Origin of the sequence: Alkalinema sp. FACHB-956 (assembly GCF_014697025.1) — a bacterium.
Classification (GTDB): domain Bacteria; phylum Cyanobacteriota; class Cyanobacteriia; order Leptolyngbyales; family Leptolyngbyaceae; genus Alkalinema.
In genome coordinates this window covers 56250-171592 of the sequence record NZ_JACJRC010000011.1, presented here as the reverse complement: position 1 = coordinate 171592, position 115343 = coordinate 56250, and the positions used below count along the sequence as shown (strand labels likewise).

The window sequence follows — 115343 nt, the reverse complement described above, 5'->3', positions numbered from 1 at the left end:
TACCAGTTCCAACGGGCTGGAGCTAGAGCGACGATCGCGTCCCTGTGGCCTGTGGATGATGGTGGCACTCAAGTGTTGATGACTGCGTTCTATGAAGCTTTGAAACGAGGTATGAGTAAAGCCGAAGCGCTTCAGCAAGCTCAACAAGTGCTTATCGCCCAAAAGCTGACGCCCCAAGCGATGCGCCAACGGGCCGGGGCACGCCCACTGATTGACCCATCACGCATTGCGGACTCTTCCCACCCCTACTATTGGGCACCCTTCATTCTCCTCGGCAATGGCTTGTAGAAAAAGTCATTTCTAGACCAAATTGATTAATCACGGCTACAGATCCGATCCCCCCTACCCCCCCTTAAAAAGGGGGGAATTCAGCCAAATTTATTCAAAGTCCTCCTTAATAAGGGGGATTTAGGGGGATCGTTATGCGTTGCAATTACAAGTTGATTTGGTATTAGACCCATTCTAATGATGGTTTTCGCTGAGATTTTGCACAGTCCTGTAAATATAGATTAATGAGCGTTTGATAGGGAATTCCTGTCTCGCTGGCTAGGGTCTTAAAGTAATTGATCACATCTTCTTCCAGACGAATGGTGATCTGCTTTTTTAGGCTTTGGGTATAGGGGTTTGGCACCGATTGAGAAAAATCATACTCATCTCTCATGGCAAAAACTCCTCGTATTGATGTCTTTCCTGTTTTGTTGCTGGACGTGCAGAAATAATCCGAATCATTCGATCGCTACCTTTGTACAAATGCACAACGGTCAATAAACGAGAAATTTCGCTCACGCCCAAGAGTATGAATCTTTCTTCTCCGATCGAATGGTCTGGGTCTGGGATCAAGCGAGCATATTCGTCGTAGAAAACGCTTTCAGCTTCTTCAAATGAAACACCATGCTTGCGTTCGTTTGCTTCGGCTTTGAGCGGGTTCCACTCGAATTCTAGCTCATCCATAGGGTGCCTGTCGTTACAACGTATTTACATTATATTTAGCAACACTGCTAAATTTAGGGTTGCTGGCTTAATAGATGTTAAGGAACGATTGGGATTAGGGTTCCTGAGTTAGTCTACAGCAAGCAAAGATTGGAAAGAAGTTGAATGTCTAGCTGACCAGACTACAAAATTTAACACCCCTATACGGTTGACGGACAGAACGATCGCCGCTACATTGCTATAGTTAAGCAGCACGAGAACCTTTCATCCTTGCTGCTGATACGCCCAAAAAACTAGCGCGATCGCCTTGAGCTTAAGGCCCTCAAAACGATCGCTAAGCCCCCAAGCTGCAGAGACCAGCATGGTTGCCTGGATTGCATTTTAGCACCCCAAGCCGCCCTGTTTCGCCATGTCAGAAAACGGGGCGGCTAGCTTTTTGGGTTTTCCTCGTCCATTGACTTCACGTTTGGAGGAAAACCTATGACCCGCTATACCAAGAAGATCAAGCTACAACTGAGCGGTGAAGCCGATGCTGTCGAAGCCGCGATCGGGATTCTGCACGTTATCAACTTCATCAGCGCCCACGAATGGAGCCAAACCGTCCGTAAACGGGGCGAACCCACCGTCGTGCGGGTTGCGGCTAGGGAGATTATGCTAGAAGGCTAATCTTCGATCCCCCTAAATCCCCCTTATTAAGGGGGACTTTGAAAGAATTTGGTCAAATTCCCCCTTTTTTAAGGGGGGGATCAGCTCTACACGATCGACGAGGTATCCGATCGACCCAAAGGAAAACAGTACAATGGAAACTGTACGAACCGCAGTTCAGCAACCTCTGGTGAACGCTATGAGTGTCATCACAAAGCCTATGACCCTAGAGGAGTACCTCAACTATGACGACGGTAGCGAGACGCGCTACGAATTGGTTAACGGGGAATTAGTCACTATGCCACCTGAAAGTCGCCTGAATATCCAAATCGCTATCTTTTTGCTGGCTCAATTGATTAAACTCGGGATTCCCGCCAACCAAATCGCCATGAAAACGCAAATTGCTGTGAGCGGCGCACGCGCAACTGCACGGGAACCCGATTTGATCATCCTCTCAGAGGAATCAGCGATCGCCTTAGAAGGAGCCACGCAATCCCTCATCACCCACGATATGCCTTCCCCGCTGTTGGTTGTGGAAGTGGTGAGTCCGAAGCAAGAAAATCGGGATTATCGCTATAAACGTACAGAATATGCGGGACGACGCATTCCTGAATACTGGATTATCGATCCGATCGCGCAAAAAGTAACGATTTTGGAGTGGGTGGAAGGGTTGTATGAGGAAAAGGTTTATGAAGGAGAACAAGCGATCGAGACTACGCTATTTCCAACGCTAAACCTGACGGCAAAACAACTACTGACCGCTGGTGAAACAACACCGCATACTTAATCAAAATAACGCCGTATATCTAATCAATTTGTGATTGCGATGTATACGATCCCCCTAAATCCCCCTTAAAAAGGGGGACTTTGAATGAATTTAAACGAATTTGGCTGAATTCCCCCCTTTTTAAGGGGGGCTAGGGGGGATCGTATACATCGCAGCGAGCGAGCGATTTGATGTCACTTTGTAATTGCGATGTATACGATCCCTAAATCCCCCTTAAAAAGGGGGACTTTGAATACATTTGAACGAATTTGGCTAAATTCCCCCCTTTTTTCTAGCGTTAGCGGCGCGTTAGCGGCGCGTTAGCGCGGGGGCTGGGGGGGATCGTATACATCGCTGCGATCGAACGATTTGATGTCACCGTCCAATCGCTATGGTGTTTTTGGGAGGGGTTGCCAGTTGCCGGAGAGGATGAAGGAAGCCCAGTAGTAGGGATGTTGATATTGCGGGGTGTTGAGGAGTTCCCGCTGGGTGTCTAGGAGGGCTTGGTTGCGGCCTGTGCCAGCGAGTAGACGATCGTAGTATTTCACCATTAAATCTTTGGTGCCTTCGTCGCTGACTTTCCAGAGGCTAATCATTTGGGTTTGCGCACCTGCGAGGGTGAAGGCGCGGCGCAGACCGTAGACGCCTTCGCCATTGGTAACATCGCCTAGGGCGGTTTCGCAGGCGGAGAGGATGACGAGTTCGGTGCCGCGCAGGTTGAGTTGGGAGGCTTCTAGGGCGGTGAGGATGCCGTCGCTGTTGGGGTTGCCCCCGTTGAGGCGATTGGCTCCGGCGAGGGCGAGGCCCGATCGTAGGAGGGGGTTGTCGTTGGGGTTGTAGGGACGGGCGACGGGTATGGCGACGGGGACATCGGGTCTGGCCCCTGCACGGGGCTCGGAGAAGCTGCGGCTGGCGAAGAGGCTACGACTGTTGTCGAGCTTGGGTTGGGGCAGGTCGGCGAGGAAGAAACCGTGGGTGGCGATGTGGAGGATGCGGGGGGCTGGTGTTTGTTTAAGGGCGGTTTCGGTGGCTTGGGAGGCGGTCAGGAGGGTGACGCCGGGGAGTTTGGGCGCGATCGCTTTGGCTTCTTCAGCGGTGCCGGGGAGGGGGTCGAAGCTGAGGCTGCGCAGGTCGGCGGCGGCCCTCACCCCTGGCCCCTCTCCCGTGGGGCGAGGGGAAGGAGAAGAGGAGGCTGAGGCGATCGTGTAGTCGGGGTTGGCGAGGAGGAGGGGGGCTGAGGGTTTGCTGTCGGGTTTGGTGTTGGGGGAGGGCAGGCGGAGGAGGTCGCGCCCGGAGGTGAGGTAGGAGATATTCAGGGTTTCGACGAGGTAGCGGTTATTTTCATCGACGAGGGCGGCGAAGGGGATGAGGTTGAGGTGGCTGTCGGGGGAGATGAGTAGGGTTTTGTGGGTGGGGTTGAGTTTGGCGCGGATGGGTTGCATTAGGGCGGCATCGAGTTGGCGGGCGATCTCGGTGGGGTTGGTGGTGGGGCGTTGCAGGGCGTCGCGAAATTCGGCGGTGAGTTGGTCGATCGGGGCGGCTTCACCCAGGTCGATCGCGGTAAGGGTGCCGTCGCGGGTCAGTAGGTAGGCGGCATAGCGGGGTTTGCCCACTTGTTCGGACTCTTTGGCTTTGGGGTTGAAGGGTTTATAGCGGGTGATTTCGAGCAGGGTGGTGTTGGGGGGGATTTGTTGTTGGATGGCGTCGAGGGTGATGGGTTGGGTTTGTTGGCGGTAGGTGGCGCTGCGACGGGCGAGGTCGGCTTGCAGGTCGGAGACTTGCTGGGTCAGGGTTTGGAGTTGTTGGCGGTAGGTGGTGGGGTCGGTGCGGAGGAGGGGGCTGTAGGGCAGGGCGGCGAGTTGGCTGGTACGATCGGCGAGTTGGTTGAGGAGGGTTTGGTTTTCGGGGGTGAGGTTTTGGCGCAGGCTGGCGAGGCTGAGGCTGGTAGCATCGAGGATGCGGCCTTTGCGACGGAAGAGGGTGGTGAGGGCGAGTTGGGCGGCTTGGGGGTTGGTGGGTTGGGCTTGCAGGTGCAGAGAAATTGCCCCATCCGTTGTGCCGCTTAATTGAGCAATGTAGTCCTGTTTTTGGTCTTCGGCCCCGAAGGCGAGGTGGGTGGAGAGGTTGGTTTCTTCGATGGTCAGTCCTTGGTTTAGGAGGGCGATTGCGTTATCGTAACGGCCTTGACTCTGGTACAGTGTGGCCAGATTATTGAGGCTGGAGGCGACATCAGGATGGCGATCGCCCAGGAGCGATTTGCGCAGTTCCAAGGCTTGAATAAACAAGGGTTCTGCTTTGTCGTATCGCCCTTGACTCTGGTACAGTGCGGCCAGATTATTGAGGCTGGTGGCGACAGAGGGATGGCGTTCACCCAAGAGCGATTTGCGCAGTTCCAAGGCTTGAATAAACAAGGGTTCGGCTTTGTCGTATCGCCCTTGACTCTGGTACAGTGCGGCCAGATTATTGAGGCTGGTGGCGACAGAGGGATGGCGTTCACCCAAGAGCGATTTGAACAGTTCCAAGGCTTGAACATACAAGGGTTCGGCTTTGTCGTAACGCCCTTGACTCTTGTACAGTGCGGCCAGATTATTGAGGCTGTTGGCGACATCGGGATGGCGGTCACCCAAGAGTGATTTGCTCAGTTCCAAGGCTTGAATATACAAGGGTTCGGCTTTGTCGTAACGTCCTTGACTGTCGTACAGTGCGGCCAGATTATTGAGGCTGGTGGCGACAGCGGGATGGCGTTCACCCAAGAGCGATTTGAACAGTTCCAAGGCTTGAATATACAAGGGTTCGGCTTTGTCGTAACGCCCTTGACGATCGTACAGTCCGGCCAGATTGTTGAGGCTGGAGGCGACATCGGGATGGTGTTCACCCAAGAGCGATTTACGCAGTTCAAAGGCTTGCAGATACAAGGGTTCGGCTTTGTCGTATCGTCCTTGATTCCTGTACAGTGCGGCCAGATTATTGAGGCTGGTGGCGACAGCGGGATGGCGATCGCCCAAGAGCGATTTGAGCAGTTCCAAGGCTTGAAGATACAAGGGTTCGGCTTTGTCGTAACGCCCTTGACTCTGGTACAGTCCGGCCAGATTATTGAGGCTGGTGGCAACAGCGGGATGGCGATCACCCAGAATCCGCTGTCGAATTTGTAATGCTTTTTCTGCCAATGGAACGCCTGTCTGATATTTTCCCTCGCTGCGAAGCTGAAGCACTTGCTGATTTAATTGTTCTGCTTCGGCTAATTCAAAGTCAGTCTGTGTGGACGAGCGGCTAATCAGTTGGTAATTGCCCAAAGGACTACCTGGTTTAACCACAATGACAACAATGTACAATCCATCACGCGGAATCTCTAAAAAGACTGGCAGCTTAAAATTACGATATCCCCAATCAGAAGCAACTTCCTGTTTCTCCGAATTCATCACAACTACACTAGGAGCAAAATCTGGACTCGTTACTTCGATCGTTATTTTCTGCCCAGCTTTCGCTTCAAATGTGTGAATATTAAATCTTTTTCCGTTATCTGTTTTGTCGCTTTTTTCATCAATCTTGCTATCGATCGACAAGTAGTTATTGCCCGATCGACCTTTCTCCACGTTTGTATTCTGCTGCGCGATCGCTCCTTCCATCATCCCAATCTGCGCAACCATCAATAACCCCACCAACCCCACATTCACCCAGCCAACTTTCCCCATGACCTGACTCCATTAACTTTCCTAATTCAATAACACTAACCCAAGCGCGATCGTGCGATCGGGCCTCCCGATTCCGAACCACAACCTCCAACCAATAACCCTGGGATTGATTCTATAACCCCTCTCTTTCTACCCCCTCAGACCCTATGAAACTTCCGATCGCGCTACAAAATTTAATGCCCCTGTACGGTTGACGGGAGTAACGATCGCCGCTACATTGCTATAGTTAAGCAGCAATCGGACATACAACTCCTGCTGCCAATACGCCAAAAAAACTAGCGCGATCGCAATGAGATTCCCGCCTCAGAACGATCGCTAAGCCCCCAAGCTGAACACACCAGCATGGTTGCCTGGATTGCATTTTAGCACCCCAAGCCGCCCTGTTTCGCCATGTCAGAAAACGGGGCGGCTAGCTTTTTGGTTTTCCTCGTCCATTAACTTCACATTTTTGAGGAAACCGAATGACACGCTATACCAAGAAAATCAAGCTACAACTGAGCGGTGAAGCCGATGCTGTCGAAGCCGCGATCGGCATTTTGCACGTTATCAACTTCATCAGCGCCCACGAATGGAGTCAAACCGTCCGCAAACGGGGCGAACCCACCGTCGTGCGGGTTGCGGCTAGGGAGATTATGCTAGAAGGCAATTAGAAGCCACTTAGGGCGATCGGGTAGGGCGATCGGGAGATTACTCGATCGCTCTAAGTTCCCCTATCTCCTTCGGAGAGGCTACGCTAAGAACAAGGGAGACTCTCAAGAAATTTAAATGAATTCCCCTTTGCCCTTAACAAGGGAGACAAAGGGGAATCGGATCTGTAGAATTGATCAATCAATTAGGCGTTAGACCTGTTATGCCGCAGGCTTAGACCAGACACCTTCTTCATTTTCGACAAACTTCTGACGGATGGTTTCCCAAGCCATTTGTTCTGCCAAGGGAGACTCTTTACCCGCATCGATCGCCGCATTGTACTGCTCAATAAACATGGTTTGAGCGTCCGGAGATAGGTGGGAGCGTACGTCCGGCGTCAAGTCGTCAGGACTGCCACAGCGGCCAGGACAGGGACGGGGTAACACTTGATCGATCGTATGGACTTCCTTGCCGCCTGCACTTTCCATCAGCAGTTGGTATTCTCCTGTGCGAGATTCCGGCACCTCCGCCATCACCAGAAATTCCCCCGCAGACACGAGGGTTTGATAAACAGCAGCCTTATCTTCCGGCATTCCCAGCGTGACCAACAGCGAGGCCAGACCTGCTCCTGCACTCCCGGCCAAGGCACCGGATGCTGCTCCAATCAGTGCTGCACCGATCGGCCCTGCGGCCACCACGGGGCCAACAAAGGGAATAAACAGAACGCCAACGCCCGTCAGCAAACTGAGGACAGATCCAAAGAGTGAACCAAAAATTGCGCCTTGCTTCAAACCCCCTAAAATCACATCGCGCTTCGTAATAAATCCAGCCACTCGGGTCGTGGATTCAAAATTCCGCCCCATGACGGAAATGTCCTCTGCGGGAATGCCCCGATCGATCAATCGTTGGACAACTTCTTGAACCTTGGTTTGGTTTTCAAACACCGCAGAGATCATCCGATCGCGGGTTGAGGGGGGCAGGGTTGCAGAGTTTTGATTCGTTGCAGTCATTGTCATGGTTAAGGTTCCTTCTCAATCTATAGGTCAGTCAAATTAGACGCCCGCCGGAATCGCAACAGCATTGGCACTCGGAATTTGACCGTTGGGCTTCACGGCTTCCCCTTCAATGAACGATCGCAACATCCAAGCCATGGCTTCGTGGGCTTCCATTTTGCCCGTGAGGAAATCAGTGGTTCCTTCATCATGGAAGTCATCGGAACATTGATCAACCGCAGATCGGAGATTGCGAATGATCTGTTCGTGGTCGGCGACCAGTCGAGCCACCATATCCGTTGCACTCAGAATATCTCCCGCATCTTCGGTAAGCGTGGTATATTGCAGAAATCCTGCCGCAGTTCCTACTGGGTATCCCCCCAGCATCCGCACTCGTTCAGCATATTCGTCAATGCTTTCTGAAAGCATTTGATACTGTTCTTCCCAGAGCTGGTGCAACGTTAAAAATTGGGGGCCAACCACATCCCAGTGATATTTTTTAGTCTTGATGAGAAGCAAATAGCCATCAGAAAGGGCAACATTGAGTAGGTTAATGACACCTTCACGCTCACTATCGGTTAGACCAATGTTAATTGCGCGAAGCGTTGATTTAGTAGCCATTGGAATTACCTCTATTCCTATTAAGCTTTAGCGTCAGCGGGTAAAGCCCATAAATCCTTGGGTTAGAGCTGGATTTTCCCGCAATTCAGTGCAAATTAAATCTGCACAAGTTAAGTCTGCACAAGTTAAGTCTGTAAAATTTATCTCAATCTACAAAAGACTCACTAGGTTCTACTGTAAATTGGATAAATCGAGTCGGTGAGTTGATTTGACAAAAGCTGCTATGCACTGGGATCAGTCACTCTTGTCAAATCTTCACCTTTCACCGAAGTAACAGACTGAAGTCATGTACTAACTACGTAACGTACTAACTTCTACGGCTATTTCGTAACTTTATCGATCGCTTTTTCTAGCTTGCGAGCAATGGCAGGTCCGGGCTTAGAGGTATCGCTACGATACATTTTATCTGCGTCAGCAGAACCCTGAACTTCGTTGAGTCCACCCTTATTGCGAGCTTCAATTTCCTCTAAATTCATAGGGGCCGATTTAGAAGCCACATCTTCAGCCGCAGCCATGGATTCAGGCATTTGTGCAGTACCTTCCGTGGGATTGCTAGCCGGAGCTGCCAACGTAGGACTCATCGTCAAGCCTAAAAACAGCATCGCGGAACAAACGAACATGGAAAACATGGCAAACAAAGAACGAAAAGACATGGTATTTCCTCCTAAGAAATTCTGAGTTATAGCGGTTCAGTCAGTGTATTACCCACAGTTAAAACAAGCATTAAACAATGGCGCAAGGATAACTAGTGAGCCTTCAGCAATCAATTGATGATTCAAAATACGATTGCAAAATCGTTCTATTTACTAAACAGGCCTTTTACCGCATCGATCGCGTTATTGGTGGCGTCGGTAACAGCATCCTGGGCCTTGCCAATATCCTGTTCAGCTTTCCCCTTAGCTTGCTTAGTCAGTGCGTCGGTTTTGTCACCTGTGCGCTGAGCCGCATCTTCTACCCGACCGATGTCATACTTCGCACGGCCTTCCACCTGCTTAGCCACACCTTTGGCCTTGGCGGCGACGCTATCCTTAACACTTTCTGCTTTACCAGCCGCTTGCTCGATCGTTCCTTCCGCTTGACGACCGATGCCGATGGCCGCGATCGAACCTGGTTGCGTTACTGACACGGGAGCTGCGAAGGCTGGAGCCGTTGCCCCAAAACTTAGGATACTCATGCAAGCCAAAGTTGCTAGAGAAAGTTGAACAGAACGAAAAGCTTTTTTTAGAACTGAAAATAGTTTCATAGGGTCTCCCTGGTATGGTTTCTGACGAGACATTCAGCCGCATTATTCAGCCGCGCTATTCAGCCGTGTTATTCAGCCGTGTCTTTCAACAGGTGTCTGCGTCGATGTCTGTAATGTATCTTGTCGATCGTGTATTCTGAATCAACCTATAGTCCGAAGGTCTTTGCAGCTTGGACTTCAGCTTGTCACTCTATTGAAGGAAAGTTCCTTTTTCTCTGCTCTCTCTAAAGTGTTACACCTCTGATATAACAAGGCTTTGAGCTTATAGCACCAACAGATCAAGACTTGCAAGATTTAGAGATTGAGCCTATGATTCAGAAAATTCTTGGAAGACATTTAAAAACGAATTGATTTGAATTCTTTTGATCGCCTTTTCTGAATTATTTTGATCGCCTTTAAGGTTTATCTCGATGATCATAAGCATAATGTTAACGATTTCGAAAATAATAGCTAGTGATCAAAATTCATTTAATTTTTCCGTCTTTCATGACTTTAAACGTTGAATTGAGCTAGTATCTTTCTAAATTTTATTTAACTGCATTTTTCTAATCACTGAATGCAAATTACTGAATTCCCATTATTTGACTGAGCTTGATCTCAGCTTGATCTCAGTTTGATCTCAATCCGTTAATCAAATCGTCCCTCTCGCTGGAAATAAACTGACCTATGATTTTGACTCAACCATCGTTAACCGAAACCTCGACTCTTTCCATCGATCGCGCAGTACAACTGAAACAAGAAATCATTGACTTCATTTATGATGCTGAGGGCGAAGGCGCGATCGCCCTTGAACAGTACAGCGCTCGGCAATTGAAGCAGCCGAATCCAGGCAATTGGCCCAATCGAGAACTTTTGCTCACTCGATTTATGGTAGAAGATCAAACTTTAGGCAAACCCCCGATCGAAACTTTCATTCAGCACCATCCAGCCCTCTCTCCGGCTGAACAACAGCTCATCCGCAGTTGGACACAGGCGATCGTCAGCTTGTTTGAAATTACCGAAGTTCTAGGAGAGGGGTACTATCAGCTTCAAAACTGGCTAACCCAGCGTTCGTATCGTGTTCATTTAGGACACGTTGCATCGGAAATTCAAGCTCGTTTACAGCCGCAGGAAATTTGCTTAGTGCAGATTGCGCCGTTTCAAGGCGATCGCTGGATGGCCTTAACCCAGCCTGTGTTGCTTGGTCGGTTGGGGAAACCTAAACTAGCCGTTGCGATCGGGAATTTTCGGCAATGTTATCGCCGCTATCTCTACAGCGATGCCCCGGATTTATTAGAGGAATCCTGGCGATCGGTTGAGAAACAATACCATGCCAGTCAAGCGTTCTTCGGGTCATCCATTGTGACCCTACCGGGACGGCAACTTAATCAACGCCTCAAAGCTTTTCAGGATACCCTCTCTGACCAACAACTTCAGAATGCTCAAGTCAACGCAGAAGAAATTTTAGAGAATGCTATTGCAGATGCAGAAGATACTTTAACGGAAACAGAAAATAGACAGTTGAACAGCGCCAAAGCTAGCAAAATGGTGATTCCCCCCATGGAGTTACCCCCCACCCTCCAGCAGGCTGAGGCCGTCACCATGCTGACCCATCCCCGGTGGGGACAATGCTTCCTAACATCCTATGCGTCCTTAGAACAGTATTTGCAGTCGGGAAAGGGGTATTCGATCGAACAAGCAGTGCAAGCTTTCCGAAAACTGCTGAATGATCCGGCTGTTCCAGTGTTTGTCTTTCAGCATCTCGCTGCGTTGTATCCTGTAGCGGTGGAAACGCTTGTTCAACAGACCTTGGAACAACCCGATTTCACCCTTGCCCGACTTAACGACCAACTCTACGCAATGGGCAAACCTTTGGAGCCGGAGTTACCCGACACTGCCAGTGTTCCACTACACCTCCATGAATTATTTCAAGAAGCGTTCATCGCCGTCAGTAAAGCACAGGCCAAGAAGACAAAAGCCTCTCCAGCCAAAGGGTTTAAACGTTAGTACGACTCTAGCCCCCTTCCCAACGGTCAATTCTGATCAATTCAATCCATTGGGAAATCTCTCGATTGGGTCGTCGATGAAGGTCTGAATCCTGTGATTAATTAAATTTTGAAAAATTTCTCTGGAAATGGCTGGGTGATCAGCACAATAGAGTTAGATTACTGCTCGCTCTATACCGTTCTGATTATGCAAATCGATTTCCACCATGGCGTAACTTACGTCCTAGCACGCTTAGCTGGCTTCGACGATCGATCGGCCAACATCATTGCCCATAGTGCTCAGTACGTAGATGATGCAACCAACTCCGGAGTCCTTCGATTTGATAGCGGAGCCTTGTTCAGCCGGATTAGCTCGGCCCACAAAATGCTGGATTACCGGAATTTTCAGGAGTTAGCCAACCATTTCGTTTGGATTCCCTTCCACTTTTTACCCGGTAACGGTGGACTACCCGCAGGACAAGATCCCTCGGATCACTTTATTGACAAACTGATTTGTCGTCCCAACAGCGCCGTTGCCCAGGATATGGTGCGGGAATGCATTCGAGAACGGGATCATGCCTATGGGTTGCACCGTTTAGGCATCACCCTGCATGTCTATGCTGATACCTGGGCTCACCAAGGGTTTGCAGGGGTGAACCATCGCGTAAATGAAGCAAAAGACATTACAGGCTCTGATGGAAAGCCCGATCGCCGCTTGCTCGATCGTCTAGCCAATTACTTCATTAGTGAAGCCTTGCCCTTGGGGCATGGGGCAGTACTCAGTAACCCTGATAAACCCTTTTTACAATGGGGGTACACCAATGGACGCGGCGAACGAATTACTCGAAATAACCCCCGGGATTACCTAGAAGCCGCTGATGCCATGTGTCGAGTCATGCAACGCTATTGCTTAGGCAACCCCGATGCAGAGGTTTCAGGATTACCTCAAGCCGATCGCCAGTTAATTCAAGAGATGATTCAGAACATCCGAGATGATAATGGGATGACCCGTCATCAAAAATGGGTAGCTGCGATCCAAGCAGGGAAATTTAGTTTTGGAGCAGCCAATGTGCAATACGTAGCAAAAGGTCAGGGTTCCTGGAAGTTTCAAGCTGTGGGAACTGTGCGTGAGTCCGATAGTGAAAATGATGTTTTTTCCTATTCACCCACATTTCTCACCAGCAATTGGAAACTATTCCATGATGCGTTACAAGCTCATCGCTTATTTGTCATCCATGATTTACTGCCGCACTATGGAATTTGTGCAGCATAGAGAATGAATACTGGGATGACTGACTGTACATTTCCCTTCCTTATTTAGGGTTGTTATTTCTAATGAATATAGATTGGTTGCTACCGTTGCAATTTTCTCCTTGGCACATTATCCCATTAGTCTTTCATCGAGATTTCATCATGATTTAACGCTGTTAACCATCATTTGTAGTTTGCCTTTCAGCCAGTAGGTGCGCATTTCTCCCTTTCCTTTGATGGGGATAACTCCGCGCTCCTCAAATTCGTAGAGATGTTTAAGTTGTTGGTATGTAGCATCGCTAACATGAATACTTCCCGGCTGGCCATGGGATTCCATCCGGCTGGCCACATTTACCGTATCGCCCCAGAGATCATAGATAAACTTCTTCAAGCCAATCACGCCCGCCACAACGGGGCCGCTGTTAATTCCCACACGGATACTCAGGGATTCCCCTCGGTTCCGATTGATGGTTGCTAATGCAGTCTGCATGGCGATCGCCATTTCTGCAATTGCCACGGCATGATCACTCCGGGGCTCCGGCAATCCGCCCACAACCATATAGGCATCCCCGATCGTTTTAATCTTTTCCAGTCCGTACTGTTCCGCTAGTCGATCGAACTGGGAAAAAATTTCATTCAACTGTGCGACCAAATCCTGGGGGGACAATCGACTGGACAACTCCGTAAAGCCCACAATATCGGCAAATAACACCGTAGCTTCTGCAAATCCATCGGCGATGGCTTGGGGTTCGCGTTTTAAGCGATCGGCGATCGGCTCCGGCAGAATATTGAGCAATAACTTTTCCGATTTTTCCTGTTCTTGAGTCACTTGTCGGAGCGCTTGCCGGAGGGCGGTCATTGTCTCTTCCAGCTTGCGCACCGCAGGCCGAAAAATCAAAATCCCTTCCAACACCAGCACAACCAGTGTCACTCCCAACAAGCCAAATTCCAAAATTTTGAGGTGGGTGACACCATCCTTCGCCTTGTGACTATACCAACGAATAATCTCGCTATTGATCCGGGTGAATTCCTGTTCTGCTTGCAGCAAACGGGGGCCTGCAACCAACTCCTCCGGATTTGCCAGAGTCCCAGAGGGCGACAAGCGATTCGGGGCTAGCCGACGATCTCGGGGGGCCGATGGAACCGTGTTGGGGCGAGCTTGAAAGGTGGACAAGATCATTTGCGCGGCTTCCACCATGGCTTGGGAGCTGGGATCCAGCTTCTTGAGCATGGCATCCACCTCTGCAAAGTCCGCTGGCGACACCATAGACTGCAAATCCTGCCGGAGTGCATCTTTACTCGTTTGCCATTGGGTCAGAACTTGCTGGAGTTCCGTGAGGCGTTCTTGGCGTCGATCGGGATCCCGCAGCAGAGGAATGGCAATGGCATTCTTCAGCAGTTGTTGACACAGGGTCTGCCGATTTTGCGCAGTTTGAATAATTTTGAGATCCGTTGATTGTCGATCTAACTGTTTCTGAACTAGGACTTGTCCAACGATCGCCAGAGTCGCAATGGCCGTTAGCGACAACACATACAAACGGGTGAGGGGACGACTCGGTGTGGGAACCGAGGCTGGGAGCGCAGAAGTCTTCATGGGAATGACGGTGGGGAGCAACAACCGTAGGGCAAAGGGCCAAGGTTATAGGAGCCAAGCCATGGGCCAAGGCGGTCAAAGCTTTGCTGCTTCTAAGGCGGCAAGCCAGGGGTGAATAGCCCCGCTTAATATTCCCCAGTCGCTTCCTCCAATTCAGGACATCCCTAGCATGAAATATTTTCTCCGGTCATAGTGATTCATCTAAAGTTAAGTGTTGCTATAGCCAGTGCTTCCGTACCAATCGCAATCTGCGTCAATCTGCTCCAACCCTAGTTGAACAGTCAGTTAAACGGTCAGTTAAACGGTCGGTTAAATAGTTGATAAAAACATCATTTAAATCATCATCTAAACTATCGCTAAATTTATCTGAAAAACCATTAGCTAAAAAATTAACTAAACAACGGGTAAGGTAATAATAAACTCAGTTCCTACATTCGGTTTAGTCACGCAATGTAACTGGCCATGATGCTTGTCTACAATGATTTGGTGACTGATCGCCAACCCTAAGCCAGTCCCTTTACCGACTGCTTTCGTTGTAAAGGATGCCTCAAAAATTTGGTTCTGCAATTCCGCCGGAATTCCCATCCCATTGTCTTGAATCCGCACAACCGCATTTTTCTTAGACTCATCTAAGGTAATCGTAATGGTGATGACGTTGGGGCAGGCTTCAATTTCTTTATAGGAACGATTTTGATTCAGATCATCAAAGGCATCGATCGCATTGGCAATAATATTCATAAAGACCTGGTTGAGCTGACCAGGATGGCAACTAATCGGCGGAACTGGCTCAAACTGCTTAACAATCACTATTTCAGGCCGTTTCTCATTGGCCTTGAGGCGATGTCTCAGCAGCATGATGGTGCTATCGATTCCCTCATGCAAAGAAAATTCTATCTTAGACGCGATATCTGCTCGGGCAAAGGTTCTCAGCGATAGACTAATCTCTTGAAGCCGATCGACCCCCTGCTCCATCGATCGCATAATCTTGGGTAAATCTTCCGCCAGATAATCAATATCAATCATCTCCGCTAGATCGAGAATTTCCGTGCCAGGATCGGGAAACTTCTCCTGATAGAGATGGATCAAATCAAATAAATCTTGAATGTAGTCCTGCATGGGCGTAATGTTGCCCCGAATAAACCCGATCGGGTTGTTAATCTCATGGCCAATCCCAGCCACCAGTTGTCCCAGCATGGACATTTTTTCACTTTGTACCAATTGCACTTGAGCCTGTTGCAACTGGGCGAGGGACTGGGAGAGTTCGGCAGTCCGTTCCTGTACCCGTTGTTCCAACGTATGGGTCAGTTGGGAAATTTGCAGATGGAGCTTGAGGCGAGCAATGACTTCTTCCTGCTGGAAGGGTTTCGTGATGTAGTCCACTGCCCCCAATTCGAGTCCCCGGACTTTATCCATCGTTTCGGACAGTGCCGTCATAAAAATGATCGGAATATCCTGTGTTAGGGGATTGATTTTGAGTCTGCGGCAGGTTTCAAAGCCATCAATCCCAGGCATCATCACGTCCAACAGAATCAGATCGGGATGGGCATATTCCGCTTGTTCGATCGCCGACTCCCCATCGGTGGCCATTAACGCCTTCCAGCTATTCCCTTGAATTGCCTCTGACAGCACTTTTAAGTTGGTTGGATTATCATCCACCAATAGGATACAAATCGTTTGAGTCACGGTCGCCGTAATCACTGAGGAACTCCTATTTCTAAATGCACTTTAAGTAACTGCCGAATTCTGCCTGTTTGGAAATTAGCAGCGAACTTGCCTAGTTCAGAGGCAAAGGGAATAAACCGTCGATCCTGCTCAGAGATTTCTCTTAGAATGCCCTCAATTCCTGCAATATCTCCCATCATGGCAAGATGATAAAGCTGCTCCAGCACCTCCTTCGCAGGGATCAGGGCTTCTCCTTCATTGGAACTTGGGTTTCCATCTATGGCCTTGCCCGTACTTGATGCTGCCTCATCGGCTGTATAGACCCAGTTCAAATCCATTAAAGTTTGCAGGGTATTGAGGAGGTCTTCCATTTGCACGGGTTTGGGTAAGAAGGTTTTGGCTCCAACTTCCAAACTCCTTTGCCGATCGGTATCAAATACACTGGCGCTAGAGACCACGATCGGAATGGCACTCGTTATAGCATTCTTTTGTAAATGGACGATGAGTTCAAATCCATCCATCATGGGCATCGTAAGATCGGCCACAATGACATCTGGCCCATGTTCAGTTGCCATCTGAAGCCCTTGTTTTCCGTCTAAGGCCGTCAATGTCCGGAATCCAATGCTCTGGAGGAAGGCCGTTAGCATGGAACAATGGGTTTCATCATCATCAATCACTAGCACACAGGGGGCATCCCCTTGGATGCCAGTCACATTGTGATAACCCACAGGTTGCTGGGCCACATCCCAGTCTCGGGCGATCGGGAGTTCCAGATCCAACCAAAACTGACTGCCTTCTCCTAACTGACTCTGTACCTGAATTTGGCTGTCCATTAAGGCCGCAATCCGTTGACTAATCGCCAAGCCCAACCCCGTGCCATCGGGGCGCTTACCGCCTTCACCCACTTGCTCAAAGGGTAAAAAGATTTTTTCCAACTGCTCGGGAGTCATTCCAATTCCCGTGTCTTGCACTTGGAAGCGCAGAGTCACCGTTGATGCATTATCAAACCCCTCGGTGAGCGGATAGGCTTTAAAGGTAACGCCTCCTTGATCGGTAAATTTAATCGCATTACCTAACAAGTTGATGAGTAATTGCCGCAATCGTTTTTCATCGACTTGAATCCCCGTGGGCAATCGATCGCTCATCTCGACATAAAAGCCAATTCCTTTTTGATCGGCGCGAATGCTGCAAATTTCCGTGACCGTATGGAGGAAACTGGTGAGATGTACGCTGGAAGGAAACAGTTCTAACTTACGCGCTTCAATTTTGGAGAGATCTAAAATGTCATTAATCAACATCAACAGGTGAGAACCACATTGATGAATAATTTGTACCCCGTCTAAATCCTTGGTACTGAGATGGGCGGATCGTTCTAGAACTTGCGCATACCCCAAAATGCCATTTAATGGGGTTCGCAACTCATGGCTCATATTGGCCAAAAATTCACTTTTGGCTTGGTTTGCAGAGTCCGCTGCGAGCTTGGCGGCATGGAGTTCGCGGGTGCGCTCTTCAACCTTGACCTCCAGATTTTTGGAGTAATCAACCAGTTGGCTGTTCGCGATCTCCAGTTGTTGATTGGTATCTTCTAGCTTTTGCTGTTTATAGGCATTCGTTGTTGCAATGACACTGGTAATCAGCGCTGCTAACGTCGGCGAAATAGGAACCAGCCATCCTCCTAGAAAAGCACCATAGGCTCCCACTAAAACCACGCCAGTTGCGCCCAAGGTTGCCCAGAAAATTCGGCCCCCTACGATTCTACGGCGAGTTTGAGTGCTAGCCAGCGTCCAACAGCCTGCTGAGCCGAGTAGCGACCACAGGAAAATCCAGCCCGCTAGTTGCTCTCCAGAAAATCCTGTCAGGGTGGTGCCACCGTGCTTGGCTCCTCGCACTAATTGATAGGCAATATTGGCATGAATGACCACACCGGGGGTTGGCTTTTGGGCGTACAACCAGGAATTACTAAAGGGGGTTCCAAAAAAGTCATTGGTGCTGGTTGCTGTCGAACCAATAAAGACCATGCGATCGCGCATTAAATCCGCTGGAATACGCCCTGCTATTACATCTCGCATCGTCACGGTGCGGAAGGCCGTCTCTGAGCCATGCCAATTCAGCAGAATCTGATACCCCCCTAAATCCCCTTCGGTGTATCCCGCTTCCTGGTTTTTCAATGGGACGTAGGTGGCTTTGCCCAGCTTAAATTTTTGCTGCTTGGGATCTACACTTTCTAAGGCAATGTTGTCTGCTTCTAAATACTTTAAGGCTACATAGGTTCCCAAACTTGCCTTGATCGCGCCTTTATCCTTGGCATCTTCCACCGTCAGCAAGGCTCGACGCACTTGCCGATCGCCATCTAGGACTAAATCCGCTAGCCCCACTTGATTGAGCTTCTTTAACTCTGGGGATGGGGGAACTCGATCGCCGGTTACTTTCTCCACCCCGATCAAGCTTGGCGTTGTTTGAAACACTTTGACCAATTTGTCATGGCCACTGCCTTCCGGCAAATCTCGGTAAAGATCGAGCCCAATGGCCCGAGGTTTCTGATCCCGAATTTTTGTAATGAGGTCAGCCAAGGCCCAGTCTGGAATCGGCCACTTTTTGACGGAGCGAATATCCTCTTCGTCAATGGTGACCACCACCACGGAATCTGCTAAGGTATCCTGCGATCGTAATCGAAAGAACTCATCTCGCGTCTTCCATTCGGATAAGTTGAACAGTCCCACTAACTGACCAGAGATTACAGCTAGGGTCACTGTTGGAGTAATAATACAAACACTACGAGTGTCTTTAACTAACTGTCTAAACCTATGCCACATAGATACGGCAAGTTTCATAAAAATCAAAACTGGAATGAACTATAGAGCTACAGTAGATTTAGCAAAATGTGCTGTGATAAATTGCTCAATTGGTTTCGCGAATCGCTCTCAGACATAGCCCTCAGACATAGCCCTCAGACAAATCTGAAAACCCTACGCGACAACCAACGGGAGGCAACTACATCACAACACATTTTTTAGGGATGCTTTCTGCGTTCAGCTCGTAGATTGTTACCCTAAATTTGGGAGGGGATACACCCATTAGAATCAAACCCCAACGGGGTAGCCTCCACTTGCAAAATCCACTATCCCAAAATTCACTATGTGGATGGCATTATGGATGGCATCAATAGGCCAATGCCAGCATGGGGGCTTTCTCAATGTCTTTGAGACCTACAGAGGACAGCAGATCAGTCCATTGTTTGTTGAAGGTTTCGCTATTGGGTTGTGCCGATCGTACGGCTGACAAGGTCGCAACGCAGTCATACCAGACTCCCGCCTTACCCAACGCTTCAGCCCGTTTTAATCCATCCGTCTGCTGCAACAACGTAGCCAGTTCAGCGCTTGGTTGAATCCGTTGCACCCAACCATCCACGTAGGGAGTACTGGGGCTAAGTTGACCATCCACATTCAGGGCTAGGAACCACTGGTAATTCTTGGATACTTCCAAAGCGGGTGCATCAGCAGGCAGCGTAACCGCCATGATTCCAGCTTGGCCTGAGACGGGTAAGGTCATCTGATATTGAGTGTTGCCGGCTTCGTCCTTAAGGCTAAAAACCGCCTCTTGGGCAGACGAGGCTGGCACATACACGAGAATGGTGGGTCGCTCAGAAATCGTTGTTCCGAAGTAGCTTTGGGGCAGGAGGGCTTTGATAGCGGCAGGGCCATCAGCACTCACCATCGAAGGATTGAGATAGTACGTTCCTACGCGAGAGGCTCCCCCGGCGGCTGAAGTGGGTGCACCGTTGCCACTGAAGAACTCACCCCGGGAGGCCCCCCCTGTGGTCACCTTGGGGGTACCATTACCGCTGAAAAATTGGCCGCGAGAAGCCCCACCCGTGGCAACTTTGGGTGCACCATTGCCGCTGAAGAACTGACCGCGCGAGGCTCCCCCCGTGGCCATTCTGGGAGCGCCCTTACCACTGAAGAACTGGCCACGAGACGCTCCTCCAGTGGCAACTTTGGGTGCACCATTGCCGCTAAAGAATTGCCCACGGGAAGCTCCCCCAGTAGACTGTCGAGGTGCACTATTGTTGCTCGGTGGCACAAATTTAAATGCTCCGCGCGAGGCTCCCCCAGTAGACTGTCGAGGTGCGGTGTTGTTGGCCGGTGGTGTGAAGGTCAGCGCGTGAGCACTGGAAGGGAGGAGGCAGCTAGTGATCACAGCAAAAATACTGAGCGTACCGGCGAAAGTAGGATGTTTCATGGTCTTTACACCTAACTTGGTGAAAATTTGAGGTAGATTCTAGAATCGTCAAATTGGGGCCTAACTGCATCCTAGGCAAGTTCCCTGCGTTTCGTCTGCCGAGACTTCACGGAATTTTGCAGCGGCAACGCAAATTTCTTAGTTTTTGGGATCTCTAAGTTGCTTTTGGGGATCTTTATTGCCAATTTCCAACGAGAACAAAGGCTGACCAGAAGAAGGGATCTCGAAAGTCTGTTTTCTGAATCAGTTCGATTTGGGCTTGTCGCAAAGCTTCTGCTTTTGAGATCCCCGGTTGGCGGAGTTGCTGATAAAAGCTAGTCATCAGTTGAGAGGCGGCGTTGTCTTTGACCGGCCAGAGGGACGCGATCGTCGATCGCGCACCCGATTTGACGGCTAAGCCTGCGAGCCCAAGTACGGCACGATCGTCTCCCGTCGCTGTATCACAAGCACTGAGTACCAACAGTTCGATCGGTTTCGTCGTATCCCCTTGGCGTTTTTTCAGCAATTCTGAGAGTTCTTTCACGTTAACCTGACCATCCCAGGTCAACAGGAACGTATCTTCCATCCGCGAGCTGAATTGTCCATGGGTGGCTAGGTGCACGACATTGGCTTGGCTATTGTTAACCTCTTGGGCTAGGGCGGAGCCTGTGAACTCTTGGTTAAATAGCGTTGCAGCGGGTACGGTTTTGGAAATTTTCTTCACTTCTGCTTCCACACCGGGTAGAGCCGCATAGCCCGATCGCGCTTCGCTAATACCCCCTACAATGGCATCAATTTGGTTAGAGTTCAGTGATTGGGACGCCATCAATTGCAGCCCCGGTGACAGGGTAACGGCATACTTTTCAACCAGGTATTGTTTGCCATCGTAGAGGGCGGCCATGGGAATGTTCCGTAATCGACCATCTAAGACAAACACCAACGTCTTGGTATTTTTCAGGGCTTGGGCTTCTTCCGCTGGACGAATTAGCCAATCATAGAGTTGCTTAGAAAGGCGATTTCGATCCTTGATGTTAGAGACTGGACTCAGGGCAGCCAGCATTTCCGTTAGCGTTTGTTCAACGTCTGCTTGAGGCTTGGGAGTGGAATAGTAACGGAGGGGCTGTCCTGCGGTGGAATGAATGATGGCCAAGCGATCGGGCAGGATGATCGGATAGACCACTGTAGCCGTGGGATCGATTTGATCGATTTGCTGGGTTTTGTCTAAACAAGCTTCTCGGAAGAAGTTGTCGAGCTCTGCCACCTGAAGGGATTCAATCAAATCGCGAGCTTGGACTAAATTGGCTTGACTGGGTTGTCCATCCAATAAGAGGGCGACCAATTCTCGGTAAACGGGTTCCACACTTTCTCGGAAGGAAAACTGCATGTCCGGATTCACCGCCACCAAATCGCCGCGCATGGCCTGCAAGGCTTTAACCGCTTCGGTGTAGTGGGCGATCGCCTCCAATCGATCGCCTTGAATCCGATGCAATTTACCCAATTGCCAGGTGGATTGGGCAATAATATCGTCTGCTTGAATTTGACGGGCGAGTTGCAGGGAGCGTTGGCTCAGGGTTTTGGCTTCGTTCCACTGTTTTGTCCGTTGATACCATTGGCTCCACTGGTTCAGGGCATGGGCTTCGGCTTGCGAGTCTTGAAGCTGCTGGGCCGATCGCACGGTTTTTTCCAGAAGTTGGCTAATGGCCGGGATAGAAACCGCCTGAGCTGGATTCTCAAAGCGGTTCAGCATAGCCGCAAAGTTAATGGCGGTGTAGAGGGAGGTGCGGCTGGCGGGCAGTTGCTGGATTTGTTCCAAAATTTGGGGAGCCAGGGGAGCAGCTTCATCGGTCAAGCCGTAGTCTGCAAACAGCTTAAACCGTTGGAGGCGGGACTGGAGTCGATCGAGGGGGGCGGTCGCCACTTTGTCAGCTTCTTCAAAGTAGAGGAGGGCTTCATCTGGATTGCCGAGATCAGCGGTTGCCCGCCCCAAGTTTTGCAGTAAATCGCTGACCTCTGTTGTGAGATTCAGTTTTCGGGCAATCTCTAATGCCTGTTCCAATACCTTTTGGCTGTCTGCATTGGCCCCAATCATGTGCAGCGCCGATCCCAACGATCGTAGCCCACTCACCTTAATGTCTGAGTCGGGCATGGCCTTGAGCATCTGATTCAGGGCTTCCAATTGCTGTCTAGACCGGCGATAAAAGCCCAACGTTTGCAGGGCTTGGGCTTGGTTAATCTGACTCCCAATACTTCCCACCCGATCGCCCGCCTGTTCATAGTACTTCTGGGATTGTTGCCAAGTGTCTAAGGCTGCCTGGGCTTTGCCTGTGGACAGGAGCAACTTGGCTTGGGTATTCAGACTTTGGGCCCAAAGAATGGCATCGGCGGCGGGAGTGGCTGCTTTGAGGAGGTTTAAGCTTTCTTGGATGGCAATGTCTGCTTCTTTCCATTGGCTGAGTTCTTGATAGCCCAGGGAGACATAGCTTAAGGCTAGGGCTTGGTTGAGGCGATCGCCAGCGGTTTGATATTGTTGTGCAGCGGCTTTCCAGGCCAGAATAGCTTCAGAAAATTGGCCCGCACGGTAGCGATCGCGGCCCTGAGCTAATCCAGACATTTCCGTCGAACCTACCGTGAGCGCATTGCTGGGCAAGGAAGTGGAAGCGAACGCAGGCGTCGGCAGGAGTGTGGTGCTGACGCCCAGCAGACCGAAGCAGGCAGATAGCCACAGCGATTGGGATCGGAAGCGGAAGGTCATAGGATATGCTCAGTAACTGGCTGAAGAAATCTATGGGATGTACTGCCATGTTTCCCTATTTTTAGCCGCAATCAACAGGGAGCCATAAAGTGATGGCTGAAATGTCCGATCGAGCTCCTTGCTCAGTGGCCCAGGTATGGGCTATCGACTGCACCGTTATGGGCGCTCTGCTTGCTCGACTTGCTCGACTTGCTCGACCAGATCGGAAAGGACCGTGTTAATCTCCATTTCTAATTGCTCGATCGTGGGGAGTTGGTCTTCCAATTGTTTCGGTAAGCGATGGGTGGAAATTGCGATGGGTGAATTGACATTTCTAAGGGCATATTCGGCGATCGTCTTATTTTTATCTCGACATAGGATGATGCCGATCGTCGGATTGTCGCTGGGGTGCCGTAGCAAATCATCGATCGCCGCCACATAGAAATTCATCTTGCCAGAGTACTCGGGTTTGAATGCCGTCATCTTGAGTTCGATCGCCACATAACACCGGAGTTTGAGGTGATAGAACAGCAAATCGACAAAAAACTCTTCCCCAGCGACCTCTAGGCGGTACTGGCTCCCCACAAAGGCGAATCCAACCCCCAGTTCCAACAAAAAATCGCGGATATGGGTAATGAGTGCTGCTTCGAGATCCCGTTCCTGGGCCTCTTTCCCCAGCGTTAAGAATTCCAAATGATAGGGATCTTTAATCAACTGCTGGGCGAGATCGGACTGCGGTTGCGGCAACGTGCGATCGAAATTTGTCACCGCATTCCCCTGGCGACGGTAGAGGTTGCTCTCGATCTGTAAAGCCAGCACATCGCGACTCCAGCCATTTTCTAGGGACTGCTGGGCATACCACGCCCGCTCCTCGGATTGCTTGAGCTTGTCTAGCAAGACCAGGTTATGCCGCCAAGGAATTTGTGCAACGCAGCGCTGCACAAATGCTGGATCAGGATAAGCCTCCGCAAAGGCCCGCATGTACTTGAGATTACGGGCGGAAAAGCCGCCCAAGGTGGGAAACTCCTGCTTGAGATCGCGGGCCAAGCGATCGATGACCTTGGTACCCCAGCCTTCACGCTGCTGTTGTTCTAGGATGGTTTGCCCAATCTGCCAATACAACAGAATCAACTCCTGGTTGACAGCCAAAGCGGCTCGTACCTGCGCCGATCGAATGCGACGTTTCAGATCCAGCAGGGTTTGTTCGTAGAGGCCCGACGGCAAAGATCGATCGCTCACAAGACTCCAATCAGAAAAAATTTGCTCATAGGTTGGCTCATAGGGCTTACCAGTCTACGGTTCCCCTGCTGCGGTACCCCATGTATTGTCATCCTAGGGGCATCGGTGCCACGTTAGGTGCGCGATCGTTGGCTCTCCTTGGGGATCAGCAAAGATTTGTTGAGATACCCAAAACTATGTGAGCATCTATTGACTTGGTCACTGATCCCCCCGGTGAAAGACTTTTTGAGTTTTCCCAAAAGGCTTGCCCCATCTAGCTTTCCGGCAGATCGTTAAAAATCAAAGTAACAAATATCACAATAAGTCAGCAAGTTGTACGCAGGACTTTTGACTGTTACCAAATTAACAATATCTGGTTAGGTGGAAAGTTTGTGATTCCGGATACAAATTTAGCGTAATACACGTTCAGCCCGAGACCTATTGAGCTTGAGACCTATTGAGCTTGAGACCTAATTCAGCTTGAGACCTATTCAACCTAATAGCCATTCAGCCTGAGACCTAATAGCCATTCAGCCTGAGACCTATTCAGCCTAGCTAGAGTTTGGGAGGGGAGTATTCGATGGAACCGTTCAACCCTGATAGTAGCTACGTTGGGCAAGACTTTTCACACCAAGACTTTGCAAATCAGAACTTGACCGGGAAAGATTTGAGCCGCGCAAACTTCAGCCACGCCAACTTGCAGGGAGCGATTCTGCGGCAGGTGAACTTGCGGGGAGCCGACCTCTCAGGAGCCGACCTCAGAGGGGCTGACCTAGCGGGCGCTTGCCTGCGTCGTGCCAACTTGGAGCACGTGAATCTCGATCGGGCCAACCTAGAAAACGCTGATTGTGGGGCTGCCAAGTTCTCCTATGCAACCCTGCGATCGGCCAATTTAAATCGGGCTTCCCTACGAGGGGTCAATCTGTCCGGTGCCGATTTGACGGGAGCTACGGCCATCCATAGCGAATTTCGGGGGGCCAAGCTACAGAACGCCATTTTGGTGGAAGTGGACCTGAGCCGTGCTGAGTTAATTCGGACCAACTTAACCCAGGCCAATTTAGAAAACGCGATTCTGCGGGGAGCTACGCTGAATAATGCGGTGATGAAAGCGGCCAACCTGACCCAAGCCGATCTACGTCCCGATCCCCAGAATGAGAATTGCATCACGCAACTGATCAGTGTGAAATTATCTGGGGCGAAGCTGTGTCAGGCGCGGCTCGATCGCTGCCATGCCCGTCGATCGCACTTTGCCGATGCGGATCTCCAAGCGGCCAACTTCACCGCAGCCCGATTGCTCAATACCAATTTTGAAGGAGCCAATCTGAATGGAGCCAACCTAGCCCAAGCCGATCTTGGGGGGGCACTGCTGACCAAAGCCCAATTGATCGGTGCAGATTTGAGGGCCACTATCCTGCGGGGGGCTTCCCTCCGGGAGGCGAATTTGGAACACGCCGACCTGACCCAAGCGCAGTTACAAGGGGCTTACCTGCATGGGGTCAACCTCCGGCAGGCTCAGTTAGTCCGGATTTATGCCAAACGAGCCAACTTCAACCGGGCACAGTTGCAATCGGCCAATCTCCAATATGCGGAATTGCTGAATGCGAGCTTTGAAGAAGCGAATCTCAATTGTGCGAATTTAGGCGATGCCCGACTCAGTAATTCGCTGTTTGGCAGTGCCATCCTGAGCAATGCCAATTTAGCATCCGCAGTTTTGATTGGCGCATCTTTACAAAATGCCCAGCTAGAACGGGCTAACCTCGATCGGGCTGAACTGCAAGGGTCTTACTTCAAAAGTGCCAATCTCTGCGATGCCAGCTTGCAAGGGGCAAGATTGAGCCGTGCCAAACTTAAGCGGGCGATTCTGACTCGCGCCAACTTTAATCGGGCGAATCTGCGGGGAACGGATCTGCGCTATGCGTTTTTGCAGGATGCCCAACTCAATCAAGTCAAGATTGAAGAGTCGGACTTAACGGGGGCCGATTTGACCCGAGCCTCATTGCGAGATACGAATCTCAGCCGGACTAACCTGTCCTCTACCATACTACGGGAGGCCAACCTGCAAGGGGCGCAGTTGACCGGGGCCGATCTGAGCGATACGGATTTATCCCAGGCTAATCTCCAAGCGGCTCAACTCTCCCGATCGAAGTTAGCCGCAGCCAACTTAACCGGAGCCAACCTCCAGAAAGCTATTTTAAATCGGGTCAATTTGAGTGATGCCCTTTTGACCCAGGCCAACCTCAGTCAAGCGGAACTTATCCGAGCTTACTTGAGTGGAGCGTCTTTCGATCGGGCAAATTTGAGAAATGCTAGGATTGGCAGTTCCTACTTAGTGGGCGTGAACTTTTATCGTGCGGATCTCACCCAAGCCTATTTTTGTCGGGCCTATGCCTGCCATACCGATTTCACAGAGGCTATTCTGAACAGTGCTGATATGCGCTTCACGGATTGTTTGGGGGCGATCTGGCAGGCTGTTCAGGTTCAGAAAACTTTGTTTGGTTCCAATCAGGGGATTGCTGCGGAAGTTCGTGATCAGTTAGTTCAGTTCGGCGGTTTGTGGGAGGAAGATGAGCATCCGTTAAACTATGCCACTGTGGGCGTTCATGAACCTGATATCGACGATCGCTTAACCGATTTTCAAGATGCCTTAGAACGGTTGGATGAATCCATTGATCGGCTTGAGGATGTGATTCGAGGCTTTCAGGAGAAAGGGCGGCACAAAATTGCAGATTATCTGATGCAAAGGGGCCAAATCGTGAAAATGCAACAAGAACGATTACTGGATAAACGGGAAAGGCTACGCGCTGAGATTAACCAAGTAACGAAAGAAAATCTAACACAAAAAGAATTCAAAACCTTTATCAACAAAATTAGTCAAAATATTCACAATATTAGTGAATTGCGGCGAGGATTGGATAATCATTGCTTAAATGCCCACAATCTTAATTTTAATCTTGATAGAATGATCCTGGAAATTGACCCGGATGATATTCACCTATCGGAGGACGACGAGGAATTCACTGATCCAGATGAGCTTGACCCAGATGAGCTTCAGGAAGGAGATGGGGAAGATTGAGATTGCTCTTTCCAAGTCCCGACTTGTAGACATGGCTGCAATAGGTCTTCCCGACCAGCCTAGAGCGCTAGCCATCATCTTGCTCCTCTGTTTCATCATCCCGATCGGAGGATCCCTTCGGAAAGAGATCACGGGTTACCACGTAGCATAGACCAATCACATCCGATGCTAAGGCTCCTAGAAAGGTGAGCTGCATTCTTTCTGTATACACCGTAATCTTCATTGCAGGCAGCGAAAGAATCACCATCAGCCAGAGGGGAATGATGTACATCGGTACGACCAATGCCTTTAATACAGTCGATCGGGAGGTAATCCGATGCTGGAGTTCAGCTCCTTTGCGGCCTTCATCCGTTTGCAGATCGAGGTCATCATCCCCAATTTTCAACTGTTCAACGGTTTGGCTGGCATAGATTTTACCGATCGGGCGGGTTTCCGGATCACTGACTTGAAAACTATCCGGGGTAATTCCTTTTGCATTCAGGTATTCATCAATAATTAACCGAGGTACTTCCCTAGGCATTTCAATATCCTCCAAAAAACTGATTCCATCAGCTCTCTAGGAATACCTCAATGTCTAGAAAACCACCTCGGATCTCATGCACCTGGGATGTAGTATCCATGATGCAATCGCAATGCAACTGTTAGGGCGATGTTATGTGAGTTTGAGTGTAATTGGGTATAACACTGCAATCCTGCTCAACACGCGGTTAACAAGAGTTTGTCAGATCCATGAATTTTAGGGGGTTTTAGTGGAAGGAGATCCAGTCGAGATTGAAGCTACAGAGTAGGAATGACAGCACGATTCCCTCTAGTTTAATCAGGAATCACGATTTCCTTAATCACTCTATCGCCTTCAATGACGCCTAAACTCCGTCCTTGACTTTTGGCTTCCTGAGCAATCGCATACAACGCTAATCCAGTGCGTAGGATTTCTGCCATGTTCTTGCCGGATTCTTCAGCCAACTCCTGGAGCGATTCGTAGGCAGCGGGCGCAAGATCAAGATTCAGTCGTTTCCGCTGGGTTCTTGTACTGGTCGGACTTCGATCGTTATCCGCCTCAGCCTCTTTATTTGCTTTAGCCTTTGGCATACCGTATGCCTCCTTGGTGAACTGAACGAACGGTGGAATTTATCCCCTCATGGTGGTCGGTTCCTAAAACCGAGACCTAATGTTTCATGGGTGTATCCATTAAATCCGTACAGCCTGAACATATTCCAAAAAGTAAACATTTTTTACAAAGTTTTTTATACAATTTTTAATCTGAAATTGTATATTTAGGGCATAAAGTATGCATTCCGCGCACAAAGCATGGCGATCGAGATAGAACCTGCATAGAGTCCTTGTCCGGGAGGGCTATGCAGGCGTAGGAAGAAGACCCACGGTGGGCGGACAGGGCAAGAACGGAATGGGGAGTGGCAAGTTCCCCTCCTTGTGGGGCTAGATTAGCGAATGGACTCCCAAATCACACCAATGCAGATGAGACAACAGATCACGGCCAAAATGCGACCGAGGGTGGGCACTAAGAATCCGATTAAGGTTGGGATGATGGCGTGGGCTCCCACTGCGCCAAAAATCAGCAGTGCGACCATGAAGCCGAGGGAACCAATGCAGAAGTATTTCAGAAGATGACCCGAAATTTCGATCAACGGACGATGGGGGCGGAGCATGGCACAAACCTCCCTGTTTGTTTGATAGTGAGGGTGTTGTAGCGAACCGAATGGAGATTGAGAGGGGCTGAGAAGTCTTTTCTGAGAAGCCTTTTCTGAGAAGTCTTTTCTGAGAAGCCTTTTCTGAGGACATTTCTCTGAAGACTGCTCTCTGAGGACATTTCTCTGAAGACTGCTCTCTGAAGACATTTAACGGGTATATTCAGCTTTTAAAACTGAATATAACTACATTAAATATGTATTTTTTGTGTATGTCAACGGGGTCTCCCTAAGTTGGGACAGGACACGACAAAACACGACAAAACACGACAATCTCCAATCGGGGGCTCCATGGGAGGAAGGGGCTTATTACGATACCTGCGGTTCCTACAACACCTGCCAGACTCTCGCCACCCAGGGTTTTCCTGCTTAACCGGATTCTAGAGTGGCCCAAACGTCATCTTCTAGGGTGTCCAGATTGGATTGGGGTGAAGACTCCGCTAGGGCTTGTTCTATGGGAAGGGAAGGGGTAGGTGCATTCATTGGGGACGGATCTGATGAATCACTCAGTAAATCACTTAACGGATTACTGAATGAATGATCTGACAAATTATCTAATGAATGATCTAATGAATCAGTTGATAAATGACGATCGGAGTCATCCTCCAAATCATTGCCAAAATTAATGGACTTCATCACACGCCAACCCGTTTGGGAACCCATTTTTCCTGTTTTGACAAACGTCCAACAGCCTCGCTGGAAGCCAGGTTGACTACTAGAACACTTCGGTTTGACGCCAATTAAATGCTCCACTTCTTCTGTACTGAGGAGCCAATTCTCCGTTGCGGCCTGCTCCAGTACTTGCATGTACCACAGGGGATTAAACGGCTGCAATCGACTCGCGATCGTTCTTTCGAGTTGTGCCAAGGATTGCGCGATCGCTGTCACCTGCAATTCTAGGCTAGGATAGCTGGGCTGACCTGTTGCCCTAGGTTCTACCGGAGCTTCTACCGGATGTTCTACCGGGGCTTCTACCGGGGCTTCTAGCGGGGCTTCTACTGGAGTTTCTACCGGAGTTTCTGTCAGGACTGCTGCTGGGGGAACTTCTACCGGGACTGCTACTGGAGGGGCTGCTACTGGAGGGGCTGCTGCTGGAGTTGGGAGGGTTAGTTCCCTGGCCCATTGGCGTAGGAAGTTGGCGGTGTCTGGATTGCCCCGTTCATTGAGTTGCGCTGCCACCTGTTGCATCAATTGCACAAACTCCGGTGTTAGCAACTCTGCATGGGCACTTAACAGTTTTGCTTCCGCGCCCTTAGGACAATCGAGGAGGGCTTGAATTAACTTCAGAGACGTTTGGAGCCGATCGTCGATCGGGGAATTTTCTGACTCCTGGGCCAGTACATGGGCCAGTTGTGCTTCCCAGTAGCGTAGGAACTTGGCCGTTTTCCCATCGCCTTCCTGCAAAAGTTGAGCCGCCACCTCCTCCATCACCGTTAACAATTCTGGAGTGACCAAACGTTCATTCCGTTGCAACAATTCCCACTCTTCACCTCGGGGACAGTTAATCAACGCTTGGACTAAGTTGAGATAGCCAGAGAGATTATGGTGGCGGCGCATGGGTAAATCATCCCCTTAATCTAAAAAATGGGATCGCTGATAGCTTTACTCTAAAGACGGGATATGAGGAAATTGTGAGGACGTGGTGCAAGGCTAGTCTTCACAACTTCCTCAAAATGTTGGTCTATAAATACAATCAGATTAGCCCAGGCTGAGGTGCTACCCCATGGCTTACACTCCCGCTCGATCGCCCCTCCACACCAGTGAAACGGGCCATACCCACTCAACAGGCCATATCCACCCAACGGGCTATACCGATACAACAGGCTATGTACACTCCTTTGAAAGCTGTGGCACAGTAGACGGGCCAGGAATTCGCTTTATTGTGTTCACTGCCGGGTGCCCTCTGCGCTGTCTCTATTGTGCCAACCCCGATTGCCGAAATTTTGAAAATGGCAAGTTGCAGACGATCGAAACCATTATGCAGCAGGTGCGGAAATATAAAAGTTATATGACTGCATCGGGGGGAGGCATTACGGTGAGTGGGGGAGAACCCTTGATGCAGCCAGATTTTGTGCGATCGTTGCTGCATCAATGTCAGGCAGAGGGCATTCATACGGCCTTAGATACCTCTGGATTTTGTGATTTAGACGTTGCAAAACCTGTTTTAGAATATGTCAATTTAGTCTTGTTAGATATTAAATCCTACGATCCTGAAATCTATCACAAAGTTACCCACGTTGATTTACAACCCACATTAACCCTTGCAAAATATTTAAGTGATATTGGTAAGCCTGTATGGATTCGTTTTGTCCTCGTTCCGGGACTGACGGATGCGCCCCACAATATTGCAGGGCTGGCGGATTTTTTATCCTCGCTACAGAATATTGAGCGGGTGGAAGTGCTTCCCTTTCATCAGCTGGGGCAATACAAGTGGGCAGAGTTGGGCTATGACTACCAATTAAAAGAAACCCAACCGCCTACCCCAGAGCAGGTAGAAGCCGCGATCGCCATTTTTAGAAGTCGAGGTCTCACGGTGTTCTAGGCAAAATTGCCACTGTACCGGAAGGCGTATTGTTTAAAACGGACTGACTTTAAAAATAGCGTCAAAAAAGTATAGCGTCAAAAAAATATAGCGTCAAAGCGTAATTTATTAAAAATTCTTGTTACGAAATCTTGTTACTAACTCTTGCTTACGAAATCTTGTTACAACACTTTATTGCAATTTTTTAGACCCGATTCCTAGTAGCTTGGAGGCCCATTATATGCAAGTGAAAGTAAACTACACTGGACAAACTCAATTTCAAGTGATTGCGAGAAACCATGTGTCTTGGAGTGATCAGCCCTTTCGCAATGGCGGAACCGATATCGGGATGACGCCCAGTGAATGGCTGCTCGGCGCGATCGGCACCTGTGCGGGGGCCTACGTTGTGCAATACTGCAATGCCCAAGGGCTTGATCCCAAAGGGCTGACGATGACGGTGTTCAGCCAGGTAGAAACCCTGCCCCATCGCCTGAACTATATTCGGGTGGAAGTCCACATGCCCCATCCGCTAGAATTCCAGCACATTACGGGCATCAAGCAAACGATCGAATCTAGCTTGATTCACAATACCCTCAGCCATGCGCCTGTGATGACAACGGAAATCATTGCTGAAACCCTGAAGCTTCCGCAGACGGCTGCTAATAACTAGCTAATAATAACTAGCTAATAATAATTAACTAGCTGCTAATAATGCATTAGTTGGAAACGTAGTAGTTAGGAAAGTAGTAGTTACGAACATAGTAGTTAGGAAAGTAGTAGTTACGAATGTATTGATTCCGAACTCGTTTGTAAGGATCGCGCCCGATGACCTCTTGCTCTGCCACCAGCGACTCTTCCACCCCCGATCGAACAACCCCCGATCGCTCAACCTCCGATCGCTACGTCATTGACCGTCAGCACTTTCAGCAACTCTTGGATGCGCTGATGCACAGCGGTTATGAAGTGATAGGGCCAACCCTGCGCGATCAAGCGATCGTGTACGATACCCTGACCCAGGTGGAAGAGTTCCCGATCGGCTGGACGGATGAGCAGGAGGCCGGAACCTATCGCTTGAAGCCACGGGAGGATGGGGCGCTCTTTGGCTATGCGGTGGGGCCGCAATCTTGGAAGAAGGTGTTATTTCCTGCCCAGGTGAAGCTTTGGAGTGCAGAACGCCAAGGCCGATCGGTGGCTTTGCACGTCGAGCCGCCGATCTCCCAAAAACGCGCCTTCATTGGGGTTCGTTCCTGCGAATTACACGCGATCGCGATTCAGGATCGAGTCTTCTTAGAAAGTGATCACGTCGATCCCCATTACCAAGCCCATCGCCAGAATTGCTTCATCGTCGCGGTCAATTGTGCCCAAGCGGGGGGGACTTGTTTTTGCGTTTCCATGAACACGGGGCCAGCGGTAGAATCCGGGTTCGATTTAGCATTAACGGAAATTTTGCAACCCGATCGCCATGCATTTCTCGTAGAAGTGGGGAGTTCCCTAGGCGCAGAAATTCTAGAACAAGTCACTCACCGGATTGCTAACGCCATCGATCAAGAACTCGCTGCACAAGTTGTGGCCAACACCGCCCAACACATGGGTCGATCGATGGATACAACGAATATTAAAGAATTACTCTATCAAAACCTAGAACATCCCCAGTGGAACGAAGTGGCATCCCGTTGTTTAACCTGCGCCAATTGCACCCTGGTCTGTCCCACCTGTTTTTGTTCCACCGTTGAGGATACCACCGACCTCACAGGCAACCATGCAGAACGCTGGCGGCAATGGGATTCCTGCTTCACGATGGATTTTTCCTACATCCACGGCGGCGCGGTGCGGATGAGTGCAAAATCCCGTTATCGCCAATGGATGACCCACAAACTCGCTAGTTGGATCGATCAATTTGGCACGTCGGGTTGTGTAGGGTGTGGTCGTTGCATTACCTGGTGTCCCGTCGGCATTGATATTACCGCAGAAGTTCGTGCCCTTCGCGGAGAGGAGACAACATCATGACGCTTTCATCCCTTGCCCCGATTTTGCAGGAGCATGAGTTTTTTGCAGGACTCTCCCCGGAATACGTCCAATTATTGACAGAATGCGCGTCTAATATCCGATTTGATGCGGGGGACATGCTCTTTCGCCAAGGGGAACCCGCCGATCGCTTTTATCTCCTTCGCCAGGGCAAGGTCGCGATCGAAATTAGTGCCCCCGGTCGTCCGACCCTGACGATTAAAACCCTGGGGGACAATGATGTGCTGGGCTGGTCTTGGCTGTTTCCACCCTACCAATGGCAATTCGATGCCCGTGCCTTGGAATTGACCCGTGCGGTGGCTTTGGATGGTCGCTGCCTGCGAGGAAAATGTGATAACGATCCGGTGTTGGGTTATGAACTGATGAAGCGCTTTTCCCAAATCATGCTGGATAGTCTCAATGCAACGCGATTACAGTTACTGGATTTATACGGGTTGCCCGATCGGAGATCAGCATGGTAAATGAATTTTCTACACCAGTGGTACCGACGATCGAACCTGTGATGCAACCGTCGATCGAACCGATGCTACCTCGGCTCTATCAAGTCCAACGAACCCATAAGGAAACCCACGAAACCTTTACGCTGGAACTGACGCCGGAGGATGGGCAACCGCTCGTATTCACCCCTGGGCAATTCAATATGCTCTATGCCTTTGGGATGGGGGAATGTGCCATTTCCATCAGTGGTGATCCGGCGGATTCGAGCAAACTTATGCATACGACGCGCATCGTTGGGACGGTTACCACTGCCCTCAGCAAACTCCGACCGGGCGATGTACTGGGGATTCGAGGCCCGTTCGGTCGGGGATGGTCTATGGATCTGGCGGAGGGCAATGATGTTGTCTTTGTGGCGGGGGGAATTGGCCTTGCGCCTTTGCGTCCTGCCATTTGCCATGTGCTGAACCATCGGGAAAAGTACGGCAAGGTGGTTTTACTCTTGGGCACGCGCACGCCGCAGGATATTGTCTTCCGGCGCGATTTGCAAAAGTGGCGATCGCGGTTGGATGTGGAGGTGTTGGTGACGGTCGATCGGGCGGAGTCGGGTTGGCAGGGCAATGTTGGGGTGGTGACGGGCTTAATTCGGCGGGCTCCCTTCGATCGGTTAAATACGATCGCCATGATTTGTGGCCCGGAAATTATGATGCAGTTTACGGTCATGGAATTGCTGAAGCGGGGAGTTCCGGCGGAAAAAATCTATGTGACGATGGAACGCAATATGAAATGCGCGATCGGGTTTTGTGGCCATTGCCAACTCGGCCCGAATTTTCTGTGTAAGGATGGCCCGGTGTTTCGCTATGACGAGATCAAGTTTTGGTTTGAGCAACGGGAATTTTGAGCCCTAGCATTGTATCCTCACCCTCGATCCCTCTCCCAGTTTGGGAGAGAGACTTTGAATACCGGGGGATTTACGGTGCAGGAACTTGTGGGACGCTATTGAGCTGGCGTGGCAGGGGCGATTTTAGCGGCTACGTTCACCGATTGCACACCCTTGATTTCTTTGGCTAAAGGTTCGATTTTATTGAGTTGTTCTTGGGTCTGCACTGTGCCAGAAACAACGACTGCGCCCTGTTTTGCCTTGACTGTCAGTTGACTCTTGGGAATATTGGCTTCTAATTTACTGCGGACTTCGCTAGCAACATCGCTATCGGCTCGATCGGCGTCTCCTCCTGTCCAGTTGTTGCGTTGTTCCCGTGCTCGAATGTCTGAATCTAGTTGATTGCGACGAACTTCGCTGCTAGCATCATCTTGATTATTTTTTACGGTTTCGGAGGATGGTGTATTACCTGTTTTTTCCGTTGAGCTCGGTGCGCTTGCACTGGTTTTAGAAACTTTGCTTTCGCAAGCGACGGTGCCGACTAAAAGAAGGCTCCCGACTAATAATGCCATTGCTTTTTTCATGGTTTTTCTCCCAAGGAGTTTGGAATTTTCAAACAAATGCGTCGGGATGGATTAGCGAGTGACGACTTTGGATGAAGGATAAACAGACCATTCTTGAATGCCACGCCGCTTGAGAATATCTTCTGCTTGGCGAATTTCCGCATCTGTACCATCGATGATCACGAGGTACTGCCCTCGGTTGACGTAGTCGTTATAGACTTTGGCGCGTTCTTCAGGAATGCCCAGCCCAATTAAACCGCCGACCAGTCCCCCAGTGGCTGCACCGATCGCGCCGCCTGCCAAGGTGGTGGCGATCGTGGTGGCGGCTGCGCCTGCGAGCATGATGGGCCCCACGCCGGGAATCGCCAAGGTGCCTAAGCCCACCAGCAAGCCCATGAGGCCGCCGACTGTGCCACCCGTCGCTGCACCGGCTTTGGCTCCTTCGTCAACATGGGTGGTTTCTGTAAGTTCCTGAAGCCGGGTTTCACCGACTAAGGGCTGATCGTCTGAGCGATCGAAGTTGCGGGCAACGACGGAAACGCGATCCATTGCAAAACCCGCGTTCCGGAGTTCTGTTAAAGCATTTTCTGTATTGATGGCAGAAGGAAATACGCCGACGGAACGATTGAGATTATTGAGGTTCATGGTTGCCTCCTAGGCTATGTGATTCATTTTATGTTGTAGCTTATGTAACTATTGTGTTGCTTTGCGTTATTAATGTCGCCACTCATAATGGAGTTTGTTGGTAAGTCCTGACATCGCGCTCGTCTTTCTAAAGGAAGAGCGATTGGGGGGAGATGCGACTGGCTAAGGGGTCTGGGAGCCGACTAACTCGACTAACGCTGATGGGAAGCAGGTCAGTGGGATTGCATTCAATTCCAAGGGTTAATCTGGCTGTACGGGATATCGTTGGGCAAGTTCGATCGCCATTTGCTGGAATTCGGCGACGAGTTCTGTGGGGGCGAGAACTTGGGCGTTGCTGCCGAAACTGCGCACCCACCGCGAAAATTCAAACCACGATCGGCGGGGTAAGGGGACGCAGTAATCCACTTGGATGGGGTTGCCTTGTTTGTCCCGTCGCCGATTTCTTAGACGTTGTTTGGGGTGGCGGGAGTCGGCTTCTAGGATGAAGGGGACGACGGAACCAAAGAAGCGGACTTGGATTTCTTCTAGGGGTAATTGTCCTGCCCGCTCTAGCTGTTGTTCTTCGTAGTTGCCGAGGGAGAGGCCCCAACCATTATGCAGGAGTTCGTGGGCGGTTTGCAGGCTGGCCTGTTGGATGTCCATGCTGCGATCGGTTTGGGGGAGGCTGCGCAGGTAGTCGGTGAAGCGATCGACACGGGAAATGGCTAAATGCCCATCGGAGACATTTTCAGAGAGTAAGTACCAGGCAATATCCGAGTAGATGAGCTGGAGGGGATAGATGGCTTGGTGGCCGATGGCTTTGGGCTGGTAGGGGCTGCGTTGGCGATAGAGTTCGATCGCTTGTCCTGAAATGATTGCTTGTTCTAATTCCGGTAGTTTGGCGAAGAGGGTGCTTTTGTATTGTCCTTTGCGGCGCATTTCGTCGGGGTTGGTGGGGACGATCGCGCGATCGAGGTGGGTGCGGACGGGGTAGAGCAGTTGGCCGCCGAGTTCGAGGTTGAGTCCGCGCAGGCGTTTTTCGAGGCGATCGTAGACGGCTTGGATGCGGGGGTCGCCTTGCATGGCGGCTTGGGAGGCGAGGGCTTGGAGGGCGAGGCTGAGTTCTTGTTTGGAGCAGGCTCCGGTGCCGAGGTAGTAGCCCCAGCGATACATGCGATCGTCGAGGATGCCGTAGGTGCGCAGGGTGCGGAGGTCTTTGCGCAGGGTGTGGACTGACCAGTCAACGACTGGGAAGCCTAGGGTTTGGGCGACGGTTTTGACTTGGTTTAGGACTGCGACCATGGCGTCGTTGGGGAGGTCGCTGTCTGTGAGGGGGTCGGCGGTTCCGATGCCGGGGTGTTGGAGCAGGGTGGTGATGAGGATGAGGAGGCGATCGAAGGCGGCGGGGTGGGTGTAGGGGTGGGGCATGGGGGGCGAAGGATCAAGTGTTATTTGAGTATGCCCTGGATGTCAAGGGAAAAGAAAATATTTTTAAAATCTAGGATGATTCCTTAAAAAGCTTGCTCTATAAAGTTTTGAGCCCGTTTGATAAATTTTCTACGAATATTTGATTCTTTTTGGAAACAAATGGGCAGATTGGTTAAAGTGTTCAGTAACCTTATGGCTGTGCAGTCGGAGTCGAACTGAAAATCTATGACCATCTATACGGCGATTAGCTTTGCCCCAGTCCAAGGATTCATTGAAAAATCCCGGAAATTACGCGATCTCTACGGTGCATCGCTGATTCTGTCCTATTTGAGTCAGAAGATTGTTGAGAAGGCAGAAGAGCAACTTGGCACAGGTAGCGTTATTTCCCCTGGCTTGATTCATCAACACAAGGGAATGCCCAACCGTATTTTAGTAAAGGGCGAATTAACACGAGAAGTTGTTCAGAAAACCTTGCTACAAGAATGGCGAAAAATTTTGGAAGTTTGCCGAAATTGGATTGAAGATAATATTGGCATTTCCAAGGAGCAATATCATTGGGCTCAGAAGCCAGACCAAGTTGGGCAGGAAAAAGGTGAATGGGAGCGCTGGGGAAGCTATACCTGGGAGATATTTATTGGCTGGGGACGGTATGATCCGAAGCATCCTGATAAGAACCTGATCAAGGCTGCAATGGATGACTTGGAAACTCGTAAGCTGAAGCGGGATTGGGTTGCAATTAACTGGGTGGGGGAAAGTTCGAGTTTGAGTGGAACAGATGCGATCGCGTGGCATCAATTAGGTCGGCAATACAAAAATGGAGAATACCAACCAGGACGTAGTCTCACAGAAGATGAAAAGGAAGAACTGGAGTGTTTTTATCGCCGTTTATCCTGGGTATTGGATGATCCTGAACAGCGCAAGAGCCAAGATGATGGCACGTCACCAGCTTCTAATATGTCGCTGAAAAAGTTGCGAGCTTATGAAAAGGATAAAAAAGCTAAGGGTGAGGATATTGGTAGATATATTGCTGTCAATGAGCGTCTCAGCATTCCAGAACTGGTGAAACGTCTCATAACCTATGACAAGATTGATGCCAAAGAACCAGAGGATCAAAAACTGAACATTGCCAAGCTGAAAAAGCGAAAGGATGACCCAGAATTCAAGGATATATATCGTGAAGCGGGGTACTGGACAGGCTGGTTTATGGGGGATGGAGACAAAGTTGGCGACAAGCTCAAAAATTTGGCAAATCAGCATGTAGATACACCAGCAAGGCGTGATAAAAATCTCCTTCGTTTTAGTGAATTAGTCAGAGGTTGGGGGCAGGAATTTGAAGATTTCAAAAATCGCGAAAAAGTCTTTCCTGATGGTAGAGGCCGGGTAATTTATGCGGGGGGTGATGACTTTATGGGAGTCCTTTACAGCGAGGAAACTCAAACCAAGGAAAAACCGGAGAAACTAAAACCCATTGAAGTTTGGAAGTGGTTGCTGGAATTGCCTAAACAATGGGAAAAATTGCAAGCTGATTTGGCTGATGAGTTGGGCTTAAAAGATGAAAATCGCTTTACCTATAGCGTTGGCTTTGTTTGGGCTGGTCATCAAGTTCCTCAACGAGATATTTTGCAGCACTGTCGGGAAGCTGAGAAAAAAGCCAAGAGTTTAGGGCGCGATCGAGTCACGATTCGTGTTGTCTTCAATAGTGGACAGTATGTGCAGTGGACTTGCCCTTGGGACTATTTACATGTGCTAAAGAACTACCGAGATCGTGATGGAAATCTTTGGGGCAATAAATATCTAAATTGGACTCATATTTATAACGACTGGGAACATCTTAAATCTCGTCATGCAATCGCTATCAAAGATAAAGAAAATGTGAATGAACATATTGCTCTCGAACTATTTGATTTGTATTTCGGAGATCGGTTCCCCCGAACTGATGGGCTTAGACCAGTGAGTCGTGATTACTTCAGTGAGGGTGATAACTGTAAGCACATCACGGGAGAAGCGTATTCTGCTAGTGCAATTATTCAGTGGATTGATGGGTTAGTGAAAGTAGGTTGGCAACTATGTTCAAATACATAATCAAAATTCAACCCTTGGGATTGATGTATGGTAGTGCGGGTGCTTTTTTATCTCCCGATAACTTAGTAGGTTTATCTGGGAGAAAGTTTCCACCAGATGCAGCAACTCTTTCGGGCCTATTTTTAAGTGCTAGTAAATCTCAACCTGCGGTGTGGGAAGAACTACGCCAAAACTTGCACGTTGCAGGGCCATTTTGGGCAATATGCAAGAAACCAGGCGACGAAGAATATTTTTATGTTCCTCTTCCCCGCCATAAGATTCTCAGCAAAGATGAAAATAGTGAAGACTGTGCCGATGAATGGCAACTAGTTAAAAATAAATGGAAACGTGTCTCTGAGCAAAACTCGGATCTGTTGGAAAAAGCAGAGATTGGTGAATCAGACTATATATGGCAACGCATTGACTGCTGGGATGATTCACCCCAGGATATGCTTAATCAAAAGGGCTCATTAGCAAAAACGCCCTGGATGTACATGCCTATTCTCCATCCTGCAATGCAAGACAGTGAACGCACTGTCAAGGCTAAGGATGGGCTGTTCGTAGAATATGCTGTACAAATGCCAGACGATACTTGCTTGGTTTATCTTTCAAATTATGAGTTGGAAGATGGTTGGTATCAGTTTGGTGGTGAAAACCACATTGTTGAAATTAGTAGTTTGAAGCTAGTTGACGGTAGCCCCATTCTTGAACTACTAAATCGTCCAATCCAGAGAGCTTGTGCGCTGATTACACCAGGGGTATGGGGTTCTAATAGCCTGTCTTATCGCTATCCTAAACCCTCAAAATCCACTCCAAAGCATTTAGAGTTTCCAGCAAAGTGTTGTCCCAAAATGCTGACCGATAAAGCGGTTCCGTACCGCTATCGATCTGGACATGGTGAAACTACTGCCGAAGAACGGAAACCAGGGCGTTTGAGCCGTGGACGTTATGCTGTGCCCGCAGGTACTGTTTATGTGTTTAAGAAACCCTTGAATAGACTGTGGTGGGATTTTCCTGGTGATTGGTTCCCTGAAGCCAAATCAGTGGAAAGAGCAAAGTTGGTGAATCAGCAGAAGCCGAATGAGAAACATTCGTTGCTGAAAAAAATGGGCTGTGGCTTGTGTTTGCCGATCAAAATTGACGGAGTAGATTAATGGATAAGGCTTACGGAATTATTGAGACAGTTGGACCCCTCCATGTTGGTGCAACTGCTGGTGAGGAAACAGGGAATCTGAATTTGATTTTTCGTGACCAGTTTACACAAACTGGGATTGTGCCAGGAAGCTCAATTCGGGGACGATTGCGCTCAGAGATGCGTTTGGAGCGTCAGAAATACCTTAAAAAGGAATTAGATAAACGACAAGTATCAATTTCTGAGAGTGAAGTCGATGAAGATGATGATAATGCTCTATCGCTGTTGCAGTTAATGGAGAAGAAAGCAAAAGAACTTGAAATTCTCACACCGCATGAGAAGAACGAGAACTTATGGTATGGGCATGAAGCGGTTCGTGGTGAACCAGATAGCACTAGTGAGTCACTAATCAAGTTTGAATACGCCTCAATTCTATGGTTGCCTGTATTCTGTCCAGGGCGGCCCATTGTTTGGGTGACTTGCCCTCGCTTGCTGAGACGCTATCAGCGAATCGCAGGAATTACAGCACCCAATGGAAAGATTCCAGAACCCTATACAGGTTCAGCCAATCTAGACAACAAACTGTTTTTCAATTTTGGTTTTCTCACGATCGAGCATGCTAACCAGGATCTATCTGCTTGGTTTCCTGATCAGCAGAACCGTCCTGCTGTCGTGGTTGGAGATGATGAAATTTCCATGATTCACGATATGGCTCTGTATCGCCAAAGTCGCATCGCCATGAAAGAAGACCAAAAGGTTGTCAAGAACTTTTTTGGACTTGAAGCCTTGCCAGAGGAGACTTTTTTGGTGTTCCCGATCGCCCATAAACCAGATAAAGAGGGCAATCAATGGAAGCTACTACAAAATAACCAGAACAAAATAGATCTTTACTTAGGTGGTTTGGAATCTATTGGGTTTGGACATTGTGAGTTAACGGTACATCGGAGGAATGACTAATGGGATGGCAACCTTACAAACTTGACCAAGCTGCCCATGATCTGGTTTTTCCAAGAAGGAATATGAGATCAGATGGTGAGAAAAATGTCTTGGGTCAGGCATATAAGATGCGTACTGCCGTGGCATATGGGTTGGAGCGATTTTGGGGTGAGCAACTACGGCTAAAAGATGAGGAGGCTAATTACTGGAAAGCGACTTGGGACAAACTGGTTGAAATTATGCTTTTGGCGGATATTGAAATTCCGAATAACGCTGATCGTGCGCAGCAAATTCATGATCTATGGAACTTTCCAATGAATGATCGCAAAGTTGCGATCGCAGTATTAACTCAACTGTGTGACTGTATGGTGTGGTGGACGCAGCGTTATAAACAGCTAGAAATCAGTCTTGGAGACGAAGGTGATGACACAGAAACCTAAACCCATTCTCAAAAAACAAAAGCAGCCAACTACAGGCTCAGAAAAAGTTGCATCTAGTGAACAAAAACCTCCTGAGCAGACTGAGGCTAGGCAAAAACCTCAAAATTTGGAGATTGATCCGAAAGAGATCCCATTGATGTTTCAGGCTCAAATTAAGGAGCGTTGTAATGTTCAATATGTTGGAAAGGTTCAGGGTACACCTGATTATGAGCGATGGGTTAAGGAGTGGATAGACGGTTGCCCACCAGTGACAACTACATCAGCTATACAGCCATCTAGTAAGACTAGAAAATCTGCTGGCTTGGATAAGTGGCAAACCACTCTAGCTGGGCTAGTAGTTGAAGATACCCAACAAAATGTTGAGAGTCAGTCACCTGGGGAGCCACCGTGGGAGTATCAAATTCGATGGCGATTAGTGGCCAACAGTGGACAGGATAATTTTATTCGTCCAGTAATAGGCAGAAAGGGAATGCCATTTTTCCCTGGTTCTAGTATGAAAGGGGCTTTTCGGAAGGCTTGCTCTGATCAAGCAAAACGAGAGCGTTATTGTGGTGGTGAAGATAAGGATACAAAGCGTACCCAACCAGGAATCTTACGATTTCATGGTGGCTATCCCATAGATGACGAATGGAGACGGCAGCGCGATCGCTTGGTAGATATTGTTCACAATCAAGAAAAGTACCAGGTTCGAGACGGCAAAGCAGAGCATAATGCTAATGTCCAAATTTCGCTGTATCAAACTAAGTTCAAGTTTGATATTTCCAGTACAGAGCCTTTATCTGCTCAAGAGTGGGCTGAAGTCAAAAAGATTTGGGAAAAAGCTTTAGGGTATGGGCTGGGTTCCCGCATAAGTGCTGGGTATGGCTACATGGAAAATGTTCCAACGGCTCACCCTGTATGGAAATCGGTTTATTTGAATGGTCAAGGACTTTCATCGTTGTTACTTTTGCCCACTGGCTCTAAAACAGATGAGTTTCGTCCCAATATGTTTAAAGCCGCATTGCGAGGTCATACCTGGCGTTTGTTGGCTGGGATTACTGATGAAGAAACTGCCAGAAGATTAACCCATCAATTGTGGGGTGGAATTGAGGGGAGTGCCGTCGAAGGATGTGTTGGGATTAACTTTATTCTGGGGAAAATCATTTCTGGAGAACATACATATAAGGATACAAAGAAGGATAAACAGACAGGTAATCCATATACTGTAGATGTTTCGATGCCCACCTATACATTGGAAAATGGGCAATTAGACTTGCTCTACATGAAGGAGATGAAACCCGAATTAGAGCTGTTCTTGCTGAGCTTAGTTCAATTTTCAATACTGTTGGGTAGCTTTGGCAAATCCTGGCGACGAATTCACCACGGTCTTTTCCATCGTGATTACTTCAAAAGAGGCGATAAACCAATGATCGGCTGTCATTGGGAATTTGCGAATCAATCAAAAAATCTCTACATTCCAGTAGGCCAGGATGATTTCAGCGAGATTGAAAACTTTTTGAAAGAGATCCGGCAGCAAGCGATCTCGTGGGTACAAGCAGAAGGGCAACCTATTAATGATTACGTGAGTGGTTGGCGAGAAACCTGGCATCCTAACAATGTACAGGTGTGGGGACGAATTGCACCAAATGGACAAAGCCAAGCTGTCAAGTGGTTTCATGATTCCAAATATTTGAAAGGAACCGAATTAGCTGGTGCAATGGGGAAAATTGGACGAATTTGGCATCGCATGTATCCTCGATATGAACTTAAAGAAGGCACTCTCAAGCGTCTTGATAAAGACTATGTAGAACTTCTTACTATCTTTCCAGATTCACCTCCATCTTCTGATTCACAGAAATTCCTAGATTTTCTAGCGACTGATGCAAGTCAATTTCAGCCAATTAAACTAGAGGAAGACTAGCTATGAATATTTGGATCATCACAACAGGTAGTAGCGATGTGCAGTTGGTGACTGAAACAAGTTGGAATCCTTTGCATAGTAAGGTTCGCAATCAGCTTGAAACTCAGAAACAGTTTTGTTCATCCAAATCTCCAGATGGGAAGCGATATCTTTACCCAGCTAGGGTAATGGGTAAAGTTTATGGAACTGCGATCAAGAATGATCTCAAATATTATGAAGATTTAAATTTTCCGCTATTAAATAATTTCTTCTGGATTTTGAACGGGAAAGATGGTGAAGCTGATGAAATCATTATTGATAGAGTAATTGTACTAGTAACAGATCAGTCTAAGAAGTTCAAATCATCAGAGATGAACAACCCTTTTAGTGCTTTTTGGCAAGATACTTGTACACTTGAACCAATACTTAGAGAATATTTCAAACGGAGATCAATTGAAAATCCTGAATTTTTGATACTTGATCCAGATCCTAATAAACCTTCAGGTTTAGATAATTGGAACGATGTTCTTGAGCGTGTTCAAGAGAAAGTCAAGGAGAAATTCTCTGATTTCGAACCTTCAGAAGATCTAACCGTTTACGTCAGCCATCAGGCAGGCACTCCGGCTATTTCCTCCGCTGTCCAGTTTTGTAGCTTAGCGAAGTTTGGCGATCGCGTTAAATTCCTGGTTAGCAACGAACAAGATTTAACCCTTACCGATATAGTCAAAAGCTCTGCCTACCTTCGTGGAATTGAGATTCAGCAAGCCAAAAAACTGCTTGCGCGACATGACTATTTAGGAATGAAAGAAGTATTAAAGCAACAAATTAAGAAGGCGAATGAATCGAAAGATCAACCTAAACTAGAAGATGAGATACTTAAGCATATTGCTTATCTTCTAGATATTGCTATTCAATGGAATTTTGCTAAGTTTGAGGACTTTGCTACGGATCTCATCAAATACCCAGATCAAAATCTGGTTAAATCCTCTCAAGCCCATCTCAAAAATATTGAACTAGCTCAGGCTTATCTAAACAATGCAAACCTAGCTGAAGCGTATCTGCAAAATCCAGATCAATATTGGTGGTGGGAAGCTTACGAAGCGGCTTATTTGGGAGTTATTCGACTGAAACAAGGCAATACAGTGGAAGCTATGTTCCATAGCTTCCGTGCTGTTGAAGGATTACTAAAGAAATGGCTTGCTACGTGGTTTGAGGTAAATGAACACTCTTCAAAAGTGGAAAGGAATTTAAAGAATATTAAACTTCCTATCAAAGTTCGATTATCAAATGAAGAAGACTGGGATAAGTTTAATACTTATGGAAAAGGACTTTACTTTGCACTTGAAGCCTTAAAGGGTATTGATAAAGATTTAGATATTGATATTTCGATATTTGGTTCTTTTATCTTCGATCGCAGAAATGAGCTATTCCATCAATTAGGAGGGCTGCAAGATAAGGATGCTGTCTTTGCAGAATGGAAAGCCCCGAATGAGTCAAACTTGGATGAGAAAGGCTGGGAGGATAGAGTAAGAAATTGCCTAAACTTTATATCTGATCAGCAATTTACATCAATTGAATCAACCAGTTTGATGTCGAAAGTACATCAAGAATTGAAAAACACGATCGAACAACTCTAGAGCCTTCCTCTTTCACCGGGTGGCGAGGTAACTTAAGATGCCGAGGAGCCGATCGACTGGGGCAATGGGATAGTCCATCAAATCCACGTATACTGTTTGGCCTTCGAGTTTTAGAAATCGCCAGAGGTTGCCTGTGGTTACGGTTCCGTAGACGTGCTTGATTGTAGATCCATTGATGTCATTAAATTTTTGGGCTGCAATCATCTCTGCGATGCATTGACCAATGCCGGAATTGATGTCTTCTTTTTTAGCTTCTACGATCGCGACGACGGGGGCTTCTATGATGAGCTGTTCTTCCGATCGACTGATGAGGAAGTCACAGACGCCGTTTAATCCCAGGGCTTCATCGACCGTGAACTCGGTGCCTGAAAAAATGCTGACCGATCGATGCAAGATTTCGCGCAGTTCTACGAGGACTGGACTGATTAACAGTTCTGACCGGGCTTTTTCGGTGCCTACGGCTAGGGCTAAGGTTAAATTTCGTCGGAGGGTTTCTTGTAAATAGTCGCTGGGAGGAATGGGTTGAATTTCGGGTAAAAAGCTGTCTTTTTCAACGATCGTGAGGCCAAAGGCTTGTTTAACTTTTCGCAGGGTGAAGTCGCTGTAGACCATGGAAAAGACTCCTTTGGGCGATCGCTGGTTTTTCCTGTTAGTCTGTGCGATTCAGTGTAGCAGTTTGGTTCACGATTCCTTAAGGGGGATTTATAATGGGAGTTGAAAGCCCTGTAGGTATTAGGTTTAATCCAGCTCTCCTCCCCACTCGCTGGGGAACCCAATTGAATGAAAACTAGATAGGCTGACCTAGGGTAATATCCGTAGTATCTACCCCCACTCACTGGGGAAATCAATTGAATGGAAACTGAGCAGTTGCTAGCACGACCGAATTAGCATTCATCACATGTTTCTCCCCACTCGCTGGGGAACCCAATTGAATGGAAACCATGTCGATCGGTATTGCTTCACATCTACCGGGGTTCCTGGCCTCCCCACTCGCTGGGGAACCCAATTGAATGGAAACGCATAGCGTTTTTGTGATGCTTTAGACATTGGTTAGCTCCCCACTCGCTGGGGAACCCAATTGAATGGAAACGTGTATCTTATCTACGTCCTGAACTAGGATTTTTCTCCCCACTCGCTGGGGAACCCAATTGAATGGAAACCTAACCTTGTGCTCCTTTCGGTAGATTTGAATTAACTCCCCACTCGCTGGGGAACCCAATTGAATGGAAACATGATGTATTGCCCCAAGTTGGTGACGATGAAATCACTCCCCACTCGCTGGGGAACCCAATTGAATGGAAACTTTAATGGTGCTAAATGATTGCTTAGTTTAGCATAACTACTCCCCACTCGCTGGGGAACCCAATTGAATGGAAACCTACTTAGATATAAAGTAGCATCAGTTAAAATAGGTAAGTTTCTCCCCACTCGCTGGGGAACCCAATTGAATGGAAACTCCCTGTAAATCTCTAAAGGAGAGTTATGATCCCCGTTATGCTCCCCACTCGCTGGGGAACCCAATTGAATGGAAACATGCTGTGTCAATCGACGGCAAAAGATCTAAGATATGCCCTCCCCACTCGCTGGGGAACCCAATTGAATGGAAACTTTGTAGGATTTAATTCAGTTGGCATATTTTATATCCTCTCCCCACTCGCTGGGGAACCCAATTGAATGGAAACAAATGCTTATCAGCACTACTCAATGCTTGAGCACTGGCAGTCTCCCCACTCGCTGGGGAACCCAATTGAATGGAAACAAAACACGCGGTCTTAGACTGCCAGCTAAGCTGACAAACTCCTCACTCGCTGGGGAACCCAATTGAATGGAAACCAGCTATGGGAAAAACTAACCCTTAGTTTTTCCCTCCCCACTCGCTGGGGAACCCAATTGAATGGAAACTTGTACTGTCCAGCGAACTGGCTTATCAGTGCCTTGATTGATGCCTCCCCACTCGCTGGGGAACCCAATTGAATGGAAACGAAAACCCTTCCTCCAATTCAGGGGATTTATACGCCTCCCCACTCGCTGGGGAACCCAATTGAATGGAAACGTAGCAGTCAATCCTTTTTCGTTCTCTGTTCCGTTCTCCCCACTCGCTGGGGAACCCAATTGAATGGAAACATCGACATCAACGCCCTCAAATCTTTAAGCCTCATCTCCCCACTCGCTGGGGAACCCAATTGAATGGAAACTTGAATGCCTCAAGAACTCTCAAGGCATTGTTAGAAATTAGTTTACTCCCCACTCGCTGGGGAACCCAATTGAATGGAAACAGGTCGGTACAGTTTAGTAAGTCTAGAGATACCGAACGCTCCCCACTCGCTGGGGAACCCAATTGAATGGAAACTAGGTTCGCGGCTCTTGCGAACCAGTCTCGATCTCCCCACTCGCTGGGGAACCCAATTGAATGGAAACTCGATCGCTTGCTCAATCTCTTTCTCAACCGTTTTACCCTTTTCAATCAGCTCCCCACTCGCTGGGGAACCCAATTGAATGGAAACCCGCAGGCATATTAATCATCTTGCCCGTGAAGTCTGTTACCTCCCCACTCGCTGGGGAACCCAATTGAATGGAAACCTTGGAAACGGTGATGATGCCTGTGATTGTCTTCATGCTCCCCACTCGCTGGGGAACCCAATTGAATGGAAACCACGCAGGACAAGGTTTCTTGATGGTCTTGGGTGTCGATCTCCCATCTCCCCACTCGCTGGGGAACCCAATTGAATGGAAACTTGCAAAAACGGCTTTTTCGCCTTGTGGATGAGCGCAGCACATTTGATAACTCCCCACTCGCTGGGGAACCCAATTGAATGGAAACTAATAACAAGAGGTTCAGACATTGTGTACTCCATTCTCCCCACTCGCTGGGGAACCCAATTGAATGGAAACTACGCAAAGCATCTTCAGTAAATCTATCATAAGGATTACCTACTCCCCACTCGCTGGGGAACCCAATTGAATGGAAACGCCACAAATTGCCCAGCTTTATTACCTGAGGTGTATCTGTAGCTCCCCACTCGCTGGGGAACCCAATTGAATGGAAACTGGTGTAACTCCCACGGTTCGCAGACTACGGCCATTGCATTGTCTCCCCACTCGCTGGGGAACCCAATTGAATGGAAACTTACGATCCATCGCAAACTGTATGAGGAATCGTAAATAATACTCCCCACTCGCTGGGGAACCTAATTGAATGGAAACTCACCTGCTTTAATGAATGTAGCTCGATAGTTCACCCCATTCTTCTCCCCACTCGCTGGGGAACCCAATTGAATGGAAACAAAGCGTTGCTCAATTATCCTGAGTGTCTTTATTTACTCCCCACTCGCTGGGGAACCCAATTGAATGGAAACTTTTTTTGGCTTGTGGAGTGGTAGGCATAGAGCAGCTTAGCCTCTCTCCCCACTCGCTGGGGAACCCAATTGAATGGAAACAAACGAATCTCGCGTAAGTCCACAGCTTTCATGTCGTCAACCCGAATGTACTCCCCACTCGCTGGGGAACCCAATTGAATGGAAACTTATCGTACTTCACCTCAGGCACCTTGAAGCCTAGCTCAGCTCCCCACTCGCTGGGGAACCCAATTGAATGGAAACGTGAACGCTCTAGCGATCAATGTGGCACGGTCTTTTTCTCCCCACTCGCTGGGGAACCCAATTGAATGGAAACTTGACTGATGGATAAGCGATCGGGCATGCATTAAAATCGTATGCTCCCCACTCGCTGGGGAACCCAATTGAATGGAAACTAATAGGCGGTTTGAATGTCAGACTCTACAAACCATTTTCTCCCCACTCGCTGGGGAACCCAATTGAATGGAAACACGGGCCGAATGTTGTAGGAAAAGTTGATGACGTGGAGTCTCCCCACTCGCTGGGGAACCCAATTGAATGGAAACCTCTGGGGGATGCTTCCCCGCGCAAGTCTGGCAGCAGTCTCCCCACTCGCTGGGGAACCCAATTGAATGGAAACTGAGTGTAGCGTTTCTTGGAATATTTGATTCTATCCCCACTCCCCACTCGCTGGGGAACCCAATGGAAACAGTAGCCTTAATCAGGGGGAACCTTGAGAGAATGGTTGATTTTTGAACCAATATCATCCATTTTCTCTATCTTTCCGGTTCCCCCTATTATTTCTAGCATCAACGGCGCGTAGCATCGAGGCTAGGGCAGATCGAACCTAGAACGTAGACAAATCCATTCAATCTTGCTATCCCAACCCTATTAGCGATCGCGATCCATTCGTTATAAACTGGATCATCAAGCTTAGGGTTCGATCGAGTATTGTTGGATTTTCTTAGAGCCGTTGGAGAGAAGTCAGGCAGGGGCAGAAAATATTGCTGAATATTACAGGATCGTAACTTTTTGAAACATAGTTGACTTTTCCCCTGGTTTATCCGTAGGCTTATGTTCCAAGGCCAATTACAACCGTGTCATTCATCGATTGATTTGGCTGGACCCCAGAAATTAAAGCGCTACCCAGCGTTGCTGGACACAACAAAGGGTAGCTAAACCCCCAAGCTGTTACAGGCAGCTGGGCGGTCTGACACGGATTGTAACATTCGATCGGGCCACCCTATTTGTCCTGCGCAAAAGGGTGGCTTTAATTTTTGGGATTTCTTCCCGCTACAGACTTAGGAGAAGTCCCATGGTAATTAACTTTGCAGAACTCGATCGGGTGATCGACGACGATCGTAAACCCATGCATGTGTACCTAGTGGGCACACAGCAAGACGTGCAGTCCACGATCAATCAGTTGTACGTCCTGCGGTTCAGCGATCGGGTGCGCTGGAGCCCTCCCGTTCCGGTACCGGGTTCGAGTTGGCGCTATGTCAGCGTCATGGAACGCGATCGGGCTTAGGGGGGCTGCGCTTTGCAGTTCGTGTAGGTTCCCCTAAATCGTGCAGATCTCAAAGCGATTCGTGCCTTTTTACGCCTGGAACTGCATTGGTTCGCCACAGGGAGAAGCTGGTACGACGCCAAGCTGGCAATCGTGCGGGATGCGATTCGAGCTTATTTGGCGGCTCCTCGTTTCCTGTTTCCAACTGCGTAATACCAAATTGATTTATCAATGCTATAGATCCGATCCCCCCTAGCCCCCCTTAAAAAGGGGGGAATTTAGTCAAATTCTTTCAAAGTCCCCCTTTTTAAGGGGGATTTAGGGGGATCGTCATGGGTTGCAATCACAGGTTGATTTGGTATAACTCCTGTCATAGTCGAGTGATTTGATACGTTCTTGACTATTAAGCGGCCTAACTGCTCGGTTGGGACGCTTTTCTTATCCTGTTAGTCTAAACTCCAGTAGTCTAAACTCCAGCTCCTACATATCGAGGCAATTGAGCCGAATAGTCCACTGCCTTGCCATCTCTGTATCACTCATCAAATCAATGATCTGTCGCGCTTTCTCTACATTGCCAAAGCGCAGATAGATGTCAATCCATTGTTGTGCTCGCACATTATCGAGTGGCTTGGTTGTGGGGGCTTGCTGATAAAGTCTCAGGGCCTTATCTAGGACACTGAACAGAGTGGATGAATCAGTACCCTTGGCTAAGGAGTAACTCCGCTGGAACCAGAGGTCTGCCTGTGCTTGGGCCGATAGTTCCGCTTGGGCTTCCCAATCCGCAGCAAGTTCTGGTTGGCCTGTGACAATAGCCGCTGCAACAATGCGTTGGGCAATGCTGGGCTGGTTGGCAATGCCTAACGCTTGTGCCTGGGTGCCAAAGCGGGAAATCTCTGCTGCCAAATCAGGTGCCGAGGTATTGAGAAAAAATTGTTTAGCCATTTCTTGAGCCCGCAACGCTGGATCTGTGATTTGTTGAAGATAAGTGACCTGCAATGCGGACAGACGATCGGCGCTTTTAGCCTGATCATAGAAGCGCAGGAACTGCTCTACATTTCCGATCCAGGCTAAAGGCGACTGGTTATAGGCTAGCTGCACCTTGGATCCTGGGGTCAAAAGCTGTTCTGCCATCATCGTGAGGTGCTCTGCTAGAACCTGGGTTAGAGATTGGGCCGCAGCGGATTGACCTTGCTGCTGTAAGACCTGAATTGCTACGAAGACAGTCTCTACTGGCTGCTGCGAGGCAATCGAGAAATCGATGACTTCCACAAATGGAGGGTCCCGTCTAATGGAACGAGAGCCAAATTCATTTGGGGCCGAAAAGGTAATGACTTGTGCGTCTTCCGTCTTTAATTTTCTGTTTGCCTGCTCACCCAGGGCGATGAGCTGCTGCGGTTTTCCTGCCTCGGCAGCGGCAACTGCAACCCATAGCCGCCACATTTCTTGTACATCAAACGTGCCCGCTTCATTTCTAACGTTCAAGGGACTCGGTATCAGTTGTTGGGCTTGGTCAAACTGTTGGGCTTGTACAGCCATCGCGATCAAAAACTCGGCAGCTTCTGACTGAATCTGGAGCTGCTGAATTAACTGGTTTAGCTCCAGTTGATAGCCCTCAGACTGGCTCAATCGATAGAGGCTATGCCCCCACTGATTTTGGCCTAGGCCGTTAAACCCATAGGGATTGTTAAACTTCTGCTGTTGGCCCTCGCGTCCAGCGGCGATGAGCTGGGCAAGCGCTGGAGCGGCTTCCTTGGGACGCTTTTGTTGGCGGGCTTCTCCGGCGATCGCCAACCAAGTTTGTGCCCGCTGGAGCGCCGTTAAATTCGGCAATTGCATCATGGCTTGAGTCGCCGTGGTCACACCGCCTGCTTGGACAAACTGGATAATACCTTGGGTTGAAATCGCACCTAATTCAGAACTGGCTGGACGAGAATTCTGACGAAGTAACGCAACGGTCTGATTGAACAGAGCCAGAGCGGGTTTAACCTGCTTGGCCCGTAAATAGGCTGTTGCCACCCGAAACTGTTCCTGGATTCGCTGGGGCAAGGCTGGAATGGCCCGAGCAATGGCTTCTGCTTGGGGGATCTGTTGGCGCTGCACAAACAGCTCAAGGATCTGGCTCAGACGCTGATCTTGCTCGGGGGTGGTGGTGCGAGATGGCGTTTTGAGGATGGTGGAGATCGCCGCTAAACTGGCACTTTGCTGCTGCGGCTGCCCCAGGTCGGCCCAGGCTTGCCCCCAGCGCCATTGCACCTCAGCTTTGAGCAACGGTATGGCAATCCCCCCAAGGGTTTGACGGGCCTGCTGTAGAAGGGGGGCGCTACGGGATGGCTGATCTAACTGAGAATAGGCTTGGGCTGCCGCGATGAGCGCGCGGCTTTGGGCGTAGTTGTAGCCAGGGGGTAGCGCGCGGGCAAGAACGACAAACTGTTCAACTAGCGGTAGCACTTGGGCTTGCTGGGTCGATGGGGTGTTGTCAATCAGCTCTAGCAGCCGTGAGGGTGACTCTAAATTAGAGATTGGGGTGAGACGATCGATCGCGACTTGGCTCAGTCGTGGATCTCCTTGAGCTCGTTGTATGAGCTTAAGGATTTGGGCAACGTCCTCTGGGTTGGCAAAGCTGTCCATGACATACAGCCGCTGCCACTGACTAAAACTATAAGCATATCCCTCCTCTCGACAGGCCGCTGTCAGTGAGGTTCTGTTTGGGGGAGCAGGTTGGGCTACGGCAGGTCGCTGTTGGAACTCTTGCAAAATAGGTCCTAAAATCCAGATCCCTAAGGATAGAGAGACGTACAACAAAGGACTTGTTTTCTGGACTACAACCCTGTGGATTGAGAGGGGGATTTTCATGGAAGAGTTGGGCTGAAATTTTTGAGTAGGAGCTATGCAACAAAGTCTAATTTACTCCGATGTGTAGCCTGCTCGACAGGAACTCAGCGCTGAGCCAAGCAATTTGCCCTGGACTGAGAGAAGGGACAATCGGCATTGCTGAATAACACGAGTTGGCGCTATGTAAGTGTGATGGAACGCGATCGGGCTTAGGGGGGCTGCGCTTTGCAGTTCGTGTAGGTTCCCCTAAATCGTGCAGATCTCAAAATCCCCCTACCCTGCGGGAAGCAGAGCCACAAAAGGGGGACTTTGAGAGAAACGATATGGCAATCTATGCGGTGCTGGGAGTCCCAGAAGTATGGCGCTAATTTACACCTGCGTTACCGGGATTTGCACCACAAACTCAGTCCCTTGGCCTAATGTAGAATGACATTCAATTTTCCCTTGATGTTTCTCAGTGATGATCTGGTGACTAATAGAGAGCCCCAGCCCCGTCCCCTTCCCAACAGCTTTGGTAGTAAAAAACGGATCAAATAATTTGGACTGGATGGACTCAGGAATCCCGCTAGCATTATCTGCAATACTAATCACAACCCAACTCGGAGGGATGCTGTCTGAGGCATCTCTGGTGATTAAACTCGTCCGGATCGTAATCGTTGGCTCCTGGGAAGTCGAAGACTCAAAGGCATCGATCGCATTACTCAATAGGTTCATAAACACCTGATTGAGTTGACTCGGATAGCATTCAATCTCTGGCAAATCACCATAATCCCGGATGATTTGAATTGCTGGACAATTGGTTTGCGCTTTGAGTCGATATTGCAAAATCACAATAGTACTATCAATTCCATCATGGAGATTCACCGTCTTGCAAGGTGACTCATCCAAGCGTGAGAAATTCCGTAGAGAAACGACCAGGTCTAGAATGCGATCTGTCCCAATTGCCATGGAATCGAGCAGCTTAAATAGATCAGTACACAGAAACTCCAGATCGATATCTTGTGAGTATTGCTGCACTTCCGTAATGGGTACAGGGGGTTGCTGTTGACACAGCTCAACAAACGTTAGGAGTTCCTGGATATACTCCTTCGCGTGGGTGAGATTACCATGGATGAAATTGATCGGATTATTAATTTCATGGGCAATTCCAGCGACTAACTGCCCTAGCGCTGACATTTTTTCACTCTGGACGAGCTGGAGTTGGGTATTTTTAAGATTTTCCAGAGCAGCCTCTAGATCTGCTGTGCGCCGTTCTAAGGCACGGGTTGCATTACAGAGTTGTAAATGCACCTGGATACGGGCTAGCACTTCTTCGTGTTGGATGGGTTTGGTAATGTAATCAACAGCACCCAGCCTCAAACCTTTGACCTTATCCACCGAGTCGGATAAAGCAGTCATAAAAATGACCGGAATATCGCAGGTGTTCGGATCAGCTTTGAGCCGTTGGCAAGTCTCAAAACCGTCAATCCCCGGCATCATCACATCTAATAAAATTAGGCTAGGTTTAAGGGCTGCGATTCTTTGCAGAGCGATTTCTCCATTTTTGGCGATCGCCACTCGATAACCCTGTTCACTCAGGAGATCGAACAAGACTTGTAAATTGGTGGGGGTATCATCCACCACAAGAATGGTATTTTCCTGAGTTAAACTGTCAACAGCCATCGATAAACTCCTGCGCCTATAAACTGAGATTGCCGCAATTTCAATTCAAAAATTCCAAGCTTAAAGAACTACATCCAAGGTTCAAGCAATTTCATAATGCCTTCATCATCAAATTGTTGACTCAGTTCCAGGATGCGATTAGCGAGGGGTATATATTTAGGCGCTAATGTCTTGATCCGCTGCGCTTCCTGTTGCACGTCGCCCATAAATCCACTCTGAGCAGCAGTGTAGAGGGCGCTGAGTTCTTCTGGCGGTGGAAAAAGGAGGGCTGTGTGCTGCTCCTGAACCTCGTCCTGGGTGGCAGGATCAGCAGTTGGCAGAACTTCATAAGTCCACTGTAAGTTCAATAGGCGTTGGATCTCAGCCAGTAAGCTGTTGAATTCTAGAGGTTTTGGGAAAAAGCTGGTACATCCTGCCTCAATACTCGCTTGCATATCGACTTGAGACAGAGTCGCAGGCGAGGCAATGATGGGGGTACTGGTGAAGTCGGGCAGTTGGCGGAGGCGACGGGTCATCTCTAAACCATCCATCACCGCCATGTGAACATCGGTAATAATCAGATCGGGATGCATTTGCAGAACGAGATCTAATGCCGTTTGCCCATCGGCAGCTTCAATCATGTTAAAGCCCAATGGTTCTAACATATTGATAGCAACCAGACGATTTTCTTCGCGATCGTCAATCACCAGAATTTTGCGGCGATCGCCCTGGTAGCCAATCACCTTTTGTTGAGCGATTGCATCCCCCATCTGCCAGTCCGTAGCGAGGGGCAAATCCACTTCAAACCAGAAACAACTGCCTTTTTCCAGTTCACTTTCAACGTAAATGGTACTGTCCATTTTCTCAATGATTTGTTGACTAATAGCCAACCCTAGTCCAGTCCCTTCGGAGTTGCGCTCTCGTTTCCCAGCCTGCTCAAACGGCAGGAAGATGGTCGCCAATTTTTCGGGGGCAATGCCAATGCCAGAATCTTTGACTTGGAAGCGAACTCGTTGAGTTTGGCCTGTGGAAGCAGAATCCAAACCATCAGAGGTGTCTACCCGCTCAATGCGGAAACTGACAGTACCGAAGTCAGTAAATTTGATAGCGTTGCTGAGGAGATTCAACAGCACTTGGCGTAGTCGCTTATCATCTGCATGCACAGCAGTTGGAAGGTTTGCCCCCGGTTGATAGTGAAACTCCACACCTTTTTGTTCGGCTCGGACGCGACAGATATCCGCTGTAGAAGACAGAAAATTAGCAAAATGGAAATCCTGGGGATAAAGATCCATTTTTTGCGCTTCCAGCTTCGATAAATCCAGAATATCGTTGATCAGCATCAGCAGATGGGAGGCACATTGATAAACGACCCTTAAGCCCTTCATCTGTTTCTCAGTGGTAGCCGGGTCACGCTGGAGAATTTGGGCATAGCCGAGAATGCCGTTGAGGGGCGTTCTCAACTCGTGGTTCATATTGGCGAGAAACTGGCTCTTAGCTCGGTTAGCAGTTTCGGCAGCAGCTCGAGCAATTTCCACTTCCTCTAATTTTTGCTGTACGGTCGCCTGAGAGATCCCCAACTCTTCGGCCATTTGGTTAAAGGCTTGGGATAGCTGCTCAATTTCATCTTGGGTCTCGATTTCCATCCGATGGGATAAATTGCCCCGGCCAATTTCGTAAGCCCCTTCCTGAAGTTGCTGAAGCGATTGGATCATGGGCCGCAGAATTAGCCAAAAGATGCCTAAAACCATCAGTATCAGCAAAACAATCGAGGTATAGGAAAGCTGCATAGCGATCGCGTCTACCCGCTCGAGTTCCTGTTCGGCTTCCTGCGCCTGCTGTTGGGCCTGCTCAGTTAACTCATCTAAAAAAAAGTCAATATCTCGCTTAAAGCCATTGATGGCCCGAAAATCAGCTTTGATTTCGACTGGCGTTATAGCAGTCCCCTTGTTAATTCCCTCAATTACATTTTCTTCGAGTTCCTCAAAAATTTCCTGGCGAGCACGGATATACTGAATCTCCGGCGTCGATACCACTGATTCCAACAAATCGAGTGACTCTTCAATCCCTACGTCAAACTCATCTTCCTTTTCTTCATCTATATTGCGGAACAAAATATGATCCTTGAGTTCGATAATTTCTGCATACAGGCGATTTTGCACTAGGGTGGCTGCTTGAATTCGTCGCTTGGCTTGGGTATACCTTGCGTGAGTGCTTTCTTGGATATGATTACGCCAGAGGGTACTCCCCCCAGAAATCAGCGAGATAGCTCCCACCAATGCTGCCGAAAGACCTATAAACTTCGTCGATATTTTCATTGGCTGATCTCACTCGATAAGTTGAGTTGACGGCGTAATTCCCCAATGGAGTTGTAATCCTCGGGTTCTACCAAGGTATATCCGGCACTTTTAGCACCCATCAAGTCTTGAATTCCCACAGGTGTCGTCAAAAAAGCTTCCGTGAGTTTCTCCAACAACTCCGGTGGCATATCACGAGAAACCATGACCGGAGCATGGGGTACCGGGTCTGACTGCCAAATTACCCGAGCATTTTCAGCCTTACCCTCTTTCTTCCATTGATCATAGGTAGACAAATTAGTTGCAATGGCATCAACTTGGTTTGTTGCTAATAACGCCTCTGTTTCTGTATGGGTTCCACCAAACATAACTTGAGCAAAATTCCGGTCTGGATCGATTCCCTCTTGTTTGAGTGCTGCGACAGGAATCAGATAACCCGATGTGGAGGAGCGGTTGACAAAAGCCACACGCTTACCCTTCAAGTCCTTCAAGGTTTTGATCGGGCTATTGACTGCCACAATAAAGCAGGAACGATACCAGGGACGAACCGTATCTGCATCAATGGGTGCTACCAGGGGGATAACGTTTGCGCCCCGTTCCAACGCTTCAAAGTAGGAGACAACTCCACCATAGAAAGCATTCGCTCGTCCATCCACCAACATATCCACTCCGTCTCGATAGTCCTTGGCAATGATAAAATCAACCTGCTGCCCTAATACCTTCTCTAGGTGGGCATCTAGCGGCTTAATCATTGCTTCTTGATCTGCTTTGTTGTAGGTCGGCTGAACACCAATACGCAGGGCAACTGGTGATGGCGAAGGTTTGGGAGCCTGAGTGGCAGACGGCTGAAGGGTACAACTGCTTAACCCAAGTGTGATAAGCAGGGAAAACAGACCAAGCGCGTATGAGCGAAGAAACTTCATGGGTAGCCCTGCCATGTACATCCATATTTTCTAGAGTACCCATGACTAAGTAAGCCCTAACAAAATTTTAAGCAGGGCGAGAATATTATAGATTGTTCTCAATCATTCCCTGGTTAATTCATCAATGAGTGCACTTGTCTGTAATGAGTGCACTTGTCTGTCCTGACTCCCTGGGGAACCCCATTGAATGAATACATGCTGGGCGATCGCGGGTCTTCTCCAGTAGCGCAACGATCGAGAGCACGATACCCCTCCAGAAACGACTACATCCGATCCCCGTATCCGATCTATCCGATCGAAGTATTCCCAATTTTCACCGATCGTCCCTCCCCAGAACTGGCCTTACCTCCCCGACAACACCTCCCCCACTTCCCCCGCAGCCCCCAACCGCTGCTTCAAATGCTCCGCCACCCGTAACGCATTCGCCATAATCGTCAGCGAAGGATTCACCGCTGCACTCGACGGGAAAAAACTCGCATCCACCACATACAAATTATCCACCCCATGGCTGCGACAATCCCGATTCAGCACACTGCTCTCCGGATCATCCCCAAACCGACAAGTCCCCACCTGGTGATTCAAAATCTTAAACGGTACCGTCACATCCAAAACTAACGGAAAACCAATTTCCCGTAAAATCGCCTTAAACTTTCTCTTCAACTGCCTGTGGGCCTTGAGATTATTCGGCTGATACCGCACCTGGATCTTTCCCTGTCGATCGACCCAGATCCGATTATCCCCATCCGGCAAATCCTCACTTTGCGCCCACCAATCGATCGAATGTTTCGCCATCCATTGCAATACACCCTGCGGCACAACCTGCGGCAAATCCGGACGCATCATCTCCCAACTGTGCTTCCCCATCAAATGCACATGCCCCAACGGATAGGGAATCTCCGCCGTCCCCCGATAAAAATCATTAATCCCCAACGTCTTCTGAAACACCGTCGGATTTTCCGCAACCCCGATCGCATACAACTTACTCAAATTGTGACGCATAAAATTACGCCCCACCCACCCCGATCGATTGCCTAAGCCATTGGGATGGGCATCACTCGCCGACTGCAACAACAACGCTGCCGAATTCACCGCCCCACAGGATACCACCACAATATCCCCCGAGAACCGTTCCCGCACCATCTCCCCCGCAGCCTCCCGCAACACCTCCACCCCCGTCACCTGCGTCCCCGCCGCATTCGTCCGCAACCGCTCCACCTTCGCCCCTTCCAGCAGCGTCACATTGTCATAGCGCAGTGCAGGCTCCACACAGCAAATCTGCGCATCCGCCTTCTGATTAATCTGGCAGGGATAGCCATCACAGGTGCCGCACAGGATGCAAGTCCTAGCCGCTTCCGGTTGATAATCGATCGCCATCGGCAACGGAAACGGCTGCAACCCCTGCTCGCGCAACTGCTGGGCTACTTGGGCAATGCGATCGGCATGGGGCAGCGCTGGAGCTGGATAGTCCGCTGTCGTTGGCGGTTCCGTCGGATCAATCCCCCGCTGGCCATGCACCCGATATAACCGTTCCGCCTGCGTGTAATAGGGTTCCAACTCCTCATAGTCGAGACACCAAGCCGGAGAAACCCCATCCGGATGCAGCACCATCCCAAAATCCTCCGGACGCATCCGCAACAGCGCCCCACCATAGACCTTCGTATTACCGCCTACCCGATGGTACAGTGCCGGTTCCACCGTTTCCCGTGGCATTTTCGTCCACGATTCCACAGTTTGATATTTCCCATCAATATAAATTTCCTTGGGATTCCAATTACTGGCCTCATTAGGAATCCGAGACCCCCGATCGAGCAACAAAATCCGTTTCCCCGTCGGTGCCAGGGCATAGGCCAGGGTTCCACCACCCGCACCCGTTCCAATAATAATAATATCGTAGTGATTCATAACCGCGTCAGTGCTGGTGCTTCCGTTAGCAATAAAATTTCCGTTGTTAAGGGAAGCGTTATATTGAATGAATTCGTGATTGCTAAATGGGTGGATCCCCCTAAATCCCCTTTAAAAAGGGGGACTTTGAAGATATTTTTCCGGTTCCCCCCTTATTAAGGGGGGTGAGGGGGGATCGGCTCGGTAAGGCGGCCTAGGGGGGATCGAATTAACTAGACAACTGACCGCCCGTCACATCCAGTAACGCACCCGTCACAAAACTGCTATCACGACAAGCCAAGAAAACATAAGCCGGTGCTAACTCCTCTGGTTGTCCAGCCCGCTTCAGTGAATTATCCGCATCGAAATTCTCCACCATATCCGCAGGCATCGTAGCCGGAATATTGGGCGTCCACACCGGGCCAGGAACCACCGCATTCACCCGAATCTTTTGGGGCGCTAGATTCTGCGCCAGAGCCTTAGTAAACGCATGAACCGCCCCCTTACTGGTTGCGTAATCAATCAGAAACTCTTTCCCCGTCTTACCCAGAATGCTACCAGTATTGATAATCACATCACCCTCGTTCAAATGGGGAACCACGGCCTTCGCCATGTAGAAATAACCAAAGATATTCGTCTCCATCGTGCGATGGAATTGCTCAATACTCACATCCAGAAAATTTTCTTGATACATTTGATACGCTGCATTATTCACTAAAATATTCAGCTGATCAAATTCACTAATCGTCCGATCGATGGCTACCAAGCAAGCATTGGGATCCCGTACATCTAACTTCAATGGTAAACATTGCCGTCCGTGGGCTTCTACCATCTTCTGCGTATCCTGGGCATCACCTTCATTCACGTTATAGACGATCGCCACATTCGCCCCTTCCATGGCATAGGAGATCGCGACGGCTCGTCCAATCCCCGAGTCCCCGCCTGTAATAATCGCCACTTTCCCTTCCAATTTACCCGTAGGTTGGTAATTAGAAAGATCCGTATCTGGTTGGGGATCCATATCCCGCTGACTGGCTGGATAATCCAACTGGAGCGGCTTCATATCCTTGGGTTCGGGCCGAAATTCTTGAGTTTGCATGGCTTCAGTGAGAATAAAACAACAGTTCAGACAACTAAAGATGAGTCAAAAAATTAAAACTTATAATTAATTAATTACTCTTTGAGTAATACTGAATTGATTGATTATTGCGATACATTCGATCCCTAACCCCCCTATCTCCTCCGGAGAGGCTACGCCAAGAAAAAAGGGGGAACCAGAAAAAATATCTTCAAAGTTTTCTATGCAAAAGAGGACTTAGGAAAATATCCTCAAAGTCCCCCTCTTAATAAGGGGGATTTAGGGGGATCATCACCTTCGCAACTACAAATCAATCAAGTACCACAAACATTTAATTAAAAACGTGATTACGACTCATTCCCCTTCATTATTCAGGACACCTTGGTAAATACCATCTTCATTTCGACCCACCTCCCGTAGCACTTTTGGCATAAATCCCCACAAAAAAACTCGCCTGCGCGAGTTCAGAAAAATCAGGATAAAGCTCAGGATAAAGCCAAGGGTCAAGCTGATGCGTTACAAGTAACTACTCGCCTGCCGACTAAACATCGTGTAATACCGATCGCCCAAGGCCATCAACTCGTCGTGGGTACCCATTTCCACCACTTCCCCATGCTCCAGCACCACAATACGATCGGCCATCTTCGCCAAGGCTAAGCGGTGACTGACCACGATCGCCATCCGATCGCGGGCGATCGCCTTAAAAATGGAATAAATTTCATGCTCATTTTTGGGATCAAGGGCTGCCGTCGGTTCATCAAACACCAACAACTCCGCCTGGGATAAGCGCAACAACGATCGCGCGATCGCCAACCGCTGCCACTGGCCACCCGACAGATCAACCCCATGCTCCAATTCCCGCCCCAGCGGCGTCTCCAGCCCCTGCTCCAGCTCCTTCAAGACTTGGTCAATCCCCGCATTCTGTAACACCGCTTGGAGGGCCTGATCCTCCTGTAACTGAGGCAAAAAGCCCCAGCCCACATTCTCCCGCAACGTCGCCGGAAACCGGGCATAGTCCTGCATCACCACCGCAATCCGCGATCGCAACTCATGCAAATCCACCTGGCGAATATCCTGCCCATGCCAACGAATTTCACCCTCCGTCGGGTCATACAAACGGCAGAGCAGCTTCGCGAGCGTCGTCTTACCCGCGCCATTTTCCCCCACCAGCGCCACCATTTCCCCCGGCTTCACCGTCAGATTCACCCGCCGCAGAATCGACTTATCACTGCCGGAATAGGCAAAGGAGAGATTGCGCAGTTGAATGCCCCGATCGCTCGATCGCGCTTGCTCCACCGGAACCATCGGTTGATCGCCACTGTGCAAAGCGGGCTGCAAGTCAAATAACTGAAAAATGGGACTGGTGGCCAACGTCACATCGTAAATATTGCCAATATTGCTGATTAGAATATAGACACTGCGGCGCAGTTGCATCAGAATCCCCGTGTACAGCGCCAAATCCCCCAGGGTATAGCGCCCCTGCACCACCCCCAGCACAATATAGATATAGGGAATTGCCCCGGCCAAGCCCCCCACGATCGCCCACAGCATCACCGCGATCGCGCCTTCCTGCCGCACCTGCTGCATTCGAGTAAACAGGTCGTTAAACTGCCGCTGCCAGCGATCGAGCATTATCCCCTGCAAGGAAAATAACCGCAGTTCCTTGGCGTAGGCCCCGCCGCTCAGCATTTTGTTATAAATATTCATTTCCCGGTTGGCCCCGGCCTGGGTTTCTTCCACGCGCCAACTTTTTTTGTGGTGCTTTAGTTCCACAAAGGTCGAAGGTACCGAAGAGGCCAACAGCAGCAGCGGCACCCACCAAGCCACCGCAAACGACAGCGCCACCGAGGGCACAAAGGCAAAAATCCCCCGCAGCGTCCCCGCCACAATAAACGAGAGTTGTTGCAGTCGTTGAATGCCCTTCTGGGTCAGTTCCAGGACATTCAGCAGCGGAGGCGATTCGAAGAGGGCAATATCGTGGAAATTAGCAACTTTTTGCAGCACTTGGCTCTCCACGTAGCCCCGTACCCGATCGCGCAGGGCCGCATAGACCGAAGTCGCCACGGAATCCACGGAATCCACCACCAGGTTCAGCCCAATGCTACCCACGATCGCCCAGAGCAAGGTGGATTCGGCCAGCAGCAGTGTCATGGCGTCTTGTCCTACACCTTGTCCTACAAGCCGACTGGTTTCATCAATGACAATTTTCCCCAACCAAAAAGAAATTGATGGGCCAGTGCCCAGGAGCAGGTTCAATCCCGCCATACTGCGCAATTCCCTAGGGGCAGCTTGAAAGACGAGCCATAAACTTCGCCGCAGCGCTTCCATGGGCTGTAGGGGACGTAATTCGGGGGTCAGCGGCTTCTCGGACTGAGCGATCGGGGCAGTGATCATAGTGAATAGAGGAAAAATTAAGTAAACGAAAGCTGAATGAAGGGAAATAGGGGAATTTCACCCCAATTTGTTTGTAATTAGACTAATTTGCTTGCAATTGGACTAATTTGTTTGCAATGAGACCTATTTGTTTGCAATGAGACCCATTTGTTTGCGATCGAATCGCGATCTCATTAAGACGAGGGAACGCACACGGGGGAAGGCACACGAGGGAACGAAAGATCTACCAAAATCATCTGCTCGGATGATTGTCTTACCCATTGTAATGAAGATCTGTGATTTTGCACTTCAAAATGTAGTATATTGTATTTCAAAGAAAATCCTGGGGAAAATCTTCGACCCCGTAAATCTGCTGGAAAATAAGCTGAAATACCTATGAGGACAGTCTTTAGAGGCGTTTGGCTTCCATTGCTGGCTCTACCCCAGTGCAAAAAATCCCTGAAACGCTTGTAGGATAAGGCTTTTAGTAATCCTAAATAATTCTTTTCGGATCCGGGTCGATCGGGCCCAATGGCTGTCATCCGCTCCCCTCGCCCCTTCCATCCATTAAAAAAATCAATTTTTTAACTTAAAATTTGCGATCGTTGCCATAGTTGCGACTATAATCGCCTAGAAATCCACATACATCTAGCATTCGAGCGGATTCCTATGAATAAAGGTGAACTCATCGACGCAGTAGCAGAACAGGCTTCTGTAACCAAAAAAGAAGCAGACGCAGTCATCAGCGCCATGATCGAAACAGTCATGGATGCGGTTGCCAATGGTGACAAAGTAACTTTGGTTGGTTTTGGTACCTTCGAACCTCGCGAGCGCCAAGCCCGTGAAGGCCGGAACCCCCAAACCGGGAAGTCCATCACGATTCCTGCAACCACTGTGCCCGCGTTTTCTGCCGGCAAGGCGTTCAAGGAAAAGGTGGCTAGCGCCGCTGAGGACAAAAAATAAACCCTTCAGCAGCCAGCAAGGGGGAGTAATTGACTTCCCCTTCTTCACAAGTTCCTCAAGTTTTTCCCAGACACTAAATATCACAGCCTACAGAGAAATTCCCCGTCCCCACGGGGTTTGCTGGAACGTCTGTTGGTAGAGTCCCGTTTGCAGCATTGGGTAAGCGTGATATGACTAGTGATTTGGTGCGTGATTATCTTAAGGCGATCGGAAAAACCCCTCTGCTAACCTCAGCAGACGAACAAGTCCTTGCCTGTCAAATCCAAGAAATGTTAAGCCTTTCTGAGGTTCCTGCCCCAGAAAGAACGCCTCAACAAAAGCAACAGATACGGCAAGGAGAACTGGCACGGCAAAGGATGATTCAAGCCAATCTGCGGCTTGTGGTCAGTATTGCCAAACGCTATGTTAATCGTGGTGTCGATATTATGGATTTGATCCAAGAGGGCAGCTTGGGGCTGTCCCGCGCCACGGAAAAATTTGACCCCGATCGTGGCTATAAGTTTTCGACCTATGCCTATTGGTGGATTCGCCAAGCCATCACCCGCGCGATCGCCGAGCAATCCCGTGCCATTCGTCTGCCCATTCACGTCACTGAACGGCTCAATCAGTTCAAAAAAGTCCAGCGGCAACTGACCCAAACCCTCGGTCGCCAACCCCGCCGCAGTGAACTGGCTTTGGCCTTGGAAATGGATGTCGAGCAGTTAGAAGACTTACTGGCCCAAACCCGCAAAACCACCTCCCTCGATCGGCTGGTGGGCGATGACGAAACGCCCTTATCGGAAATGATTGCCGATTCCCATTTAGGCCCAGAAGACCAAGTGGAGCTGGAGTTAATCAGCCAGGAAGTTCATACGTTAATGAATTGTTTAACGACCCAAGAACGCTTTGCCATTAGTGCGAAGTATGGTCTAGAAACGGGGGATACCCGCAGTCGAAAAACGATCGGGCAAATGCTAGGGGGAGTGAGTGAACAACGGGTACGGCAAATCGAAAAATCAGGAATGCGAAAGCTGAGAAGTGCTGCAATCAAGCACCATCCCGTCCCCCAACCGGCCTCCCCCTCCCCCAATCGTTCTAACCTACGGCGATATTTTTCACCGAGCAGTTCGCGATCGATTTCCCTGCCCATTTCCCAAGCCAGTTAACTGACTGAAAAGCTATAATCTAGGCCCGATCGTTGGTTGAGATTCCTTCTGTGAATCCCACCTGACGATCGATTTTGTTGCTCTGGATTTTTGCTCTGGATTTTTGCTCTGAATCTTTGCTCTGCAATTTACTCTGCAATTTACTCTGAGATTGGGTCTGATTAGACTTGACTCTCTAGCTGACTGGAGTATTTATACTAAAGGCTCAGTGAAAGGAGCGATCGTGATGCGAAACCCCTCAATCACTCTGCTCAAAATTGGTGAAGTGGCGATCCAGAGCGGAGTTCCCGTCAAAACCATTCGTTATTACGAAGAACTGGGCTTACTACAAGCCGCAGACCGAACCGAGGGAAAATTTCGGTTGTTTCATCCAAATGTGATTGCGCGTTTGGCGTTTATCAAACGTTTGCAATCCTTGGGGTTGAGTCTCCAGGAGGTGCGTGAGTGCCTATCCATTTACGATCGTGGAGAATTACCCTGCCACGATATTAAAAGTAAGTTGGAACAGCATGTCGCGGATCTCGATCGCCGCATGACCGAATTGGCCAACCTGCGCCAGGAACTGGTTCAGATTTTGGCCGACTGGTCGATCGCTCCCCAGCCGGAACCCGGCATCATTTGTCCCAATCTAGATGCTTCACTGGATTCTTCCACCGCTTCCCCGGATTCAGACCCCTTTACTTCCTAGAGAAATACGCCATGGAAACCCTTCAGTTACGGTTGGGCGGCATGAGTTGTGCAGGGTGCGCCAACGCGATCGAACAGGCGATCAAACATGTGGCGGGCGTTGCGGATTGCGCTGTCAATTTTGGCATTGAGCAAGCCCAAGTCATTTATGATCCCCAGCAGACTACTCCCAATCAAATTCAGCAAACGGTTCAGGAAATCGGCTACCAAGCCACTCCCATCGTCTCTGCCGTGCAGGATCTGGATGTCGATCGCAGAACCCACCAAGCAGAACAGCGATCGCTCCAACGCAAGGTAACGATCAGTAGCATCCTAAGTGCATTACTGGTGATCGGCACCCTGCACCATGTTGGCATACAACTCCCCACCCTGTTATCAGGATTAGCCAATCCTTGGGTTCAGCTAGCCATCACCACCCCGATCGAATTTTGGGTGGGACTTGGCTTCCATCGCGGGGCTTGGGCGGCCTTTCGCCACCGCCGCGCCGATATGAATACGCTGATTTCCCTGGGAACTCTAATCGCCTACGGCTATTCCCTCTGGGTGACGATCGTGCCCGATTATTTCCAAGCCCAGGGACTCCCCGCCGAGGTTTACTACGAAGCCTCCGGTATGATTATCACCCTCACCTTGCTAGGTCGCTGGTTGGAGAATCGGGCCAAGGGTGAAACGTCGGAAGCCATTCGGCAGTTAATCGGATTACAAGCAAAAACAGCACGGGTCATTCGTAACCAACAGGAAATCGATATCCCGATCGACGCGGTGATGATGGATGAAATTGTCGTGGTACGCCCTGGCGAAAAAATTCCTGTAGATGGCATTGTGATTGCTGGAACTTCCACGATCGACGAATCAATGATTACGGGAGAAAGTTTACCCGTCAGCAAGCACATCGGTGATGAAGTCATTGGAGCTACGATTAACCAAACCGGAAGCTTTCAATTTCGTGCTACCCGTATTGGCGAGTCCACCACCCTGGCCCAAATTATTCAACTCGTCCAGCAAGCCCAAGGCTCCAAAGCCGCGATTCAAAAGCTGGCCGATCAGGTAACGGGCTGGTTTGTCCCCGGTGTGATTGCGATCGCGATTTTCACCTTCGTCCTCTGGTACAACTGGATGGGCAATGTGACCCTGGCGCTGTTAACCATGGTCAGTGTGTTAATTATTGCCTGTCCCTGTGCGCTAGGATTGGCGACCCCGACATCGGTGACTGTTGGGATTGGCCAAGGGGCAAAGCATGGCATTTTGATTAAAAATGCAGATAGCTTAGAACTGGCTCACAAAATTCAAACGATCGTGCTGGATAAAACCGGAACCATCACCCAAGGCAAACCAGAAGTGACGGACTTGATTACGCGATCGGAGTTACTGAAATCCGGTACCTTATTGCCCGCTGAAATTCTACCGTTGATCGGTGCACTGGAACGCCAATCCGAACATCCCCTCGCCGCCGCGATCGTTCACTATGCGGAACAAGTGGCTCAGATCACGACTTGGCCAACGGTGGAACAATTTGCAGCCATTCCGGGCTGTGGCGTTCAGGGAACCATTGCTGGAGCGTTGGTTCAAGTGGGAACCCAGCGCTGGCTAGAGAGTTTAGCCATGGATACCGCGATCGTTCAAACGCAGGTCGATCGCTGGGAAAGCCAAGGCAAAACCGTGAGCTTAATGGCCATCAATGGTGAAATCCAAGGTGCGATCGCCGTTGCCGATATCCTCAAGCCCACCTCCGCCGAAGCTGTTCACACCCTCCAGAAAATGGGTTTGGAAGTCGTCATGCTGACGGGGGATAACCACCGCACTGCCGACGCGATCGCCCAGTCGATCGGCATCCAGCGAGTCTTAGCCGAAGTGCGACCGGATCAAAAGGCTGCAATGATCCAGCACCTGCAAGCCGAAGGGAAACGAGTCGCCATGGTGGGAGATGGCATTAACGATGCTCCTGCCCTGGCTCAAGCGGACGTGGGCATTGCCATTGGTACCGGGACGGATATTGCCATTGCCACCGCTGAGATTATTCTGATTTCTGGTGATCTCCGTAGCATTCCTACTACTATTCGTCTCAGCAAAGCCACGATGAAAAATATTCGTCAAAACCTGCTATTTGCCTTTGGCTATAACGTGGCGGGTATTCCGATCGCCGCTGGTATTCTCTTTCCCCTCTTTGGTTGGTTGCTCAGCCCAATTATTGCAGGAGCAGCCATGGCTTTAAGTTCAATTTCCGTTGTAACCAACGCTCTTCGTCTTCGTCGTTTTCGTCTTTCCTAAGTAAGGAGCTAGACTATGCGTTTCTTTTCCCTAACATTTCGATTGCCTCGATCGTTCCGCTGGGTGCAAACCATTGGTTTAATGGGTCTGATTCTAGCGCTGACGATCGGATTTCCGAGCCTAGCAGGGGACAAGCATTCCCCCCCAGCAAATCCTGCGGCCCACCCTGAATTTCAAGCGATCGACCACCCCTTGAGTCATCGGGCCATTGTCACGATCGGAGGACTCACCCTCATGGGCATGGAACTCTGGTGGTTCTTAGGATCGCCCCGGCCTCGATAAATCAATTCACTGCTTGAAGAGGTTTCCTATGTTGATGACAAGACTCATTTCACGGCGTCGATTTATCCTAACAACGGGTGGATTTGCCCTAGGGGGTGGATTGCACCAACTGTTAACGAGTTGTACTCAAACGGTTTCTCGTTCTTCTCCTCCTTCTTCTACAAATCTGCTTTCTAGTATTCGTAGCCCTGATGTTGAGATTAATCTCAAAGCCGTTGTCGATCGCGTTAAAATTCTACCCGGAGAATCCACGCCAGTCTGGGCTTACCAAGCTAGCCTCGTAAAAGGCGATGCCACCAGTTTGCAAGTTCTGCCCAATAGTTACCTCGGCCCAATCATCCGAGTTCGCCAAGGCCAACGGGTGAGGATTCACTTTGAAAATGCGTTACCGGGAAATCAGCCCAGTATTATCCATTGGCATGGGTTAATTGTACCGGAGGCGATGGATGGTCATCCCCAGCAATCGATCGCTCCAGGGGGACACTATACCTACGAATTCGACGTGGTGAATCCAGCGGGTAGCAACTGGTTCCATGCCCATCCCCACCAGCTCACTGGCGAACAGGTCTACCGAGGCTTGGCGGGGCTGTTCCTAGTGACTGATGAGGAAGAATCCAAGCTCAACCTGCCCACTGGTGACTATGACCTCCCGATCGTTCTACAGGATCGCAGCTTCGATCGGCAAAATCAGTTGCTTTATCTGGGGTTCCAGAACCGGGCACAGCAGGGCAGGCCAGGAATGCCTGGAATGATGCCTGGGATGATGCCTGGAATGATGCCTGGAATGGGGCCAATGATGAATCGTGGAAGAAATCCCAATGCGGGTATGGGCGGCACGATGGGCCAAATGATGGGCCAAATGATGGGATTCTTGGGTGATAAAATTCTTGTCAATGGGTATTGGAATGAACCGCTGCGTGTCGCCACTCGAATTTATCGGTTGCGGGTTTTAAACGGCTCCAATGCCCGAATTTATAAACTTGCGTGGAGCCATGGTGAACCTCTGATCGCGATCGCCACCGATGGTCATCTACTGCCCAAACCGATTCAACGGCCCTACATCATGCTGGCTCCGGGGGAACGGGTAGATCTCTGGGCTGATTTTAGCAAGCTCAAAGTTGGAACAGAGGTCTTTCTCAATAGCTTAGAGTTTTCTGGTGCAGAAACTCTGGGAATGGGTGGCATGATGCCAGGAATGCAGGGCATGAATCGAAACGTCCCTGAAATGGGGACAGCAATGCCATTACTTAAAATAAAAGTTGATCGTCAGGAGAAGGAATCGCTAACGTTACCCAACGTTCTCACCCAAGCTGCCCGCTTAACATCTTCAGATGCCGTGAATGCAAACAATCCTCGGAGAGTCAAGATTAGCAATGTTGGAATGCAATGGTTATTGAACGATCGAACCTTTGAAATGGATGCAGTCACTGACGATGAGATCGTGAAACTGAATACGATCGAGCAGTGGAGTATCATCAACACTACTAACGCAAGTCCAAATCGTAACCCCAATCAACAGTTCAGAATGAATGCGATGGGCATGGCGCACAGTATGGCTCATCCAATTCATATCCATGGCGTCCAGTTTCAGGTCATCGATCGACAAGTCTTACCCAATGGGCAAACTAATGGGCAAACCAATGGGCAAACCGATTGGCAAACGGTCAAAGCGGGGTATATCGACGATGGTTGGAAAGATACGGTCATGGTTATGCCGGGAGAACAGGTGAACCTATTGATGAAGTTTACCCATTACAGCGGTCGATCGATGTATCACTGCCATAACTTAGAACACGAAGATGGCGGTATGATGCGGAATTATCAGATTACTGCCTAAATTTACAGACTCAGGTGGTATGAATGCTCCAGATGAGGAACCTATCCAAATGTGGCAACCAACAATTTCACCTTCATCCGCTTTAGGCCGAGGGCAGTTATTACCCTCATCCAAGTGGGTAAAATCATGCCCCAGGTGGGTAAAATTAAGCCAAGCGCTTGGCTTCTACGGTTTGCGGGAGTTGCAGCGGCTCCTCTAAATTCGCGATCGCGAGTTCCCAGCCATTCGCTAACGTCAGAATCCGACCCTCCGCATCCTGCACCTGGGAAACCACTTCCTCCTCCAAATCCTTCTTCGCCACATAGACCAATAACGTACCCGTCGAATTCTGACGCAACATCACTTTCATCGATTTACTCTCCGATCGTACAAATGAATGGGATAGGGATTACCAGGACAAGACTTAACGCTACAAGAATTAATGGGAAAAGAATGAGTCGGACAAACGCTAATGGAACGCTGAATTACCTTCACTCTCCTTGCCTTCAATCACTCTCCTTGCCTTCAATGGCATCTAACTCCTGCCCACGACAGCCGACAATGTAACCTGTACTCAGAAAATGCACAGCGTAGATATAAGCCGTTTGCAAAAAAGTCCCGACACTGATCACGTAGCCCATTTCACCTTTTTTAGCTAACGTGGCTCCAATTTCCTGACCGGGAAATGTGCCATCATTCCGAATCAATTTCCGAACGCGAACCTTTTCGCCAATCTCAAACCGTGGGGGTAAATCCATGGCCAATTCATCAAGTTGCATGGGCGTACGACCTCACTTGGGGAACTAAATTTAATAACTCTTCGATCGAGAGATTGCGTTTCATTTGCGTCGATCGCCGTCGCACCGCTTCGACTAACGATTGCACCTCCTCCGGATTCAGTAACACACCCTGCTGTTGCAGCAAACTCACCACAAGATGGCGACCGGAATGTTTGCCCACGACCAAACGGCGCTCCCAGCCCACATCCTCCGGGGCAAATGGCTCATAGGTGACTGGATTTTGGAGGACTCCGTGGACGTGGATACCGGACTCGTGGACAAAGGTATTTTCTCCCACGATCGCTTTCCAAGGGGGCACCGGACAATTTGAGGCTTTAGCAACCAGGCGAGATAGCTCTAACAAGCGCTTCGTATCCACATGGGTTGATATTCCATAAATACGTTTCAGCGCCATCACCACTTCTTCGATCGCCGCATTGCCTGCCCGTTCACCTAAGCCATTGACTGTCGTGTTAACCGATTTTGCCCCTGCTTGAATCCCTGCCAATGCATTCGCCGTTGCTAAACCTAGATCGTTATGGGTATGCATTTCCACGGGAATTGCGAGATGTTTAACCAAGCGATTAACTTTTTGGTAGGTCGTGAGGGGATCGAGAATGCCCACCGTGTCACAGAAGCGAAATCGAAAGGCTCCCCATTCCTGGGCTAACAATGCCACATCTAACAAAAAGGATTCATCGGCCCGAGAAGAATCTTCGCCGCCGATCGCCACTGACAATCCGCGATCGCGGGCAAATTCAACTACTTCCCGTAACTGATGCAACATCACACGCCACTGGCCATGGAACTTAGCTGCAATTTGTACCTCCGACACCGGAATGGAAATCTGGACCCGTTGCAAACCACAATTGAGCGAAGCCTGTACATCCGCAATTTTTGCGCGGTTCCATCCGAGCAGTTGGGTCTTCAAACCCAATTCCACGATCGATCGAATGGCCGCCGCTTCTTCCTGGCCCATGGCGGGAATTCCTACTTCCAGTTCCGGTACCCCGATCAAGTCTAAAAATGTTGCGATCGCGATCTTTTCCTGAAGATTAAACGCAATTCCAGCGGCCTGTTCTCCATCCCTCAAAGTGGTATCGTTAATGTGAATTATAGTACTGTTACAATCATTGGTATTATCAATCACCATTGATGGTTGAGTTTGTTCCAATAAAGGATTAAGCGTGTAATTCATAGCGATATTGCCAAGCCTCTAGAAGATAGATAAATCAGTCGATTGAGAATCAGCAAGGGTATTGAGATGAAGCAGATCGAGGGCCTGTTCCAACTGCTCCAGCCGATCCACGATCGATCGAATCAGCATCGCCTCTGCATCGATCCAAACTTCTGAATCGCTGGGTTCTGGGTTCAGCCCACTCGCGATCGAACCATTCGCGATCGAACCACTTGCGATCGCTGTTCGATCGTGGGTTAAATGTGGCGCAATCAGACGACTGGGGATCCCCACCGCGATCGAGTGGGCAGGGACATCCTGCAAGACGATTGATCCTGCTCCCACCTTGGCGCAATCGCCAACCTGAATATTGCCTAAAATCGTAGCCCCCGCCCCTAGAACAACGTGAGATCCGATCGTGGGATGGCGTTTGCCCGTTTCTTTGCCCGTTCCCCCCAGCGTCACCCCTTGATAGATGACGGTATAGTCCCCCACGATCGCGGTTTCGCCAATGACGACCCCTAGGCCGTGGTCAATGCAGACTCCTTGCCCCATGACCGCCGCTGGATGGATTTCCACCCCGGTAACCCACCGCGCAAAGTGGGACAGGATACGGGGCAGATAGGGCATCCCACAGCAGTGGAGCCAGTGGGCCATGCGGTGCAGCAAGAGCGCATGAAATCCTGGGTGGCAGAAGAGAACTTCTAGCCAGTGGTGAGCCGAGGGTTCCCGATCGAAGATGATTGTAAAATCTAACTGGATGAGCCGTAAAGCCTGGTGCCAAGATTGCCAACTCGCGTTCCATCGATCTAGGTTGAGTCGATCTAGGCGTAATCGATTGCGATGTAATCGATCGTCAAGCATTTGCGTGAATCCATCCAGATTGAGTCGAACGGGGAAGACTCTACGCTTCACTGGAGTCAACGGAGTAGAGGACTCTATCAGTGGGGGAGGGGATGTCAACTGCCACATAAGCCTGCCACATGAACCTGCCATATGAACCTGCAATATACGCTCTGTAATCGCTGCAATCGCTGCAATCGTTAAGTCCTTTTGCATCTCTTTGCGATCGGTTCGATCTGTTCGATACGTGCCCAAGACTCAGTATCTGAGAGACCATTAAACAGAACGTCTATCTTGCTCCTGCTTATATCAGGTACCCGAGAAACTTGTTCTGAGAAAATATGTATTCAAGCTGATTAAATAATTAGCCTTGTACTCAAGCCTGGAATGTCCCAAGAGAAGGCTAATTGAAATTAATTTCGGGGTGAGGGTCGGGTATTTTTGAGTGGTCGATCGAGTATTTTTAGCCCTAGGTTTGAGTATTCCTGTACTCAGCCTCAAAGCTTGGCCTAGTAAGGAATTACCATGTTTTTTAGGCAATTTTTAGCAGACTTAAACTTGCACTCAAAATCCGCCTTAGTGACTCAAAAATGACTCAAAAATATGCACTCAAACTAAGGTTGAAGATTTTCTAAAGACCCTGCATTTTTATCAGAGTCTTGCCGTATTATAAGGTACAGAATAGGTTCTGTTAAGTTAGATACAAAATCTTGCCTTTGAAACACTTTCTTGGCAAGATAGAAGAGGAAAGTTTGGACTCGATCGCATAGAAGAGGATTACATCAAGATCAATCCTCTCAAGCGAGTAGTTGAGTACTCAATGTTTTCCATCGTTGAATCTATCTAGAATGCCCTCTAGAACTGGATTTAACTGGATTTTAACTGAGTGCAAAAATACCAGGTCCTCTCCCTAATAAATACTCAACCCTCTAGCCAAGAATGCTAGAACCTCTACCCAAATTCTTTTTGGAATGCGCTTCAGGGTAGAGCTTTCAGCATTGAGTAGTTTTTTAATTATCTAATAAATCCCAAGCAAGCTCAACAATATTGCCTGCTTTGAGGGACTGCTATAACTGCTTCATCACACGCGACGCTCAATGCAATCCCGAGCCAAGTGTAATGAGTTCAGGTAATGGGGCTATTCCCTTTTGGTTTGTCTACTCTCTCGACATAATCAGCATTTGACCTGTCTTCAATGGCTCTGGATTTTATCCATCGACGCATTGCTTGATGATTTCCGCCGTTCAATGATTCCGCAGTTATCAGTCCACCGATCCCCGTAGAGTCAATGAAACCCACATCTTCAGGATTGCCCCATCTTTCCGCTACGGAACCTGCTACGGACATTCTGATTACCAAAAACACCGTCAAGGCCAAAGCTGCTTCGAGTCGTTGTGGCTGTACGAGTTCAAATCCGGTTCCTGCGATCGACGATCGTATCAAGCAACGGATTGAAAAGCATCCCTGCTATAGCGAAGAAGCTCACCACCACTATGCGAGAATGCACGTTGCAGTTGCCCCTGCGTGTAATATTCAATGTAACTACTGCAATCGTAAATATGACTGTGCCAATGAAAGCCGTCCAGGGGTGGTCAGTGAACTGTTAACGCCGGAAGAAGCCGCCCACAAAGTCCTCGTCATTGCGGGTAAAATTCCCCAAATGACCGTGCTGGGGATTGCTGGGCCTGGAGATCCCCTCGCCAACCCTGAAAAAACATTCCGTACCTTTGAATTAATTGCAGACAAGGCACCGGATATTAAACTGTGTCTGTCTACCAATGGCTTGATGTTACCTGACTATATCGATCGCATTAAACAACTGAATGTCGATCACGTTACAATTACCATTAACATGGTTGATCCCGAAATTGGGACACAGATCTATCCCTGGGTGCACTATCGCCGTAAACGGTATAAAGGATTGGAAGCTGCCCGCATCCTGCACGAGCGGCAAATGGAAGGCTTACAGGCTTTAAAAGAAGCGGATATCCTTTGTAAGGTCAACTCAGTGATGATTCCGGGGATTAACGATCACCATCTCGTGGAAGTCGATCGGGTGATTCGGGAAAAGGGAGCCTTCCTGCACAACATCATGCCCCTCATTTCCGCACCAGAACATGGAACCCACTTTGGCTTAACTGGACAGCGAGGGCCAACTCCGAAGGAATTGAAAACACTTCAGGATCAATGTGCTGACAGCAACATGAAAATGATGCGTCACTGTCGGCAATGTCGAGCGGATGCCGTCGGCCTCTTGGGCGAAGACCGCAGCCAGGAATTTACCAAAGATAAGTTCATGGAAATGACGCCGCAATACGATCTGGAACTCCGCCAAGAAGTCCATGCAGGCATTGCGAAATTCCGAGAAGAGCTCCAACGGGCTAAGGCTCAGCCCCCTGCGACTCCAGCAGTTCAGGCTAGTCCTAAGGTTTTGGTTGCCGTTGCCACTAAGGGCGGGGGTCTCGTGAATCAACACTTTGGCCATGCTAAAGAATTCATGATCTATGAAGTCGATGCCAACACGGTTCAATTTGTTGGCCATCGCAAGATCGATCATTACTGCCAAAGTGGATACGGCGAAGATGCCACCCTCGAAAATACTATTAAAGCGATCGCAGATTGCAAAGCAATTTTGGTGTCAAAAGTCGGCGAATGTCCCAAGGCCGAGTTACGAGAGGCTGGCCTAGAAGTTGTTGAAGCCTACGACGTGATCGAAAATGTGGCCCGTGAGTTTTACAACAAATTGATCGCGCCTCAATCAATTGCGCCTCAAGAGATCGCACCTCAAGCCTCTCAATCGTTCGTCACAGCAAACCCTGGTTCATAATTCCTCCCCACCCCATTGCGGAGATTGTACGATGACTGTCATTTATCTGGATAACAACGCCACTACCAAAGTCGATCCGGCGGTAATCGATGCTATGTTGCCTTATCTAAGCGAATACTATGGCAACCCATCGTCAATGCACACCTTTGGTGGTCAAGTGGGAAAAGCCATTCGGGATGCCCGATCGCACCTTGCTCAACTGCTTAATGCCGAAGAGTCGGAAATAATTTTCACCAGTTGCGGTACAGAAAGTAATAATACGGCCATCCGCACAGCCCTTGCAGCCCAACCCGATCGCCGTCACATCATCACTACCCAGGTTGAACATCCCTGCGTCTTGAATGTCTGCAAGCAATTTGAAAAACAGGGCTATACCGTCACCTATTTGTCCGTCGATCGGCAAGGACAGATTGATTTACTAGAGTTAGAAGCGGCCATTACTGGCAACACTGCGCTAGTGACCACCATGTACGCCAATAACGAAACGGGTGTGGTCTTTCCCATTGAGCAAATTGGCGCGATCGCTAAAGCGGCAGGGGCTATATTCCATGTGGATGCGGTGCAGGTGGCGGGTAAGTTGCCGCTGTCTATGAAAGATAGCACGATCGATTTATTGACGATTTCCGGCCACAAACTCCATGCGCCTAAAGGAATTGGCGTATTGTACGTCCGACGGGGATTTCGGTTCCGTGCCTTCCTGTTAGGCGGACACCAAGAGCGGGGACGGCGAGCTGGAACGGAAAATGTTCCTGGAATTATTGGTTTAGGGAAAGCTGCTGAGATTGCAAATTTTGAGTTAAAATACATGCATCGCGAAACACGATTGCGCGATCGCTTGGAACAGGGATTACTCAGCCGTATTGCTGATTGTGAAATCAATGGTCATCCCACCCAACGCTTACCAAACACCACTAACATTGGCTTCAAATATATCGAAGGGGAAGCGATCCTCTTTTCCCTCAATCAATACGGTATTTGCGCATCCTCCGGTTCGGCCTGTACCTCTGGCTCCCTAGAGCCCTCCCACGTTTTGCGAGCTATGGGATTACCCTATACCATTTTGCATGGTTCCATTCGCTTTAGTCTCTCCCGATTTACCACGGAGGCAGAAGTCGATCGGGTGCTAGAAGTGATGCCGGGAATTGTGAATCGCCTACGGGAACTGTCTCCCTTTACCAGTGATGCCGCTGGCTGGCTCCAGGAGCGTGATATGACCATTGCAGGTGCAGCCACCTAGCGATTGTAACGTCTATCTCAAATCAATTCCCTTTCTATCTCACCTCGTTAACTTGTTTGATTCATCCAGCATTATTTTCTAGGAAATGCCATCATGTGGGATTATACAGAGAAAGTCCTAGACTTGTTTTATAACCCGAAGAACCAGGGCGCGATCGCCGCAGATAACGAATCTGGCATTGCGGTTGTCTTCGGTGAAGTGGGCAGTATCGCCTGTGGTGACGCCCTTCGACTCCACTTAAAGATCGAAATTGCCCAGGACAAAATCTTGGATGCGCGGTTTCAAACCTTTGGCTGTACCAGCGCGATCGCATCTTCCTCCGCATTGACGGAATTGATTAAAGGCTTGACCTTAGATGAGGCGCTGAAAATTACCAATCGTGAGATTGCCGATTACCTGGGTGGCTTACCAGAAGCTAAAATGCATTGTTCTGTGATGGGTCAGGAAGCCCTCGAAGCCGCCATTTACAAATATCGTGGCATTGAAGTGGAACACCACGAAGAAGAGGAAGGAGCCTTGGTTTGCCGCTGCTTTGGCATCAGTGAACCCAAGATCCGCCGGGTCATTATCGAGAACGATTTAACCACGGTCGAACAGGTTTCCAACTATATCAAAGCGGGGGGTGGCTGTGGTTCCTGTTTAGCAGGTATTGAAGATTTAATTCAAGCCATCCAAGCGGAAAAAGCCGCCACCTCTGCCCGCGTCAATGCCGAACTCGCGATAGTCCTGGACGATCGCCCCTTAACCACACTGCAAAAGATTAATCTCATTCAGCAAGTTCTGACCGAAGAAGTGCGTCCTGTGTTGCTTGCCGATGGAGGGGATGTTGAACTTTACGATGTCAAAGATGATGTCGTTCAGGTCATTCTCAAGGGTGCTTGTGGTTCCTGCTCCTCCAGTACAACTACGTTAAAGATTGCGATCGAGTCTCGGTTAAAGGAACGAGTTCTCCCGAGTTTAGTTGTGGAAGCGGTGTAGTCCCTCTTTGCATCCTAGCCAATTTGCATTCCAGTTAACCATCATCATTCCTCTGATGAAAATGCTCACTAACTGCCAATTAAATCACCCCCGTTGGGGTGAACGAGCACCGCCTATTTCTCCCAAGGCGTGTGATGTTGCCAACCGATGGACGCTGGGGAACGTAACGGACGGTTGATCGTTCCCCATTTCCTCCCCTGTAGCTTTGACTGTTTTTTGTTTTTGTGGCTTGTCTTTTGTATCTCGTTTTTGCTTACTGATCGGTTACGGCTTTACAGCATTGCTATCTATTGTCTCTATCCATACCGAAGTAGGAGAATTCCATGACTGACAATATTCGTCAAATTGCGTTTTACGGTAAAGGTGGGATTGGTAAGTCCACCACCTCGCAGAACACGATCGCAGGGTTGGCAGAACTGGGCGAACGCATCATGATTGTAGGATGCGACCCCAAGGCGGATTCCACTCGTTTGATGTTGCACAGCAAAGCACAGACCACCATTCTGCACCTGGCAGCAGAACGCGGCGCAGTAGAAGACCTGGAATTGGATGAAGTCCTGCTCACGGGCTATCAAGGGGTGAAATGTGTGGAATCCGGTGGGCCTGAACCTGGTGTCGGCTGTGCGGGTCGAGGCATTATTACCGCCATCAACTTCCTGGAAGAAAATGGTGCCTATGAAGACCTCGACTTCGTCTCCTATGACGTGTTAGGGGACGTTGTCTGTGGTGGTTTTGCAATGCCGATTCGGGAAGGCAAAGCCCAGGAAATTTACATTGTCTGCTCTGGTGAAATGATGGCGATGTATGCTGCCAACAACATTGCCCGAGGCATTCTGAAATACGCCCACTCCGGTGGGGTGCGCCTAGGCGGTCTGATCTGTAATAGCCGTAAGGTCGATCGGGAAATTGAACTGATTGAAGCCTTGGCTGAAAAGCTGAATACTCAGATGATTCACTTTGTGCCCCGCGACAATGTGGTGCAACATGCTGAACTGCGCCGGATGACGGTGATTGAGTATGCACCGAATTGCGATCAAGCCAACGAATATCGTGCCCTGGCTCGGAAAATCAAAGATAACACCAACCTGACCATTCCCACCCCCATTACCATGGATGAACTGGAAGAACTGTTGGTGGAATTCGGAATCCTGGGTGGTGAAGAAGAATACCTCAAGGCGATTCAGTCCGATGGAACTAAAGTGCCGACTTTGGTGTAACGCTGAGATCCCATGCTGAGGTGTTATGCTGAGGCGTCCTGCTGAGGCATTCGTCCTGAGACTCGTCCTATAACTCCACTGGTTAAACTCCGTCTGTTGTGGGATTGGTTGCATAAAATTAATTGTGTTGCTATCCAATCCCACTTCTTTGCCCTACATTTGACGATCGTAGTTTTCCCATTTCTTAGTTTTCCCATTTCTTAGTTTTCCTATTTCTTTCACTTCTGTTTTTTCACTTCCGTTTCTTTCACTTCAGTATTGCCTGCTTTCTTCCAACTACTCTCTCCCAATCTAGCTATTACGAGGAGACATTATGACCCCTGCTGCATCCCCGGCACTAGATCAAGATACAACTGTTCAGCCTGAAGTAGACCCTAAAGCCTTAATTCAAGAGGTTCTAGAAGCCTATCCTGATAAAGCTCAGAAAAAGCGGGCCAAGCACCTCAACGTTTACGAAGAAGGTAAATCGGATTGTGGGGTGAAGTCCAACATCAAATCGGTTCCTGGAACGATGACCACCCGAGGGTGTGCCTACGCAGGCTCTAAGGGCGTGGTTTGGGGGCCAATTAAGGATATGGTGCACATCAGCCATGGCCCCGTGGGATGTGGCTATTACTCCTGGTCTGGACGACGGAACTACTACATCGGAACCACAGGGATTGATTCCTTTGGTACGATGCAGTTCACCTCTGATTTCCAAGAACGCGATATCGTGTTTGGTGGGGATAAGAAACTGGCCAAACTCATTGACGAAATTGAAGCGCTGTTTCCCCTCAACCGTGGCATTTCCATCCAATCCGAATGCCCGATCGGGTTAATTGGAGATGATATTGAAGCAGTCGCGAAGAAGAAAGCTAAAGACACCGGGAAAACCGTGGTTCCTGTCCGTTGTGAAGGCTTCCGAGGTGTTTCCCAATCCCTCGGCCACCACATCGCCAACGACACCATCCGGGACTGGGTATTTCCCAAGTCGGACAAGGCCAAAAAAGAAGGCACCCTGGGCTTTGAACCGGGGCCCTATGATGTGGCAATTATTGGGGACTACAACATTGGGGGGGATGCTTGGTCAAGCCGTATTCTGCTAGAAGAAATTGGCCTGCGTGTAGTAGCCCAATGGTCTGGGGATGGGACGCTGAATGAGATGATGTTGACCCCCAGCGTTAAACTCAATCTGGTACACTGCTACCGCTCCATGAACTACATTAGCCGCCACATGGAAGAAGCCTATGGGATTCCCTGGTTGGAATACAACTTCTTCGGCCCCACCAAAATTGCGGAATCGCTGCGAGAAATTGCATCCAAATTTGATGAAACCATTCAGGCCAACGCAGAAGCCGTCATTGCAAAATACCAAGCCCAAACGGATGCGGTTATCGCCAAATATCGATCGCGCCTAGAAGGTAAAACCGTAGCACTCATGGTGGGTGGACTGCGTCCCCGCCACGTGGTTCCTGCCTTCCAAGACCTGGGGATGAAACTGGTGGGAACGGGCTATGAATTTGGTCATAACGATGACTACAAGCGCACGACCCATTACGTAGAAAACGGCACCTTGATTTACGATGATGTCTCGGCCTATGAGTTTGAGCAGTTTGTTAAAGCCCTGCAACCGGATCTGATTGCCTCTGGGATTAAAGAGAAATACGTCTTCCAGAAAATGGCCCTCCCCTTCCGCCAAATGCACTCCTGGGACTACTCTGGCCCGTACCACGGCTATGACGGATTTGCCATCTTTGCCCGTGATATGGATTTGGCCCTGAATAGCCCAACCTGGAGCTTAATTGGTGCCCCTTGGCAAAAGTAGCAGCCTGTTCTGAAGCTCTTTTCTGAAGCTCTTATTCTGAAGCTCTTGCCCTAGAGCCTTTGTAACTCTTGTAACCCTTGTAGCCATCGATCGTAGCCCCTGCCCTTTCCTCACCCTCGACGCCCACGCTCAAACTTGGAGAACCCATTATGGCTCAAAATGACATCAACCAAATTAAGGATCACGCGGAACTGTTTCACCAACCGGAATATCAAGACCTCTTTCAAGCTAAGAAAGCTTTTGAAGGCGGCCACGATCCTGAAGAAGTCCAGCGCATAGCAGAGTGGACTAAAACCTGGGAATATCGCGAACAGAACTTTGCTCGTACATCCCTAACGGTTAATCCGGCTAAAGCTTGCCAACCCCTTGGTGCAATCTTAGCAGCGGTGGGATTTGAAGCGACTCTACCCTTTGTCCATGGTTCCCAGGGTTGTGTGGCCTATTTCCGTAGCCATTTCACCCGCCATTTCAAAGAACCCTTTTCTGCGGTTTCCTCTTCCATGACCGAAGATGCGGCGGTCTTCGGGGGCTTAAAAAACTTAGTGGAAGGGCTGGCAGTCTCCTACAACCTGTATAAGCCCAAAATGATTGCCATGTGTACGACTTGTATGGCAGAGGTGATCGGCGACGATTTACAAGCGTTCATCAAAACGGCTAAGGAAGAAGGTGCCGTTCCCCAAGAGTTTCCTGTGCCCTATGCCCATACACCTAGCTTTGTGGGGTCGCATATCACTGGATACGACAACATGATGAAGGGGATTCTAACCAACCTGACTGCGGGTAAAAAGCAAGAAACCAGCAATGGCAAGGTGAACTTGATTCCTGGGTTTGAAACCTATGTCGGCAACTTGCGCGAAATTAAGCGGATTGCAGGGCTGATGGGGGTTGACTATACGCTGTTGGCGGATAACTCAGATTACCTAGACTCGCCCAACACCGGGGAATATAACATGTATCCCGGCGGCACCAAGCTGGAAGAGGCCGCAGATTCAATCAACGCAGAAGCCACGATCGCGCTCCAAGCCTACTCCACCAGCAAAACCCGCGAATACATAGACAATGAGTGGCAGCAAAAAACCTATGTGGCTCGCCCCGTGGGCATTCGGGGGACGGACGAATTTTTGATGAAGCTCTCAGCCCTGACAGGAAAACCCATTCCGAAGGAATTGGAAGAGGAACGGGGACGCGCAGTGGATGCCTTAACCGATTCCCAGGCGTGGCTCCACGGTAAACGGATTGCGATGTATGGCGATCCCGATCTGATGGTTGGGTTAACCCAATTCCTGTTGGAAATTGGTGCGGAACCTGTTCACATTGTGGTTACCAATAGCAATGACGCCTTTGAAAAAGAGCTACGATCGCTGTTGGATTCCAGTCCCTTTGGTCAAGGGGCTACGATCCATGGTGGGCGTGATCTATGGCATATGCGTTCTTTGCTGTTCACGGAACCCGTTGACCTGCTGATTGGGAATTCCTATGGGAAATACCTCTGGCGGGATACCAAGACTCCCATGGTTCGCATTGGCTATCCTATCTTCGATCGCCACCATCTCCACCGTTATGCTACCTATGGCTATCAAGGTACGATTAACTTGCTCAACTGGGTTGTGAATACCTTACTGGATGAACTCGATCGGAATACGATCATTCCTGCGAAGACTGATATTTCCTACGATCTCATCCGTTAATCTCGTTGGAATGTCGTTACATCTTGTATCGGACTATCAACCTAATCGTTATGAATTTGTAAGTTGTTAATTTGTTTAATTTATCCATCATTGGTTAACTCTGTAACAAATTAACTGGCGTGATCAGATCAATAATGGGTGAGTGATCAGATGAATGATTCATTAGAGATTGAAAAGCAATCTAATTCTCGCTTCACTCGCCCTCTCTTTCCTCTTTTCTGGATACTTGCCATGGCAACACTAACCCATCGTGCCCTCAGTTATCGGAGACATCCTACCCTTGATCCTTGGTTCCCCATACGTCAATGGATCAACCAGCTAGAAGTTTCCAGCGATCGTATAGCCCACTTGATTTGTCGCTTAATTCCCTGCACTTGTCCTTTTGAACGGACTTTTACGTTATTCGGCCAATCCATCCATATTCCGCCGCTTTGTAAACTGAACCCACTCTATAACGAACTCGTTTTCCTGCGCTTCCGTGCCCTTAGTTATCTCTCAGATATTTGCGGTGAAGATATTACCCCCTATATTTGCTAACGGTATTTCTATTGACTAGCAATTGACTAGCAATTGACTAACGATTGACTAACAATTTGCGTAACTATCACTCAATGCAGTGATTTATAGCGTGCAGTGACAATAACACAGGATTAGTCAGTTACTGCCTCTAATGATTTCATAAGTTACTCTACATCTAATCTAACGCTTCATCGAATCTATTGCTAATCTAAAAATTAAAGTAATCATTCCATCTTTGCATCACTCTTTCCACGCTTGCTTTCCACGCTTGCTTTCCACACTGGGTAAACTTTCCATCCTCCCCTCCTCCTATGAAACTCACTCAAGGCAAAATTAACGAACTGTTGAGCGAGTCTGCTTGTGAACATAATCACAAGAAGGATCACCAAGGTAAACACAAATCTTGTAAGCAACAGGCTCAACCGGGTGCGGCCCAAGGAGGATGCGCCTTTGATGGAGCCATGATCGCCCTAGTCCCGATCTCCGATGCAGCCCATTTAGTCCACGGCCCGATCGCCTGTGCAGGTAATTCCTGGGGGAGCCGAGGCAGTCTATCTTCTGGGCCGACCATTCATAAAATGGGGTTCACGACGGATCTGAACGAAAATGATGTTATTTTTGGTGGTGAAAAGCGTCTCTACAAGGCGATTTTAGAAATTCACCAGCGCTATCAACCCGCCGCTATTTTTGTCTATTCCACCTGTGTCACGGCTCTGATTGGCGATGATCTGAATGCGGTCTGTCAAAAGGCAGCGGAGAAAACGGAAACACCTGTGATTCCAGTTCATTCTCCCGGTTTTGTCGGCAGTAAAAACTTGGGCAATCGCCTGGGGGGAGAGGCGCTATTGGAGTACGTTGTCGGAACCCGAGAACCCGAAGTCACCACTCCCTACGACATTAATCTAATCGGTGAATACAATATTGCTGGGGAACTGTGGAACGTCTTGCCATTGTTTGAGCAACTAGGAATCCGAGTCTTGGCACAAATTACGGGGGACGGTCGCTATCACGATATTGCTTGCGCCCACCGGGCCAAGCTGAATGTGATGATTTGTTCCAAAGCCTTGATTAACATGGCTCGGAAAATGGAAGAACGCTATGGGATTCCCTACATCGAAGAATCGTTCTATGGTGTGGAAGACATGAACCATTGCCTGCGCACCATTGCTAAAACGATCGGCGATCGAGATTTGCAACAGCGGATTGAACAACTGATTGCCACTGAAATGGATCAGCTGAATCAAGCCCTAGTTCCCTACCGACAGCGGCTGAAAGGCAAGCGCATCGTTCTTTACACGGGTGGGGTCAAAAGCTGGTCAATCATTTCTGCCGCCAAAGATCTCGGGATGGAAGTCTGCGCCACCAGCACCAAAAAAAGTACCGAAGAAGACAAAGCCCGTATTCGATCGTTCCTGGGAAAAGATGGGATCATGATGGAGAAAGGGAATGCCCAGGAACTCCTGCGGGTGATTGACCAGACGAAGGCTGATATGTTGATTGCGGGTGGCCGGAACCAATATACCGCTCTGAAAGCTCGCATTCCCTTCCTCGACATCAATCAGGAGCGCCACCATCCCTACGCCGGTTATCAGGGACTGATTGAAATGGCTCGGGAACTGGACGAGGCGCTCTATAGCCCGGTTTGGCAACAAGTTCGGCAACCTGCCCCCTGGGAAGTGTCTTAAGTTATCGAATCCCCAAGCAATGTGTGATTGCATCGCTTGAGTGCAAGTACTGTCTGAATTCTCTCATCACCTTCCATCATCGGACAACTCCAATGGCAACAATCACCACTCCCACCAAATCCGTCGCCGTCAATCCGCTCAAACAGAGTCAACCCCTAGGAGCCGCGATCGCGTTCTTAGGTTTGAAGGGCGTGATGCCCCTATTCCACGGTTCCCAGGGTTGCACAGCGTTTGCTAAAGTCGTCCTAGTGCGTCATTTCCGGGAAGCCATCCCCCTTGCCACCACGGCCATGACGGAAGTGAGCACAATTTTAGGGGGAGAAGACAACGTAGGAGCCGCCATTCTAACCTTGGTGGAGAAAGCCCAGCCAGAAATCATTGGTCTATGTACCACAGGCTTAACCGAAACTCGCGGGGATGATATGGAACGGATTCTCAAATCCTTTCGTGAGGAACATCCTGAACTGAATCATTTACCGATCGTGTCTGTTGCCACACCGGATTTTAAAGGTGCTTTGCAGGATGGTTATGCAGCGGCTGTCGAGAGTATTGTTAGTACCATTCCAACAATTACTGCAACAATTACTGCCAAGTCTTCGATCGAGCCATCCCCCAACCAAGTTGTGATTCTTGTCAGTGCGGCTTTTGGGCCGGGTGATGTGCAAGAAATTAAAGAAATCGTTTCTGCGTTTGGCCTATCCCCCATTGTGATCCCAGATTTGTCCCTCTCACTCGATGGGCACCTGGGGGATACCTATAGTGCTGTGACGGCAGGAGGGACAACCTTAGAACAATTGCAAAGCGTGGGTAATTCAGTGTTTACCATTGCCCTTGGAGACAGTATGCGGGGGGCTGCGGAAATTTTGCAGAAACAACTGGGGATTCCCTACGAAGTCTTTCCTCACCTCACTGGATTGAGGGCGGTGGATGAATTTCTGCAAGCGTTGATGGATTTAAGTGGCCTCTCTGTGCCTCAGCCGTATCTCCACCAGCGCCGTCAGCTTCAGGATGCCATGCTGGATACACATTTCTTCTTTGGGCGTAAGCGAGTTGCCCTTGCCTTAGAACCGGATTTACTGGCAACTATCACGCAATGGCTGCTGTCCATGGGGGCAGAAATCCATGCCGCTGTCACTACGACAAAATCGCCTTTGCTGCAAACCTTGCCGATCGAAACGGTGGTCATTGGTGATTTAGAAGACTTTGAGCAGTTGGCAGGGGGGGCAGATTTATTGATTGGTAATTCCAATGTAGCCCCGATCGCCCGTCGGTTGAATATTCCCCTCTATCGTCTAGGGTTTCCCGTTTTCGATCGCCTGGGCAATGGCCAAAAATGTACGGTGGGCTATCGCGGAACGACCCAACTGCTGTTTGAGGTTGGCAATTTATTTTTAGAACAAGAGGAGGCCCATAGCCCTACGATATCCAGCGCCCCACCGCATTCCAATTCGCAGAAAGCTTAGCAAGTTAATCCTCAGGAAAAAATAGCTCAGGAGAACACCATGAAAATTGCCTTTACCACCCACGATCGCGCCCATATTAATGCTCACTTTGGTTGGGCGAAAACGATCGATGTCTATGATGTCTCGCCCAAGGGTTACGAATTTTTGGAAACGCTGTGGTTCGATGGCAATCTTCAAGAAGATGGCAATGAGGACAAGCTGGTTCCCAAAATTGAAGCGCTCCAAGATTGCACGATCGTGTATGTATCAGCGATCGGTGGGAGTGCTGCTGCTCGCTTAATTAAGCAACGCATCACGCCCATCAAGGCTCAATCGGAGGATCAGGAAATCACTGAAGTCTTAGACAAACTGGTCACAACGCTCAATGGTAATCCTCCCCCTTGGTTACGCAAAGCCTTACAACAACAATCATCTACATTAGATGATCTGGACTAGATATAACCGGACACAGCAATCACAACACAACTTGAAACTATTAAGGAATCCCTAACTCCATGACTAGCAATACTGCACCTGTCACCACACTAGATGCTTCAGAATTGCTCAACAGCCCCTTTTTGAAAGCGATCGCTCAGCAAATTCGCGCCAATGATGCCTATGGCACTTACCGCAACTGGCCCGATGAACTGCTCCTGAAACCCTACGTGGTCACCAAAGCCCAAAAGCGGGAAATTTCCGTGGAGGGTGAGGTTGATCCCATCACCCAAGGGCGGATTCTCGCGTTCTATCGGGCGGTTGCCTATCAAATTGAAGTGGAAACGGGGGCTCTGTCCCAAGTGGTGATTGACCTGAGCCATGAAGGGTTTGGTTGGGCTTTGGTCTTTTCCGGTCGCCTCTTGCTAGTCTCTCGAACCCTGCGAGATGCCCAACGGTTTGGGTTTGAGTCCCTAGAGAAACTCGCGATCGAAGGTGACAAGCTCATTGCAGCGGGTGTGACCCTAGCTCAGCGGTTTCCTGAGGTCAGAACTCTGTAGAGGATGAGAGGAATTACAAACCATCATGACGACTCCAACCGCAACCGATCTGCAAGCCCAAATTAAAAGGCTCAACAGCAAAGCAGGGCAACTCAAAATGGATTTGCATGATCTCGCAGAAGGTTTACCTACGGACTACGATCGTCTGATTGAAGCGGCGACCACCACGTACGAGATTTATCATCAGATCCATCAGCTCAAACAACAGCTCAAGCAACTGGAAGCATTGGCATAATTCCGACACTATTATTCGACATCATTAGCACTTACGGGAGTAATTGAAGAAATGGGAGCCAGCACGATGAGTAAAACCCTTGCCGACTTTCACCAACTGACTGAAACGGAACAGTATTTTGAGTTTTTTGATTTGCCCTACGATCCCGTCGTGGTGAATATCAATCGCCTGCATATTCTCCAGAAGTTTTCTAATCTATTGCGGGAACGCCAAACCGTGCTGGCAGAACTGATTGCCGCCGCCGCCAATGAAGCCCAGATTCTAGAGCAATATCGTGGTGCCTTTCAACAAGCCTACGAACTGTTTCTGGATTCTAATGCCTTAGAGCAGAAGCTCTTTAAAGTCTTCCACGAAAAGCCCCCCAATATTGTTTTGCTCTCAGAAATTGGGCAAAGCTAATACCTCATCTCATTGGTGATTGCAAGCCAGAATGATTCCCCTCAATCTCCTTGATTACGGGTGTCTTTAAGGGAATTTGTCTAAATTCCCCCCCTTATTAAGGGGGACTAGGAGGGATCGGATCTGTGGCCTTGATCAGTCAATTGGGGATTCGATAATCTTCAGGGAATTGCTAGAAGAAACAGCGGGGAGAACTCCAGTGGAACCATTGACGCCAACAGAAATTGAACGCTATCGTCGCCAAATCATGTTAAGTGGATTTGGTGAAGAGGCTCAACAAAAACTGAAACAAGCCACTGTACTTGTGACAGGAGTGGGTGGCTTAGGTGGCACGGCGGCGCTGTATTTAGCGGTGGCAGGCGTCGGGAAACTGGTCTTGCTGCGGGGCGGAGAGCTGCGGTTAGATGACATGAATCGTCAAGTCCTGATGACCGATGATTGGGTGGGGCAACCTCGGGTGTTTAAGGCTCAGAAAACGCTGCAATCTATCAATCCCGATATCCAAGTGGATGCGATTTGTGATTATGTCACTGCGGAGAATGTGGATGATCTGGTTCGATCGAGTGATCTTGTCCTCGACTGTGCCCACAATTTTGTGGAACGGGATTTGCTGAATGCTGCCTGTGTCCGTTGGGGGAAGCCGATGGTGGAAGCGGCTATGAATGATATGGAAGCTTATCTCACTACGATCGTGCCGGGATTAACCCCTTGTCTGTCCTGTCTGTTTCCCGAAAAACCCGATTGGGATAAGCGTGGATTTGGGGTTCTAGGGGCGGTTTCGGGCACGTTAGCCTGTCTCACAGCCCTGGAAGCCATTAAGGTCATTACAGGCTTTGGCCAGCCCTTGTTTAATCAACTGTTAACGATGGATCTGGCAAGAGCTGATTTTGCTAAGCATCGCCCTTACCATGATCCTAATTGTCCGGTTTGTGGCGATCGGAGTCGGCATTTGGAAGGATTTTCCCAGCCAGTTGTTAGGCAAGTCTAGAAAGTGGGTTTGAGAGAGACAATTTCAGCAGACTTTCTGGATGACCATGAGAATCACTGAACCTTCATGAGGCCGTTTATGGGAACCATCCTATCACTGCTCACGCTATCCATTTTTGCGGTTTCAATGACCCAAAAATCTCTGAGTCCAACTATTTGTTTACCTGTTTCAATCATCTGCCAGTTTTATCTTTTCCTAAGCTTGTTCTATTCTCCCGTTATCGTTAAGATTTTGATTATCTCTACAATTCTAGTGATGTTTATTCCTTTACCGCACTCCGGGTTACAGAAACGTCGGTACATCCGGTTTTAGTTGAGTAGACGCGGCCTGTAGGAAATAGTTCGGCCACTTCCCGAATTTTTCATCTCCCGAATTTCCTATTCCCGAACTTTCCCCTTCCAAAATTTTCCACTGTCCTATTCGTTGAGACTTTGAGGCAATCCATGCTAGTTAACATGACAGAAATCGCTGAACTACGATTACGTGCCTTTGTTCAGAGTGCTAATGCGGTTCCTGATGCTCCGCTGAAGCGTGTCCGTTTGTCTATTCAAGATGGTGGCTGTAGCGGCTATCAATACGGCTTAGACATTGCACCTCCGCAACCCGATGACATTGTAGTAGAGCAAGGTAAGTTACAAATTTACCTCGATCGGCAAAGCGCATCACTCTTAGATGGCGTGGTGATTGATTATGTCGAGGGGTTGACGCAAAGCGGATTCAAGTTTAGCAACCCCAATGCCACCGAAACCTGTGGCTGTGGTCAATCGTTTAAAGCTGGAGATTGTTCCCCAGCGGGGGTTTCCTGCCAGTCCTAGGGGCATCCAGTGCCAATGCTTAATTCAGCAACTGTAGGAAGAGATTGTAGGCAGCAATTGTAGAAAGAGATTGTAGAAAGAGATTGTAGAAAGAGATTGTAGGAGATTACAACCATGGCAACCTATCAAGTCCATTTAATCAATAAAAAACACGCGATCGACATCACCTTTCCTGTCAGTGATGGGACAACGATTCTCGAAGCGGCTGAAGAACAAGGCATCGAGCTGCCTTCATCCTGTCAATCCGGTTCCTGTTCGAGTTGTGTGGGTAAAGTGGTGGAAGGTGAATTGGATCAGGCGGATCAAGTCTTTTTAGACGATGACCAAATGGCCAAGGGCTTTGCTCTCCTCTGCGTCGCCTATCCCCGATCGGATTGCACGATTCGAACCCACCAAGAGCCTTATCTTGTCTAAGTCTACCTCCCCTTAACACAGTGCACCATGACAGATCTTCTTTACCCCTTAAAGCAATTGAAAGTTGGAGAGCGGGCAGTTATTGCAAAACTGCACCAGGCCAACGATTATACCCACCGGAAGCTGAAAACCCTAGGGCTCACCTTGGGTAAAACCATTACCCTGGAACAAAACTTTCCCCGCTATATCATTCGGCTAGGTTCAAATCGAGTTCCTCTCAGTCCTGAACTACTTTCCGTTGTTTCCGTTCGCATTACCAATCGCATTTCTTAACTGGATGAGGAACCATCAACTATGACGACACTGACAGGCTTAACCTTTGGTCGAAAAGTTTGGATCCCACAGTTTGTTCAGGCGATTAATCAAGAAAAATGCATTGGCTGTGGTCGATGTTTTAAAGTCTGTGGAAGGGATGTTTTGCAGCTGAGAGCCCTGAATGAAGAGGGAGAGTTTGTCGAAAATGAGGACGACGACGAAATTGAACGCAAAGTCATGACGATCGCCCATGCTGACAATTGCATTGGCTGTCAGGCTTGTAGTCGAGTCTGCCCCAAAAATTGCTACACTCACCAAGCCCTAGCGAATAGCCTGAACTAATCTGCTAGACTTTTGCTAAGCGAACTTCAGGCTTAACTTTTAATTCTGTCTTATAGCAAATTGCTTTCCCTTGGCTACATTGAGGACTCAAAACATTCAGGCTTGAGAAAGGATTACAAATGGGTATGCGGCTTACTTCCAAAAAACAGATTTCGGTCTTCCTCGGATTGGTTGTTGCCCTAGGTATCGTCGTTACGGCTTGTTTCCCGAATGGTTCCCCTAATACCGCGTCAAAATCGCCTTCTCCTCCCTCCCAACCCTCGATCGACCTCACGGTGTCCGCCGCCGCCAGCCTGACCAATGTGCTCCAAGAGATTGCACCGCTGTATCAAGAATCTAACGCCACAGCAACGGTTCGCTATAATTTTGCCAGTTCTGGTGCGTTGCAACGGCAAGTTGAACAAGGATCTCCTGTAGATGTTTTTATTGCAGCAGCAGCAAAGCCTTTGAATCAACTGGAGGCGAAAAATTTAATTGTTCCTGGGAGTCGGCGAAATTTGCTGAAAAATCGCATGGTGTTGATTGTTCCAGCCAATCAATCCGGTGTTAGCAATCTGCAAGGTCTGACCCAGGATGAGGTGAAACGGATTGCAATCGGGGATCCTGCAAGTGTTCCCGCAGGACAGTATGCTCAACAAATCCTCGAAAAACAGGGTCTTTGGAAGACGTTGCAAGCTAAATACGTCCTTGCCAACAATGTGCGGCAAGTGCTGCAATTTGTTGAATCTGGTAACGCCCAAGCGGGTTTGGTTTACCTGACGGATGCTAAGACCACCAACCAAGTCAAAATCGTTGAAACGATCGCCGACAATTTGCACGATCCGATCGTCTACCCGATCGCCGTCATCAAAACCAGCAAACATCCTGAAGCGGCTACCGATTTCTCTAACTTTCTTTCCAGCCCGATCGCCCAAAATAGATTTACCCAAGCTGGATTTGAGATAGTGCCCCGTTAAGGATTGGGGTATCAGTTCGATCGTGTTTCTCTGTCTTTTATTCTTCTTTTTTCGATGCAGCCGAGTGAATTTGATCTTTCTCCTCTGTGGATCTCTCTCAAAGTTTCCAGCGTTGCGACGGTGGTTACTTTTTTGCTAGGGGTCACTGTAGCCTATCGCTTGGTTCATTATCGTGGGCAATGGCGTTCTTTCTTGGATGGTCTGTTGATTTCCCCCTTAATTTTGCCGCCAACGGTTGTGGGGTTTATTTTGCTGCAACTGTTTGGTCAACAAGGCCCGATCGGGCAACTGCTCCGTGCACTTAATACAGAGATTATTTTTACCTGGTATGCCGCCGCGATCGCGGCTACAGTCGTAACGTTTCCCTTGATGTATCGCACCGCCTTGGGAGCCTTTGAGCAGATTGATGGGCACCTCCTGCAAGCGGCCAGAACCCTTGGGGCATCGGAAGCTGAAATTTTCTGGCGAATTAGCCTACCCCTAGCCCTTCCTGGCATTCTGGCTGGGGCAACGTTAGCCTTTGCGCGGGGGCTGGGGGAATTTGGTGCAACATTGATGCTTGCGGGCAATATTCCCGGTGTCACGACGACCATTCCCCTGGCGATTTATCGTGCAGTGGAGGCCGGAGAAAACCAACAGGCGTGGTTCTGGTCGGGTGTGATTCTTTCTATTTCTTTATCTGCGATTGCGGTGATTAATCTATGGTCATTTAACCGTTATTCCCAGCGACTAGTGCAGAGAACACACCGCTATCAATCTAGCGATTCTATCAAGCGGGTCTTCCGTTCTTTCTGGCGATCGCTAAAGTCACCCCGAAGTGATTTCCTTAAGCCAGTCAGCCATCTAATCTGGGAAAAAAAGTCTCGGCGATCGCAACATCGATTTACTGCACAGTCTACTCATTCAGGACTCTCGATCGAGCTGTGTAAAGAGTTGCCTGACTTTACGCTCCAAGTCAAATTTTTAGCTGACAATCAGCCCTTGGGAATTTTAGGGGCATCGGGATCGGGCAAAAGTATGTTGTTGCGCTGTCTTGCGGGAACAGAGACGCCGACGGCAGGCCAGATTATTTTGAACGGGCGAATTTTATTGGATTCCCAACGGGGCATTAACGTACCCAGCCAAGATCGGCGCATTGGTTTTATTTTTCAGAACTATGCCCTGTTTCCCCACCTGACCGTGGCGCAAAATATTGCCTTTGGCCTACCGAAAACCCTGGTCAAATCAGCCATTCAGCAGGAAGTCACCCACTATCTCAGCCGCATGGGATTAACGGGTTTGGCCGATCGCTATCCCCATCAATTGTCCGGCGGTCAACAGCAGCGGGTGGCCTTGGCCCGTGCCCTCGCCAGCCAGCCGGAGGTGCTGCTGCTGGATGAGCCATTTTCCGCGCTGGACACCCACCTCCGTAGCCAATTGGAGCGTGAGTTAATGACGACCCTCAGCACCTATTCCGGCGTCACGTTATTTGTCAGCCACAACATGGAAGAAGTTTACCGCATTGCCCAAAATTTACTCGTGTTGGAACAGGGACAGGCGATCGCCCATGGGTCGAAGCAGGAGATTTTTGAGCATCCCAAATGTGCCAGTATTGCCCAACTGACGGGGTGTAAAAACTTTTCCCGCGCCATTCCGGTGGGGACCCAGCAAGTCCAAGCGATCGATTGGGGCTGTGATTTAACGGTGCTGGAACCGATTCCAGAGCGCCTGAGCGCGATCGCCATCCGTGCCCACCAAATTACCTTTGTTCCAGTTCCGACTGCACTCAGTCCGCCTGTGCTCAGTCCGCTCAGCTCTCCTAACCCGAGCTTGAATACGTTCTCCTGTTGGCTAACGGCGACGAGTGAAACCCCCCACCGGATGACGCTCTATCTCAAACTCCATCACCCGCCGACCCATGCTGGGGATTATCATTTGCAGGCAGAAGTGTTTAAAGAACGGTGGGAACAGCTAAAAGACCAGCCCTTGCCCTGGCAAGTCCACCTGAATCCGTTACGGCTCAATGTGCTGGAAGCATAATGGCCCATGGAGTGGGTATAGGCTCGATCGGATGTTGCGGAGATTGGAGCAACCACGATCGGGTAATCACGATCGGGGCGACTATAGTCAAAGTAGCCATAATCAAAACAGCCATAATCAAAACAATCATAGTTTGGGTTGCCCTGGTCGCCCTGGCCCACGATCGGGGTAATCGTGAATACATTAAATCCTGATTAAGAAAATTAAATAAATCGGGAATTGCTTAGTAGGAACAAATACACATCCCAATTCTGATTAGAACTATAGATAGTTAACTATAGATAGTTAATTTCCTTTGTTTGTGCGGCTCGATGGTTTGCGCGGCTCGATGGTTTGCGCGGCTCGATCATTCTGCTGGATCGTGCTAGTCAAAGGTGCTAGTCGATCGTGCAATTGCTGGAGATTCCTTGATTCCCATGGTCTAATCCTTACTCTAAAAATGTTTTGCTAAGTAAAAATGTTTTGCTAAGTAATACTTTATTGTAAAAATAATTTGCTAGGTAATGCTCGCTCAATCCTGCTTTGCTGAGTTACGAGTCATGCCTTGCTGAGTTACGCAGTGTTTCGCTAAGTTATAAAATGCTTTGCTCGGTTACGGTCAGCTTGATATCAGTCGTTCCAACTGATTGCTCTAAATGCTTGAGTGTCTTTTATGCGTGTTCTTGACAGTTGTGCCTTAGGCTAAATTGATTGATCACTGCTACAGATTCGATTCCTAGCTTCCCTTATTAAAGGGGAATTCAGTCAAATTCTTTCACAGTCCCCCTCTTATTCAGGGGAGGATTTGGGGGAATCGTGATGTGTTGCAATCACAAATTGATTGGGGATATTGATTGGGGATATTGATTGGGGATTAGCTCATTCTGCTCTAGTCAGCTAGCTTTCAGTCAGCTCAGAGAATCCGTTTTTCTAGTTTTTCTGGCAATTCTCAATTGAGTTCTGGCTCACTGTCTCTTTTGCTCTCCCATACTATGCCTTATACGATTCACAATCACTGTACTCAATGTGGTATTTGCGTACCCGAATGTCCCATGGGTGCGATTCAAGTGGAACATCAGCATTATTGGATCGATCCGGCACTCTGTGATAATTGTGCAACGGTTGCTGGAGGGCCACAATGCGTTGTTCATTGCCCGATCGACACGCCTCCTTCTCCGTTGGAAGCTAAAAAAGGACGATGGAAAGAAAACGATCGCGTGGCCACGAGTCCGAATTTATTTCTCAATGGTAAAACAAATACCTTTGCTTCTGCGATCGTGATGTGGGAAGGCTGTAATCTGTTGGCACAACGGCAATCGTTACCCTGGCAACGGGATGCCACCGGAACGTTTTATTACGAACGCCAAGTTAAGCAAGGTCGAGGGCGACTACGGTTTTGGTTGCGGGCAGAAGCCTTCAGTCTCATGGCAGCGGGCACTGCTCCATCCCCATCGCCTCCAACCGTTGCAGCCAATTCCTGCGCAGCCAAGGCCCCAGCTGCGATCGCAAGTATCGAAAAGTTGGACATTCGGTCAGCCTGTTTACATTTGATTTATGCTGCCCACGCCGTTGCCTTAGATCATCCTTGGGAACAGACTTTTGTGATCAGCGATCGGCAAATTGAACAGTACTTGGGCTTGGATAAGCGTAGGGATTTGAATAAAACGGCCAAAATCATTTTAATTCGTGAATTGGTGCAGCAGTCCTGCGGATTGGATGTAGAAGTCCATTGGCCCCAGCAAGGCAGGATTCCTAAATTCTCGATTCCCCGTGCTCCCCTGTGGCACCTGCAAGAAATCCAGCCCAGTCTTCAGGAAGATGAGTCTGGCCGTCGGCATTTAGTGGGAATGACCTTTCATATCCAAGCGGGGCAATGGGCAAAATACTTTTTAAATCAATCCGGCTGTCAGGAGGGATCGGCCTTCTATCAATACGGACTCTTGCCCAAATCCTTGCTCCAGACGGTGATGGGAATGTGGCAACAGCATGAAGGAGCCGCCCGAATCATGCTGTGGTTTCTGTTTAAAAGCAAATTGGGAATGGAGCAGCGGATCACCGTGCCTACGTTGATGCGGGTCGCCTATGGTCAAGAAAAACTACAACAAGGCTATTCCCACCGAGAAGATCGTAAGCGACTGCTACGCACGTTTGAGGGCGATCTGGAAGTCCTGAATCACTATGGCTTGAAGCCGATATTTGATCCAGAAACCTATCCCCCTGAAATCCAGCCGCTCTGGGCGAAGTTGGCTGATTTACCGGAGGATGCTGAGGAAGCTTTGGAATTTTGGATGATGGATGGCGGCAATTCATCCCGTTTAACGGATGCGGCTCCTCGGGGTAAATGGAACCGTTTGATGCAGGCTCGTATTCTTCGGTTGGAGATTCCCCCAGATTGGCAGCAACGCTCAAGCAAGCGAGACAAACAACGGAATCGATCGCGCGCTAAAACGGCGAACAAGAAAACGGTAACAACGCCACGATCTCTGTCTGGAGAACAAATTGTCGCGGCCAGGAAACAGTTAGGCATGAGTCAGCGCAGCTTGGCTGAGAAGACGGGCAAGAGCCAAAGCTGGATTCGGGATGTGGAGAATGACCGATTCCGCATCAAACTCCAGGATCAGAATCTCTTGAAAAAGGTATTAGGATTGTCGTAAGCAAAAAAATTAGATTAACGATAGAGATGATTAACTAGAAATACGATAATAATGCTACGGTGAACATTTTTGATCACGATCGCGACGCCGAATTTGAATCATTTCTGCTGTAATACTAACTGCAATTTCTTCAGGAGTCAGTGCACCAATGTCTAAACCGATCGGGGCATGAATGTGTTGCAGCCACTGGCTAATCTGTAGTTCAGAAAGTTCGCTGAATTCCTGAGCGACCTGAGCTTGCACTGCTTGCAATACCTGCTGCACTCGTCGCTGACTGCCCATCATGCCAATGTAATGACAAGGGATGGCTTTGGTCATGATTGCTTGTAATGCCTGCACATCATGCTGATAGCCTCGGGTCAGCAATGCAATATATAGTGCAGAATGGTGATTAAGTTGCGCGATCGTCTCTGCGATCGAAGTCGTAAAAATTCGAGTAGCTTGGGGATAATGATCCGCGTTGGCCCAATCCCTCCGATCGTCCTGTACCATGACCTGAAACCCTGCAATATCAGCTACTTTAGCCAGTTGAATTCCACAGTGTCCGGCTCCAATAATCAATACCGTCGGCTGGGGTTGGATAACTTCGACAAAGGCATCCAATGCCTCTCCTTCACAGTTTTGATTCCCCCTAGCCCCCGCGCTACGCGCCGCTAAAGCTAGAAACAAAGGGGGAACCGGATTATTATTAATCAAAGTCCCCCTTTTTAAGGGGGATTTAGGGGGATCGATATTCAAAGTCCCCCTTTTTAAGGGGGATTTAGGGGGATCGATATTCAAAGTCCCCCTTTTTAAGGGGGATTTAGGGGGATCGAATTGATCGACAATCCAAGGCGATCGCTCACTCCCATAGGGCGTCACCAGCGTAATCGATCGACCGGCCTCTAAAGCTGTTAGGATTTCCTGCACGATCGCCCGTGCCTCATTTCCAGCCCAGCGTTCCAGCCAGACCTGCATTCTGCCGCCACAGATCCCTTCCTTGGGGCTGATTGGGTTGGCTGCTTTGAGGTGTCCCGATAAATCAATCTCGACCCGCTGCTTAATCCCCGTTTCGAGAACTTGCAATGCGTGTTGAATAACCTTAGCTTCCCCTGCACCCCCCCCGATCGTTCCTTGAATGGTTCCAGCAGCGTTTACAAACATTTTCGCACCGATTTCTCGCGGTGTTGATCCGGATACTTCAACCACCGTTGCTAAAACCACTGCTTCCGTTTGTAAGGTGTTTAAGAACAAATGATAGAACGATCGCGCCATGCTGTGATCTAACCTGAATATAACCTCTAGCTAATTTATCGTTGACATTAGCGTAAATTTAACTGACAATCTCAACCTCTGCTGTGATTTGCTCGATCGCAGTTAGAATTTTCTCTGGTGTGGCAGGAGAGGCTAGGGCTACCCTGGTAGGAGAGTGACCAAAGGCCGCGATCGCTTCCCGAATCGCCTCTCGCACCGAAATGGCCAGCATCAGCGGCGGTTCTCCCACGGCCTTACTGCCATAGATCACACCCTCCTGCGCTGCTCGTTGCAACAGATGGACGTTGAAATTTTCTGGAACTTCGCGAATCGTTGGAATCTTATAGGTGCTGGGCGCATGGGTTCTCAAACTGCCCCGATCGTCCCAGACCAACTCCTCCATCGTCAGCCAACCCATTCCCTGCACAAATCCCCCCTCAATTTGCCCCCGATCGATTAACGGATTCAGTGACTCGCCCACATCATGGACAATGTCCACTTGCCGCAGCTTAAACATGCCCGTTAAGCCATCAACTTCGACTTCACTCACTGCCGCACCATAGGCGAAATAGTAAAAGGGATTGCCTTTGCCGGTTTCCGGATTCCAGAAAATAGTGGGTGTACGATAGTAGCCCGTTGCAGATAGGCTAACTCGATCGTCGTAGGCTTTTTGCACAACTGCTTCAAAGGTGATTTTTCGTGTGTTGTCTCGTGCGTTATCTTCCGTGTAATAAATCCAATCCTCGGCAAACTCTAAGGTTGCATCCTCGGGTAAATCTAACAAACGAGCCGCGATCGGTTTTAAGCGAGCCTTCAAGGTTTCACAGGCGTCTTTAACCGCTTGGCCATTCAAATCCGATCCACTGGATGCAGCGGTGGCTGAGGTATTGGGTACCTTATCCGTACTGGTGGGCATCATGCGAAACCGCTGAAGACTGACCCCTAGGGATTTTGCGGCTACCTGTAGCATTTTAGTATGCAAGCCTTGCCCCATCTCAGTACCACCGTGGTTTAACTGAATACTACCATCGGTGTAAATGAGAACGAAAGCACCTGCCTGATTATATTGCACTTTATTAAAGGAAATTCCAAATTTTACAGGCGTGATGGCTAAGCCTCGCTTTTTATCAACACTAGTGTGATTGAATTGAGCAATTTCCGATCGACGCTGGGAAAAGTTCGATCGATCTAGTAATTCCTGCCAGACCCGATCGAGGCGATTATCCCCAATCTCTTGCCCGTAATGGGTGGTATTCCTTTCCCCGGAACCCCGATAGAAATTGCGTTCCCGAACCTCCTCCGGCGGTAACTGGAGTGTCCGAGCAACCCGATCGATCACCTCCTCAATCACCACCATTCCCTGCGGCCCGCCAAAGCCCCGAAACGCCGTGTTGGAGACCTTATGGGTGTTGGCAATCCAGCCCTGCACTGTCAGATGGGGAATATAGTAGGCGTTATCCACGTGCACCATCGCCCGCAACAGCACCGGAGGCGACAGATCCAAACTCCAGCCCCCATCGGCGTAGAGCTTGACCGCCAGTGCTGTAATCTGCCCCTCTGCCGTAAATCCGACCTCATACTGTCCCAGGAAGGCATGGCGTTTTCCGGTGAGAATCATGTCCTGTTCCCGTTTCAGCTTGACCCGCACGGGCTGCCCGGTTTTGTAAGCTGCGATCGCGGCCACTGCCGCAAAGGGATTGGCCTGGGTTTCCTTGCCCCCAAAGCCACCGCCCATCCGCAAACAAGTCACCACCACTTGATTTTTGGCAATGCCCAACACCCGCGCTACGATCGCCTGGGTTTCCGTGGGATGTTGTGTGGAGGAATAGACTTGAAAATGCCCTTCGCCATCGGGAATCACCCAACTGGTGTGGGTTTCCAAGTAAAAGTGATCCTGACCTTGGATCTCTAATGCTCCGGTTAAACGATGGTCGGACTGAGCTAGCGCCGTTTCGACCGCCCCACGACTAATTTGGGTAGGTTGGCCATGGAAGCGATCGGCAGCAATGGCATCGGCGATCGAGAGAATGGCAGGCAAGGGTTCATATTCAACTTGAATGATCTCCGCAGCCCGTTGAGCCGCAATATCTGTCTCAGCCACAACCCACAGCACTGCCTGTCCCCAATAACTAATTTCTTCGGTGGGTAATAGAATTTCATCCGCTAGAATGACTCCTGTGTTATTAATTCCAGGAATATCCGATGCAGTGACTACTGTAACGTAACCATCAACCTTTTCTGCACCACTAAGATTAATAGTTGTGATTCTCGCATGGGCATGGGGAGCCATCACGGGATAGAGTGATAACATTCCGACGGGAGGCCGTTGTTCGTCGGTATACACTGCCTTGCCTGTGACATGTCCGATCGCGCTTTCATGGGATTTGGATTGATGAATCATTGGTTTACCTCCCCCCCATGTCGATAAAGAATTTTTCAAATAGATTGGCGACTAACGTTTTTCGGTAATGGGCGCTTCCTCGCAGATCACTCAATGGCGTAAAACAGTCGTGTAACCTGGGTTTACAGGCCCTCACGGTTTCCCTTGTCCACGGTTGGCCGATTAAGTCCTGTTCGATCGCGATCGCGCGAATGGGTGTAGCAGCAACGCCGCCGTAGGCCAACCTGGCATGGACGATCGTGTTGTGAGCATCGAGATCGATCGTAAATGCTGCGGCCACAATACTAATATCATCGGTGCCCCGTTTACCAATTTTATAAGATTGGCTGTGGCGTTGTGTGGTTTCTGGTGTCAGCGTTGTCGGAATTTCAATCGATCGAATTAACTCGCCCGGTTGCAGTACAGTTTTTCGATAGCCTGTAAAGAATTCTGCGATGGGCACCCTGCGGACTCCGTCCAAACTCACCAATTCCACTATCGCATCTAGCGCTAGTAAAACCGGGGGCAGGTCACCGATCGGAGAGGCCGTAGCCAGATTGCCACCCATGGTAGCGCGGTTGCGAACCTGCTGGGCTGCAAACCAGACTAACATTTCATCTAGGCTAGGGAAGTAACCATGTAATTTTGTTTTGAGATGACTTAGGGAAACGCTTGCACCAATGCTGAACGAATTTTCTAGTTGCTGAATTTCTTGCAATTCTGGAATGGCTTCTAGGGCAATGATTGTTGGAAACGATCGACGACGGTGGCTCAGGTCAAGCCCCAGATCCGTTCCCCCGGCCAGCACCACCGCATCGGGATACTGGTGCAACAGTTCTAAGGCCGTTTGCAGTTGGGTCGGACGATAGAAGCGCTCCGTGGGGCTAATGTAAGCAAAATCGTTTCTGGGCGCAGCATAATTGGCGAGTTGCGCAGAAAATCGATCGCGGGGAGTTGCTGGATCTGGCTGAGTTAATTGCTGGCTGAGTTGCTGAGCCGCCCGCCGAATCGGTAAATAGCCCGTACAGCGGCAGAGGTTGCCCTCTACGGTTTCATCCGGGATTGCCCCATCGGCCCCATAGTAGGCCGCAAACAAACTCATAATAAAACCAGGCGTGCAGTAGCCGCACTGGGAACCGCCCGTTTCCACCATTGCTGCTTGGACAGGATGCAACCGCTCTGCCTCCGCCAAACTCTCTACCGTAATCACTGTTCGTCCAGCGATCGCGCCGATGGGAATCAGACAACTGTTAATTGCGTGGTAGGTGGGTTTTCCCTGGGCATCTTGCCCCATGACTGCCACTGTACAGGCCCCGCAGTCCCCGTCTCCGCAGCCTTCCTTCGTGCCCGATCGCCCCGACTGTTGCAAATATTGTAAAAGCGTCATCGTAGGCGACACGGCAGAGAGGCGCACGGTCTGGCCGTTCAGGGTAAATTCCAAAATCTGAGATTCTAAATTATGAGATTGCACGGCATCGGTCATCGGCATTTAACTCGAATCAACAACCATTTTCTCAAAGCGTTATTAAAATTGTAGAAGGAATTCAATCATGGGAGAAGCCCACGGTGAACCAAAACACCCAAAACCTGTCCCCAAGGCTCAATCAAAATTTACAAAGTTCCGGTTCGCAGGTGGAGTTATCTGAATTAACTGGAATTCGGGGGGTATTTTTGGATTGTATCAATGATCCTTTTAGTAATGGCTCCAATGATAGTCTAGACAATCCCAGCGCAGAAAATTTAGAAAGTTTAGAAAACAGTAGTATTCGTTACATTCCCGATGGGCTGTTGGTGCTGAATCAAGGGCATATCCATGATTTTGGAGCCTATTCAGCTTTAGCCGATCGCTACCCCAATTTGACCCTGACCCATTACCCCGATCGGTTAATCACCCCCGGCTTGATCGATATCCACCTGCACTATCCCCAAACCCAGATGATGGCGGCCTATGGGGAGCAATTATTGGACTGGCTAAATCAATATACCTTTCCGATGGAGCAAAGCTTTCAAGATCCAGAACATGCGGCCCAAGTGGCCAATTTTTTTGTTGAGGAACTTCTGCGCAATGGCACTACGACGGCTGCCGTCTTTGCAGCGGTGTTTCCAGGGTCGGTGGATGCGTTGTTTGCCGCAGCCCAGGCTCGCAATTTACGGCTGATTACGGGGAAGGTGATGATGGATCGCCACGCTCCACCGGGCTTGCTGGATACCGCCCAATCCGCCTACGAAGACAGCCAGCGATTAATTGAACGCTGGCATGGGGTCGATCGCTTGGGCTATGCCGTCACGCCTCGCTTTGCACCTACGTCCACGCCCCAGCAACTTCAATTGGCAGCCCAATTGCTAGCGGAATTTCCAACGGTTTATTTACACACCCACCTGTCGGAAAATTTGGATGAATTGGCTTGGGTGCAAGAACTCTTTCCTGGTAGTGCAAGTTACCTAGATGTGTACGATCGCTTTGCATTAGTCACATCTCGATCGATCTTTGCCCATTGCATTCATCTTTCCGATGTGGAATTTGATCGTCTAGCGGATGTTAATGCGGCCATTGCCTTTTGTCCTACGTCAAATTTTTTCCTCGGTAGTGGTTTATTCAATATCCAGAAAGCGAAATCTGAAGGACGATCGATTAACGTGGGACTTGCCAGCGATGTGGGGGCAGGCACCAGTTTTTCGATGCTAAAAACCGCTGCAGAAGCCTATAAGGTCGCGCAACTCCAACACCAAACACTCTCTCCCTTTCAACTGTTCTTTCTAATGACCTTGGGCGGAGCGCGATCGCTGCATTTGGCCGATCACATTGGTAATTTTGAACTTGGAAAAGAAGCGGATTTTGTTGTCTGGAACCTCCAAGCTACTCCCCTCATGGCTTTTCGCAATCCGGGGCCATTACCCACTACGTTCCGGGAACTCTCCGATCGACTGTTTAGTTTATTAGTACTCGGGGATGATCGGAGTGTCAGCGCAACCTATATTATGGGTCAGCAACAATTTGATTCCGTATAGGACTTGGGAAAAATTACCCAAAAATTAACTACATAATTTTTCTCGATCGAAACATACTACTGCTGCATAAGTGGAGATTTACCAGCCTACTTATACTCATCAAACCTAGCAAGTGTATTAAATCTAGCAAGCGCATTAAAGCCTTCTCAGCTTGATAATACGCCAGGATTGATTTTGCAGTCAGATATTGACTGTTAATTCCTATTAGCTCCCTTAGGACAAGGTAAATTATGAAATTCCACAGAAATGTTCTCAAAAGAAATGTTCTCAAAATTGCTACATTTTCTGTACTCAGTACAGTGATGACGATGACATTGGCCAATACAACTATTCAGCGATCGCTTGCCATTCCCAACTGCGATCTCAATCCCGATGCTCCCATTTGTAATCCCACCCCCAAACCGCCAAAACCACCTCAACAGTACGGCACCGTTACGATTCCCGGACTGGCTCTCTTATATGTTGCAGGCCAAGTCAATGCCCAAATTCAAGATACACAACTCCATCTGAATAATCTTAATGGGAATACGTCTTTTCTACGCTTGCCTACTACATTTGGGGGCGGCCAGTATCCCTTTACAATTCCAAAAAAAGTGGTGGATCTTGACTGCGGATGGATTTGCCCAGATTTGGGAAATGCTAATTTCTACGTCAATGACTGGAATCTGAACCAAACTCAACTCAGTTGGCAAAGTCCAAATTTTGTTTTGAGTCTGTCCTTTGAAAGCTCTGGACGAGAAATCAAAGGATATCATACGGGTGCTGTAGATTTAGGAGATGATGCAATTCCCGATGTTAATATTGACAATGCTCGCTTGGATGTGAAAATTCAACCTATTTTGGTGAATGGCTTGATTAGCTACAAGGTAGTAGATGCCACATTGAATGGAACAATCCAAGCAACTAGTGTGTGCAATGTCTTTGGTGTAGATGTTTGTAATTCTTTATTTGATTACAAAGATATGATTCGATCGACGGTTGATACCCAAATCCGTAATCGACTGAATGATCCAGAGCTACGCCAACAAATCGATGCGATCGTGCAGCCCCAACTGGCACAAATGGGCGTTCCCCGGTTTGGAACGATTACGACCAGCAGTGTTCGAGCCGATGGAAACAACTTGGTTTTTGTCTATCCGAAGTAGATTTCCATAGTAGATTTCCATCCCTCAGTCGCAATTGATCCTGTTAAATTTGTCGTGGCAGGAGTAGGCGAACAAATAAAGTAACAGGTCAGGCGACAAGTGAGGTAACAAGTAAGGCAACAAGTAAGGCGACAAGTAAGGCAACAAGTAAGGAGCTAGCAATACCGAGGATCGTCAAACTCGGTGGTACAGAGTCGTTTGCCGAGAATATTTTCAGCAATTGTTTCTAGCATGACTAGTCTAGCAAAAATTAATTGTTGCCTCTTTCCTCGCTCTAGTCCTTCCAAACAGCTTATTTCTCTAAACAACGTAGAACAAATAACGTAGAACGCTTCCAGAAAATGCGATAATTGACCTATGTATCAAAAGGAATAATCTAATTTCTGTCGATCGCCGACTCTGAACCCTCTTTGGGAAGATCGCAAATCAGCGCATCTTCTTTACACTGGAAAATAGTTTGTAACCCCTTTTTAAGGGCTCAAGGGTTACATGTTCAGGGGTTACAGATTTAGGGATTACAGAATATGCGACGACTGCAATACCAGAAATATTGGAACGCCCATCCGGCTCGATTATTAGCGATCGTGGGCCTGATGTTTGTTCTAATATGTCTTCCACTTTCCTTGGCAGCCGCCCAAGAAAATACTAGTACTCCACTAAATAATAGCTCGCAAAATAATCAAGAATTCAATCATCAAAATCATTCCAAAACTAATAATCAAAACTCTACTTCATCATCACCGACTAATCCATCTAATAAGCTAGGCCAAATTTCTTTACCTGCTCTAGCAAGCGTTTTAGACCGATTTGATGCCAGTCGAGTGGATACGGCTACCATTACGTTAGACGGCTACGCACTATTCACGATCGCCACTCCTGCAACCCAGGCATCATCTGATACCGAGAATGGCTCAGCGGCTCAACGGGCTCAGCGGATTGAGTCAACCCTGCAAGAAATCGTCAATCAAGGGCGTCCTCAATCCTTGGACGTTCGTTTAAAAATTGATGATCCAACAAATTTGCCTATTGTTTATATTAATGAAAAATATTTGATGACCGTGACGACTCTGGATGCGGATGCCCAGGGTCTAGAGCCGCGATCGCTGGGTGAACAAATTCGCCAGACGCTCCAACAAGCCTTGGAAAAAGCCTTCCGAGAACGCCAGTCAGACTACTTGTTGCAGCAGGGCGGAATCGCGGCGATCGTGGGACTTGGCTGTATTGCGCTAAGTTATGGGCTGGCTAGGTGCCAATCTCGCAGTCGTCAACGTCAACGCCAACTTTCGGAAGAACTCTCCGCTGTACAAGGAATTCCATCTCCTACGGAGAAATTGACGGTGGCAGTTACGGAGCAGCAACAATGGCAGCAAATGCAGCTTCAACAGCAGCTGAGCTGGCAAAAGTTGAAAACTCGCCTATATGGTTTGGGACGATTTATCATTTGGATGCTCGGCCTTGCTTACTTATTTGAACTGTTTCCGCAGACGCGATGGCTGCGAACTATTTTGCTAGCAATGCCTTTAAAGCTTTTGGGAATTGCCCTGGGTGTCTATTGTTCTATTCGGCTCAGTGATGCAATTATCGATCGAATCATTACTTCAGTCTTCCAAGATAAATGGGCTTTAGATCAATTTAGTCATCGCCTATCCATTCGCTTAAATACTCTCTCTAGAGTTCTCAAAAGTGCCCTTTCTCTACTAATTGTGAGTTCAGGGGGTCTTCTCTCCTTGGCCATTGTGGGGGTTGATTTAATTCCCGTCCTAGCAGGGGCCGGTATTATTGGTCTAGCAGTTTCCTTTGCCTGCCAAAGTTTGGTGAAGGATGTGATTAATGGGTTGCTGATTCTGCTGGAAGATCAATATGCTGTCAGCGATATTGTGAAAATCGGGGAGGCAACGGGAAGTGTGGAAAATATGAATCTACGGATTACTCAACTACGGGATGCGGAAGGCCGACTGATCACGATTCCCAATAGTTCGATTAACATCGTTGAAAATCTGTCTAAAGACTGGTCGCGAGTTGATTTAACAGTAGAAATTGACTATCAATCCGATCCCGATCGCGCACTTTCACTCTTAAAAACCATGGCCCAAACAATGTATCATGAGTCACCTTGGAATCAAAAGATTCTGGAACCTCCTGAGGTGTTAGGGATCGATCGAATTAATCACGTTGGCTTGCAAATTCGGATCTGGTTAAAGACCCGTCCCCTAGAGCAATTTGTTGTGGCTAGGGAGTTCCGGCGGCGGCTGAAGCGATTGATGGATCGAGAACAGTTGGGAATTGGTATCCCCCAGCAACGACTGGACACACCGATTATTCACCTAGAAACGAACTCAGTAGATTCCGATCGAACCCACAGTTTCTCTAATTTCCACACTCAATCCACCTAGCATTCACTTAGTCGTGAGGTTCTTATGTCACTGCCTTCTGTATCCTATTTATCGAAAAGGCCCCTAGCGATCGCCACACTAATCGCCACCTTTGGCGCGATCGGGGCTAATTTTTGGTTTAATCGCTTTCCGCCCCAAGGCAAAACGATCGCAGAGTTAGCTAACACAACCTATGCTGATGTGCTATTTATTCCAGCTAGCTATGCCTTTGCCATTTGGGGGCTGATTTACTGTGGGTTAATTGCTTTCAGTTTTTATCAGTTGAAGCTTTCCCAGTTAAAGCTATCCCAGCGCTATGAATTCGTCTTTCAAGCCAGACCTTGGCTGATTCTTGCCTGCATCCTGCAAAGTCTTTGGGTTTACACCTTTATTCAACAATTTTTAGCAACTTCTACTGCGATCATGGCTGCATTGCTTTTAACCATTATGCAGTGTTATCGGCTTTTGGGCGTTGGACAAAAAACATTGTCAAATCGCGATCGCTGGCTGCTACATTACCCTTTCAGCATTTATCTAGCTTGGATTAGTGTGGCTACGATCGTCAATGTTTCTATTCTTTTGTATGAAACAGGGTGGAATGGCTGGGGGATAGCTGCCCCTATCTGGACTAGCATCATGATGGGGATTGCGGCACTGCATGCTGGGGCTGTCTACCAGCAGCGCCACGATCGGGCCTATGTCTTAGTGGTGATTTGGGCCTTAATTGCTTTAGTTGTGCGCTATTTGGCATTACCGCTGATTGTTGGGAGCGGCATCATATTCAGTCTAGGTTTGCTAGGGTTACTGTTTCTAGACATTGTGAAAGGAGACCGTCAATACGATCTTTAAAGTAGTCGCTTGAATAGATATTTTTTAATCAAATGTATTCTTAACGACTTTCCTGAATGGTTGCCTTAACCCAGTTCATAGCGTTATGGAACGACTACCTAATCTAATGATATCCATCCAATCTGTGCACCCAGATAGAGATTTTAAAAGTCTCTATCCCCCTTGATAGAACTGCCTTTCACCCCCTTGGGTTAGGAACATCCCTAGGGGGGAACTGATGGGAAGAACGATGGCGAAATTTCCGTACTAGGTCGATCGCAATACCCGAATTGACGAAACCCGGTATTTTTACCTAAATTTTCGTTTAGTATTCCCAAACTTAGCTCTCAATCCAATTAATTCAAACACAACTCTGTTACAGGCAGCATTCAGTTTCTTGTTTGCGTTTTATCTTAGGAGGTTTGCTATGCGGATTGCTCAAATTGCTCCCCTGTGGGAAAGGGTTCCCCCCCCTGGTTATGGTGGAATCGAGCTAGTTGTGGGTTTGCTGACGGATGAACTGGTGCGACGAGGACACGAAGTCACTCTGTTTGCATCGGGTGATTCCGTCACGTTGGCCAAATTAGATTCCGTTCATCCCCGTGCCCTTCGCCTTGATCCTGATGTGCGAGAAGCAGGCATTTATGAAATGCTGCAACTGAGTCAAGTGTACGGACGCGCCCGAGAATTTGACGTGATTCATTCCCATATGGGGTGTGCAGCGCTTCCCTATGCGGGGCTGGTGAAAACGCCTACGGTTCACACTTTGCATGGTATTTTCACCCCCGATAACGAAAAGCTGTTCACCTACGCCAAAGACCAGCCCTATGTCAGCATTTCCAACACTCAACGCGAACCTCGCTTAGGATTGAACTGCGTTGCGACGGTTTATAACGGCATTGACGTGGATAGCCATCGCTTTTATGCGAAGCCTGATGAAGAGCCTTATTTGGCCTTTTTAGGTCGAATTTCTCCAGAAAAAGGGACTCATCTAGCCATTCAGATTGCTAAAGCTGCTGGCTGGAAGCTGAAGTTGGCGGGCAAGGTGGATGTGGTAGATGTCCAGTATTTTGAGCAGGACGTGAAGCCTCTGATTGATGGAAAACAGATTGAATATTTGGGTGAAGCTGATCATGTCATGAAAAATGAATTGATGGGCAATGCAGTGGCAACCCTGTTTCCCATTACCTGGCGGGAACCCTTTGGTTTGGTCATGGTGGAATCGATGGCGGCGGGAACCCCGGTGATTGCCTTCCGCCTAGGGTCTACCCCAGAGGTGATCGCCCATGGTACGAGCGGCTTCCTTTGCGATACCTTGGAGGACTGTGTTGCGGCGATTCCTAAGGCTGCGGAACTCGATCGGGCTGGCTGTCGGAATCATGTCATTCAGCATTTTAGTGTGCAATGCATGACCGATCGCTACGAAGCGGTTTACCAACAAATCCTGGCAGAGCGTTTCGCGCAGAATGGTCATCTCCATCAAGCGACAAGCTTAACTCGATAGTGCCATGGGTCGGATCGCTTATCCGCTAAATGTTAGGAAACCATGAGTGAGTTCGTTAGTGACTGCGTTCGTTAGCTCATTAGTTAGCTTACGAGCTAGCTGATGAGTTAGCTGATGCGGAGATATTCATTCACCGTTACTACATTGTTAAAAAAACATTAGAAAATCGTCGATTCCTCCGAATCTATGTGCCATGTGCTGACATGTTTAACCCTGATCTTCTAACCCTAGTGCTCTAATCCTGATGTTCTAACCCCGGTTTGATTCACAACGTAGATTTGGGCTGCTGTGAGAGGTAAAGGGATCGCATCGACGATTTCCAATACCTCTCTATTAATTTTTAAATAAAAAGATTTCATTCGATAACTAATTGGTTTCGAAATATTTTTGTTCTCTGACATTATTCTCTGATAATTTCTACTGGCAAAAACTTGATATCAGACAATCGTGAGTATTCTTGTCTTCTTTTTGGTGTCTAGTGGGCGTCTAGTGGGCGTCTAGTGGGTGTCTAGTGGGTGTCTAGTGGGTGTCTGTGCCATCACATCCTAGGTGCAACAGGAAGCGGCTTCTCTGGAATTTTGCTGGAATTAAGGTTCTTCTTTTTTGGAATATTCTATAAGTAAAAAATTAAATTCTGCCTCTGCTTCCTTCGCAAAAACGGTTGGAGTTGTAAACTGTAGGTCAGTAATCCAGTTTAGTGCTTGTAATACCCTCACAACACTGAACATAATTTCTTACGAATAAAATCTTCTTTCTTCAGCCCTCTCAATCCATTGCCAAAAGTTCTGTGTCCCATGTCAGATCTTGTTGAACTTAACGGAAAGACATTCATTCCTGCCGATCGCTTACCCATTCCAGAATGGGCCTGTGCGGTGACCGATCGCATGCAACCGACCCTCACCCTTAAGGATGATGATCTATTTCTGATCAGCGATACGCTGGGAAATATCTCCGGTTGCAATGTCGATGAAGCGGTTACGAGTTTAGGGTTATTTTGCCGAGATACCCGGTTTCTGAGTCGGTTAGAACTCCAAATCGATGGTCGATCGCCGATTCTGCTGAGTAGTAATGCCCAGAAGGGGTTTGCTCTCTTTGTCCTTTGCACCAATCCGCGACTGGAAAGTAGTGTCGCTTTTCCCGACGCCCCTGCTGCCCAAGCAGAAAATCAGACGATTCCGGCTGAAACCCTAGGTATTCAGCGGGAAATGGTCTTAAATGGCGGATTATTCGAAGAAATCACCCTGACTAACTACAGTACCCAGACGATTCAATTTGAACTCAGCCTCAGCTTTGATGCTGATTTTGTGGATCTCTTTGAAGTGCGGGGCTTCGATCGCCAGTGCCGAGGACAACTCCTCCGTGAAGTCGAAATCCCTGTAACCCAGTCTCCCTCCAAAGTTCTTGCGGCGGTCTCATCCTCAGACCATTCCGTAGACTCTTTCCGGGAACCTGCTGCGGAGTCTGATCCCAGCGCCCAGTCTGCGCTTCAGTCTGCGCTTCAGTCTGCGCCTCAGTCTGCGCCTCAGTCTGCATCTTATATCTTGAGCCAAGGTCCCTCAGAATTGACGATGGCTTACCAAGGACTGGATGGGTCAGTCATGGAAGCCCAAATTGAATTTCTGCATCGTTTGCCAGATTCCCTAAAGGGCTATACTGCGCTTTGGACAGTCCGACTAGCATCCCATGAAACATTAAAGTTGGGCTATCGGCTGAAAATGCTGATTGACCATCAACCGGCTTCGAATGTTCATACGCCCATGACATTAATGCAAGCCAAAGCAGCGGAATTGTTGGAGGAACAGGAATGGCGATCGGCGATTACTCAAATTCGTACCGACAACAAAGCAATCAACCAAATTATTGAACGGGCGGAACAGGATGTTTATCTGTTGCGGCAAACGTTTGATGCCCGTAAGGTTCTCTCTGCGGGGGTGCCTTGGTTTTCCACCTTGTTTGGTCGCGATTCCATCATCGCTGCATCGCAAACTTTGATTTTAGATCCAACGATCGCTCGGGATACGCTGAATATTTTGGCGCATTACCAGGGCAAGATTGATGATGATTGGCGCGATGAAGAATCTGGAAAAATTCTCCATGAATTGCGGTTTGGAGAAATGGCTCGTTGTCAGGAAATTCCCCATACGCCTTACTATGGAACGATCGATGCAACGCCCTTGTGGTTGATGCTCTATGCAGAATACTACGCTTGGACACATGATTGTGAAACGCTAGAACAGCTGTGGGATAATGCCCTTGCGGCCATGGATTGGATCGATCGTAATTGCCGCGAAACAGGCTATTTGGCCTACAATCGTCGGTCTAAACGGGGATTGCAAAATCAGGGATGGAAAGATTCTGGGGATTGTATTGTCGATCGCCAAGGTCAAATGGCAAAAGGCTCGATCGCCCTCTGCGAAGTGCAAGCCTATGTCTATGCTGCGAAGGTTCGGTTGAGTGAAATTGCACGGATTAAAAAGCGGATTGACCTGGCCGATCGTTGGCAAGAGGAAGCGCGCGATCTGCAAGAACGCTTTAATCGTGATTTCTGGATGGCGGATCTCGATTACTGTGCCCTGGCCCTCGATGGTGAGGGGAATCCCGTTGATAGCATTACCTCTAATCCTGGCCATTGTTTGAATCTTGGGATCTTGACTCCAGATAAGGCCCGTAGCGTTGCGGAACGTTTGCAAGCGCCGGATATGTTCAACGGTTGGGGCATTCGCACCCTCAGTAGTCAATCCCCCGCCTACAATCCCATGGGCTATCACGTCGGTTCTGTCTGGCCCCATGATAATAGTTTGATCACCCTAGGGCTGAGATCGATCGGCTTAATCGATCAAGCTTTAGAAGTCGCCCAGGGCATCCTGGATATGACCCTGCATCAGCCCTACCAGCGTCCGCCGGAATTATTCTGTGGCTATGAACGCATCGGCGACAGCGCCCCCGTGCAATATCCAGTGGCTTGCTCACCCCAAGCTTGGGCAACGGGAACCGTTTTCCAGTTACTGCATATGATGATTAATCTGGTACCCGATGCACCGGGGAATCATGTCCGGATTATTGATCCTGCATTACCCAGCGCCATTCAATCTCTCTCCCTGAAAAACTTACGGGTGGGTTCGACGCTCTTAGATTTGGAATTTGTGCGCGAAGGTGCTGCACAAGCCGATCTTCCCAGCAATGCCACCGCCTGCCGAGTTACCCGCAAACGGGGAAATTTGCGAGTTGTCATTGAGGCCTAATACTGCACAGGTTCCGTCAGTGGGGCATCTAGTCATTGAATGCATATGAGAATGTCCCCTGAAGGTCAGGGGACTCTGCCCGGCTCATGTTCTTTGTTGATCTCGTTCTTTTAGGGAAGCTTCAGGTCTGTAAGGGTTCCTCCTAGCCCTGTTACGATCGTTTTAGTATTGGCCATTAGCATCTCTTCATAGGTTTCTGCACCAGACCCTGCCTCTCCTACCCCATCGGCAAAGAGTGCCCGATCGGCGACTTTGACTCCAGCGTCGCGGGCTACGGTCTGGATCAGCGCTGGGTTTACGGTTTTTTCTGCGAAAATGCTGGGAACTTGGGCGGCTTTGACTGCATCAACTAAGCTTTTTACTTGGGTGGGAGTGGCTTGTTCATCGGTGCTGATGCCTTGGAGCGCGCCTTCCACTGGGATCCCATAGGCTGCGGAATAGTACCCCAAAGCATCGTGAGTCGTAATCAATTTACGGGCATTGGCGGGAATTGTGGCGATCGAGGTTTTGATCCAGCCATCGACCTTGGTTAAGCGATCGGCGATGGTTTTCGCATTTTTGGCATAGAGGGCAGCATTGCTAGGATCAGCTTTGGCGAGGGCTGTTTCAATGACTTTCACCATTTGAATGCCGTTTTGTGCATTGTGCCAAACATGGGGATCGGCTTCTTCTGCGCCCGCCGGTTCTTCTTTTTCTGCGGATTTGCCCTCAGCGGCGTTCTCTGGTTGATCACTATGGCTATCGTGCCCATCGCCGTGGTGATGATGCCCTCCCTGTAAGGGTTTAGGGACTGCTAGTTCGTGGACGGCAAGTTTTGTAATCGAATTGGGTGCGGCTTTGACCAACTGCACAAGGTCGGGTTCAAAGCCATACCCCCCGTAGAAAATAATGTCTGCATCTTCAATGGCTTTTCGATCGGCGGGATTGGGCTGATAGGTATGGGGATCCTGTCCTGCTTTGACTAAACAATTGAGGTTAACTGTGGGTTTATCTGAAGATCGGGCAATCCGTTGGGTTAAGTCGCAGAGCACACTGGTCGTCGCGACAACGTTGAGAGACGCTGGATTGCCTGCTGGATTGCCTGGGGCATTGACGGTGGTGTTAGGGGCATTGGTGGGTGCGTTGGGGGATTGAGTGCCCGTGCAACCCGTTAGCAAACCGAGGGTGGTGGCCCCAGCAACCATTGCCAATACCGATCCGACCTGGCGGAAAGACGCAAGTCCTGTGGAGAAGCCTGTGGAACGATCGGAGGATGGGGTGATCTCAACTCGAGACCGTAGCAAGCGAGGATAATGCATAGACTTCTAATTCAACTTAACTTGAATTCAACTCAACTAGGTTCAGTGGATCACCAGTATTCACCAGCATTCACCGTCGTTGGTGTTCATTAGCAAGAAATGATAATCATTATCATTCTAGGTGTTAATCGTAGAAGTCTGAGGCAGTCCTGTCAATCTTTTGGGTTAGATTTCATGGCTGAATGGGCCGTGGGCCAAGGGGGAAGATCGGAATTGTGCAGCAAGTGACACACTTCTTCATCCGTGGTCTGGGCAAAGTTTTTGTACCATAGCCCGATCGCATGAAAGGGGGTCGGGGTTTCCAGACAAATCACTTGTGTGACCTCTTGGGCGAATTGCTGCACGGTCTCGCGGGGGGCGACAGGTATCGCCACAATGATTTCCGCTGGATGCTGCTGTTCAATCACATGGATGGCCGCCCGCATGGATGCTCCCGTTGCAAGTCCATCATCTACAACAATGACACAGTCGTTCTGGACATTCCAGGGGTCTCGATCGCCCCGGTAAACCCGATCTCGCCGCTGGAGTTCTCGCAATTCCTTGGCTGCGACTTCCTCGATCGCCTGACTGGAAATTTGCCAATCACTGATTAACGGATAATTGAGCCAACGCACTCCATTGGAGGCGATCGCGCCCATGGCCAACTCTTTGTGACCGGGTATCCCTAACTTCCGGACAATACAAACATCGAGGGGGACTTGTAGAACTTTAGCGATTTCGTAGGCCACAGGGACGCCCCCCCGAGGCAAGCCCACCACCACCACATTCTCACGGTGAGTGTATCCTTTGAGCTTTTTGGCCAATAACTGTCCGGCCTCTTGACGATCGTGAAATAGGGTGGACATCTGGGTTGCCTCCGGTGGGATTCCAAGCGCAGTTTGAAATTTCCTCCTGAAAGGGGTCACGCAATCAGGGGTCACGAAATCATGCAATCAGGGGTCACAAGATCGGGCGTCACGAAACATAGAGACAATGTTTGCTAGGGTGACAAACATCAACAACTAGACCTTCTTGGGTTCGGATGGCTTCGGTTTGAAACTCAGCACAGAGAGATTGCATCCGATGGCAGATGGCGTCGAAGACCTCATGCTTGGCTAATTCAATATTGGCATAGTGCAAATGCACTGGAACCATTCTGAGCCGTTGAATGCCTTCCCGATCGAGATCGACTAAGAAAATAAATGACCAATCATTGCGAATGCGGGGATCGATCGGGGCATCGCTCAGAATATCACCCGTGTTGTAAAGAATCAGTTTGCGATGGTAGACTTCCACGGCTTGAAAAATATGTGTTCCATGGCCATGGAGAATATCGACCCCGAGATCGATGAGGCGATGGGCAAGCGATCGGAATTCCTTAGAAGGAGAGATTTCGAGGCTGGGTCCCCAATGGATGGATAAGATGATCAGCTCTACTCCCTCATTGCGTAAGCGTTTGATGGTTTGTTCGATGTGATTTAGCGTGGAGTGGGGGAAATCTGTCGGGGCAGGGGGCTCTTTGAGGGAAGGCTGATCCGTTGAACGATTCAACAGTTCTTGATTTTTCCCGTGAATAGACTGTGCAGT

The 115343-nt window shown here is 49.0% G+C and carries 90 protein-coding genes, 1 pseudogene and 1 CRISPR repeat array (2 of these 92 cut by a window edge); of the genes and pseudogenes, 53 read left to right on the top strand and 38 right to left on the bottom strand.

Going from position 1 to position 115343, the window contains the following annotated elements:
- The coding region annotated (locus H6G21_RS14055) for a CHAT domain-containing protein (protein ID WP_190574041.1) crosses the window boundary (this coding region is incomplete at its 5' end): on the top strand, window positions 1-288 show 288 of its 848 nt. 560 nt of the annotated region lie to the left of the window's left edge.
- Window positions 289-451: 163 nt separating this feature from the next.
- Here the strand turns inward: H6G21_RS14055 and H6G21_RS14050 are convergent.
- Entirely contained in the window at window positions 452-661 is a 210-nt protein-coding gene (locus H6G21_RS14050; protein WP_190574040.1) for a BrnA antitoxin family protein, read from the bottom strand.
- Window positions 658-951, bottom strand: coding sequence for a BrnT family toxin (locus tag H6G21_RS14045; RefSeq protein WP_190574039.1), 294 nt, complete (start codon window positions 949-951; stop codon window positions 658-660). The genes H6G21_RS14050 and H6G21_RS14045 overlap by 4 nt, the downstream gene beginning before the upstream one ends.
- 459 nt (window positions 952-1410) lie before the next feature.
- Between H6G21_RS14045 and H6G21_RS14040 the strand changes: the two genes are divergently transcribed.
- Window positions 1411-1596 (top strand): hypothetical protein, encoded by a 186-nt coding sequence (locus tag H6G21_RS14040; RefSeq protein ID WP_190574038.1) that lies wholly within the window; start codon window positions 1411-1413, stop codon window positions 1594-1596.
- 178 nt (window positions 1597-1774) lie between these two features.
- On the top strand, window positions 1775-2362 hold the full coding sequence (locus tag H6G21_RS14035; protein WP_190574059.1) for a Uma2 family endonuclease: 588 nt from the start codon (window positions 1775-1777) through the stop codon (window positions 2360-2362).
- A 368-nt stretch (window positions 2363-2730) separates the two neighbouring features.
- Here the strand turns inward: H6G21_RS14035 and H6G21_RS14030 are convergent, their stop codons facing one another.
- Window positions 2731-6033 carry a CHAT domain-containing tetratricopeptide repeat protein gene (locus H6G21_RS14030; RefSeq protein WP_190574037.1) on the bottom strand — a complete coding sequence of 1101 codons (3303 nt, stop codon included), beginning with the start codon at window positions 6031-6033 and terminating at the stop codon, window positions 2731-2733.
- Between the two features lie 461 nt (window positions 6034-6494).
- Between H6G21_RS14030 and H6G21_RS14025 the strand changes: the two genes are divergently transcribed.
- Complete coding sequence (locus tag H6G21_RS14025) at window positions 6495-6683, top strand: hypothetical protein (protein WP_190574036.1); 189 nt, start codon at window positions 6495-6497, stop codon at window positions 6681-6683.
- Window positions 6684-6881: 198 nt separating this feature from the next.
- On the opposite strand, the gene H6G21_RS14020 is transcribed toward H6G21_RS14025, so the two are convergent.
- From H6G21_RS14020 to H6G21_RS14005, 4 genes are all read right to left on the bottom strand, one after another.
- On the bottom strand, window positions 6882-7676 hold the full coding sequence (locus H6G21_RS14020; RefSeq protein ID WP_242041821.1) for a ChaB family protein: 795 nt from the start codon (window positions 7674-7676) through the stop codon (window positions 6882-6884).
- Between the two features lie 36 nt (window positions 7677-7712).
- Window positions 7713-8273, bottom strand: coding sequence for a Dps family protein (locus H6G21_RS14015; protein ID WP_190574035.1), 561 nt, complete (start codon window positions 8271-8273; stop codon window positions 7713-7715).
- A gap of 320 nt (window positions 8274-8593) precedes the next feature.
- On the bottom strand, window positions 8594-8926 hold the full coding sequence (locus H6G21_RS14010) for a hypothetical protein (protein WP_190574034.1): 333 nt from the start codon (window positions 8924-8926) through the stop codon (window positions 8594-8596).
- Between the two features lie 146 nt (window positions 8927-9072).
- Window positions 9073-9447: a hypothetical protein gene (locus H6G21_RS14005; protein WP_190574033.1), complete on the bottom strand. Its 375-nt coding sequence runs from the start codon at window positions 9445-9447 to the stop codon at window positions 9073-9075.
- A 735-nt stretch (window positions 9448-10182) separates the two neighbouring features.
- Here H6G21_RS14005 and H6G21_RS14000 point away from each other — a divergent pair.
- Complete coding sequence (locus tag H6G21_RS14000) at window positions 10183-11502, top strand: hypothetical protein (RefSeq protein ID WP_190574032.1); 1320 nt, start codon at window positions 10183-10185, stop codon at window positions 11500-11502.
- Window positions 11503-11688: 186 nt separating this feature from the next.
- Entirely contained in the window at window positions 11689-12753 is a 1065-nt protein-coding gene (locus H6G21_RS13995; RefSeq protein ID WP_190574057.1) for a DUF6765 family protein, read from the top strand.
- A gap of 138 nt (window positions 12754-12891) precedes the next feature.
- Here H6G21_RS13995 and H6G21_RS13990 read toward each other — a convergent pair whose 3' ends face one another.
- The 6 genes from H6G21_RS13990 to H6G21_RS13965 form a co-directional block, all read right to left on the bottom strand.
- Window positions 12892-14325: an adenylate/guanylate cyclase domain-containing protein gene (locus H6G21_RS13990; protein WP_190574031.1), complete on the bottom strand. Its 1434-nt coding sequence runs from the start codon at window positions 14323-14325 to the stop codon at window positions 12892-12894.
- 393 nt (window positions 14326-14718) lie between these two features.
- Window positions 14719-16023, bottom strand: a complete 1305-nt coding sequence (locus H6G21_RS13985; RefSeq protein WP_190574030.1) for a response regulator — start codon at window positions 16021-16023, stop codon at window positions 14719-14721.
- Window positions 16020-18800 (bottom strand): CHASE2 domain-containing protein, encoded by a 2781-nt coding sequence (locus tag H6G21_RS13980; protein ID WP_190574029.1) that lies wholly within the window; start codon window positions 18798-18800, stop codon window positions 16020-16022. Before H6G21_RS13980 ends, H6G21_RS13985 begins: the two co-directional genes overlap by 4 nt.
- Before the next feature lie 346 nt (window positions 18801-19146).
- Complete coding sequence (locus tag H6G21_RS13975) at window positions 19147-20226, bottom strand: DUF928 domain-containing protein (protein WP_190574028.1); 1080 nt, start codon at window positions 20224-20226, stop codon at window positions 19147-19149.
- 175 nt (window positions 20227-20401) lie between these two features.
- Complete coding sequence (locus H6G21_RS13970; protein ID WP_190574027.1) at window positions 20402-22957, bottom strand: CHAT domain-containing protein; 2556 nt, start codon at window positions 22955-22957, stop codon at window positions 20402-20404.
- 156 nt (window positions 22958-23113) lie between these two features.
- Window positions 23114-24175 carry a PDDEXK nuclease domain-containing protein gene (locus H6G21_RS13965; protein WP_347278020.1) on the bottom strand — a complete coding sequence of 354 codons (1062 nt, stop codon included), beginning with the start codon at window positions 24173-24175 and terminating at the stop codon, window positions 23114-23116.
- 559 nt (window positions 24176-24734) lie between these two features.
- Between H6G21_RS13965 and H6G21_RS13960 the strand changes: the two genes are divergently transcribed.
- The gene (locus tag H6G21_RS13960) at window positions 24735-27227 is read left to right on the top strand and encodes a pentapeptide repeat-containing protein (RefSeq protein ID WP_190574026.1); all 2493 of its coding nucleotides are present in this window, start codon (window positions 24735-24737) and stop codon (window positions 27225-27227) included.
- 67 nt (window positions 27228-27294) lie between these two features.
- Here H6G21_RS13960 and H6G21_RS13955 read toward each other — a convergent pair whose 3' ends face one another.
- From H6G21_RS13955 to H6G21_RS13940, 4 genes are all read right to left on the bottom strand, one after another.
- Complete coding sequence (locus H6G21_RS13955) at window positions 27295-27747, bottom strand: hypothetical protein (protein ID WP_190574025.1); 453 nt, start codon at window positions 27745-27747, stop codon at window positions 27295-27297.
- Window positions 27748-28040: 293 nt separating this feature from the next.
- A complete protein-coding gene (locus H6G21_RS13950; protein WP_190574024.1) occupies window positions 28041-28316 on the bottom strand; it encodes a hypothetical protein in 276 nt (91 codons plus the stop codon).
- A gap of 353 nt (window positions 28317-28669) precedes the next feature.
- Window positions 28670-28894 carry a hypothetical protein gene (locus tag H6G21_RS13945; protein WP_190574023.1) on the bottom strand — a complete coding sequence of 75 codons (225 nt, stop codon included), beginning with the start codon at window positions 28892-28894 and terminating at the stop codon, window positions 28670-28672.
- Window positions 28895-29302: 408 nt separating this feature from the next.
- Window positions 29303-30490, bottom strand: coding sequence for a hypothetical protein (locus H6G21_RS13940; RefSeq protein WP_190574022.1), 1188 nt, complete (start codon window positions 30488-30490; stop codon window positions 29303-29305).
- Window positions 30491-30656: 166 nt separating this feature from the next.
- Here H6G21_RS13940 and pflA point away from each other — a divergent pair, with 166 nt between their 5' ends.
- The 5 genes from pflA to H6G21_RS13915 all read left to right on the top strand — a co-directional run bounded on the left by pflA (window position 30657) and on the right by H6G21_RS13915 (window position 34815).
- Window positions 30657-31475 (top strand): pyruvate formate-lyase-activating protein, encoded by an 819-nt coding sequence (gene pflA / locus H6G21_RS13935; RefSeq protein WP_190574021.1) that lies wholly within the window; start codon window positions 30657-30659, stop codon window positions 31473-31475.
- A gap of 220 nt (window positions 31476-31695) precedes the next feature.
- Window positions 31696-32124: an OsmC family protein gene (locus tag H6G21_RS13930; protein ID WP_190574020.1), complete on the top strand. Its 429-nt coding sequence runs from the start codon at window positions 31696-31698 to the stop codon at window positions 32122-32124.
- A gap of 155 nt (window positions 32125-32279) precedes the next feature.
- Window positions 32280-33461 (top strand): 4Fe-4S dicluster domain-containing protein, encoded by a 1182-nt coding sequence (locus H6G21_RS13925; RefSeq protein WP_190574019.1) that lies wholly within the window; start codon window positions 32280-32282, stop codon window positions 33459-33461.
- The gene (locus H6G21_RS13920; protein WP_190574018.1) at window positions 33458-33940 is read left to right on the top strand and encodes a cyclic nucleotide-binding domain-containing protein; all 483 of its coding nucleotides are present in this window, start codon (window positions 33458-33460) and stop codon (window positions 33938-33940) included. The genes H6G21_RS13925 and H6G21_RS13920 overlap by 4 nt, the downstream gene beginning before the upstream one ends.
- Window positions 33934-34815 (top strand): FAD/NAD(P)-binding protein, encoded by an 882-nt coding sequence (locus H6G21_RS13915; RefSeq protein ID WP_242041820.1) that lies wholly within the window; start codon window positions 33934-33936, stop codon window positions 34813-34815. The genes H6G21_RS13920 and H6G21_RS13915 overlap by 7 nt, the downstream gene beginning before the upstream one ends.
- A 95-nt stretch (window positions 34816-34910) precedes the next feature.
- On the opposite strand, the gene H6G21_RS13910 is transcribed toward H6G21_RS13915, so the two are convergent.
- From H6G21_RS13910 to H6G21_RS13900, 3 genes are all read right to left on the bottom strand, one after another.
- Window positions 34911-35378, bottom strand: coding sequence for a BON domain-containing protein (locus H6G21_RS13910; protein WP_190574017.1), 468 nt, complete (start codon window positions 35376-35378; stop codon window positions 34911-34913).
- A gap of 51 nt (window positions 35379-35429) precedes the next feature.
- Window positions 35430-36002 carry a signal transduction histidine kinase (STHK), LytS gene (locus tag H6G21_RS13905; protein ID WP_190574016.1) on the bottom strand — a complete coding sequence of 191 codons (573 nt, stop codon included), beginning with the start codon at window positions 36000-36002 and terminating at the stop codon, window positions 35430-35432.
- 240 nt (window positions 36003-36242) lie between these two features.
- Window positions 36243-37409, bottom strand: a complete 1167-nt coding sequence (locus H6G21_RS13900; protein WP_190574015.1) for a WYL domain-containing protein — start codon at window positions 37407-37409, stop codon at window positions 36243-36245.
- Window positions 37410-37634: 225 nt separating this feature from the next.
- Here H6G21_RS13900 and H6G21_RS13895 point away from each other — a divergent pair, with 225 nt between their 5' ends.
- From H6G21_RS13895 to H6G21_RS13870, 6 genes are read left to right on the top strand one after another with little or no spacing between them, the layout of a single operon-like run.
- Complete coding sequence (locus tag H6G21_RS13895; protein ID WP_190574014.1) at window positions 37635-39491, top strand: type III-B CRISPR-associated protein Cas10/Cmr2; 1857 nt, start codon at window positions 37635-37637, stop codon at window positions 39489-39491.
- Window positions 39476-40624, top strand: a complete 1149-nt coding sequence (locus tag H6G21_RS13890) for a type III-B CRISPR module-associated Cmr3 family protein (RefSeq protein ID WP_190574054.1) — start codon at window positions 39476-39478, stop codon at window positions 40622-40624. Before H6G21_RS13895 ends, H6G21_RS13890 begins: the two co-directional genes overlap by 16 nt.
- The gene (locus H6G21_RS13885) at window positions 40624-41559 is read left to right on the top strand and encodes an RAMP superfamily CRISPR-associated protein (protein WP_190574013.1); all 936 of its coding nucleotides are present in this window, start codon (window positions 40624-40626) and stop codon (window positions 41557-41559) included. Before H6G21_RS13890 ends, H6G21_RS13885 begins: the two co-directional genes overlap by 1 nt.
- The gene (locus H6G21_RS13880; RefSeq protein WP_190574012.1) at window positions 41559-41978 is read left to right on the top strand and encodes a hypothetical protein; all 420 of its coding nucleotides are present in this window, start codon (window positions 41559-41561) and stop codon (window positions 41976-41978) included. Before H6G21_RS13885 ends, H6G21_RS13880 begins: the two co-directional genes overlap by 1 nt.
- Window positions 41962-43878 carry an RAMP superfamily CRISPR-associated protein gene (locus tag H6G21_RS13875; protein ID WP_199307208.1) on the top strand — a complete coding sequence of 639 codons (1917 nt, stop codon included), beginning with the start codon at window positions 41962-41964 and terminating at the stop codon, window positions 43876-43878. The genes H6G21_RS13880 and H6G21_RS13875 overlap by 17 nt, the downstream gene beginning before the upstream one ends.
- Window positions 43879-43880: 2 nt before the next feature.
- Complete coding sequence (locus H6G21_RS13870) at window positions 43881-45494, top strand: hypothetical protein (protein WP_190574011.1); 1614 nt, start codon at window positions 43881-43883, stop codon at window positions 45492-45494.
- A 12-nt stretch (window positions 45495-45506) separates the two neighbouring features.
- Here H6G21_RS13870 and H6G21_RS13865 read toward each other — a convergent pair whose 3' ends face one another.
- Complete coding sequence (locus tag H6G21_RS13865; RefSeq protein WP_190574010.1) at window positions 45507-46106, bottom strand: hypothetical protein; 600 nt, start codon at window positions 46104-46106, stop codon at window positions 45507-45509.
- Between the two features lie 140 nt (window positions 46107-46246).
- Window positions 46247-49544: a CRISPR direct-repeat array (repeat unit 36 nt; unit sequence CTCCCCACTCGCTGGGGAACCCAATTGAATGGAAAC).
- A 600-nt stretch (window positions 49545-50144) separates the two neighbouring features.
- On the opposite strand from H6G21_RS13865, the gene H6G21_RS13860 reads away from it, so the two are divergent.
- The gene (locus H6G21_RS13860; protein WP_190574009.1) at window positions 50145-50357 is read left to right on the top strand and encodes a hypothetical protein; all 213 of its coding nucleotides are present in this window, start codon (window positions 50145-50147) and stop codon (window positions 50355-50357) included.
- A gap of 48 nt (window positions 50358-50405) precedes the next feature.
- Window positions 50406-50549, top strand: a pseudogene (locus tag H6G21_RS25690) (IS701 family transposase); the annotation flags it as partial.
- Between the two features lie 267 nt (window positions 50550-50816).
- Here the strand turns inward: H6G21_RS25690 and H6G21_RS13855 are convergent.
- The 7 genes from H6G21_RS13855 to H6G21_RS13825 all read right to left on the bottom strand — a co-directional run bounded on the left by H6G21_RS13855 (window position 50817) and on the right by H6G21_RS13825 (window position 63379).
- Window positions 50817-53090, bottom strand: a complete 2274-nt coding sequence (locus H6G21_RS13855) for a hypothetical protein (protein WP_190574008.1) — start codon at window positions 53088-53090, stop codon at window positions 50817-50819.
- 447 nt (window positions 53091-53537) lie between these two features.
- Window positions 53538-54830 carry a response regulator gene (locus tag H6G21_RS13850; RefSeq protein ID WP_190574007.1) on the bottom strand — a complete coding sequence of 431 codons (1293 nt, stop codon included), beginning with the start codon at window positions 54828-54830 and terminating at the stop codon, window positions 53538-53540.
- Between the two features lie 68 nt (window positions 54831-54898).
- Entirely contained in the window at window positions 54899-57124 is a 2226-nt protein-coding gene (locus H6G21_RS13845) for an ATP-binding protein (RefSeq protein WP_190574006.1), read from the bottom strand.
- Window positions 57121-58026, bottom strand: a complete 906-nt coding sequence (locus tag H6G21_RS13840) for a phosphate/phosphite/phosphonate ABC transporter substrate-binding protein (protein WP_199307207.1) — start codon at window positions 58024-58026, stop codon at window positions 57121-57123. Before H6G21_RS13840 ends, H6G21_RS13845 begins: the two co-directional genes overlap by 4 nt.
- Window positions 58027-58368: 342 nt before the next feature.
- Window positions 58369-59928, bottom strand: coding sequence for a GMC family oxidoreductase (locus H6G21_RS13835; protein ID WP_190574004.1), 1560 nt, complete (start codon window positions 59926-59928; stop codon window positions 58369-58371).
- Between the two features lie 208 nt (window positions 59929-60136).
- The gene (locus tag H6G21_RS13830; RefSeq protein WP_190574003.1) at window positions 60137-61006 is read right to left on the bottom strand and encodes an SDR family oxidoreductase; all 870 of its coding nucleotides are present in this window, start codon (window positions 61004-61006) and stop codon (window positions 60137-60139) included.
- A gap of 495 nt (window positions 61007-61501) precedes the next feature.
- Window positions 61502-63379 (bottom strand): ABC transporter ATP-binding protein, encoded by a 1878-nt coding sequence (locus H6G21_RS13825; protein WP_190574002.1) that lies wholly within the window; start codon window positions 63377-63379, stop codon window positions 61502-61504.
- Between the two features lie 648 nt (window positions 63380-64027).
- Between H6G21_RS13825 and H6G21_RS13820 the strand changes: the two genes are divergently transcribed.
- From H6G21_RS13820 to H6G21_RS13795, 6 genes are all read left to right on the top strand, one after another.
- Window positions 64028-64321 (top strand): HU family DNA-binding protein, encoded by a 294-nt coding sequence (locus H6G21_RS13820; RefSeq protein ID WP_190574001.1) that lies wholly within the window; start codon window positions 64028-64030, stop codon window positions 64319-64321.
- Between the two features lie 170 nt (window positions 64322-64491).
- Window positions 64492-65466, top strand: coding sequence for a sigma-70 family RNA polymerase sigma factor (locus H6G21_RS13815; RefSeq protein ID WP_190574000.1), 975 nt, complete (start codon window positions 64492-64494; stop codon window positions 65464-65466).
- Window positions 65467-65692: 226 nt separating this feature from the next.
- Window positions 65693-66154, top strand: a complete 462-nt coding sequence (locus H6G21_RS13810) for a heavy metal-responsive transcriptional regulator (RefSeq protein WP_199307206.1) — start codon at window positions 65693-65695, stop codon at window positions 66152-66154.
- 11 nt (window positions 66155-66165) lie between these two features.
- Window positions 66166-68421 (top strand): heavy metal translocating P-type ATPase, encoded by a 2256-nt coding sequence (locus H6G21_RS13805; RefSeq protein WP_190573999.1) that lies wholly within the window; start codon window positions 66166-66168, stop codon window positions 68419-68421.
- A gap of 15 nt (window positions 68422-68436) precedes the next feature.
- On the top strand, window positions 68437-68703 hold the full coding sequence (locus H6G21_RS13800; RefSeq protein ID WP_190573998.1) for a hypothetical protein: 267 nt from the start codon (window positions 68437-68439) through the stop codon (window positions 68701-68703).
- Between the two features lie 34 nt (window positions 68704-68737).
- Entirely contained in the window at window positions 68738-70540 is a 1803-nt protein-coding gene (locus tag H6G21_RS13795) for a multicopper oxidase domain-containing protein (RefSeq protein WP_242041819.1), read from the top strand.
- 145 nt (window positions 70541-70685) lie between these two features.
- On the opposite strand, the gene nifT is transcribed toward H6G21_RS13795, so the two are convergent.
- The 4 genes from nifT to cysE form a co-directional block, all read right to left on the bottom strand.
- Window positions 70686-70889, bottom strand: a complete 204-nt coding sequence (gene nifT / locus H6G21_RS13790) for a putative nitrogen fixation protein NifT (RefSeq protein WP_190573996.1) — start codon at window positions 70887-70889, stop codon at window positions 70686-70688.
- A 136-nt stretch (window positions 70890-71025) separates the two neighbouring features.
- Complete coding sequence (locus tag H6G21_RS13785) at window positions 71026-71298, bottom strand: nitrogen fixation protein NifZ (RefSeq protein WP_190573995.1); 273 nt, start codon at window positions 71296-71298, stop codon at window positions 71026-71028.
- Entirely contained in the window at window positions 71288-72451 is a 1164-nt protein-coding gene (gene nifV / locus H6G21_RS13780; protein WP_190574051.1) for a homocitrate synthase, read from the bottom strand. The genes H6G21_RS13785 and nifV overlap by 11 nt, the downstream gene beginning before the upstream one ends.
- 63 nt (window positions 72452-72514) lie before the next feature.
- Entirely contained in the window at window positions 72515-73339 is an 825-nt protein-coding gene (gene cysE / locus H6G21_RS13775; protein ID WP_190573994.1) for a serine O-acetyltransferase, read from the bottom strand.
- A gap of 1267 nt (window positions 73340-74606) precedes the next feature.
- On the opposite strand from cysE, the gene nifB reads away from it, so the two are divergent.
- From nifB to H6G21_RS13670, 21 genes are all read left to right on the top strand, one after another.
- Window positions 74607-76145 (top strand): nitrogenase cofactor biosynthesis protein NifB, encoded by a 1539-nt coding sequence (gene nifB, locus H6G21_RS13770; RefSeq protein ID WP_190573993.1) that lies wholly within the window; start codon window positions 74607-74609, stop codon window positions 76143-76145.
- 31 nt (window positions 76146-76176) lie between these two features.
- The gene (gene nifS / locus H6G21_RS13765; RefSeq protein WP_190573992.1) at window positions 76177-77382 is read left to right on the top strand and encodes a cysteine desulfurase NifS; all 1206 of its coding nucleotides are present in this window, start codon (window positions 76177-76179) and stop codon (window positions 77380-77382) included.
- Between the two features lie 93 nt (window positions 77383-77475).
- On the top strand, window positions 77476-78360 hold the full coding sequence (gene nifU, locus H6G21_RS13760) for a Fe-S cluster assembly protein NifU (RefSeq protein WP_190573991.1): 885 nt from the start codon (window positions 77476-77478) through the stop codon (window positions 78358-78360).
- A 323-nt stretch (window positions 78361-78683) separates the two neighbouring features.
- Window positions 78684-79577, top strand: a complete 894-nt coding sequence (gene nifH / locus H6G21_RS13755; RefSeq protein WP_190573990.1) for a nitrogenase iron protein — start codon at window positions 78684-78686, stop codon at window positions 79575-79577.
- A gap of 313 nt (window positions 79578-79890) precedes the next feature.
- On the top strand, window positions 79891-81381 hold the full coding sequence (nifD, locus tag H6G21_RS13750; protein WP_190573989.1) for a nitrogenase molybdenum-iron protein alpha chain: 1491 nt from the start codon (window positions 79891-79893) through the stop codon (window positions 81379-81381).
- Between the two features lie 149 nt (window positions 81382-81530).
- Window positions 81531-83069: a nitrogenase molybdenum-iron protein subunit beta gene (gene nifK / locus H6G21_RS13745; protein WP_190573988.1), complete on the top strand. Its 1539-nt coding sequence runs from the start codon at window positions 81531-81533 to the stop codon at window positions 83067-83069.
- Between the two features lie 231 nt (window positions 83070-83300).
- Window positions 83301-83606 carry a Mo-dependent nitrogenase C-terminal domain-containing protein gene (locus tag H6G21_RS13740; protein WP_190573987.1) on the top strand — a complete coding sequence of 102 codons (306 nt, stop codon included), beginning with the start codon at window positions 83301-83303 and terminating at the stop codon, window positions 83604-83606.
- Window positions 83607-83899: 293 nt separating this feature from the next.
- Window positions 83900-85273, top strand: coding sequence for a nitrogenase iron-molybdenum cofactor biosynthesis protein NifE (gene nifE, locus H6G21_RS13735; protein WP_190573986.1), 1374 nt, complete (start codon window positions 83900-83902; stop codon window positions 85271-85273).
- 92 nt (window positions 85274-85365) lie between these two features.
- On the top strand, window positions 85366-86736 hold the full coding sequence (gene nifN / locus H6G21_RS13730; RefSeq protein ID WP_190573985.1) for a nitrogenase iron-molybdenum cofactor biosynthesis protein NifN: 1371 nt from the start codon (window positions 85366-85368) through the stop codon (window positions 86734-86736).
- Between the two features lie 39 nt (window positions 86737-86775).
- On the top strand, window positions 86776-87171 hold the full coding sequence (nifX, locus tag H6G21_RS13725) for a nitrogen fixation protein NifX (RefSeq protein ID WP_190573984.1): 396 nt from the start codon (window positions 86776-86778) through the stop codon (window positions 87169-87171).
- A gap of 59 nt (window positions 87172-87230) precedes the next feature.
- Window positions 87231-87710 carry a NifX-associated nitrogen fixation protein gene (locus tag H6G21_RS13720; RefSeq protein ID WP_190573983.1) on the top strand — a complete coding sequence of 160 codons (480 nt, stop codon included), beginning with the start codon at window positions 87231-87233 and terminating at the stop codon, window positions 87708-87710.
- Window positions 87711-87735: 25 nt separating this feature from the next.
- Window positions 87736-87945 (top strand): CCE_0567 family metalloprotein, encoded by a 210-nt coding sequence (locus tag H6G21_RS13715; RefSeq protein WP_190573982.1) that lies wholly within the window; start codon window positions 87736-87738, stop codon window positions 87943-87945.
- 66 nt (window positions 87946-88011) lie between these two features.
- Entirely contained in the window at window positions 88012-88344 is a 333-nt protein-coding gene (gene nifW / locus H6G21_RS13710; protein ID WP_190573981.1) for a nitrogenase-stabilizing/protective protein NifW, read from the top strand.
- A gap of 199 nt (window positions 88345-88543) precedes the next feature.
- Entirely contained in the window at window positions 88544-89332 is a 789-nt protein-coding gene (locus H6G21_RS13705; protein WP_190573980.1) for a ThiF family adenylyltransferase, read from the top strand.
- Between the two features lie 443 nt (window positions 89333-89775).
- Complete coding sequence (locus H6G21_RS13700; RefSeq protein ID WP_190573979.1) at window positions 89776-90147, top strand: iron-sulfur cluster assembly accessory protein; 372 nt, start codon at window positions 89776-89778, stop codon at window positions 90145-90147.
- A gap of 114 nt (window positions 90148-90261) precedes the next feature.
- Window positions 90262-90561, top strand: a complete 300-nt coding sequence (locus tag H6G21_RS13695; RefSeq protein ID WP_190573978.1) for a 2Fe-2S iron-sulfur cluster-binding protein — start codon at window positions 90262-90264, stop codon at window positions 90559-90561.
- 27 nt (window positions 90562-90588) lie between these two features.
- Window positions 90589-90834, top strand: a complete 246-nt coding sequence (locus tag H6G21_RS13690) for a ferrous iron transport protein A (RefSeq protein WP_190573977.1) — start codon at window positions 90589-90591, stop codon at window positions 90832-90834.
- A gap of 21 nt (window positions 90835-90855) precedes the next feature.
- On the top strand, window positions 90856-91158 hold the full coding sequence (fdxB, locus tag H6G21_RS13685) for a ferredoxin III, nif-specific (protein WP_190573976.1): 303 nt from the start codon (window positions 90856-90858) through the stop codon (window positions 91156-91158).
- A 125-nt stretch (window positions 91159-91283) separates the two neighbouring features.
- Window positions 91284-92114 (top strand): molybdate ABC transporter substrate-binding protein, encoded by an 831-nt coding sequence (modA, locus tag H6G21_RS13680; RefSeq protein ID WP_190573975.1) that lies wholly within the window; start codon window positions 91284-91286, stop codon window positions 92112-92114.
- Between the two features lie 54 nt (window positions 92115-92168).
- Window positions 92169-94133, top strand: coding sequence for a molybdate ABC transporter permease subunit (modB, locus tag H6G21_RS13675; RefSeq protein WP_190573974.1), 1965 nt, complete (start codon window positions 92169-92171; stop codon window positions 94131-94133).
- A 971-nt stretch (window positions 94134-95104) separates the two neighbouring features.
- The gene (locus tag H6G21_RS13670) at window positions 95105-96766 is read left to right on the top strand and encodes a helix-turn-helix domain-containing protein (RefSeq protein WP_190573973.1); all 1662 of its coding nucleotides are present in this window, start codon (window positions 95105-95107) and stop codon (window positions 96764-96766) included.
- A gap of 54 nt (window positions 96767-96820) precedes the next feature.
- On the opposite strand, the gene H6G21_RS13665 is transcribed toward H6G21_RS13670, so the two are convergent.
- The 3 genes from H6G21_RS13665 to xdhA are packed head-to-tail and all read right to left on the bottom strand — an operon-like array spanning window position 96821 to window position 101868.
- Window positions 96821-98020 carry an XdhC/CoxI family protein gene (locus H6G21_RS13665; RefSeq protein ID WP_242041817.1) on the bottom strand — a complete coding sequence of 400 codons (1200 nt, stop codon included), beginning with the start codon at window positions 98018-98020 and terminating at the stop codon, window positions 96821-96823.
- Window positions 98021-98078: 58 nt separating this feature from the next.
- A complete protein-coding gene (gene xdhB / locus H6G21_RS13655) occupies window positions 98079-100400 on the bottom strand; it encodes a xanthine dehydrogenase molybdopterin binding subunit (protein ID WP_190573972.1) in 2322 nt (773 codons plus the stop codon).
- Between the two features lie 4 nt (window positions 100401-100404).
- Window positions 100405-101868, bottom strand: a complete 1464-nt coding sequence (gene xdhA / locus H6G21_RS13650) for a xanthine dehydrogenase small subunit (RefSeq protein ID WP_242041816.1) — start codon at window positions 101866-101868, stop codon at window positions 100405-100407.
- A gap of 77 nt (window positions 101869-101945) precedes the next feature.
- Here xdhA and guaD point away from each other — a divergent pair, with 77 nt between their 5' ends.
- From guaD to H6G21_RS13620, 6 genes are all read left to right on the top strand, one after another.
- The gene (guaD, locus tag H6G21_RS13645) at window positions 101946-103388 is read left to right on the top strand and encodes a guanine deaminase (RefSeq protein WP_347278019.1); all 1443 of its coding nucleotides are present in this window, start codon (window positions 101946-101948) and stop codon (window positions 103386-103388) included.
- A 302-nt stretch (window positions 103389-103690) separates the two neighbouring features.
- A complete protein-coding gene (locus tag H6G21_RS13640; protein ID WP_190573971.1) occupies window positions 103691-104533 on the top strand; it encodes a hypothetical protein in 843 nt (280 codons plus the stop codon).
- A 524-nt stretch (window positions 104534-105057) separates the two neighbouring features.
- Window positions 105058-106926, top strand: coding sequence for a mechanosensitive ion channel family protein (locus tag H6G21_RS13635; RefSeq protein WP_190573970.1), 1869 nt, complete (start codon window positions 105058-105060; stop codon window positions 106924-106926).
- A gap of 24 nt (window positions 106927-106950) precedes the next feature.
- A complete protein-coding gene (locus H6G21_RS13630; protein ID WP_190573969.1) occupies window positions 106951-107754 on the top strand; it encodes a tryptophan-rich sensory protein in 804 nt (267 codons plus the stop codon).
- A gap of 406 nt (window positions 107755-108160) precedes the next feature.
- Window positions 108161-109237 (top strand): glycosyltransferase family 4 protein, encoded by a 1077-nt coding sequence (locus H6G21_RS13625; protein WP_190573968.1) that lies wholly within the window; start codon window positions 108161-108163, stop codon window positions 109235-109237.
- A gap of 794 nt (window positions 109238-110031) precedes the next feature.
- Window positions 110032-112479, top strand: a complete 2448-nt coding sequence (locus H6G21_RS13620) for an amylo-alpha-1,6-glucosidase (protein ID WP_190573967.1) — start codon at window positions 110032-110034, stop codon at window positions 112477-112479.
- 110 nt (window positions 112480-112589) lie between these two features.
- Here the strand turns inward: H6G21_RS13620 and H6G21_RS13615 are convergent, their stop codons facing one another.
- The 3 genes from H6G21_RS13615 to H6G21_RS13605 form a co-directional block, all read right to left on the bottom strand.
- Window positions 112590-113777: a zinc ABC transporter substrate-binding protein gene (locus H6G21_RS13615; protein ID WP_206755609.1), complete on the bottom strand. Its 1188-nt coding sequence runs from the start codon at window positions 113775-113777 to the stop codon at window positions 112590-112592.
- 152 nt (window positions 113778-113929) lie between these two features.
- Window positions 113930-114622 (bottom strand): phosphoribosyltransferase, encoded by a 693-nt coding sequence (locus H6G21_RS13610; RefSeq protein ID WP_190573966.1) that lies wholly within the window; start codon window positions 114620-114622, stop codon window positions 113930-113932.
- 109 nt (window positions 114623-114731) lie between these two features.
- Window positions 114732-115343, bottom strand: the 3' portion of a protein-coding gene (locus tag H6G21_RS13605) for a CapA family protein (RefSeq protein ID WP_190573965.1). The gene runs 705 nt beyond the window's last position; 612 of the gene's 1317 nt are visible here — the last part of the coding sequence; the start codon falls outside the window, past its right edge — the gene reads right to left on this strand; it ends in the stop codon at window positions 114732-114734.

Coding starts and splice junctions, on each gene's coding strand:
- H6G21_RS13850 (WP_190574007.1), bottom strand. CDS start 54,830: ATGGCTGTTGACAGTTTAACTCAGGAAAATACCATTCTTGTGGTGGAT.
- H6G21_RS13910 (WP_190574017.1), bottom strand. CDS start 35,378: ATGAAAAAAGCAATGGCATTATTAGTCGGGAGCCTTCTTTTAGTCGGC.
- H6G21_RS14015 (WP_190574035.1), bottom strand. CDS start 8,273: ATGGCTACTAAATCAACGCTTCGCGCAATTAACATTGGTCTAACCGAT.
- H6G21_RS13630 (WP_190573969.1), top strand. CDS start 106,951: ATGTCACTGCCTTCTGTATCCTATTTATCGAAAAGGCCCCTAGCGATC.
- H6G21_RS13960 (WP_190574026.1), top strand. CDS start 24,735: ATGGAACCGTTCAACCCTGATAGTAGCTACGTTGGGCAAGACTTTTCA.
- nifH (WP_190573990.1), top strand. CDS start 78,684: ATGACTGACAATATTCGTCAAATTGCGTTTTACGGTAAAGGTGGGATT.
- H6G21_RS14030 (WP_190574037.1), bottom strand. CDS start 6,033: ATGGGGAAAGTTGGCTGGGTGAATGTGGGGTTGGTGGGGTTATTGATG.
- H6G21_RS14010 (WP_190574034.1), bottom strand. CDS start 8,926: ATGTCTTTTCGTTCTTTGTTTGCCATGTTTTCCATGTTCGTTTGTTCC.
- H6G21_RS13845 (WP_190574006.1), bottom strand. CDS start 57,124: ATGAAAATATCGACGAAGTTTATAGGTCTTTCGGCAGCATTGGTGGGA.
- H6G21_RS13810 (WP_199307206.1), top strand. CDS start 65,693: ATGCGAAACCCCTCAATCACTCTGCTCAAAATTGGTGAAGTGGCGATC.
- H6G21_RS13830 (WP_190574003.1), bottom strand. CDS start 61,006: ATGCAAACTCAAGAATTTCGGCCCGAACCCAAGGATATGAAGCCGCTC.
- H6G21_RS13900 (WP_190574015.1), bottom strand. CDS start 37,409: ATGCCCCACCCCTACACCCACCCCGCCGCCTTCGATCGCCTCCTCATC.
- nifB (WP_190573993.1), top strand. CDS start 74,607: ATGAAACCCACATCTTCAGGATTGCCCCATCTTTCCGCTACGGAACCT.
- H6G21_RS13890 (WP_190574054.1), top strand. CDS start 39,476: ATGTTCAAATACATAATCAAAATTCAACCCTTGGGATTGATGTATGGT.
- nifS (WP_190573992.1), top strand. CDS start 76,177: ATGACTGTCATTTATCTGGATAACAACGCCACTACCAAAGTCGATCCG.
- modA (WP_190573975.1), top strand. CDS start 91,284: ATGCGGCTTACTTCCAAAAAACAGATTTCGGTCTTCCTCGGATTGGTT.
- H6G21_RS14020 (WP_242041821.1), bottom strand. CDS start 7,676: ATGACAATGACTGCAACGAATCAAAACTCTGCAACCCTGCCCCCCTCA.
- nifW (WP_190573981.1), top strand. CDS start 88,012: ATGAGTAAAACCCTTGCCGACTTTCACCAACTGACTGAAACGGAACAG.
- H6G21_RS13990 (WP_190574031.1), bottom strand. CDS start 14,325: ATGAAGACTTCTGCGCTCCCAGCCTCGGTTCCCACACCGAGTCGTCCC.
- modB (WP_190573974.1), top strand. CDS start 92,169: ATGCAGCCGAGTGAATTTGATCTTTCTCCTCTGTGGATCTCTCTCAAA.
- nifV (WP_190574051.1), bottom strand. CDS start 72,451: ATGGTGATTGATAATACCAATGATTGTAACAGTACTATAATTCACATT.
- H6G21_RS13840 (WP_199307207.1), bottom strand. CDS start 58,026: ATGAAGTTTCTTCGCTCATACGCGCTTGGTCTGTTTTCCCTGCTTATC.
- H6G21_RS13970 (WP_190574027.1), bottom strand. CDS start 22,957: ATGACCTTCCGCTTCCGATCCCAATCGCTGTGGCTATCTGCCTGCTTC.
- H6G21_RS13620 (WP_190573967.1), top strand. CDS start 110,032: ATGTCAGATCTTGTTGAACTTAACGGAAAGACATTCATTCCTGCCGAT.
- H6G21_RS13795 (WP_242041819.1), top strand. CDS start 68,738: ATGACAAGACTCATTTCACGGCGTCGATTTATCCTAACAACGGGTGGA.
- H6G21_RS13740 (WP_190573987.1), top strand. CDS start 83,301: ATGGCAACACTAACCCATCGTGCCCTCAGTTATCGGAGACATCCTACC.
- nifT (WP_190573996.1), bottom strand. CDS start 70,889: ATGAAAGTGATGTTGCGTCAGAATTCGACGGGTACGTTATTGGTCTAT.
- H6G21_RS13940 (WP_190574022.1), bottom strand. CDS start 30,490: ATGCGCCGCCACCATAATCTCTCTGGCTATCTCAACTTAGTCCAAGCG.
- H6G21_RS13975 (WP_190574028.1), bottom strand. CDS start 20,226: ATGAAACATCCTACTTTCGCCGGTACGCTCAGTATTTTTGCTGTGATC.
- nifD (WP_190573989.1), top strand. CDS start 79,891: ATGACCCCTGCTGCATCCCCGGCACTAGATCAAGATACAACTGTTCAG.
- H6G21_RS13690 (WP_190573977.1), top strand. CDS start 90,589: ATGACAGATCTTCTTTACCCCTTAAAGCAATTGAAAGTTGGAGAGCGG.
- cysE (WP_190573994.1), bottom strand. CDS start 73,339: ATGCTTGACGATCGATTACATCGCAATCGATTACGCCTAGATCGACTC.
- H6G21_RS13920 (WP_190574018.1), top strand. CDS start 33,458: ATGACGCTTTCATCCCTTGCCCCGATTTTGCAGGAGCATGAGTTTTTT.
- H6G21_RS13860 (WP_190574009.1), top strand. CDS start 50,145: ATGGTAATTAACTTTGCAGAACTCGATCGGGTGATCGACGACGATCGT.
- H6G21_RS13610 (WP_190573966.1), bottom strand. CDS start 114,622: ATGTCCACCCTATTTCACGATCGTCAAGAGGCCGGACAGTTATTGGCC.
- H6G21_RS13805 (WP_190573999.1), top strand. CDS start 66,166: ATGGAAACCCTTCAGTTACGGTTGGGCGGCATGAGTTGTGCAGGGTGC.
- H6G21_RS13870 (WP_190574011.1), top strand. CDS start 43,881: ATGAATATTTGGATCATCACAACAGGTAGTAGCGATGTGCAGTTGGTG.
- H6G21_RS13955 (WP_190574025.1), bottom strand. CDS start 27,747: ATGCCTAGGGAAGTACCTCGGTTAATTATTGATGAATACCTGAATGCA.
- H6G21_RS13835 (WP_190574004.1), bottom strand. CDS start 59,928: ATGAATCACTACGATATTATTATTATTGGAACGGGTGCGGGTGGTGGA.
- nifE (WP_190573986.1), top strand. CDS start 83,900: ATGAAACTCACTCAAGGCAAAATTAACGAACTGTTGAGCGAGTCTGCT.
- H6G21_RS13905 (WP_190574016.1), bottom strand. CDS start 36,002: ATGAACCTCAATAATCTCAATCGTTCCGTCGGCGTATTTCCTTCTGCC.
- H6G21_RS13615 (WP_206755609.1), bottom strand. CDS start 113,777: ATGCATTATCCTCGCTTGCTACGGTCTCGAGTTGAGATCACCCCATCC.
- H6G21_RS13670 (WP_190573973.1), top strand. CDS start 95,105: ATGCCTTATACGATTCACAATCACTGTACTCAATGTGGTATTTGCGTA.
- H6G21_RS13925 (WP_190574019.1), top strand. CDS start 32,280: ATGACCTCTTGCTCTGCCACCAGCGACTCTTCCACCCCCGATCGAACA.
- H6G21_RS13800 (WP_190573998.1), top strand. CDS start 68,437: ATGCGTTTCTTTTCCCTAACATTTCGATTGCCTCGATCGTTCCGCTGG.
- H6G21_RS13945 (WP_190574023.1), bottom strand. CDS start 28,894: ATGCTCCGCCCCCATCGTCCGTTGATCGAAATTTCGGGTCATCTTCTG.
- xdhA (WP_242041816.1), bottom strand. CDS start 101,868: ATGCCGATGACCGATGCCGTGCAATCTCATAATTTAGAATCTCAGATT.
- H6G21_RS13695 (WP_190573978.1), top strand. CDS start 90,262: ATGGCAACCTATCAAGTCCATTTAATCAATAAAAAACACGCGATCGAC.
- H6G21_RS13885 (WP_190574013.1), top strand. CDS start 40,624: ATGGATAAGGCTTACGGAATTATTGAGACAGTTGGACCCCTCCATGTT.
- H6G21_RS13785 (WP_190573995.1), bottom strand. CDS start 71,298: ATGCAACTTGATGAATTGGCCATGGATTTACCCCCACGGTTTGAGATT.
- H6G21_RS13625 (WP_190573968.1), top strand. CDS start 108,161: ATGCGGATTGCTCAAATTGCTCCCCTGTGGGAAAGGGTTCCCCCCCCT.
- nifK (WP_190573988.1), top strand. CDS start 81,531: ATGGCTCAAAATGACATCAACCAAATTAAGGATCACGCGGAACTGTTT.
- xdhB (WP_190573972.1), bottom strand. CDS start 100,400: ATGATTCATCAATCCAAATCCCATGAAAGCGCGATCGGACATGTCACA.
- H6G21_RS13980 (WP_190574029.1), bottom strand. CDS start 18,800: ATGTGGCATAGGTTTAGACAGTTAGTTAAAGACACTCGTAGTGTTTGT.
- H6G21_RS13930 (WP_190574020.1), top strand. CDS start 31,696: ATGCAAGTGAAAGTAAACTACACTGGACAAACTCAATTTCAAGTGATT.
- H6G21_RS13865 (WP_190574010.1), bottom strand. CDS start 46,106: ATGGTCTACAGCGACTTCACCCTGCGAAAAGTTAAACAAGCCTTTGGC.
- H6G21_RS13715 (WP_190573982.1), top strand. CDS start 87,736: ATGACGACTCCAACCGCAACCGATCTGCAAGCCCAAATTAAAAGGCTC.
- pflA (WP_190574021.1), top strand. CDS start 30,657: ATGGCTTACACTCCCGCTCGATCGCCCCTCCACACCAGTGAAACGGGC.
- H6G21_RS13635 (WP_190573970.1), top strand. CDS start 105,058: ATGCGACGACTGCAATACCAGAAATATTGGAACGCCCATCCGGCTCGA.
- H6G21_RS14035 (WP_190574059.1), top strand. CDS start 1,775: ATGAGTGTCATCACAAAGCCTATGACCCTAGAGGAGTACCTCAACTAT.
- H6G21_RS13995 (WP_190574057.1), top strand. CDS start 11,689: ATGCAAATCGATTTCCACCATGGCGTAACTTACGTCCTAGCACGCTTA.
- fdxB (WP_190573976.1), top strand. CDS start 90,856: ATGACGACACTGACAGGCTTAACCTTTGGTCGAAAAGTTTGGATCCCA.
- H6G21_RS13700 (WP_190573979.1), top strand. CDS start 89,776: ATGCTAGTTAACATGACAGAAATCGCTGAACTACGATTACGTGCCTTT.
- H6G21_RS13950 (WP_190574024.1), bottom strand. CDS start 28,316: ATGCCAAAGGCTAAAGCAAATAAAGAGGCTGAGGCGGATAACGATCGA.
- H6G21_RS13640 (WP_190573971.1), top strand. CDS start 103,691: ATGACGATGACATTGGCCAATACAACTATTCAGCGATCGCTTGCCATT.
- H6G21_RS14050 (WP_190574040.1), bottom strand. CDS start 661: ATGAGAGATGAGTATGATTTTTCTCAATCGGTGCCAAACCCCTATACC.
- nifX (WP_190573984.1), top strand. CDS start 86,776: ATGAAAATTGCCTTTACCACCCACGATCGCGCCCATATTAATGCTCAC.
- H6G21_RS13915 (WP_242041820.1), top strand. CDS start 33,934: ATGGTAAATGAATTTTCTACACCAGTGGTACCGACGATCGAACCTGTG.
- H6G21_RS13665 (WP_242041817.1), bottom strand. CDS start 98,020: ATGGCGCGATCGTTCTATCATTTGTTCTTAAACACCTTACAAACGGAA.
- nifN (WP_190573985.1), top strand. CDS start 85,366: ATGGCAACAATCACCACTCCCACCAAATCCGTCGCCGTCAATCCGCTC.
- H6G21_RS14000 (WP_190574032.1), top strand. CDS start 10,183: ATGATTTTGACTCAACCATCGTTAACCGAAACCTCGACTCTTTCCATC.
- H6G21_RS14040 (WP_190574038.1), top strand. CDS start 1,411: ATGACCCGCTATACCAAGAAGATCAAGCTACAACTGAGCGGTGAAGCC.
- H6G21_RS13895 (WP_190574014.1), top strand. CDS start 37,635: ATGACCATCTATACGGCGATTAGCTTTGCCCCAGTCCAAGGATTCATT.
- H6G21_RS14025 (WP_190574036.1), top strand. CDS start 6,495: ATGACACGCTATACCAAGAAAATCAAGCTACAACTGAGCGGTGAAGCC.
- H6G21_RS13815 (WP_190574000.1), top strand. CDS start 64,492: ATGACTAGTGATTTGGTGCGTGATTATCTTAAGGCGATCGGAAAAACC.
- H6G21_RS13720 (WP_190573983.1), top strand. CDS start 87,231: ATGACTAGCAATACTGCACCTGTCACCACACTAGATGCTTCAGAATTG.
- H6G21_RS14045 (WP_190574039.1), bottom strand. CDS start 951: ATGGATGAGCTAGAATTCGAGTGGAACCCGCTCAAAGCCGAAGCAAAC.
- H6G21_RS13880 (WP_190574012.1), top strand. CDS start 41,559: ATGGGATGGCAACCTTACAAACTTGACCAAGCTGCCCATGATCTGGTT.
- H6G21_RS13820 (WP_190574001.1), top strand. CDS start 64,028: ATGAATAAAGGTGAACTCATCGACGCAGTAGCAGAACAGGCTTCTGTA.
- H6G21_RS13825 (WP_190574002.1), bottom strand. CDS start 63,379: ATGATCACTGCCCCGATCGCTCAGTCCGAGAAGCCGCTGACCCCCGAA.
- H6G21_RS14005 (WP_190574033.1), bottom strand. CDS start 9,447: ATGAGTATCCTAAGTTTTGGGGCAACGGCTCCAGCCTTCGCAGCTCCC.
- nifU (WP_190573991.1), top strand. CDS start 77,476: ATGTGGGATTATACAGAGAAAGTCCTAGACTTGTTTTATAACCCGAAG.
- H6G21_RS13875 (WP_199307208.1), top strand. CDS start 41,962: ATGACACAGAAACCTAAACCCATTCTCAAAAAACAAAAGCAGCCAACT.